The following is a 112342-nucleotide window of genomic DNA, read 5'->3' on the forward strand; positions in this document are numbered from 1 at the left end:
GCCGACGATCGCATTGGCGAGACCGCCGCCATCGGTGTTCGGCGGCGGCGTGGACTGCGTGAAGAGATCGATCGACAGGCCGCCGATGCCGAGCTTGAGCGTCGTATAGAGAATCCACACGAGCCAGATCAGGCCGAAGGCCATGGCCGCGAGCGACAGCGTCAGCGCCACCGCATTGGTGCCGCGACGGCGGCTCTGCAGCTTCTGGCGAGTCGCCTGGAGGCGCGCCGGATCCTGGTTGAAAGCAGCGGGACGGCTCATTATTTACGGCCCTCCCCGCGTTCCATGCGCAGCAGCATCAGCTTGGAGAGCGCGAGTACGAAGAAGGTGATCACGAACAGAATCAGACCGAGTTCCATCAGCGCCGACGTGTGCAGGCCCGGGCTCGCTTCAGCGAACTCGTTGGCAAGCGCCGAGGTGATGCTGTTGCCGGGCGAGAACAACGAGACGTTGTCGAGCAGGTTGGTGTTGCCGATCACGAACGTGACCGCCATGGTTTCGCCGAGCGCGCGGCCAAGGCCGAGCATCACGCCGCCGATCACGCCGGCGCGCGTATAGGGCAGCACGATCTTCCACATCACTTCCCAGGTCGTGCAGCCGATGCCATACGCCGATTCCTTCAGCAGCACGGGCGTGACTTCGAAGACGTCGCGCATCACCGAGGCGATATACGGAATGATCATGATCGCGAGGATCACACCGGCGCACAGGATGCCGATGCCGATCGGCGCGCCCTGGAAGAACATGCCGATCACGGGCACGCCGCCGAGCAGCTTGCCGAGCGGCTTCTCGAAGTATTCAGCGAAGATCGGCGCGAACACGAGCAGGCCCCACATGCCGTAGACGATCGACGGGATCGCGGCGAGCAGTTCGATGGCGACGCCGAGCGGACGGCGCAGCCACGCGGGCGACAGTTCGGTCAGGAACAGCGCGATGCCGAAGCTCACCGGCACGGCGATGATGAGCGCGATCAGCGAGGTCGCGATGGTGCCGTAGATGGGCACGAGCGCACCGAAGGAATCGCTGGGTGGATCCCACTCGGCACGCCACAGGAACGACAGGCCGAACTTTTGGATGGTCGGCATCGACGCGATGAGCAGCGAAACGATGATGCCGCCCAGGAGAAGCAGCGTGATGACGGCTGCAAGCCGCGTCACGCCGCCGAAAATGAGGTCGCCGAGCGGGCTGGGCGCGCGCTGCGTGTGCGCTGCCGGCACAGCCGACGATAAGTTGATGTCCGACATGGGAGCCTTGGTTTCGCTACGTGTCAGACCGCGCGACAGGCCTTTCGGCCTGCCGCACGGCTTGCTTTGCTGCTGACTGTCCGCCGCCTCAACAGCTTAGGACAGTTTCATACGGCAGGTGCCTTACTCTGCGACGGACTTGCCCGAAGCGTCCTTGACCTTCGCCTTCCATTGCGTCTTGATTTCGGCAACGACCGAATCCGGCAGCGAGATGTAGTCGAGGTCGTTGGCAGCCTGACCGCCGTTCTTGAACGCCCAGTCGAAGAACTTCAAAGTTTCCGTGCCTTGCGCCGGCTTGTCCTGCGTGGCGTGCAGCAGCACGAACGTTGCGCCGACGATCGGCCATGCGTTCTTGCCCGGCTCGTCCGTCAGGATCTGGTAGAACGACTTCGACCAGTCCGCGCCCGCAGCAGCGGCCTTGAACGTGTCCGTCTTCGGCTCGACAACCGTGCCCGCCGAGTTCTTCATGCCGACGTAGGTCATCTTGTTCTGCTTCGCGTAGGCCCATTCCACATAGCCGATCGCGCCCGGCAGACGCTGCACGAAGGCCGCGACGCCGTCATTGCCCTTGCCGCCCGTACCCGTCGGCCAGTTCACCGTCGAGCCTTCGCCGACCTTAGACTTCCAGTCGGCGTTGACCTTCGACAGGTAGTTCGTCCAGATGAAGCTGGTGCCCGAACCATCGGCGCGGCGGACCACGGCGATGTCGGTATCCGGCAGCTTCGCCTTCGGGTTCAGCGCAACGATCGCCGGATCGTTCCACTTCTTGATCTTGCCGAGGTAGATGTCGCCGAGCACCTGGCCCGACAGCGTGACTTCACCGGCCTTGACGCCCGGCACGTTGATCACGGGCACGACGCCGCCCACCACCGTCGGGAACTGGAACAGGCCGTCCTTGGCCAGCTCGTCGTCCTTCAGCGGAGCGTCCGAACCGGCGAAATCCACCGTCTTGGCGATGATCTGCTTGATCCCGCCCGACGAGCCGATGCCCTGGTAGTTCACCTTGCCGCCGCCGGACTTCTGGTAGGCATCCGCCCACTTGGTGTAGATCGGGGCTGCGAAGGTGGAACCCGCGCCGGTAAGGTCGGCTGCTTGGGCAGAAACGGCGAAGAGTGCACCAATCAAGCCAGCCAGCGCGGTGTGCATCAATTTCATTCTTGATCTCCAGTAGTGAGCGTGTGTCGTGTGCGTAGAGACGACACCGCGAAATATAGGAGGAGTTCGTGACAGTAATATGACTAATCGTGAAGGCCGCGTGTCATTACGCTTACGTGTTGAAAGTCTGATCCCGGTCGATTTGTCAAATGATTGATCGCAAATAAAAAAGCGGGCTGGCGCCCGCTTTTTAGCAAAATGTGACAAATTTCAGTAAACGCTCACGAAGTCGCTTCCTTCACCACCTGAGCAATCGTTTCCGCGTGCTGAACAGCGTCCTGCTGCGCGGCGGCTTCCACCATCACGCGCAGGACCGGTTCGGTTCCCGAGGCACGAATCAAGACCCGTCCGTGCGATTCGAGGGAACGCTCGGCTTGTTCGACTGCGCGACGAATTGCCTCGCTGCTTTTCCAGTCCGCGCCGGCGCTCATGCGCACGTTGATCAGTTTTTGCGGGAACAGACTGACGCCGTCGAGCAGCTCGGCCAGCGACTTGCCGCTGCGCTGGATCGCCGCCAGCACCAGCAGCGCCGAGACGATGCCGTCGCCGGTCGAATGGCGGTCCAGCGACAGGATATGGCCCGAGCCTTCGGCGCCCAGTTGCCAGCCGTTCTCGCGCAGCTTTTCGAGCACGTAGCGGTCGCCCACCGCGGCGCGCACGAACTGCACGCCCGCGTCCTTCAGCGCGACTTCGACGGCCATGTTGGTCATCAGCGTGCCGACCGCGCCCTGCACCTGGCCGTCGGTCGCGATGCGGTCCTTGACGAGCACGTAGAGCAGTTCGTCGCCGTTGTAGAGCCGGCCGGTCGAATCGACGATCTGCACGCGGTCGGCGTCGCCGTCGAGCGCGATGCCGAGATCGGCCTTGTGCTCCAGCACCGCGCGCACGAGCGCATCGGGTGCGGTGGCGCCGACGCCGTCGTTGATGTTGAAGCCGTTCGGCGCCACGCCGATCGACACGACTTCCGCGCCGAGTTCGTGGAAGACGTGCGGCGCGACGTCATAGGCGGCGCCATGAGCGCAATCGACGACGAGCTTGAGCCCGCGCAGGTCGAAATTCGCGGGAAACGTGCTCTTGCAGAACTCGATGTAGCGGCCGCCGGCATCGTCCAGACGCCGCGCCTTGCCGAGACGCTCGGAGGGCGCGCATTCCATCGGCTGCTCGAGCTGCTGCTCGATCTGCAGTTCGACTTCGTCGGGCAGCTTGTTGCCGTCCGCCGAGAAGAACTTGATGCCGTTGTCGTTGTAAGGATTGTGTGATGCGCTGATCACCACGCCCGCCGACAGGCGCAGCGCCCGCGTCAGGTAGGCGACGCCGGGCGTCGGCATCGGGCCGGCCAGCATCACGTCGACGCCCGCGGCCGAGAAGCCCGATTCGAGCGCCGCTTCGAGCATGTAGCCGGACACGCGTGTGTCCTTGCCGATCAGCACCGTCGGGCGATTGCCCTTTTTCTGATGGGCGCGATCCGCGCCGGCCAGCACCTTGCCCGCTGCGTAGCCGAGCTTGAGGACGAAATCGGGCGTGATCGGGGCCACGCCTACGCGCCCCCGCACACCGTCCGTACCGAAATATTGACGTGCCATTGTTGCTTGACCCTCCTCGCGGACATATGGCGCCTGTTATAGGCCCGCGGATGTGTTGACGTTCGTTCTAAACCGGTGCGTGCGCCTGCACCGTGATCCTTGCCGATTTAAGTCCGGTGTCAATCATGTCTGCCGGACGCGGCTTCCTGAGTGGCCTGCCAGACCTTGAGCGCATCGACGGTTTCCGCGACGTCGTGTACCCGGATGATCGCCGCGCCCTGCTCCGCCGCGCAGACGGCCGCCGCGAGACTCGCCGCAAGCCGTTCGCCGGCGCCGCGGCCGGTGACGGCGCCCAGCATCGATTTGCGCGACATGCCGGCGAGCAGCGGCACATTCGTGCCGGCAGGCAACGTCTGACGCAAGTGACCGAGCAGCGCGTAATTATGCGCCACCGTCTTGCCGAAACCGTAGCCAGGATCGAGCGCGATACGCGAAGCCGCGATACCTGCGCTGCCGAGCGCGGCCAGGCGCGCTTCGAAGAAGCTGCGCACGTCGGCGACGACGTCCTCATAGACCGGCTCGTGGACCTGCATCGTGCGCGGTTCGCCGAGCATGTGCATCACGCACAGGCCGCAATCGCTGTCCTTCACGGCGTCAAGCGCGCCTTCCTGACGCAAGCCCCAGATGTCGTTGATCATGTCCGCGCCAGCATCGAGGACGGCGCGCATGACGGCGGGCTTGTAGGTATCGACGGAAAGCGGCACGTTGACGGCGCGCAACGCCTCGACGATCGGCACCACGCGCTCCAGTTCCTCGTCGAGCGGTACCGGCGGCGCGCCGGGCCGGGTCGATTCGCCGCCGATGTCGATCATGTCGGCGCCATCGGCGAGCATCTTCTCGGCGCGGGCCAGCGCATCTTCACGCGACAGGAAGCGACCGCCGTCCGAGAAGGAATCGGGCGTGATGTTGAGGATGCCCATGACGAGCGGACGTTCGAAGCGCAGCACGAAGCGGCCGCATTGCAGCGGTTCGGCCAATGGTGAAGATGCGTGCAAGTTGCTCAAGCTGAGTGGCCAGGACTATACAGGCTGAGGAAAGTACTGCATTCCGTGCCCGGAAATTGAAATGGGCCGGCGTGCAAAGCACACCGGCCCATCAACGGAAGCGTGAAACTCAGGCCGTGGCCGGCGCGTTGCCCGGCTTGACCTCGGTGCCGCTGCTGCCGCCCGGAGGCGTGTCGCCCGACGGCGGCGGCATGTTCTTCGGCGGACGCGGCGGACGATCCGACATGATGTCGGTGATCTGGTCGGCGTCAATGGTTTCCCATTCGAGCAGCGCCTTCGTCATCGCCTCGACTCGTTCGCGGTTGTCTTCGAGCAGCCTGCGGGCGAGCGCATATTGCTCGTCGAGGATGCGGCGGATTTCCGCGTCGACCTTCTGCTGCGTCGCTTCGGACACCGACTTCGCGCCCATCTTGCCGAACATGCCGTTTTCTTCGGTATCGACGTACACCATCGTGCCGAGCACATCCGACATGCCGTAGCGCGTCACCATGTCGCGCGCCATCTTGGTTGCGCGCTCGAAGTCGTTGGAGGCGCCCGTGGACATCGAATTCAGGAACACTTCCTCGGCCGCACGACCACCGAACAGGATGGCGATTTCCTCGAGCATCTTGTCGCGGTACAGGTTCACGCGGTCATGTTCCGGCAACTGCCAGGTGACGCCCAATGCCCAGCCGCGCGGCATGATCGTGACCTTGTGGACCGGATCGGCGTGCGGCAGCAGCTTCGCCACCACAGCGTGGCCCGACTCGTGATACGCCGTATTGCGGCGTTCTTCCTCGCGCATCACAGCCGACTTGCGCTCCGGACCCATGAAGATCTTGTCCTTTGCGTCTTCGAAATCCTGCATCTCGACGATGCGCTTGCCGCGGCGCGCCGCGAACAGTGCGGCTTCGTTCACGAGGTTCGCGAGATCCGCACCCGAGAAGCCCGGCGTGCCGCGCGCGATGACCGAAGCGTCGACGTCGTTGGCGATCGGCACCTTGCGCAGATGCACCTTCATGATGTGCTCGCGGCCGCGAATGTCCGGCAGACCGACGTACACCTGGCGGTCGAAACGGCCCGGACGCAGCAGCGCCTTGTCGAGCACGTCGGAACGGTTGGTGGCGGCAATCACGATGACACCTGAATTCGCCTCGAAGCCGTCCATCTCGACGAGCATCTGGTTCAGCGTCTGCTCGCGTTCGTCGTTGCCGCCGCCCATGCCTGCGCCGCGATGACGGCCGACCGCGTCGATTTCGTCGATGAACACGATGCACGGCGCATGCTTCTTGGCCTGCTCGAACATGTCGCGGACCCGGGCCGCGCCCACGCCGACGAACATTTCCACAAAGTCAGAACCCGAAATGCTGAAGAACGGCACCTTCGCCTCGCCGGCGATGGCGCGTGCCAGCAGCGTCTTGCCGGTACCCGGAGGGCCGACCAGCAGCACGCCGCGCGGAATGCGCCCGCCCAGCTTCTGGAACTTCTGCGGGTCGCGCAGGAAGTCCACCAGTTCGGACACTTCTTCCTTGGCTTCGTCGCAGCCGGCGACGTCGGTGAAATTGATTGCGTTGTTGTTCTCGTCGATCAGCCGCGCTCGCGACTTGCCGAACGAAAACGCCCCGCCTTTGCCGCCCCCCTGCATCTGCCGCATCATGTAGAACCAGAAACCGATGATCAGGATCGTCGGTCCGAGGTAATACAGTGCGGAAACGAGGGCGTTGGGTTCGTCGTCAGCCTTGCCGCTGACCTGAACGCCGTATTTCATGAGATCGCCGACCATCCAGATGTCGCCCGGCGACACGATCTGGTATTTCTGGCCATCTGCCGGAGTAACCGTGAGATTGCGGCCCTGAACGGTGACGTTCTTGACTTTGCCGTTTTTCGCGTCGTCCATGAACTGCGAATAGGACACCCCTTCCTGCACGCGTGGCTTGTCGAACTGCTTGAACACCGTGAACAGCACCAGTGCGATCACGAGCCACACTGCCGCCTTAGAGAACATATTGTTGTTCAAAGCACCACTCCTCACTCATAGACGGGCGCCTACATAAACCTTGCGACGCCACCGAAGCATTCTAATCCAGACCGCTAACCCCTGCCATAAGGTTTAACTACCGCATAAATAGCGGCAAGGGCGGTGTTTTCGGCATAATCGGCGAATATATCGCTCTTATTCGCCGATTTTGTTTAAGGAGCCCGATCAGCCCGGATGCTTGAGCCGGCGTCCGAGTATGAACGTCTCCGACGATTTGTCGCGAGACGCCTTCGGTTTGCGCGGCGCCACCACTTTGAACTGGTGTTTGAACTTCTCGACAATCTGACTATAGCCGCTGCCATGAAAACATTTGACCAGCAGCGCACCTTCCGGTTTCAGATGGTTCTGGGAGAACTCCAGCGCCAGATCGCAGAGATGTTCGATGCGAGCCGCATCCGCACTCGCAACACCAGAGAGGTTGGGGGCCATGTCTGAAATAACAAGATCCACCTGACGCTCGCCGACCATTTCATCGAGTTGCGCGAGCACCTCGTCCTCGCGGAAGTCGCCCTGAAGGAACGTGACGTCGGAGATGGGCTCCATCGGCAGGATGTCGAGCGCGATGATCGTGCCGTCGATGCCGCCCTGGCGCTCGGCGTCGCGCTTCGAGCCCTGCGCCAGCTTGTTGCGCGCGTACTGGCTCCAGCTGCCGGGCGTCGAACCCAGGTCGACGATCACCATGCCCGGCTTGATGAGCTTGTCCTGCTCGTCGATCTCCTTGAGCTTGTAGGCAGCGCGCGCGCGATAACCTTCCCGCTGCGCCATCTTCACGTAGGGATCGTTGATGTGGTCGTGCAACCACGACTGATTGAAACGGTTCTTTGCCATTGAAACGAAAGTGAGGAGGCACCAGCGACGAAAGCGCGCTGCGCGCCGGTGCGTATTTTGCTGCATCGCGTGATGCTTTTAGCGGATAATACGCGGCTTGCTGGCCGGACCGGTCCTTGGGCGCTCGTGCGTTCCAAAACCCCGCTTCCGGCCTGTTTTGTTTTATGGTGGGCGACGGCGCGCGTCATGCGCTTCTGGTCACGGATCGCGTCGAATCGTCGCAACTGCGCACGCGTCGTTGCGTGTTAGTTGGCCGCCCACATTTTAGTCGAGTCCCTATTTTCTCATGCCAGCCCTGAAACTCTCCCCCGCCGAGCGCTCCGACCTGCGCTCCCAGGCCCATGCGCTCAAGCCCGTCGTGCTCGTCGGCGCGGAGGGTCTGACCGATGCCGTGCTCAAGGAAATCAACGTCCACCTCGAGGCGCATCAGCTCATCAAGGTGCGCGTATTCGGCGACGAGCGCGAAGCGCGCATTGCGGTCTACGACGAAATCTGCGACCGCCTCAACGCCGCGCCGATCCAGCATATCGGCAAGCTGCTGGTGGTCTGGCGGCCGGAAGGCGCCGCGCCGAAAAGCCGTACGACCCGCACCCGCAGCACCATGCCGCCGAGCGCGGGCGAAGCAGCCGAGCGTGAGACCAAGGGCCGCGCGCCGCGCATCGTCAAGGCCGTGAAGATCTCGCGCGACGCACCGGCCTTCAAGAAGCCGAAGAAGCAGACGCTGAAGGTACTGGGCAACGAGCGTGTCACGGCGGGCGGCAACGTCAAGCGCGCCAAGAAGCGTCAGCCGAGCACCAAGCGTCAGCATCAATCGTCGAAATGATGAACGGCGCGTGCGCTTCTCATGAAGCGTACGCGCCGCGCGAAACCAGCGCGCGTGAGTAAGGTCAGCTGCGCGCGCGTTTCGCGGCCATCTTCGCCGACTTGTTCTTCGGCACGATGGCCACCGGCGCCGCGCCCGGCAAGCGCCAGACGAGCGCGATGCCGAACAGGCATTCGATCAGATAGATTGCGCTCGAGATACCGTGCAGCACGCCGAACTGCTTCGCATACGGCGAATTTGCGAGGTCGGTGCCGGCTTCCTGCGCGGCCATGCGCAGCGAGTTCATGAACGGCTGCAGGCCGAAATAGCCGATCAGCACGCACAGCAGCATCATGGCGACGATCCAGCGCACGCGCTTGTAGTCGACGATGCCGCTCTTCACGTAGCGATTGCCGATCAGGATGAGCACCAGTGCGCTCACCACGCCGATGATCGCTTCAATGCGAAACAGTTGCGCGGCCACGGAGGCGGCCTCGGTCCGGTCCAGCATCGAGAACAGGACCGGCGCTGCAATGAGGCCGAGGGTCAGCAAGCTGCCGACCCACACCATGGAAACGAGGCGAAAGACCCGGTGCGCCATCAGACGTAACGAACGGCGATGATTTCGTATTCGCGCGCGCCGCTCGGCGCCTGCACGGCCGCGACATCGCCCTCGGACTTCGAGATCAGTGCGCGCGCAATGGGCGAACTGACGGAGATGAGACCGTGATCGAGATCGGCTTCGTCGTCGCCGACGATCTGATACGTGACCGTGTTGCCCGACTCCAGGTCTTCCAGTTCGACGGTCGCGCCAAAGACCACGCGGCCTTCGGCTTCCACTTGCGTCGGGTCAATCACTTGCGCCGCGGCGAGCTTCGACTCCAGCTCCGCGATGCGGCCCTCGATGAACCCTTGCTTTTCTTTCGCGGCATCGTATTCCGCGTTTTCCGACAGATCGCCTTGCGCCCGCGCTTCGGCGATTGCGTTGATGACTGCCGGACGCTCGACAGCCTTCAGGCGTTGCAATTCGTCGCGCAGCAGCTCCGCGCCGCGCTTCGTCAAAGGAATCGTGCTCATAGACAACCCACAAACAAAAACAGCCGTAAAAAAATTACCGCGGTTAAGCGCGTCCCCCCTTGACGGGAGGACACCGCTTAACCGCGGCTCGTGAGGCTTGGACCTGTAATCGAAGCCTTAGTTTAGGCGAGCATGCAGGCCTTGTAAATCATAGACTTCCAAATCGCGGAGGTAACGCAAACCTTCCACCGCGGCCCGCGCACCCGACATGGTCGTGTAGTACGTGACCTTGTTGGCCTGCGCGCTCATGCGGATGGAACGCGAATCGGCGATGGCCGCGCGCGTTTCGTCGACCGTGGTGAACACCAGCGCGATTTCACCGTTCTTGATCATGTCGACGATGTGCGGACGGCCGTCCTTCACCTTGTTGACGACCTTCACCGGTACGCCTGCCGCAGCAATCGCCGCGGCCGTGCCCTTGGTCGCAACGATCGGATAGCCGAGTTCGTGCAGCATCTGCGCGACTTCGACGGCCTTCGGCTTGTCGGCGTCCATCACGGTCAGCAGCACCGTGCCGGACTCCGGCAGACGCGAACCCGCCGCGAGCTGCGACTTGAAGAGCGCTTCGCCGAACGTGCGGCCCACGCCCATCACTTCGCCGGTCGAGCGCATTTCCGGTCCGAGCACCGGATCCACCGCCGGGAACTTGACGAACGGGAACACGGCTTCCTTCACGCTGTAGTACGGCGGAATGACTTCCTTCGTCACGCCTTGCTGCTTCAGCTTCTGGCCGACCATCGCGCGCGCGGCGATCTTCGCGAGCGGCAGGCCCGTCGCCTTCGACACGTACGGCACCGTGCGCGATGCGCGCGGATTCACTTCCAGCACGTAGATGATGTCCTGCTTCGAGCCATCGTCCTGCGGCACTTGCTGGATCGCGAACTGCACGTTCATCAGGCCGATCACATTCAACGCCTTGGCCATTGCGGCGGTTTGCCGCTTCAGCTCGTCGACGGTTTCCTTCGACAGCGAGTACGGCGGCAGCGAACAGGCCGAGTCGCCCGAGTGCACGCCCGCCTGCTCGATGTGCTCCATCACGCCGCCGATGAACACGTCGTCGCCGTCGGAGATGCAGTCGACGTCGCATTCGATCGCGTCGTTCAGGAAGCGGTCGAGCAGCACCGGCGAATCGTTCGACACCTTCACGGCCTCGCGCATGTAGCGTTCGAGGTCGCGCGGCTCGTGGACGATTTCCATTGCGCGGCCGCCGAGCACATACGACGGACGCACCACCAGCGGATAACCGATCTCCTCGGCCAGCTTGAGCGCTTCGTCTTCGGCGCGCGCGGTGCGGTTGGGCGGCTGGCGCAGGTCGAGATCCTGCAGCAGCTTCTGGAAGCGTTCGCGGTCTTCGGCTGCGTCGATCATGTCCGGCGACGTACCGATGATCGGCACGCCGTTCGCTTCGAGATCGAGCGCGAGCTTGAGCGGCGTCTGGCCGCCGTACTGCACGATCACGCCAACCGGCTTCTCCAGGTCGACGATCTCGAGCACGTCTTCGAGCGTCAGCGATTCGAAATACAGACGGTCGGACGTGTCGTAGTCGGTCGAAACGGTTTCCGGGTTGCAGTTGACCATGATGGTTTCATAGCCGTCCTCGCGCATCGCGAGCGCGGCATGCACGCAGCAATAGTCGAACTCGATGCCCTGCCCGATCCGGTTCGGACCGCCGCCCAGCACCATGATCTTCTTCTTGTCCGTCGGGTTCGCTTCGCACTCTTCCTCGTAGGTCGAGTACATGTAGGCGGTCTTGGTCGCGAACTCGGCCGCGCACGTGTCCACGCGCTTGTAGACCGGACGCACTTTCATGTCGTGACGCTTCTCGCGCACGTCGGCTTGTTGCGAGCCGGTGAGCTTCGCGAGACGCCGGTCCGAGAAACCACTCTTTTTCAGATACAGCAGTTCGTCGCGCGTCAGGCTTTCGAGCGTGCGGCCTTCGAGCGCCTTCTCCTTCAGGATGATCTGTTCGATCTGTGCGAGGAACCACGGGTCGATGGAGGTCTCTTCGAAGATCTCTTCCATCGTCAGTCCGAGACGGAAGGCGTCGCCGAGATACCAGATGCGGTCCGGGCCCGGCTCGCCGATCTCGCGAATCACTTCGTCGCGGCTCGTGGTCTTTTCATCGAGCCCGTCGACGCCGACTTCCAGACCGCGCAAGGCTTTCTGGAACGATTCCTGGAACGTGCGGCCCATGGCCATCACTTCGCCGACCGACTTCATCTGCGTCGTCAGGCGCGAGTCGGCTTCGCGGAATTTCTCGAACGCGAAGCGCGGCACCTTCGTCACGACATAGTCGATGGTCGGTTCGAACGAGGCCGGCGTCTGACCGCCGGTGATTTCGTTCTTGAGTTCGTCGAGCGTATAGCCGCAGGCGAGCTTCGCGGCAACCTTGGCGATCGGGAAGCCGGTGGCCTTCGAGGCCAGCGCCGACGAACGCGACACGCGCGGATTCATCTCGATGACGACCATGCGGCCGTCCTTCGGGTTGATCGCGAACTGCACATTCGAGCCGCCCGTATCGACGCCGATCTCGCGCAGCACCGCCAGCGACGCGTTACGCAGCACTTGATACTCTTTGTCGGTGAGCGTCTGCGCGGGCGCGACGGTGATGGAGTCGCCGGTGTGCACGCCCATCGGGTCGAGATTTTCGATCGAGCAGACGATGATGCAGTTGTCCGCGCGGTCGCGGACCACTTCCATCTCGTACTCTTTCCAGCCCAGCAGCGACTCTTCGATCAGCAGTTCGCGCGTCGGCGAGAGATCGAGACCGCGACGGCAGATTTCCTCGAACTCTTCCTTGTTGTACGCGATGCCGCCGCCCGAACCGCCCAGCGTGAACGACGGACGGATCACCGTGGGATAACCGCCGCTGCCCGTGGCCTCGGCGATCTGCGCTTGAACTGCGAGCGCTTCTTCCATCGAATGCGCGATGCCCGATTTGGCCGAACCGAGGCCGATCTTGGTCATCGCTTCCTTGAACTTCTGGCGGTCTTCCGCCTTGTCGATGGCTTCCGGCGACGCGCCGATCAACTCGACCTTGTACTTCTCCAGCACGCCGTGATGGAACAGGTCCAGTGCGCAGTTGAGCGCGGTCTGTCCGCCCATGGTCGGCAGGATCGCGTCAGGACGTTCCTTCGCGATGATGCGCTCGACCACTTCCCACGTGATCGGCTCGATGTAGGTGACGTCGGCCGTGTTGGGGTCGGTCATGATCGTCGCAGGATTGCTGTTGACGAGGATGACCTTGTAGCCCTCTTCACGCAGCGCCTTGCAGGCCTGCGCGCCCGAATAGTCGAACTCGCACGCCTGGCCGATGATGATCGGGCCCGCGCCGATGATGAGAATGCTCTTGATGTCTGTGCGCTTCGGCATAACTGTGCTCTGTGATGTTCTTTATGCGGTGACCTTCGTCGACTCCATCAGCTTGATGAAGCGGTCGAACAGATACGCGATGTCGTGCGGGCCGGGCGACGCTTCCGGATGGCCCTGGAAGCAGAACGCGGGCTTGTCGGTGAGGGCGAAGCCCTGCAGCGTGCCGTCGAACAGCGAGACGTGCGTGACCTTGGCGTTGGCGGGCAGCGTCGCGGCATCGACTGCGAAGCCGTGGTTCTGCGACGTGATCACCACGCGGCCGTCTTCCATGTCCTTCACCGGATGGTTCGCGCCATGATGGCCGGTCTTCATCTTCATGGTCTTCGCGCCGACCGCGAGGCCCATGATCTGATGGCCGAGACAGATGCCGAAGGTGGGAATGCCCTTCGCGATGAACTCGCGCGTCGCGGCAATGGCGTAGTCGCACGGTTCCGGGTCGCCCGGGCCGTTCGACAGGAAGATGCCGTCCGGATTGAGCGCGAGCGCGTCAGCGGCGGTGGACTGCGCCGGCAGCACGGTCACGTGGCAGCCGCGCTCGGCGAGCATGCGCAGGATGTTGTACTTGACGCCGTAGTCGAACGCGACGACGCGGAACTTCGGCGCTTCCTGCTTGCCGTAGCCGCTGCCGAGACGCCATTCGGTCTGGGTCCACTCGTAGCTCTTCTCGGTCGACACGACCTTCGCGAGGTCCATGCCCGCGAGACCCGGGAACGAACGCGCGAGGCCGAGCGCCTTCGATTCGTCATCGCTGCCGGCGAGAATGCAGCCGTTCTGGGCGCCCTTCTCGCGGAGGATACGCGTGAGCTTGCGGGTGTCGATGCCCGAGATAGCGACGACGCCTCGCGCCTTCAGATAATCGGCGAGCGTCTGTTCGGAGCGGAAGTTGGAGGCGAGCACCGGCAGGTCGCGAATGATGAGGCCGGCGGCATGGACTTTGGTGGCTTCGACGTCCTCGGCGTTGACGCCGTAGTTGCCGATGTGCGGGTAGGTCAACGTGACGATCTGGCGGGCGTAGCTGGGATCCGTGAGGATTTCCTGATAGCCGGTGATGGCGGTGTTGAAGACCACTTCGCCGATCGTCGAACCGGGCGCGCCGATCGATTGACCACGAAAGACCGTGCCGTCGGCAAGTGCGAGAAGTGCGGGGGAAAATGACGGCAACACGGGAAGCTCCTTGGGGAACACCCTGTTACCGACCTGTCTGTCCGAAATTCAGGCTTGGCTTCCCGCTGCCCGAGGTACTCGGGCACTCGAGGCGCTCAAGGCGCGCGGGTTTCCTTCGCACAGTGACGGCGGCGGCTCGCGAGGCGCGCATCGCGGCTTGGACCGGCTCGCTCGCGCGCGGCAAGCGGGGTTTCGAAGCAGGCGAAGGGCGGCGTGCGGCGCGCGCTGGCTGGCGCAGCGAACGACGGTGAATGGGAGGTAGGCGCTAGGGTGCGGGTTGAAATGCTCAAACCTTCGAAGTATAGCGTGGAACGGTCATCTTCGCCAGATTCCGGATGCTTGCAGCCGCTTGCACGAGCGTTGTCACGAGAGCGGCTGGGGCGCTTCGGCGTCGTCCTTGCGCATCGTCCGGCCTGGCAGAAAGTACCAGGCCGCGCTCGCCGCCTGCAGCGCGATCAGGCCGATCCACACGGTGACGTGGGCCGTCGCCGGATAGCGGCCGCCGTCGGCATGCCATAGAGAAAGCATCGCGCCGACGCCGACCTGGAAACCGAAGATCAGCAGGAAGATCACGAGCGTGAGCGTCGTGTGCACTCGCCCGATCAGGTGCGGCGCGAAGTATTCCGCGGCGACCGCATAGCTCAGGATGCCCGTGCCGCCGAAAAACCCGTACGCCGCAAGCAGGACGGAAGGCGGCAGCGGCACGCGCAGCACCATCAGGATCTGCGTGGCGACGTACAGCACCATGCCGGTGCCGCAGAACGCGTACACCGACACCCCGCGCCGCTCCATGCCGCGCGCGGCCACGCCGAAACCGACGCAGCCGAGCATCATCGCCAGACCCAGCACGGATACCAGCGCCGCCGCATGCGGGGGCGTGAGATCCATCACGTCGAGCAGGAAGGGGCGGATCCACAGCGACTGCATCGCGAAGAAAACGCCTTGCGTGACGACCGAAAACGACGCGAGCTTCCAGAACACGCCGCTTTTCAGGATGCTCCAGGTGCCCCGGAACTGCGTGATGACGTCGGCGCGCTGGTGCGGGTCGGTTTCCCCGCGAGCCGGTGCACAGGACAGGATCGCCGCCGCGACCACGAGCGTGAACGCCACGAGGCCGAAGCACACTTCCCGCCACGTCGCGACGTGCAGCAGCGACGCCAGCGGCGCCCCGACCACGACGCCACCCAAACCGCCGACCGCCATCGTGAAGCCGTTCACCATCGGCAGGCGGGCGAGTGCGAAATGCTGCGCCGACGCCTTGAAGGCCGCGCTCAAACACACCGACACACCGACGCCGATCAACAGCCGCCCGATCATCAGCCCCACGATGCCGTGCGCCGCGCCGAACACGCCGATGCCCGCCGCCGCAAACACCAGCATGCCGGCCGTGACGCGGCGCGGCCCGAAGTGATCGAGCAGCACGCCGACAGGAATCTGCGCAACCGCGAAGCCGATGAAATAGAGCGAGGTCAGCAGGCCGAGATCGGCGGCGGAGAGGCCCAGGTCGTGGGTGATCAGCGGGGCGAAGCCGAGATTGACGCCGCGGAACACGTACGAGACGAAGTAGCCGGCGGCAAACAGGAAGAAGACGCGAAGACGGACGGAGGACAGCATGCGGAACCGGTATTTCCTGATTCTTCTGGACCGCCAGTTTAATCGGGGCCGGCAAAAGAAACGCCGTCACCTTGGTGACGGCGTGGGATAGCGACCCGGCGACTCGCGCCCGACGCTACTTCTTCTTGCTCGTCTTCGTGCTCGTGGCAGCGTGCTTGACGGTGGTTTTCGCGGCGGCGGGCTTGGGTGCCGACACCTTGGTCACCTTGCCCGACGAATGCGCAGGCGCCTTGCCGCGCGACTTCGATTCCGGCACGCGCGTGCCGATCTTCGACACCCCGCCCGACGAGCGGCTCGACGCCGCCACCGTCTCGACCCGCACCGGACCCGGCTCGGCCGGCACCGGACGGCCGTACGGCACGTGCAGCACGACCACCTGCCCCGGCATGAACATGTCGCCGCGAGTGCGGTTCCAGGATTTCACCTGCGATGTGGATACATCGTAGCGGTCGGCCAGCGTCGACACCGACTGCTTGCGGCGCACGCGGATCACGAGCCGGCGCGTGTCGGGCACGTCCCGCTCGACGGCCAGCGTCGCGTTCGCGGCGACATCGGCGCTGATGTCTTCGTCGTCGTCATCGGTGCGCGGCACGACGATCGTCGAGCCAGGCTTCAGGCGCATGCCCGCCGGAATGCGGTTGACCGACATCAGCGTGTCCGCATCAACGCCGATCTTCTCGGCGATCGCAGTGGGACGCGCCCGCTCCGTGACGGTGTACGTGGTCCACGACGACAACGGCCCTGAATACGACGTCAGATTGCGCTGGAACGAAGCGGCGTTGTCGAACGGCAGCAGGATCTGCGGGTTGGTCGCGCCGAGAATCACCGGCTTCGCGAACGACGGATTGAGCGAGCGGAACTCCTCGACGCTCATGCTGGCGAGCTTCGCGGCCATCGTCACGTCGATGTCGCGTGCCGTCGTGACCGTCACGAAGTACGGGTGATTCGGAATGTCCGGCAGCGTGAGCCCGTACATCTGCGGATTGCTGACGATGTTCTTCACCGCCTGCAGCTTCGGCACGTAGTTCCGGGTTTCGTTGGGCATGCGCAGACTTTCGTAGTCGGTCGGCAGGCCCGCGGCCTCGTTCCGCGCGATCGCGCGCTGCACGTTGCCCTCACCCCAGTTGTACGCGGCGAGCGCGAGATGCCAGTCGCCGAACATGTCGTGCAGACGCGAGAGGTAATCGAGCGCGGCGCTGGTCGAGGCCAGCACGTCGCGGCGCTCGTCCTGCCACATGTTCTGCTTGAGGTTGTAGTCGCGGCCGGTGCCCGGCACGAACTGCCACATGCCGGCGGCCTTCGCCACCGAAAGCGCCTGCGGATTGAACGCCGATTCAATGAACGGCAGCAGCGCCAGCTCGGTCGGCATGTGCCGCTGCTCGAGCTCCTCGACGATGTGATACAGGTATTTCTGCGAACGGCCCGTCATGCGCTCGACATAGTCCGGGCGCTGCGCGTACCAGTTGACCTGCATGTCGACCAGGTCGCTCTGCAGATCGGGAATCTGGAAGCCCGCGCGAATGCGGCTCCAGAGATCGGCGGAACCGACCAGCGAGGTGACCGGAGTCTTGTCGACGTCGATGGTTTCCTTGGCGGCCGCGGTGCGACGGATGGTATCGGCTACTTTCTGCTGCTGTTGCTCGGAGGCTGTGGCGGGTGTGTTGAGAAGAGGATCAGACGCCGTCGGCCCTTGGCTCGCGCACGCGGCGAGCATCAGGACGGACAGCGCGCTAAGAATTAGTCGCATGGAACGTCTCGGCTTCCAAAGGATGAGGCTTGGAAATTTGCAGCCGATGGTACGGAACCACACCAAGTACGTCAATAAAAACGCACGCGAAAGCCCTGCAAAATCCGCGATCTAACAGCGTTTCCAACGTTTCGGATTAACTTGACCCGAAAAATCCGGCTCAACGGAACTTATCTTTCCAGCCGCGCATCATGCGAAATGCCTCAAGCCGGTCGGCGACCGGTGCGCCGAACTGCTCGGCCAGCCGCGTGTGAATGGCCGGGATGTCCGCGCGCAGGAACGGATTCACCGTCTTCTCGTGCGCGAGGGTGGTCGGCAGCGTCGGCTTGCCGGAGACCCGCAACGCCTGCGCGGCGGCGTCCCAGCGCGCGAGCGCGTCGTTGTCCGGCTCGACCGCGCGCGCAAAGCGGATGTTGGACAGCGTGTACTCGTGCGCGCAATGCACCTGGGTGGTGTCCGGCAGCGCGGCAAGCGCGTCGAGCGAGGCGAGCATCTGTTGCGGCGTGCCCTCGAACAGGCGGCCACAGCCGCTCGCGAACAGCGTGTCGCCGCAAAACAGATGGGGCGTGCCGTGCGGATCGGCCGCCTGGAAATACGCGATGTGGCCGGCCGTATGGCCCGGTACGTCGATGACGGAGAACGCGAGCGCGGGGTGCGCGACGTTCACCGGGTCGCCGCCCGAGAGGCGCTGCGTCAGATGCTCGATGCGCTCGCTGGCCGGGCCGTAGACCGGAACGCCGCCCTCGGCCGATCGGCGATCGAGCAGCGCTTTCACGCCGCCGACATGGTCCTGATGATGGTGCGTGAGTAAAATAGCGGTCAGCCGCCAGCCGCGTTTGGCCAGATATGCCTCGACGGGCGCGGCGTCGCCCGGGTCGACCACCACTGCATCGCGGCCGTCCGAGACGAGCCAGATGTAGTTGTCCTCGAACGCCGGCACCGGCACGTACTCCAGTGCACCGTGAGCTGGCCCCTGAGCTGGCCCGTGAGCCCGCGAGCTTCCGTCAAGCGATTCCATAGCGATCATCTATGCGTCAACCCGAACATGTCTGACCGAGCGATTATAGACTGGCCCACCTGGACGAGCTCTGCGCCCGGGCGCTACGTGCTCGACTGGGAGCAGGCGCAGCTCGATCACGTGGTGTCCGACATCTTCGGCTATCACGCGCTGCAGCTCGGCATGCCGCAGCTCGACGCCTTGCGCGAGAACCGCATGACCGGCCGCGCGCTCGTGCTCGACGCCGAAAGCGCATCCAGTGCGCCATACATCCCGCCGCGCGCCACCACGCCCGGCGTCAGCGCCCTGCCCGCCGCCAGCGCGCCCGACGGCCGCAGCACCGTCTGGTGCGACCTGCTCGACCTGCCGTTCGAAGCACAGAGCGTCGACCTGCTGGTGCTGCCGCACACGCTCGAATTCTCGCCGGATCCGCATCGGCTGCTGCGCGAAGCCGAGCGCGTGCTGTTGCCGGAAGGCCAGCTGATCATCCTCGGCTTCAATTCGCTGAGTTTGTGGGGCGCGCGGCAATCGCTCGGCAAGGTGGCGGGCCGGCCGTTCGTGCCGTCGGCGCACGAGATGATCGCGTTCACGCGCATCAAGGACTGGATCAAGCTGCTCGGCTTCGACCTTGAACGCGGCCGCTTCGGCTGCTATCGTCCGCCGCTCGTCACCGACAAGTGGCTGCAACGCTATCAATTCATGGAGCCCGCCGGCGACCGCTGGTGGCCCATCTTCGGCGCGGCGTACATGATCACGGCCGTGAAGCGCGTGCGCGGCATGCGCCTGATCGGCCCGCGCAAGCTGAAAAAATCCGCGCTCGCCGCCGGCCTCGCGCCGGTCGCCGCTCCGCATACGCGCAACGAGACTTCCATCGAGCCTTGATGACTGACGAATCTGCATCGAACACCGTAATCGACATCTACACGGACGGCGCCTGCAAAGGCAATCCCGGTCCCGGCGGCTGGGGCGCCCTGCTGCGCTTCGGCACGCTGGAGAAGGAACTGTTCGGCGGCGAAGCCGCGACGACCAACAACCGCATGGAACTGATGGCGGTGATCGCCGCGCTCGAAGCCCTGAAGCGTCCGTGCCAGGCCGTGATCCACACCGATTCGCAATATGTCCAGAAAGGCATCAGCGAATGGATCCACGGCTGGAAGAAGAAGAACTGGATGACCGCCGCCAAGACGCCCGTCAAGAACGCCGACCTCTGGAAACGGCTGGACGCACTCGTGGCGCAGCATCGCATCGAATGGCGCTGGGTCAAGGGACACGCGGGCCATCCCGAAAACGAACGCGCCGACGCGCTCGCCAATCGCGGCGTGACCTCGCTCGCCGACAGCTAATCCGCAGCACGAATCACCGAATCCAAGACATCCCATGCGCCAACTGATACTGGATACCGAAACGACCGGCCTCAATGCACGGACCGGCGACCGGATCATCGAAATCGGCTGCGTCGAGCTGGTCAATCGACGGCTCACCGGCAATAACCTGCATCTCTACGTGAATCCGGAACGCGACAGCGACCCTGGCGCGCTCGCGGTGCACGGCCTGACGACCGAGTTCCTCAGCGACAAGCCGAAGTTCGCCGAGATCGCGGCGCAACTGCGCGACTTCATCGCGGGCGCGGAGCTGATCATCCATAACGCGCCCTTCGACGTCGGCTTCCTCGACGCGGAGTTTGCGTTGCTCGGCTTGCCGAAGGTGAAGGAGACGGTGGGCGGCGTGATCGATTCGCTCGCACAGGCCAAGCAGATGTTCCCTGGCAAGCGCAACTCGCTCGATGCGCTGTGCGACCGGTTCGGTATCAGCAACGCGCATCGCACGCTGCACGGCGCGCTGCTCGACTCCGAGCTGCTCGCGGAGGTCTATCTGGCGATGACGCGCGGGCAGGAAAGCCTCGTCATCGACATGCTGGGCGAACAGCCGGCGGCGGGTGCGTCCGCCACGCCGCGCGAAGCCTTCGACGATCTCGACCTGCCGGTGATCGCGGCAAGCGCGGACGAAGTGTCGGCGCACGAGGCCGTGCTCAACGAGCTCGACCGGGCCATCAAGGGCACGAGCGTCTGGCGCGTGGAACCCGCGCCGGCATCGGCGGAAGGCGATGCAGTCGCTGCGTGATTATTTTCGGATCTGCTTAAAGAGGGGCTAGACGAGATGCAGAACGCCTGACATAATCTCGTCTCTCTTCGGGTGGTTAGCTCAGCGGTAGAGCACTGCCTTCACACGGCAGGGGTCACTGGTTCGATCCCAGTACTACCCACCAGGATTCTGGTGTTGGTAAAGACAAGCACCGAAGATCAAAAAGGCTCAGGTTTCACGACCTGAGCCTTTTTTCATTTTCGCGTCGTCATCATCCGCCCGACGACGCCCAGATCCCGCGCGCCATGCCGCTCGCCGCGATCACCATCACCATCACGAGTCCCGCTTCCAGATCGCTTATCCACGCGAAACGGCGGGCGCGCGTGAGATCGATCGGCCCGCCCTGCGCCAGCGCCACGCGCCAGCGGATCAGCGCGAGCATCGGCGACACTTCGATCAGCAGGATCACGACGAGCGCCGTCATCTTCAGGTGGAACAGCGGCTCGTGCAGATAGTAGGCCGCGCCCTTTTCGAAGCCACCGAAGGCGCGCATCGCGCCGGTCACGATCAGCACGATCGCCGTGATGCCCCAGACCATGTCGGAGCGGAAGACATCGCGCAGACGGAGTTCGTTGGCCTGGACGGACTGCGTGGCGTCGAGCCGCCGCAACGCACGCGCGCGCGCCAGCACGGAACCGAGCGCGAGGCCGAAACCCAGCAGATGAAGCGCGGCCAGCATCCAGCGTATCAGCATGCTTTCCTCCCACTGCAACAGAACAAGGCGAAAGACGTGTACGTACTTGCGGCGAGGCGAGGTGAGGTGGCGCGCGTCAGATCTGGCGCAACGTCGTATCGAGCGAACGGGCGGCCTGGCGGTCGCTTTCACGAGCAATCGGCGCGCGAAACACCGTCGTGCGATTGTGCCCTGCCGCGGCCGGCGAATCCCACAGCAATTCGACTCGGGCGCGCCGCGCGAACAGGCCGCGCCGCACCTCGCCGCGCGCATGGACGGCGGGCGTGGCGGGTTCGGTGGCGGGTGCGAGCAGATTGGCCGAAGGCGCGGCGCGCTCGGGCGGCTCGGCCCACTTGAGGGAGAGTTCGCGCGCATCGTACTGGCCGAGCTTGCGGCTTTCGGCCCAGACGACGGCGGTGCGCGTCACGGGATCGAGCGAAATGGCGTAGCGGCCGATGGCGAAGCGGCGCGCCGCGATGTTGGTGCGCCACAGCGCGCGCGGACGGCAGATCCACATGACGACCGCATACAGCGCGGGGCCGACCAGCAGCCAGCCGTTCGTCTCCGTGAGCGCATGGATGAAGCTGCGTCCGCCGGACGCCCAGATGAAGGCGCCGACCGAGAACATGGCGAAACCGAAGGTCAGGAGCGCGAGCAGCCGCAGCGCTTGCCGCAGCCATTGCGGCAGCGGATGGAGCGGCCGCTCGAGCCGCGCTTTCGCGCCGGGCAGCACGACCAGCAGGAAGATCAGCACGACGTTCACGCACGCCCACGGCGACGAGGTCATGGCGCGCAGAGAGGACAGATAGCCCATCTGCGACATCGATAACGCCCAGCGCGCTGCCAGCACCAGTCCGATGGCGCGCAGTGCGAAGACCGTGCCGGCGCCGGGTGCGGGGCTCGCGCTGGTTTGCCTGGTTCTCGCCAAAAGAAACTCCTGTCCACGTACGATGCTGGGTGCTCCGCGCAATGCGAAGTCCGGGCCATTATAGGGAGATTACGGATCTCCTCAGAGGTTTCCACGAGCGTAGCGCGGTCTGGCGCTCCAAGAACCTTGCCGTGCGCTCCCGACTGTGTCTGATTACGACAACGCCCCGCGTGCCTTGAGGCGCGCGGGGCGTTTTTTGCAACTTACGCCGCACCCGGGTGAAACCCGGGCGGCGCCCGTTTAGCTGGCGTTGACTTCGCGCAGCACGGTGCGGCGTTTCTGACGCAGCATCTCTTCGTACACGCTGACGTAGTTCGCCGCCATCACCTTCGACGAGAAGCGCGCTTCGAACGCGGCGCGGACTTTCTCGCGCGGCAGCGTATCGAGACGCTTGACGGCGGCGATCGCGCTCAGTTCGTCTTCCACGACGAAGCCCGACACGCCGTTCTCGATCACTTCCGGCACCGAACCGCGGTTGAACGCGATCACCGGTGTGCCGCAGGCCATGGCTTCGATCATCACCAGGCCGAAGGGCTCCGGCCAGTCGATCGGGAACACCAGCGCATGCGCGTTGCCGAGGAACTCACGCTTTTCGGATTCGCCGATTTCGCCGATGTACTCGACGTGCGGGAGCGCCATCAGCGGCTTGATCGTTTCTTCGTAATAGGCGCGGTCAGCCTTGTCGATCTTGGCAGCGACCTTGAGCTTCATGCCTGCCTGCCCGGCGATGCGGATCGCGCGGTCGAGGCCCTTCTCCGGCGAAACGCGGCCGAGGAACGCGAGGTAGCCCGGCTCCACATTGGGGATCGGCGTGAGCACGTTTTCCGGCAGGCCGTGATACACGGTCGACAGCCAGTTGGCCTGTTGCAGCGGCTGGCGCTGGTTGTCCGAAATCGAGATGACCGGCACGTCCTTGAACGTGTTGAAGATCGGCTGCAGTTCGGGCAGGTCGAGACGGCCGTGCATGGTCGTCAGGAACGGCACCGGCTGGCGCGCGAACAGCGAGAACGGGTAGTAGTCGATATGGAAATGCAGCACGTCGAATTCTTCGGCGCGGCGGCACACTTCCTCGAGCAGCAGCATGTGCGGGGCCATCACGTCGCGGATGGTCGGGTCGAGGCGCAATGCCTGCGGCCAGAATGCTTCGAGCTTCGCGGACGTCTGCGAATCACCGCTCGCGAAGAGCGTGACATCGTGTCCGGCTTCCACGAGTGCCTCAGTCAGATAAGACACCACGCGCTCCGTGCCACCGTACAGCTTCGGCGGAACAGCTTCGTGGAGGGGCGCGATTTGAGCGATTCGCATGTCGTGAAACTCCTAATGAAAGGTCAGGCTAAAAACTACAGTCGTTTTGACGTCGGGAGCGAATCGCTCGGCTCGGGCGAAGCTTTCCGCGGCGCGTGGGCCGCGGCGCAAAGGCTGATGCTCGAGTGAAGAAGCGGGGTCGCTGTTCACTGGTTCCTGCGCGGTCGATCGGACAAAGCAAGTGCAGTTCCAGATCTCAAAGATGCCGCGCGCCTGCAATTAACGCGCTTGCAACTGGACGGTTGACGGCAACTTGCAAAAAGCTGTCTACGGCCTAGGGAGAAACCCGGAGCGCATTATGGAGCTTTTTACACGCGCGTAGCGGCAGTCATTTCAACTTATTTACGTTGTTACAAGAGGGATACATTTTGCAAACCCCTGTTTATTAAGGTTGTTCTACATTGGAGGACGGGTTTTACAGGGACTCCGGGAAAGGCGGTACGGCATGGCTGCTCCGGAGGCCGCGTCAGCCGGAGATTCAGTGCGAAGCCCGGCGCTGGCGCGCCACGTGCTTTTATCGCTGCTGGCCTCGCCGCTCGTTGCCGTCATGCGAGTGATTGGGCGCAAAAAGTTGCCCAAAGTACTTACAATGCCCGCCGACGCCCAATGCCGGACAGACGGTGAACCGGACAAAGGTCGGCAAACACTCGGCGCTGTCATTACCGATGGATCGCCACCCGAATTACCGCCGCAGCGATGTTCGGCGGCCCACATGGGCCGGATATCGGCGACCCGAAGACGCCTTGCCCGTCCGCGATACTGGCTACAATCCAGTGATGGAGACGGCGCTGCGTCGCTTGATTGACGTCGGTCGCCCCGTGGCGGGCCAGATTTCGAAAGCCGCGGAAGTTTCAGCGGACGTGCCCGAAGGCGCAACACGCTCAACCGCTCTACGACCAAAAAAGACCATTGGACCAACTCACCGTCTCCCAGCGTAACGCGTACAACGCGAAGCTTTCGAGCTACGCGCATCATCCGCTCGCGTTCCTGCTGCGCTACATCCGCCGGCATCCCGTCGCCCATGCGATCGTGCTCTTCAGCGTGTTCGCCGCGGTGGGCTGTGCCCTCGCCTCGCAATACGCGATCAAGCATCTGATCGACGTGCTCGGCCAGGGGCGCGGACACCCCGGCCCGCTGTGGGGCGCGTTCATGATCCTGGTGGGCCTGATCGCCGCCGACAACCTGCTGTGGCGGGTCGGCGGCTGGGTCGGCGCCCATGTGTTCGTGATCGTCACCGGCGATCTGCGCAAGGATCTCTTCTCCTATCTCTCCGGCCACTCGCCCACCTACTTCTCCGAGAAGCAGCCCGGCATGCTCGCCAGCCGGATCACCGCGACCTCGAACGCCATCTACACCGCCGAAAACGTCATGGCGTGGAACGTCCTGCCGCCATGCATCGCGGTGCTGGGCGCCATCGTGATGATCGTCGCGGTGAATCCGTGGATGGCCGCCGGCCTGATGACCGCATCGCTGGTCCTGGCGCTGATCCTCTACCGCCTCGCCAAGCGCGGCTCGGCGCGGCATCACAACTTTGCGTCGAAGGCGGCGTCGGTGGATGGCGAACTCGTCGACGTGATCGGCAACATGTCGCTGGTGCGCGCGTTCGGCATGACGTTTCGCGAGCAAAAACGCTTCGGCTCGACCGTGAAAGCCGAGATGGTTGCGCGCCAGCAGAGCCTGCTGTACCTCGAAAAGCTGCGCCTGTTCCATGCGGTCGTCACGGCGATCCTCTCCGCCGGCCTGCTCGGCTGGGCCTTGTGGCTGTGGTCGAAAGGCCAGGCGACGTCGGGCGATATCGTGCTGGTCAGCTCGCTCGGTTTCACGATCCTGCATGGCACGCGCGATCTCGCCGTGGCGCTGGTGGATGTCACGCAGCACGTCGCGCGTCTCGCCGAAGCCGTGCAGACGCTGCTCGAGCCGCACGGCATGCCGGATCGCTCGGATGCAACGGAACTCGTGCCGCAAGGCGGGCGCGTCGACTTCGAAAACGTCACGTTCGCGTATCCGCGCCGCCGGCCGATTCTCGACAACTTCCAGCTGCATATCGAGCCGGGCCAGCGCGTCGGGCTGATCGGCAAGTCGGGGGCGGGCAAATCCACCGTGCTTGCGCTGCTGCAACGGTTCTACGAGACCCAGAAAGGCAGCATCAGGATCGATGGCCAGGACATCGGCTCGATCACGCAGGACAGCCTGCGCCATTCGATCGCGCTCGTGCCGCAGGATATCTCGCTGTTCCACCGCACCGTGTTCGAGAACATCGCCTACGGCCGTCCCGAGGCGAGCCGCGAGGAAGTGCTCGCCGCCGCCCGCGAGGCGCGCTGCACGGACTTCATCGAGGCGATGCCTGAAGGTTTCGATACGATCGTCGGCGACCGCGGCGTCAAGCTGTCCGGCGGGCAACGCCAGCGCATCGCGATTGCGCGCGCCATCCTGAAGAACGCGCCGATCCTGCTGCTCGACGAGGCAACTTCTGCGCTCGACAGCGCGTCGGAAGAGGCGATCCAGCAGGCGCTCGACCGCCTGATGGTCGGCCGCACGGTGATCGCGATCGCGCACCGTCTCTCGACCTTGCAAAACTTCGACCGCATCATCGTGATGAGCGCGGGCAAGGTCATCGACGACGGTTCGCCGCAAGAGCTGCGCGACCGTCCGGGGCTGTATCGCGAACTGCTCGCCAAGCAGCACGGCAAGCTGCCGTCGATCGTCTCGACGCCGCACAAGCAACCCGCCTGAGCGGGCTTGTCCCGCCTCAGCGGGCTTCAGCCCGCGTTGAGATCGCGCAGGAAGTTGTCGCGCCAGACCGAGACGTTGTTGTCGCGCAGCTGCTGCATCATCTCGTCGTAACGCGCGCGGCGCTCGGCCAGCGGCATCTTGAGCGCCGTGGCGAGCGCATCGGCCATGCCGTCGATGTCGAGCGGATTCACGATCAGCGCCGCCGTCAGTTCACGCGCCGCGCCCGCGAATTGCGACAGCACCAGCACGCCGGGATCGTCCGGATCCTGCGCCGACACATACTCCTTCGCCACCAGATTCATGCCGTCGCGCAAGGGCGTGACGAGGCCGACGTGCGCCTCGCGGAACAACGCGGCGAGCACCGGCCGCTCGTATTGCCGATGGATGTAGCGGATCGGCGTCCAGTCGAGCTCGGCGTAGCGCCCGTTGATGCGGCCCGACTCCGCTTCCAGCTGCAGGCGGATGTCGCGATAGGCATCGACGTCCGAGCGCGTCGGCGGCGCGATCTGCAGGAACGACACGTTGTTGCGCTGATGCGGATCGTGTTCGACCAGGCGTTCGAACGCGCGAAACCGCTCGACGAGACCCTTCGAATAGTCCAGCCGGTCGACGCTCATCACGAGCTTGCGATGATGCAGCGTCGCCTTGACGATCTCGACGTCGCGCCCGCTTTCGCCGTCTTTCGCCAACGCGGCGATTTCATCGGGATAGACGCCGATCGGATACGCCGCCGCGCGCAGAGTCTGCCCGAACGCGCGAATCCCGGCGGGCTGCGCCGCGTTGCGCGTGACCGCGCCGCCCGCCTCCGTCACGATGTATTCGCAGAACGCCTGCAGATCGGGCTCGGTCTGGAAGCCGAGCAGATCGAACGCGCACAGCGCCTCCATCAGCTCGCCATGCCGCGGCACGGCAAGCAGGATCTGCGGCGCGGGAAACGGAATGTGCAGGAAAAAGCCGATGCGGTTCGTCACGCCATGCGCCCGCAACGCCTGGGCGAACGGAATCAGGTGATAGTCGTGGACCCAGATGATGTCGTCGGGCTTGAGCAGCGGCGCGAGCTGCGCGGCAAGCCAGCGGTTCACGCGGCAATAGCCGTCGAATTCGTTGCGGTCGAACTCGATCAGGTCGGGCCGATAGTGGAACGCCGGCCACAACGTCGCGTTGGAAAAGCCGCGGTAGTACTGGTCGTAGTCGCGCCGCGACAGACCGATGGTCGCGAACGTCACCGGTCCGTGTTCCTCGAGCTTGATGCCAGGCTGATTGTGGGACTGGGCGTCCGTGGGTGAAGACAGCACGTCGCCGCTCCAGCCGAACCACATGCCGCCGGTTTCCTTGAGCGCGTCGTACACGCCGACCGCCAGGCCGCCCGCCGCCGGGCCGCCTTCGGAAATCGGCGCCACCCGGTTCGACACGATGATGAGCCGGCTCACGCGTGCTTCCCCGCCGTGCCCGAGATGACCTGCAGCCAGTCGAGCAGCAGTTCGACCGACTCGATGCGCGCCCGCGCAACGGTATCGCCGGGACCGACCTTGACCGAGAGACCGTCGAACTCGTTGACCACCGCGAAGCCTTTCTCGTCGGTGAGATCGTCGCCGATGAACACGGGCCGGCGTCCGGTGAACGGCGGCTCTGCCAGGAAGGCGCGCACGGCGCGGCCCTTGTCGACATCCTTCGGCTTGATCTCGTAGACCATCTTGCCCGGTTGCAGCACGTAGGCGTCGGCGTATTGCTGCACGAGGCGCTCGGTGGCGGCGCGCGCGGCGGGTTCGCGTTCGGCCGCATTGCGATAGTGCAGCGCCAGCGCCGCGCCCTTGATCTCGAGCAGCATGCCGGGGTTCGCGCTCACGACCTTCTCCAGCTCGTGTTCCATGCGCAGCAGGCGTTCGTCGTTGAAGCCGATGCGCTGCAGGTCGCCGTTGGCGTCGCGCCGCTCCGCGCCGTGCATGCCCGCGACGGGCAGGTCAGGCATGTGCAGGAAGGAGTCGATATTGTCGATGCCGCGCCCCGACACGACCGCCACCGCACCGTTGGTCGCGCGCCTGAGCGCCGCGAGGATGTCGGGCACCGAACGCGGCACGAAAATGCCGTCCGGTGTGGAGGCGAGTTCGACCAGCGTGCCGTCGAAATCGAAGAAGAAGGCGGTCTCGGCGAGCGAGAGGGAATCAGGGAGAATTTGCATCGATTTTGGGCCTGGTGTTTGGCTGGCGACACCCTGGACAGACGCCGCCAGACATGCGCGAAGTGTGGGCATCTTACCGCCTGAGGGCTTTCGGGCAAGCAAGCCGCTATCTTACAAATACCGGCGCAGGGTCTTTCAGCGCGCTTGAAACGTGCGGCAAATCGTCTCGAAAAAGCCGGGGCGACGTGATGTTTTGCCGGCCATCAAGCAAAAGGCGTGTATTTTGCGACGTTGTCCTCGAATCATCCTGCAAGACGAATCCCGATGCACGCTTCGTTCCCAGCCTTTCTTGTCCGGCGGTTCATCGCCGGCGTTTTGACCGTGTGCGCGCTCGCCGCCTGCTCGAAGCCCGCCGAACCCTGGCATCTGACCGATGTCTCGGGCCATCTGCCCGACCTGGACTTCTCGCTCGTCGATGACGGCGGCCAGCCCGTTACCGGCGAGTCCTTCGCGGGCCGGACCACGCTGGTCTACTTCGGCTACACGCATTGTCCGGATGTCTGCCCGGAAACCATGGCGCGGCTGATGCAGGTGCTGGAGCGCGTCGGCCCGGACGCGGACAAGGCGCGCATCGTATTCATTTCCGTCGATCCCGCCCGCGACACGCCCGCGCTGCTGCGTTCCTATGTGCGCGCCTTCGACGACAAGCACGCCGTCGGCCTCACCGGCACCGACCGCGCCATCGAGCGGGTCGCGCAGCGTTATCGCGTGGCGTATCAGATGGAAAAGCGCGCACCGGACGGCGCGTACGAGGTCACGCACAGCTCCGCTGTCTACATCTTCGACGCCGCAGGCCACGCGCGACTGCTCGCCACCGAGCAGGATTCCGCGGACGCCATCGCGACCGATCTGAAACGCGTGATCGACGCGAAGGCTTCCTGACCATGCACACCCTGCTCTACTGGCTCGACCCTTGGGAGCCGTCGCCGACGGTCGTGATCGCGGTGCTCGCCGCCGGCATCCTGTTCGCGCGCGGCGCGCGGCATGCGCGCGTGACGCTGGCGCGGCGCATCGCGTTCTGGTTCGGCCTGGGCGCGCTCTACGTGGCGCTGCACACGCGGCTCGATTACTTCTTCGAGCATGAGTTTTTCATGCATCGGCTGCAGCATCTGGTGCTGCATCACCTCGGGCCGTTCTTCATTGCGCTGTCGTATCCCGGCGCGGCGCTGCGCGCGGGCATTCCGTTCAATTGGCGCAGGCGCTGGCTGCGCCCGGCGGCTCAAAGCAGCGTGGCGCGCGGATTCTTCGCCGTCGTGTTCAATCCGGTGGTGGCGGTCGTGCTGTTCGTCGGGCTGATCTACTTCTGGCTGCTCTCGCCGATTCACTTCAAGGCGATGCTGGATGCCCGGCTCTATCGCGTGATGAACTGGAGCATGGTCATCGACGGCCTGCTGTTCTGGTGGCTTGTGCTCGATCCGCGTCCGGCGCCGCCCGCGCGTCTCGCGCCCGGCAGGCGGATCCTGATCGTGATCGCCGCGATTCCGCCGCAGATCATCCTGGGCGCGTATATCTTCTTCACGCCGCACGAGCTCTATCCGATCTATTCGATCTGCGGTCGCGCATTCACGTGGATCACGCCGATGCGCGACCAGCAGATCGGCGGCCTTCTGCTATGGATTCCGGGTTCGATGATGAGCGTGATCGGCGCGCTGATCGCGCTGCGTCACTGGATGCGGCTCTCGGCGCGCACGCGCCTGCGCAAGGAACGCGGACGCGGCGTCGATGCCGCGCCCGGCGGCGCGAAGGTCAAGACAGACGCGGTCGCGTCATGAGCCGAAGCCGGGACGGCGCATCCAGACGTGCGGGATGCCGTCCTCGTCGTGAATCCCCGACGACGCCACGAAACCGAACGCGCCATAGAAACGCTGGAGATGCGCCTGCGCGTGCAGGCTGATCGGCTCGTCGGGCCATTGCGCGAGGATGTGCTGGAGCGCGCGTTCGAGCATCGCGTTGCCGAGCTTGAGACCACGAAACTTCGCCGTGGTCAGCACGCGGCCGATGCGCACGTCTTTCTCGCTGTCGTCCGGCGTTCCCGGCAGCAACACGCGCAGATAACCCGCGAGCGCGGGACGCTGGCCGTTCTCGCCGGCGCCATAGGCCAGCAGGTGCCGTGCATCGATATCGAGACCGTCGATGTCGCCATACACGCAGTTCTGCTCGACGACGAACACCGCGCTGCGCGCCGCGAGCATGTCGTAGACCTCGGCGGTCGAGAGGTCGTCGAAGGCCTTCCAGCGCCATTCGAGTGAAGAGAGTCGGTCGGTCATGGGATTCCGGATGCGAGGAGTATCGCGATTATGCCGCGCGATGTGCGGCCGCGAATAAACCGTGACGCGGTCATGCGCGCAAGCTGATTGGCGAAAACCTGCGAGCAAAAAGAAAAAGCCCTGACGGATCAGGGCTTTTCGAGTGGAGGCGCGGACCGGAGTCGAACCGGTCTAAACGGCTTTGCAGGCCGCTGCATAACCGCTTTGCTACCGCGCCGTATGCGGTTCCGGCTGCCGGTCATACGCCGGCTTCTTCACCAAACAAAAAGGGAAGCTTGGCTTCCCCTTTGATTGGAGCGGGAGACGAGTCTCGAACTCGCGACCTCAACCTTGGCAAGGTTGCGCTCTACCAACTGAGCTACTCCCGCAATGTCCTGCAATGCTGCTGGTGTTACTTGTACGGCTGCTTCCGGCGGCACGCGCGCTTTGCTTCAGCGCTGACCACACCGGAAACTTCTGATCTGGAGCGGGAGACGAGTCTCGAACTCGCGACCTCAACCTTGGCAAGGTTGCGCTCTACCAACTGAGCTACTCCCGCATTTTTACTGCTGCGCCTGCTGCACATTTTTACCGCACTTCGCTGGTTTGCGTCGTGCCGTGCATCAGAGAAACGAGATTATGTAGAAGCTAAAGAAGCCTGTCAACAGTTTTGTGAGAGGAATTTTCCGTTTCGACGCAATTTTCCGCGTGCACGCATCTGAGCCTTTTCCGCGACGGACGCCTCACAGCATGCCGCCCCGTTCGCGAATCTGCGGCCACGCGAGCTTCATGTAATAGAGCATCGACCAGACCGTGAGCACGGCGGCGACGTCGATGAGCCACAGCCCCCACACACGCGTGTCGATCATCCATTGCGTGCCGGTAATCCTGAGCGGACCGTAGAACAGCAGCATCGGGATGGCGACCATCTGGCACACGGTCTTGAACTTGCCGAGCTGATTCACCGCGACGCTCTTCGATGCGCCGATCTGCGCCATCCATTCGCGCAGCGCCGAGATGGTGATCTCGCGTCCGACGATCACGAGCGCGATCACCGCGTTCAGCCGCGACAGCTGCACCAGGACGAGCAAGGCGGCGGTCACCATCAGCTTGTCGGCGACAGGATCGAGGAACGCGCCGAATGCCGACGTCTGGTTGAGCTTGCGTGCAAGAAAGCCGTCGAACCAGTCGGTGAGCGCGGCGAGCACGAAGATCAGCATGCCGAGCAGGTTGCGGTGCTCCGGGCTCATCATCATGTCCGGCAGATAGAACACGCCCACGACGAGCGGAATCAGCACGATCCGCAGCCATGTCAGAAAGATCGGTAGATTGAACGGCATGGGCGCAGGCGAGTGAAGGACATGTAAGGGAGCCGCCATTGTGCCGCGTGGATCCCGCGCTCACAAGGCAGCGACCCGGGCCGGCGCGCCCCGCGACGGGTTTGCTGTCGCGAGGCGCGCCGGTGCCGGCTCAATGCAACTGACGATAGATCTGCTGTGCCAGCGCAAGCGAGATGCCTTCGACACTGGCCAGGTCCTCGACGCTCGCCGCCTGCACGCCGCGCAATCCGCCGAAGCGCGACAGGAGCCGCTGACGCCGTTTCGCACCGACGCCTTCGAGCTCTTCCAGCCGCGAAGTCTGACGGGCTTTCGCGCGCTTGGCCCGCATGCCGGTGATCGCGAAGCGGTGAGCTTCGTCGCGGATCTGCGCGACCAGCATCAGCGCTGCGCTTTCCTTGCCGAGTTCGAGCGCGGGGCGGCCGTCGGCGAAGATGAGCGTCTCCAGTCCGACCTTGCGCCCTTCTCCCTTCGCGACGCCGACCAGCATGCCGTGATCGAGACCGAGTTCCGAGAACACCTGTCTGGCGATTTCCACCTGGCCCTTGCCGCCGTCGATCAGCACGATGGTCGGCAGCGTGCCGCCCGCCGCGACCGGCTCGGCGCCATCGGGCGTGACGGTGGGATCGGCGGCATCGCCGGGCTGCAGGATGGCGGCTTCGTCGGTGGCGTTGGCGGCCGCCTGCGCGACCATCTTCTCGTAGCGGCGCGTGAGCACCTGGCGCATCGCGGCGTAGTCGTCGCCGGGCGTGATGCCGGTGATGTTGTAGCGGCGATACTCGCCCGACTGCATCTTGTGATGATGGAACACGACACACGACGCCTGCGTGGCTTCGCCCATCGTATGGCTGATGTCGAAGCACTCCACCCGCAGTTGCGCGAGGTCGTCCATCTCCATGCCGAGCGTGTCGGCGAGCGCGCGGGTGCGCGCCTGCTGCGAACCCTGCTCCGACAGCAGCCGCGCGAGCGCGAGCCGCGCGTTCTGCTCGGCCATCGAGAGCCATACGCGCTTCTGCCCTTGCGGCTGGCGCAGCAACGTGACCTTGTGGCCGGCCTGCTCGATCAGCAGGTCGACGAGATCGCGGCTCGACGGCGCGTGACTCACGACGAGCACCGGCGGGACACGGTTGCCGATGTAGTGCTGCGCCATGAACGCTTCCAGCACTTCGGCTTCGAGCGCGTTTTCGCGGGGTTGCGAGTCGGCTTCGGCTTCGGCTTCGGCTTCGTTCTCCACGGCGGCGGCATCCGCTTCGAGCTCCGTCACGGCCGCTTCAACCGGCGCAGCGGCAGGTTCAGCGGCCGCCTCCACCGGCGCGTCTTCGAGCAGTTCGGGCAACTCCGACAATTCGTCCTCGTCGCCCAGCGACAACGCGCTTTCAACATGCGTCGGAAAATAGGCCTTGTCGCCGAGATGCCGGCCACCGCGCACCATCGCGAGATTCACGCAGACCTTGCCGCCCAGCGCGACCACCGCGAGGATATCGACATCGCTCTCGCCGCCCACTTCGATCGCCTGCTGATGCAGCACCGTCGACAGCGAGCTCATCTGGTTGCGCACCGCGGCGGCCTGCTCGAACTTGAGATCGGCGGCGAAGGCGTGCATCTTCTGCTCGAGTTCCTTCATCACCTCGCCCTGCCGTCCGAGCAGGAAGCGCGACGCATTGGCGACATCGCGCGCGTAATCCTCCTCGCTGATGAGCCCGGTGCACGGCGCGGTGCAGCGTCCGATCTGATGCAGCAGGCAGGGCCGCGTGCGGTTGCTGAACACCGAGTCCTCGCAGGTCCGCAACTGAAACACGCGCTGCAGGATCTGGATGCTCTCGCGCACCGCCCACGCGCTCGGAAACGGTCCGAAATACTGGTTCTTCTTGTCGACCGCGCCGCGGTAGTACGCCATGCGCGGAAACGTGTGGCCGGTGAGCTTGAGGAACGGATACGACTTGTCGTCGCGGAACAGGATGTTGTAGCGCGGCGCGAGCGCCTTGATCAGGTTGTTCTCGAGCAGCAGCGCTTCGGCTTCGGAACGCGTGACGGTGGTTTCGATCTTGCGGATGCGCGTCACCATCATCGCGATGCGCGGCGAATGCAGCGTCTTCGTGAAATAGCTCGACACGCGCTTCTTCAGATTGCGCGCCTTGCCGACGTACAGCACGTTGCCGCCGCCGTCGTAGTAGCGGTACACGCCCGGCAAATGGGGCAGTTGCGCAAGGGTCTTCTTCGGGTCGAACTCCGCGTCGGAAGCGGATTCGTGTGCGGCGGAGTCAGTCATGCAGCGAAAGTCGCGAGTGTCCCGCGCGAGGCGCGGCGCGAAGCCTGGATGGGGAGGCGCGCGCGGGCGCCAGGGCCGCGGTCGTTGTCTTAGAATCGCCAGTTTAGAACATTACGCCGCGCGCCAACGCCCCATGTCCGAGCAGCCGCCCACGCCGTCCGCCACCCCGGAACTCGCCTGCGACATCTTTTGCGCGGTCATCGACAATTTCGGCGACATCGGCGTCTGCTGGCGGCTCGCTCGGCAGCTGCAAGCGGAATACGGCTGGCGCGTGCGGCTCTTCGTCGACGATCTGAAAGTCTTCCATGCCCTCCGTCCGGCCGTCGACGCCACGCTTGCGCGACAGGAAGCCTTGGGCGTCGTGATCGAGCACTGGCACGATCCCGCGCATGCCGGCGACAGGCTCGACATCGCGGACGTCGTGATCGAGGCGTTCGCGTGCGAACTGCCGCCCGCCTATGTCGCCGCGATGGCGCGGCGCGCGCGCAAGCCGGTCTGGGTGAATCTGGAGTACCTCAGCGGCGAAGACTGGGTCGCGGACTTTCACACGCGGCCTTCGCCGCATCCGCGTTATCCGCTCGAAAAGACGTTCTTCTTTCCCGGCCTGGGCGCAGGCACGGGCGGCGTACTGAAGGAACGCGATCTCGACGCGCGACGCCTGGCCTTCGATGCGCCCGCCTGGTGGCGCGAACACGTGCAAGGTGAGCCGCCGGGCGCCGAGAGCACCGTCATCTCCCTGTTCGCGTACGAGAACCCTGCCGTCGACAGCCTGCTCGCGCAGTGGCGCGACGGCGCCGAGCCGGTCGTGCTGCTCGTGCCAGAAGGACGCATCTCCGGCGCGCTGGCGCGCTTCTTCGGTGTGCCGCGGTTCGCGGCGGGCACGACGGCACGCGCGGGCGCATTGCGGGCGCACGCGCTGGGATTCGTCGAGCAGCCGCGTTTCGACGCCTTGCTATGGGCCGCCGACATCAACTTCGTGCGCGGCGAGGATTCTTTCGTGCGGGCGCAATGGGCGTGCAAGCCGTTTGTCTGGCACATCTATCCGCAAGCCGACGACGCCCATCTCCCCAAACTCGATGCCGCTCTGGCCCATTACACGCAGGCGCTCGATGCCTCGGCGCGGGCTTCGACGGAACGCTTCTGGCACGCGTGGAACGGCGCGGGAACGCCGGACTGGGCCGATTTCTCGCGTTATCGCCGGGCGCTGGAGGCCCGCGCTGCGAGCTGGGCCGGTGAGCTGGCGGCTATCGGCGACCTGGCAGCGAATCTCGTCACGCATGTGCTTGCGCGCCTGCCTCGCGGGTGAGAACTCCGACGCCGCCCGCGCCCTGCCTTGCGCTGCGTCCTTCGTGCGCGTCATCCGACTGGCCCAACGGACAAAAACTCAGTTAAAATAAGCGGTTATCCGAGGAAGCAAGCGCGAGTAGGCAACGGACAGGCGGTTGCAGGTTCTGGCCAGCGCACCGGTATCGCGCGGCAGTCAAAGCAACGGGATACGTCGCCCGGCAAGCAGCCTTCCTCGTTGACAAGCATTCACGCGTGGCGGCAGAGCGCCGCTGCCGGATCGAATCATCCAGGCATTCAGCCCTATCCATTCGTACAGGACCCAGTTTTATGAAGACCGCACAAGAACTCCGCGTCGGCAACGTCGTCATGATCGGCAGCGATGCCATGGTGGTGCAGCGCGCCGAGTACAACAAGTCGGGCCGCAACGCCGCGGTCGTCAAGATGAAGTTCAAAAACCTGCTGACGAACTCCGGCATGGAAACGGTCTACAAGGCGGACGACAAGTTCGACGTCGTCGTGCTGGATCGCAAGGAAGTGACCTATTCCTACTTCGCTGACCCGATGTACGTCTTCATGGACGCTGACTACAACCAGTACGAAGTCGAAGCCGAAATGATGGGCGACGCGCTCAACTACCTCGAAGACGGCATGGCCTGCGAAGTGGTGTTCTATAACGAGAAGGCCATCTCGGTCGAACTGCCCACCACGCTCGTGCGCGAAATCATCTACACGGAACCGGCCGTGAAGGGCGACACTTCGTCGGGCAAGGTGCTGAAGACCGCCAAGCTGAACACCGGTTTCGAACTGCAAGTGCCGCTGTTCTGCAACATCGGCGACAAGATCGAAATCGACACGCGCACGAACGAGTACCGCAGCCGCGCTTAAGCGTCGCACGGCACCCAGGAGCCTCGCACGCAGCAACCTCCGCGACGGCTCCCTGAACAAGCGCCCTTCCACGGGCGCTTTTTCTTTTGCATGAATTTTTTGACAAATTCAGGCAAACTTTACCGCTCGGGCCCTCATTCGATGAGAGCGCCTCCGACGAGCCAATCCCCGCAAAGGCTACCCGTCCGGCCACGATCGGAAAAATCAACCGCGTGGCACGGTTTCTGCTAAAAAGCTGCGATAACGATTTCAGAGCCGACATGCCAAGACCGCGTCCCATCACGAACCGGTTGTTGATTGTGGCGGCACTCGCGCTGCCACCCTTCGCGTTGCCGGGATGCAAGTCGACGCCGCCGGCCGCAGCGCCCGCTTCCAGCCAGCCGGCGCCCGATGACGCGACCTTGGCTGCCCGCGTGAAGCAGGCATTGGCCGCCGATCCGCAGCTGAGATCGTTGCCGGTGAGCGTCGCGACCTATCGCGGCGTGGTGCAGGTTGCGGGATATGTGGAATCGGATGCGCAGATCGAGCGCGCCCTGGCCGTGGCCCGTGGCGTGCCGGGCGTGCGCTCCGTCAGCAATGAGCTGCATCTCAGGCCGCGTTGAGGCGGTCACCGGGGAACAGATGACACACGAGTAACGCAGGACGAGAACCGCAGCGGGTCGGGCGCCGGAGTCAGACAACGGCAGCGCCGCCCGCCCACGAAACACCGGAGTCCCGTGCAGCGCCGTTGCGGCCGGCACGCAGCGACGGTGCATTACAGTCCACTTTGAGACATTGGTCAGCCATGCCACACGCCCTGATTGTCGAAGACGATCCCAATAGCCTCTCAGGTTTGTCCGCGATCCTGTCGGCGGATGGTTTTTCCGTCGACACGGCGACGACCCTTGCCGAGGCACGCTCCGCGCTGACGCGCTTCATCCCTGATGTCGTGCTGATCGACCTGAATCTTCCGGACGGCAGCGGCCTCGATCTGCTGCCGAGCCTGCCCTCGCAACCGCCCGACGGCGCGTTGCCGGTGATCGTCATGACCGGCAACGCGACCGTGGAAAGCGCGATCGAGGGTCTGCGGCACGGCATCTGGGACTATCTGCTGAAGCCGGTCAACATTCCGCGCCTGCGCAGCCTGCTCGCGCGCATCCCGCGTCCGTACGAACTCACCGAGGAAGTGCAGGCGCTGCGCTCCACGCTGCGCGAACTCGGCCACTTTGGCGACATGACCGGACGCAGTGCGGCGATGCAGCACGTCTACGATCTCATCGAACACACCGCGCCGACCGAGGCGGCCGTGTTGATCTGCGGCGAGCCGGGCACGGGCAAGAAGATCGCGGCGCGCACGATTCATCAGCTGAGCCGTCGCCGCAAAGGACCGTTCGTCACCTTCGACTGCTCCGCGTACCGTCATTCCGGCACGGCCGGCGAGGCGCCGCAGCGCACGATGGAAAGCATCCTCTTCGGCCATGAGCGCAATGCCTACGCGGGCGCGGAGCATCGCGAACCGGGCCTGCTCGAACAGGCGGGCGGCGGCACGCTGTTCCTCGACCAGATCGATTCCCTGCCGGCGCCGCAGCAGGAGGCGCTGTTGCGCGCGCTCGATTCGCAGACCTTCATGCGGGTGGGCGGCAGCAACCGGATCATGACGGACTTCCGCCTGATCGCCGCGTCGCGCACGCCGATGCGCGAGGCCGTCGCGAGCGGTGCGATGCGTGAAGACCTGTTCCAGCGGCTGTCGGCCTCGTCGATCCTGTTGCCGCCGCTGAGCGAACGCGACGACGACATCGCGCTCATCGCCGAAGCGCTCGTCGACGAGCTCAACCGCGAGAATCACATTGCCGGGATCACGAGCGGATCGCCGAAGCGCGTCAGTCCCGCGTTCATCCGCGAGTGCTTCGCGACCGAATGGCCAGGCAACGTTCGCGAGATGCGCGAGCGCGTGCGGCGCGCCTATCACGCGTCGGGTGAAACCATCGAGACCTTGCGCGTCGATGAACCGGGCGGACTCGGCGGACGCGGCCTGAACGGCAGCAGCGTGCAGGTGACGGTGGGCACGGCGCTGGCCGACGTCGAGGACATGCTGATCCGTGCGACGCTCGAGGCGGTCGGCGGCACGCGCCATCGCGCGGCGACGCTGCTGGGCATCAGCCCGAAGACGCTCTATAACAAGCTGCAGCGGATGAAGCTCGAGCCGTCGTGATGCTTTGACTGCTTTAACGAAGCTCGAAAAAAACGCCACGATCGTGGCGTTTTTTTTCATCTGAATCGTCCGGGAAGGAATCAGCCGAGTGTGTCCTCGATGAGCGCGCGTGCCGCCCGATACTCCGCCTGTCCCTGCAGTTTGTCCCAGCGCAGCGCCTTGCCGCGCCGCCGCATCTGCCTGAGCCGTTGGGCCGACGCCTTCGACGGCACATGGCGCAACTGCTTCAGCACCCGTCCCGCCTCTTCCGGCTGATTGCAGATCAGCACCATGTCGCAGCCCGCCGCGAGCGCGGCGCTCGCCGCTTCGGTGAGCGTGCCGCCGGCGCGGGCCGCTTCCATCGAGAGATCGTCGCTGAAGATCGCGCCATTGAAGCCGAGCCTGCCGCGCAGGATGTCCTGCAGCCAGATGCGCGAAAAGCCGGCGGGCTTGTCGTCGACCTGGGTGTAGATGACATGCGCCGGGATCACCGACGCCAGCGACATGCCGAGCCAGTCATACGGACGCACGTCGGCGGCGAGGATGTCTTCGAGCGCGCGGTCGTCGGTGGGCAGGGCCACGTGCGAATCGGCGGATGCGAAACCGTGACCCGGGAAGTGCTTGCCGCAGTTCGCCATGCCCGCGAGCGCCAGGCCGTGATTCAGGCTCTTCGCGAGCATCGTCACGACGCGCGGATCGCCATGCAGCGCGCGATCGCCAATTACCTTCGACTGCCCGTAGTTCAGATCCAGCACCGGCGTGAAGCTCATGTCGATGCCGCACGCGCGCAACTCCGACGCCAGCACGTAGCCGAACGCGGTCGCGGTCTTCGTCGCGGCGAGCACGTCACGATCCCACAGCTCGCCGAGCCGGCCAGGCGCGGGCAGCACCGTGAAGCCATCGGTGCGGAAGCGCTGCACGCGCCCGCCTTCGTGATCGACGGCGATCAGGATGTCCTCGCGCACGTCGCGAATTGCATCGGTCAGTGCGACCAGCTGCGCGCGATTCTCGAAGTGCCGCGCGAACAGGATGATCCCGCCGGTCATCGGATGCGTGAGGCGGTCGATATCGGCGTCGGACAGCGTCGTGCCGGCGACGTCGAGCATGACGGGGCCGGGAATGCGTTTCATCGATTTCAATGGGAGCCCTGAATGGATGGAATGGAGGTCAGACGCGCTCGGGCGTCTCGGCGATCACGAACGACACCGCGTAGTCGCGCTCGTCGCTGACCGTGACCTGCGCGGTGATGCCGCGCTGCGCGAGCCATTCGGCCAGTTCGCCGGACGCGACGCACACGGGCTTGCCGCTCGGCTCGTTGAGCGTTTGCAGCGCGCGCCAGGTCATCGGCCAGCGCATGCCGAGGCCGATCGCCTTCGAGAACGCTTCCTTGGCCGAGAAACGCGTGGCGAGGAACGCGAGGCCGCGCACTTCCGAGCGCGCGCGCCGGGCGTGATAGATGCGCAGTTCGTCCGGGCCGAGCACCTTCTCGGCGAAACGTCCCCTGGTGCGCTCCATCACCGCCGCGATGCGGCTGACCTGCGCGATGTCGGTGCCGATTCCGTAGATCGCCATGTGAACCCGCGCTTCAGCGTGCGTGGCCGGCGGCAAGACGCGAGGCGACCATGATCGCCTTCATCTCGCGCACTGCGTTGTCCCAGCCGGCGAAGATCGCATGCGCGACGATCGCGTGACCGATGTTCAGTTCGACGATCCCCGGCAGCGCGGCGATCGCCTGCACATTGGTGTAGTGCAGCCCGTGTCCGGCATTGACCTTGAGGCCCAGCGCATTGCCGAAGTCGACGCTGCGCGCCACGCGCTCGAATTCGTCCTGCTGCGCGGCTTCGTGGTGCGCCTCGGCATAGCGGCCAGTGTGCAGTTCGATGACGGGCGCGCCTGCTTCCTGCGCCGCGCGAATCTGCGTCTCGTCCGGGTCGATGAACAGCGACACGCGCGCGCCCGCATCGGCCAGTTGCCGGCACGCGGCCTTCACCTCTTCGAAGCGGCCGGCGACGTCGAGGCCGCCTTCGGTCGTGACTTCCTGACGCTTCTCCGGCACGAGACAGACATCGTGCGGCTTGATCTCGCAGGCGATGTCGAGCATCTCGCGCGTCACCGCGCACTCCAGGTTCATGCGCGTTTTGAGCAGCGGACGCAGCGTGCGCACGTCGGCGTCGACGATATGGCGGCGGTCCTCGCGCAGGTGCAGCGTGATGGCGTCGGCGCCCGCTTCCTCGGCGGCCAGCGCCGCGCGGATCGGATCGGGATAGGACGTGCCGCGCGCGTTGCGCAGCGTGGCGACGTGATCGATGTTCACGCCCAGATCGATCACGTTCGCAGGCGACGAGAGAAAGAAGCTCATAGTTTTTGCAGGTCGATCAGTATCTGACGGGTGGCGAGCGGCGTGCCGCCCAGGTAATGATTCAGCAGGAAGCGCATCAGCGTCTTGCTCTGGGCCGCGGTCTGCGGGCTGGCGAAGTCGTCGCGCTCCATGTCGAGCAGCGTCTGTCCCGAGATCACCGGCCATGGCGGCGGAAGATCATCGGATGCTTCGCGCACGCCGCGGTCCGGATCGAACACGTAGCGGCCGTCGGGCGTCACCGGCTGGCGCGTCACGGTGCGCATCAGGTTCATCGCATAGCCGGTTTCGCGCAGCAGCACGCGTTCGAACGAGCGCAGCACCTGCACGGCGGGTTCGTCGTGGGCCAGGCGCGAGAGCGTCAGCACGTAGTGATTGAAGAGCGCGGGATGCGCGTCCTCGCGGGCACAGAACTTCACCAGCAGTTCGTTGACGTAGAAGCCGCACAGCAGCGCGTCGCCCGCGAGCGGCAGCATGCCGCCGACCCACTCTGCCGTCGTCAGCGTGCGCACTTCGCCCTTGCCGGTCCACGACAGCCCGAGCGGCTGGAAGGTCTGCAACACGCCGCGCAGCGCGGAATGCGGACGCTTCGCGCCCTTCGCGACGAGCGCGACGCGGCCGTGATCGCGCGAAAACACGTCGATGATCAGGCTCGTCTCGCGATACGGATAGCTGTGCAGCACGAAGCCCGGCTGCTCGGCAATGCGGAAGTCGGAACGCGGCGCGGCGCGCGGACGTTTCTCCGTGCCTTCGTTCGCCGACGCGCTTGCGCCGGACGCGGCCCCGCGCGTGCGCTTCTTCGCGACGCGCGCGACCGGACGCTCGGTCGCGTCGAAATCGTCGTCAGGACGATCGTCGGCGGACGGCGTCATCCACGCGTCATTGGTGCCGTCGTCCATGAGTGGTGGCTCATCCGGTTCGGTCGCGGTTTATTCGTAGCCGTAGGCGCGCAGGCCGGCTTCGTTGTCGGCCCAGCCGCTCTTCACCTTGACGAAGGTTTCCAGATACACCGGGCCGTCGAACAGCTTCTCCATGTCGAGGCGCGCTTCGGTGCTGATCTGCTTCAGCTTCGCGCCCTTCTGGCCGATGATCATCGCCTTGTGGCCGTCGCGGTCCACCATGATGGTCGCGAACACGCGGCGCAGCCGGCCTTCGGTCTCGAACTTGTCGATCAGCACGGTGCTCGTGTACGGCAGTTCGTCGCCGGTCCAGCGGAACACTTTTTCACGCAGGATTTCCGCCGCGAGGAAGCGCTCGCTGCGGTCGGTGAGATCGTCTTCGCCGTAGATCGGCTCGCCTTCGGGCAGATACGGCTTGAGCACGGTGAGCAGACGCTTGATGTCCTCAGGCTGCTTCGCCGCGAGCGGCACGATCTCGCGGAAATCGCGCAACGCCGACATCTGCTGCATGAACGGGAACAGCGAATCCTTGTCGCCGACCCGGTCGAGCTTGTTGGCGATCAGCAGCGTGGGCGTGCCGGGCGGAATCAGATTGAGCACTTGCTGGTCGTCCGGTCCGAAACGGCCGGCTTCGATCACGAACAGGATGGCATCGACGGAAGTGAGCGTCGAGGTCACCGCGCGATTCAGCGAGCGGTTGAGCGCGCCGCTGTGGCGCGTCTGGAAGCCGGGGGTATCGACGAAGATGTACTGCGCGTCGCCGATGGTGTTGATGCCGGTGATGCGATGGCGCGTGGTCTGCGCCTTGCGCGAGGTGATGCTCACCTTCTGGCCGACGAGCCCGTTCATCAGCGTCGATTTGCCGACGTTCGGCCGGCCGACGATGGCGATCATGCCGCAGCGGAAACCGGGGGATACGGAAGTGTTCATAGTCGTGTGCAGCAAGGTTTCGTTGGAGCGCGGCGGAGCAAGCCGGGCCCGGGCGCGCGGCGGCGCGTGTCAGTGGCCGGCGTCGGCGGCGCGCGCGACGCGGCCCGTGGGCGCGTCGGCGACGGCGCCTGCATCTGCGGCCGGTTCGGCATGCACGGCCTGCTCCGCCGTGGCCGTCTCGCTTTTCACGACTTTCTCGGGCTTGTGGATCACTGCGCGCTCGGGCTTGTCGGCGGCGGCATAGGCGCCCGCCGACGGCTCCACGTGCGTCGCCCGGATGACCGCGAGCGGCGGCGTGACTGCGTTGACAGCGGGACGTTCGTCGGCGGCATGCGGCAAGCCGTGGCTGCCGTGCTGACGCTCGCGCCGGTCGGGCGAACGCAGGTCGAGCGCGGCCTGGATGCCGGTGACGCCGGGCACCACTTCCTGTTCAGCCAGCTTGGCCGAACGCGCGCCTTTGCGCTTCGGCTTGACGCCGAGCGTGGGCGCGGCGGCAGCGACTTCGTCGAGCGCCTTCTTGGCCGCCGCCTGCTCGGCCGCGCGACGGCTGGCGCCGGAGCCGGACACCTTGACGTCGAGCTTCGGCACCGAACATTCCACCTCGAACTGCTGGTTGTGCGCGGCGCCGTGCGTTGCGACGACGGTATAAGTCGGCAGCGCGATCTTGTGACCTTGCAGGTATTCCTGGAGCAACGTCTTGGCGTCCTTGCCGATGGTGCGCGGATCGATGTGATCCAGCACCGGCGTGTACAGACGCTTGATGACGGTCGCGGCGGCGTCGAAGCCGCCGTCGAGGAAGATGGCGCCGAAAATGGCTTCGAGCGTGTCGGCCAGAATGGACGGGCGACGGAAGCCGCCGCTGCGCAGTTCGCCTTCACCGAGTCGCAGACCTTCCGAGACGTTCAGCGCTTGCGCGATTTCGTAGAGGGATTGCTGCTTGACCAGATTCGCGCGGACGCGGGAAAGGTCGCCTTCGTCGAGTTTGCCGAATCGTTGAAACAAAAGCGCAGCCACCACGCAATTTAGAACGGAATCGCCGAGAAATTCGAGCCGTTCATTGTTCGTGGCACTGTGACTGCGGTGGGTCATCGCCTGGCGCAGCAATTCCGCATTGCGAAATTCGTACCGCAGCCGGCTTTCCAGCGGAGAAGAGGGCATGGAGAGAGTATAACGCGGGCGCGACGGGCGACGATTCCGTCACCCGTCGCCGGAAAACGCGCGCGGAGACGGTGTTAGCCGCGCTTCTTCACGCCGTTTCGAAGCTTTAGTTTTAATGGTTTCGCAACGCGCCGGCTGCCATTGCATGACGAGCCGGCGCAACGCGCGTCACTCGAACGAGCCGATGCGTTTCAAATTGCCGAAGTTCATCCAGATGAAGAACGCACGCCCCACGATGTTCTTGTCCGGCACGAAACCCCAGTAACGGCTGTCCGCGCTGTTGTCGCGGTTATCGCCCATCATGAAGTAGTTGCCCGGCGGCACCTTGCAGGTCACGCCCTGCGCGTTGTAGTTGCAGTTGTCGCGGAACGGAAAATCTTCAGCGCCCATGATGTACGGCGGCACCTGCGGATTGTTCAGGATCGCGTTCTTGCGTCCATTGCCGAGGTCTTCCATGAACTGCTTCGAGTACCCGATGCTCTCGCTGTCGAAATAATCGGGCATCGGCGTTTCGGGCACCGGCTTGCCGTTGATGGTGAGCTTCTTGTCCTCGTAGGCGACCGTGTCGCCCGGCAGGCCGATCACGCGCTTGATGTAGTCGACCGATTCGTCTTTCGGATAGCGGAACACGACCACGTCGCCCCGTTGCAGCGGACTGCCCTGCGTGATCTTGGTGTTGCTGATCGGCAGGCGCAGACCGTACTCGTACTTGTTGACGAGGATGAAGTCGCCGACGAGCAGCGTCGGGATCATGGAGCCGGACGGAATCTTGAACGGCTCGATGATGAACGAGCGCACCACGAAGACCGCCAGGATCACCGGGAAAAAGCTCGCCGTGTATTCGAGCCACCACGGCTGGCGCAGCTTGTCGTCGCGCAGGCGGGCGCGCGTCTGGTCGGCGTTCTCGTCGGCGAAACGCTCGCCCACGCGCTCCTGCTGGCGGTCGAATTCGGTGACCGCGGCCTCGGCGGCGCGGCGCCGTTGCGGCAGGAAGACCAGCTTGTCGAGCACCCACGCAATACCCGTCAGCACGACGAGAATCAAAAGAATCAATGCAAAATTCATCAATCGCTTCCGGTTGTTATCGTTGTTTGCCCGACGGACGCGCCGCCGGGCGGAACGGCGCGGACGTCACTCGTCCACGCGCAGGATGGCCAGGAAGGCTTCCTGCGGAATCTCGACCGAGCCGACCTGCTTCATGCGCTTCTTGCCGGCCTTCTGTTTCTCGAGCAGCTTCTTCTTGCGCGAGATGTCGCCGCCGTAGCACTTCGCCAGCACGTTCTTGCGCAGCGCCTTGATGTTCTCGCGCGCGATGATGTTCGAGCCGATGGTCGCCTGAATCGCCACGTCGTACATCTGGCGCGGAATCAGCTCGCGCATCTTCGACGCCACTTCGCGTCCGCGATACTGGCTCTGCGAACGGTGCACGATGACGGACAGCGCATCGACCTTGTCGCCGTTGATGAGCATATCCACCTTGACCACGTCGGCCGCGCGATATTCCTTGAACTCGTAATCCATCGACGCATACCCGCGCGACGTGGACTTCAGGCGGTCGAAGAAGTCGAGCACGATTTCCGCCATCGGGATCTCGTACGTGAGCTGCACCTGGCGGCCGTGATACTGCATGTTGATCTGCGAGCCGCGCTTGGCCGTACACAGCGTGATGACCGAGCCGACATATTCCTGCGGCATGTACAGGTTCACGGTGACGATCGGCTCGCGCACTTCGTCGATCTTCGGCGGCTCCGGCATCTTGGCCGGATTCTCGACCATGATGATGCTGCCGTCGTTCTGCAGGACCTCGTAGATCACCGTGGGCGCCGTGGTGATCAGGTCCATGTCGAACTCGCGCTCGAGCCGCTCCTGCACGATTTCCATGTGCAGCAGGCCGAGGAAGCCGCAGCGGAAACCGAAGCCGAGCGCCTGCGACACTTCCGGCTCGAACTGCAGCGAGGCGTCGTTGAGCTTCAGCTTTTCGAGCGACTCACGCAGCGCGTCGTACTGGTTCGCTTCGACCGGATAAAGGCCGGCGAACACCTGCGGCTTCACTTCCTTGAAGCCCGGCAGCGGTTCGGTTGCCGGACGGGTCGCGACGGTGACGGTATCGCCGACCTTCGCGGCCGTCAGTTCCTTGATGCCCGCGATCACGAAGCCCACCTGCCCCGCCGACAACTCCGGGAGGTTGGTCGACTTCGGCGCGAACACGCCGACGTGCTCGACCGGATACTGCGCACCGGTCGCCATCATCTTGATCTTGTCTTTCGGCTTGAGCACGCCGTTGACGATGCGCACCAGCATCACGACGCCGACGTAGTTGTCGAACCACGAGTCGATGATCAGCGCCTGCAACGGGGCTTCGGGATCGCCCTTGGGCGGCGGCACCTTTGCGATCAGCGATTCGAGCACGTCCGCCACGCCGAGGCCGGTCTTCGCGCTGCAATGCACGGCGTCCGTGGCGTCGATGCCGATCACGTCCTCGATTTCGGTAATGGCGTTCTCGGGGTTCGCCGCCGGCAGGTCGATCTTGTTCAGCACCGGCACCACTTCCACGCCCAGTTCGATGGCCGTGTAGCAGTTCGCGACGGTCTGCGCCTCGACGCCCTGGCTCGCGTCCACCACCAGCAGCGCGCCTTCGCACGCGGACAGCGAACGGCTGACTTCGTAGGAGAAGTCGACGTGTCCGGGGGTATCGATGAGGTTCAGGTTGTAGACCTGGCCGTCGCGCGCCTTGTAGGTCAGCGCCGCGGTCTGTGCCTTGATGGTGATGCCGCGCTCGCGCTCCAGGTCCATCGAATCGAGCACCTGCGCTTCCATCTCGCGGTCGGACAAGCCGCCGCACAGCTGGATGATGCGGTCGGCGAGCGTCGACTTGCCGTGGTCGATGTGCGCAATGATCGAGAAATTACGAATATGGTCCATTCAGTGCCGCAAGCCAGAAAAAGCGAAAAAGGCGCGCCCTCAGCAACCCGGAGCACGCCTTGAAAATTTCGGGGAAAACTTCGGCATTTTAGCCGAAAACGGGTTCGACCCGCCGGTTTTCGGCGCGCCGCGAGCGCAAGCGCCGCGTCATGCGCGACGGGCCGCCAGTGCGGCGTCCACTGCTTCGGCATCGAGCCGGTAGTGACACAGCTCGGCGCCGTCCAGCACCAGGACGGGCACGAGCTCGTCGTAGCGGGCTTCGAGCGCCGGATCCTGATCGATGTCGATCCATTCGATCGCCGCGCCGTGCCGGGCCGCAATCGGCTCCAGCGCGGCGCGCATCTCCTCGCACAGATGACACCAGGCGCGGCCGTAGAGCATGAGGGCCGGCATCGGCACGGCGGCGCTTACTTCTTACTTCTGCGCCGGCACGCGCGGACGCAGCGGCACGAACTGCGTGTTGTCGCCGCGCCGCACGAGCACCGCGATCATCTTGCTGGCGTCGAGATTCTGCGCGACCGCCTCGAATTGCTTCGCGCTCGTGATGTCGGTGTCGCCCACGCGCAGGATGATGTCGCCCTTCTGGAAGCCCGCGCGCGCCGCCGGACCTTCCACTGCGTCCACCTGCACGCCGTTGTTCAGCTTGAGCGTCTTCTTCTGCTCGGCGGGAATGTCGCTCACGGCGAGCCCGAGCGAGTTGCTCGCGCGTTCCTTCGGCTGCGGCGCCTTCTTCTGCTCGGTCCTCGCGACCTTGTCCGGCTGCATCTCGGCCACGACGATCGGCAGATCGCGCGTCTGGCCCTTGCGCCAGACCGTGATCGTGGCCTTCGTGCCGGGCTTGGTGTCGCCGACCATGCGCGGCAGGTCCGTCGCGGTCTCGACGCTCTGGCCGTTGAAGCGGGTGATGATGTCGCCCGGCTGCACGCCGGCCTTGTCCGCCGGACCGCCTGATTCGACGCTCGACACCAGTGCGCCCTGCGCCTTCGGCAGCCCGAGCGAATCGGCGACGTCCTTCGTCACCTCGCCGATCGCCACCGCGATGCGGCCGCGCGTCACCTTGCCGGTGGTCTTGAGCTGATCGGCCACGCGCATCGCTTCGTCGATCGGAATCGCGAACGAAATGCCCATGAAGCCGCCGGTGCGGCTGTAGATCTGCGAGTTGATGCCGATCACCTCGCCCGCCATGTTGATCAGCGGACCGCCCGAATTGCCCGGATTCACCGCGACATCGGTCTGGATGAACGGCAGGTAGTCGCCGGTATCGCGGCCTTTCGCGCTGACGATGCCCGCGGTCACGGTGTTGTCGAGGCCGAACGGCGAGCCGATCGCGAGCACCCATTCGCCGACGCGCACCTTGTTCGAATCGCCGATGGTGATGGCCGGCAGGTTCGTCGCGCTGATCTTCACCACGGCGACATCCGTGCGTTCGTCCACCCCGACGAGCCGCGCCTTGAATTCGCGCTTGTCGGTGAGCGTGACGTAGATGGTGTCGGCGTCATCGACGACGTGAGCGTTGGTCATCACGTAGCCGTCGGTGGACAGGATGAAGCCCGAGCCGACGCCGCTGCTCTGTTCCGAATTGTCCTGGCTGTCGTCGGGCGCGTTGCGGCTGCCGCCCTTGCCCTGATCGCCCTGGCTGCTGCCGCCGTTGTTGCCGCCGCCGTTATTGCCACCGCCGCCACCACCGCCTCCGCCGCCGCGGGGCGGCTGGCCGGGCATCGGAATGCCGAAGAAGCGGCGGAAGAATTCGGACATGTCGCCGTCGTCCATGCCGGGCGGCAGGCCGCGCAGGTCGCTGCCGGAACCGACGCGCGACGTGGTGCGGATGTTCACGACCGACGGACCGACCTTGTCGACGAGCGTCGTGAAGTCCGGCAGATTCACCGTGGGCACCGCCGCCGCCGTTTGCGAGATGAACGGCAGGCACACGGCGAGCGCCGCGGCCGCGATGAACTTGCGCAGCGAGTAATGGCTCATGAGCGGGAGACCGGAATCCGGATTACTTGGAAGGCTTGTATTCTATGGTAGAAGCAAATTGCTGCAACGTGGCTTGCGGCACCTCGCCCAGCAAAGTGATCCAGAAATCCCCGCGCCGTTTCACCAGCACATGCGTGGCGCCGCTGTTGCCCGCGCCTTCCTTGCGGGTATTTTTCTCGACCGGCTCCACAAAAACCGAAATGGTCGCCAGACCGTCCGAAAACACCGCCTGGTCGACGGGTATCGGCGGCTGTCCCGGCTGGCTCGACGCCATCGGCCGGCGCAGTTCGCGAATCTTGCGGAACCCGGCGATGTTCGGCGTCAGCTGCCAGCCTTGCGCCTCCATGTCGACCGGCTGCACCGGCGGCCGGACGACGGTCCAGCCGGACGTACTGCGGATGCCGTTGGCGATCGGCGTCTTGTCGCCCGGACCGCCGATCTTCACCTGCGAGAACGACAGCTGTTCGAGCACCTGGCCGTCGGCGTCGAGCGTCTGCGCGCGCAGCAGCAGGCCGGTCTTGGCATCGGCCCAGAGCTTGTAGGCGAAACGATAGGAATCTTTCGGATCGAGTTCGAGCACCGTGGTGTCGAGGCCCGCGACGCGGTCGTTGCCGAGCAGCTTCGGCTCGTAGGCGGCGAGCACCTGGGCGCCGCTCGTAGAAAGCAGCGCCGGGAAGGAATCGCGGTTCTGCCGCTGTTCGACCACCAGCAAATGACGCTCAGGCACGAACGTGAACATGTCGTCGTCGTGGCGCAGCATCTTGCGCGGCGCACCGTCCAGGCTTTCGAGCGATTCATATTCGCCGTCGCCGCGCGCGGCGACATGCGTAATGCGCGACGACTGCACCGTCGCGCCGCGCTGGTAGACGAACGTGCCTTCGTAATTCTGCTGCTGCGCCGCTTCGTGAATGCGGTCGAGCAGCGTGGCGGCTGATTTGCGCGCGGCGGCGGGATCGTCTCCCTGGGCGAAACTGCCCGATGCCGCCGTCAACAACACGGCTGCGCAAAGCATGAATGCCGGCAGCCGTCCCCAATGGTTCGTATTGTTCAACCGCACACTCGGCATCAAATTATTGGTCCTGCGAGGTAGCCGCCGCGCGAATCAAGGGCATCGAACCGGGCATTACAGGCTGTTGGGAAAACTGCTGGTGCGCTTCCAGATACTGGTCCAGATTGGCGTCGCGAATGATGTTCGCCTCGACGATCGGCGAGCGCGTGGTAGCAGCCGGCACGGATGCCATGGCGACGCGTTGCATCGAATTGGCCGGGGTGACGCTGGCCACTTGCGCGCCGCCGTGGCTGTCCACGCCCTGCAGCTGCGGCACGACGATCCACGTCAGCGTGGCGGCCGCCGCGGCGACCGCGAATGCCGGCATCACGCGACGGCGCAGCATGCCGCCGCGCGCTTTCGCCGCAGGCAGCGCAGCCGGAGCCAGCACATGCGCCTCGGCTTCGATACGTTCGGAGAAAGCGGCCATGAATGCGCTGCTGCGCGCCGGGCTGACCGCGAGATCGTCGGAGCGCAGCGCGTCTCCGATCAGGTGATATGCCGACCACGCCGCGCGGTCGTCGTGTTTCAGTTCCGCGAGAAACTGGCCGAGGTTGCCAATTTCGTCGACCGACTCACCGTCGACAAATGCCGACATGCGTTCGCCGCGCGAACCTGCTTGCGTCTGATTTTGCACCGAGACCGACCCCATGATGCTCCCCATCTCTTTGACCCACACCCGTAGTGACACCAACTGACCCAGTTATCGCGTCCCTGTCCCGTGGATGACCGCCGCTTACCAGCGTTTGCCTTCGGGAGTGTCCAACAACGGACGCAATTTTGCCGCAATGGCTTCTCGAGCACGAAAAATTCTCGACCTGACGGTGCCGATGGGGCAATCCATCATCTCGGCGATTTCCTCGTAACTCAATCCTTCGATTTCCCGGAGCGTGATGGCGGTGCGAAGCTCCTCGGGCAACAGCGCCATCGCAGCATTGACCGTCTGTGCGATCTGCTTGCTCATCAACATCGACTCGGGCGTGTTGATATCCCTTAGTTGGTCGGCGTCGGAGAAAGTTTCCGCTTCTTCGGCATCTGCTTCGGTAGAAGTGGGCGCCCGGCGTCCTTGCGTGGCAAGGTAGTTCTTTGCCGTATTGACGGCGATGCGATACAGCCAGGTGTAGAACGCCGATTCACCCCGGAATTGCGGCAGTGCACGATAAGCCTTGATGAAGGCGTCCTGGGCGACGTCCTCGACCTCGGCGGGGTCGCGCACGAGGCGCGAGATCAGTCGAATGATCTTGCGGTGGTATTTGGCGACCAGCAGTTCGAACGCGGCCTTGTCACCCTTCTGCACACGTTCGACCAGCAATTGGTCGATTTCTTTTTCGCTCACCTGGGAAATCCGTTTGACTTTGGTCTGTTGCGCGGAGGGCTATTGTAACGGCCCCGCTTGCAGGCAACTGGAACGCTCATCAGACGTTACAGTCGTTACAGGTGGGAAGCCGCGCTGCGGCGGGCCTGTACGGCGAGCTGGCGGAAAGTTTCGGGGTCGATGCAATCCGCCGCGACGAGCAGCGTTCCGGCCTTTCTGTGTGCGCTCGCGAGACGCAGCGCGAGCAGCCAGCCACCCCATTGAGCACAGCGCGTGATGCGCGCATGACGGATTCCGCCGTCCGCATGCAAGAGCGCGAGCCCGTCAGCATGCAAGTGCAAAGCCGCGGGTTGGGCGCGCATCCATCGGTACGATCCGAGTCCGAGCACCGCCGCGGTCAGCGCGCACGCCACCGCCGCATGACCCGCGTGGTCCGTGTGAGCGAAGACGCTCTGAAACACCGTGGCACAGGCAAGCGCCAGAAAGCCGGCCAGCGCCGCACGCAGAAAGCGCGACGGCCGCAGCGGAATGCCCGGCACGAAGCCGGTTTCCCGATGCGGCCGGATCACGCGCGCGCTCGTCATCCCGATTGCCCTGACGGCGCGAGGCAGACTCAGTGACGCTTGAAGACGAGCGAGCCGTTCGTGCCGCCGAAGCCGAACGAGTTCTTCACCGCCACGTCGATCTTCATGTCACGCGCGGTATTGGCGCAGTAGTCCAGGTCGCACTTCGGATCCTGGTTGAAGATGTTGATGGTCGGCGGCGACACCTGGTTGTGGATGGCCAGCACCGTGAACACCGATTCCAGGCCGCCCGCGCCGCCCAGCAGGTGGCCGGTCATCGACTTGGTGGAGTTCACGACGGCCTTCTTCGCCTGATCGCCGAGCGCACGCGTGATGCCGATGGTCTCGGCGATGTCGCCGAGCGGCGTGGACGTGCCGTGCGCGTTGACGTAGTTCACTTCGTCGGGGTTGACGCGCGCGTTCTTCATTGCGTTGACCATCGCGCGGCGGCCGCCGTCGCCGTCTTCAGGCGGCGCGGTCATGTGATAGGCGTCGCCGCTCATGCCGTAGCCGAGCACTTCAGCATAAATCTTCGCGCCGCGCGCCTTCGCGTGTTCGTACTCTTCGAGCACCATCACGCCCGCGCCCTCGCCCAGCACGAAGCCGTCGCGGTCCGTGTCCCACGGACGGCTGGCGGTGGCGGGATCGTCGTTGCGCTGCGACAGCGCGCGCGCCGCCGCGAAACCGCCGATGCCGAGCGGCGACACGGTAGCCTCCGCGCCGCCGGCGATCATGACGTCGGCGTCACCGTATTCGATGAGACGCGACGCCTCGCCGATGCAGTGCAGGCCGGTCGTGCAGGCGGTGACCATCGACAGATTCGGGCCCTTGAAGCCGAAGCGGATGGACAGATGGCCGGAGATCATGTTGATGATCGAGGCCGGCACGAAGAACGGCGAGATGCGGCGCGGGCCGCGATTGAGCAATTCGGTCTGCGTGACTTCGATCATCGGCAGGCCGCCAATGCCCGAGCCGACCACCACGCCCACGCGTTCCGCGTTGTCCTCGGTGATCTCGAGGCCGCTGTCCTGCATGGCCTGGACGCCTGCCGCGAAGCCGTAATGGATGAAGGTATCCATATGGCGCGCTTCCTTGGCGGGCATGTAGTCCTCGATGTTGAAGCCCTTCACTTCCCCCGCGAAACGCGTGGAGAAGTTCGTGGCGTCGAACTTCGTGATGTTGGCGATACCCGACTTGCCCGCGACCAGATTGGCCCAGCCGTCGGCAACGGTATTGCCGACAGGCGAAACGAGCCCCAGGCCTGTAACAACAACTCGACGACGGCTCACGGTAACCCCTTATCCATAGAATGACGAAATACAAAAGCCACAGCGGCCACAGGAAACCGCCCTGTGTGCCCTGTGGCTTTCAAACTGGTCTTTGCAGCGACTGAGCATCTAGCTGTTCAGCGATGCGCCGCTGGCCCTCAGTACCTCAGGCCTTGACGTTGGCGCGAGCGTAATCGATCGCTTGCTGCACCGTGGTGATCTTCTCGGCTTCTTCATCCGGAATTTCCATGCCGAATTCGTCTTCGAGCGCCATCACCAGCTCAACGGTATCGAGCGAGTCAGCGCCCAGATCGTTCACGAACGACGCTTCGTTCTTGATTTCAGCTTCCGCCACGCCGAGTTGTTCGGCGACGATCTTCTTCACGCGCTGTTCGATGTTGTCCATGCAGCCCTCCGAGGGGAAAAAAGTTCAAAAATACGAGTGCGCGCATTTTATCAGGTTTGGACCCGCAAAATACGGCGCTTCAGTTCCATGCTCCGCTGTCCGGCGCGCTTCCTCAAGCGGGCTGCCGGGGCTTTGCAATGATTCCTTGCCGCCGCGCGGCAGCGGTGCTGCACGATGCTCTCCAGAGCATATAGCGCGCCCGTCCGGCGCGGATATTAAGCGAAAACGGGCAAAATTCCTATTCAACCTTACATGTACATGCCGCCATTCACGTGCAGCGTCGTGCCCGTGATATAGCCGGCGTACGGCGAGGCCAGGAATGCCACAGCATGCGCGATATCTTCCGGGCTGCCCAGTCGGCCAAGTGGTATGGATGCAGTCAGCGCGGCACGCTGCTCTTCGGGCAGCACCTTGGTCATGTCGGTGTCGATGAAACCCGGCGCGATGCAGTTCACCGTGATGCCGCGGCTGCCGATCTCGCGCGCCAGCGCCCGCGTCATGCCCGCGACGCCAGCCTTGGCCGCCGCGTAGTTGGCCTGGCCGGGATTGCCCGACGAACCGACCACCGACGTGATGTTGATGATGCGGCCGCCGCGCGCTTTCATCATCGGGCGCAGCACCGCGCGCGACAGACGGAAGACGGCGCGCAGGTTGGTGTCGATGACGGCGTCGAACTCGTCGTCCTTCATGCGCATCGCGAGCTGGTCCTTGGTGATGCCCGCGTTGTTCACGAGCACGTTCAGGCCGCCGAATTCCTTCACGATGCCGTCGATGAAGGCGTCGCCCGCTGCGTCGTCGTTGACGTTCAGCACCGCGCCGCGGCCCTTGCCGCCCGCCTGCGCCAGCGCCTCGCCGATGCTCGCCGCGCCGCTTTCGCTTGTGGCCGTGCCGATGACCGTCGCGCCCTGCTTCGCGAGTTCGAGCGCAATCGCCCGTCCAATGCCGCGCGACGCGCCCGTCACGACGGCTACCTGGTTTTCAAGGCTCATGGTGTCGTTCCTTATGTCGTTCAGCCAGCAATCAACCTGCGTGTGTCTTCGAGCGAGGCCGGATCGAAGACGGAAGCGCCGGTCAGATTGCCGTCGATGCGCTTCGTCAGACCCGCGAGCACCTTGCCCGGACCGCATTCCACGACGTGCGTGACGCCGTCGCGGGCCATCGCCTGCACGCATTCCACCCAGCGCACCGGGCCCGCGGCCTGGCGCACGAGCGCGTCCTTGATCGCGGCGGGATCGGAGACGACGGCGACGTCGATGTTATTGATCAGCGGAATCTGCGGCGCCTTGATCTCGATATTGGCGAGATAGTCGCGCAACTGGTCGGACGCGGGCTTGAGCAGCGACGAATGGAACGGCGCCGACACCGGCAGCGGCAGCGCGCGCTTGGCGCCCTTCGCCTTCGCGACTTCGCAGGCCTTCTCGACCGCCGCCTTCGAACCGGCGATCACGACCTGCGCGGGCGCATTGAAGTTCACCGCTTCGACCACGCCCGCCGATGCCGCTTCGGCGCACACGGCGCGCACGGTGTCGTCGTCGAGACCGAGGATCGCGGCCATGCCGCCCTGGCCCACCGGCACGGCGTTCTGCATCGCCTGCGCACGGAAACGCACGAGCGGCACAGCGTCCGCGAACGCCAGCGCGCCGGCCGCGACCAGCGCCGTGTATTCGCCCAGGCTATGGCCCGCGACGAGCGCCGGCTTGAGTCCGGTCTCCTGCTCCCACACGCGGTAGATCGCGTATGCGGCCGTCAGCATGACCGGCTGGGTGTTGGTCGTCAGGTTCAGGTCTTCGGCGGGGCCCTCGGCGATCAGCTTGCCGAGATCCTGGCCGAGCGCGTCGGACGCCTGCTGCAGCGTCTCGCGCACGATGGCGTGGTCAGCGAATGCGTTCAGCATGCCGATCGATTGCGAACCCTGCCCGGGGAAAACGAACGCAAATTTCATATCGTCCTCGTTGTCTGGAATGCGCCACGATGCCTTCGCGGACCGCGCGCTGCATGGGCGCGCGGGGTCTGTCACGAAGGGGAATCAGCAGCGGATAGGTGAAGTGATTGGAGTAGTGCGGCCGGGGAATCAGTAGCGGATGACCGATGCGCCCCAGGTGAAACCGCCGCCCACGCCTTCGATCAGCAGATGGTCGCCGCGCTTGATGCGGCCGTCGCGCACGGCGACGTCGAAGGCGAGCGGAATCGACGCCGCCGACGTATTGCCGTGCTCGCCGACCGTCACCACCATGCGCTCGGGCGGCAGGTGCAGCTTGCGGGCCGTGCTTTGCATGATGCGGATGTTGGCCTGATGGGGGATCAGCCAGTCGATGTCTTCCGGTGTGAGCTTGGCGCGCTCGAGCGCCTCGACGGCGACCTTCTCCAGCACGTTGACGGCGAGCTTGAAGACGGCCTGGCCATCCATGTGCAGGAAAGCGCTGCCTTCGACCACGCCGCCGTTCACGTTGCCCGGCGTGCAGAGGATGTCTGAATGGCTGCCGTCCGCGTGCAGCGCGCTCGACAGCACGCCCGGCTCTTCCGACGCCTGCAGGATGATGGCGCCGGCGCCGTCGCCGAACAGCACGCAGGTGGTGCGGTCCTTGAAGTCGAGGATGCGCGAGAAGGTTTCCGCGCCGATCACGAGCGCCGTGCGGGCAAGACCGCTGCGGATGAAGCTGTCCGCGGTGGCCACGCCGTAGGCGAAGCCGGAGCAGACGGCCTGCACGTCGAACGCGGCGCCGTGATTGCGGATGCCGAGCTTGTTCTGCAGCAGGCAGGCCGTGCTCGGGAACACGAAGTCCGGCGTGGACGTGGCGACGATGATCAGATCGATCGACTGGGGGTCGATGCCCGCCGCCTCGATGGCCCGCTGCGATGCGATCAGCGCGAGATCGCTCGAGGTCTGGTTCGGCGCCGCGAAGTGGCGCGCGTGAATGCCGGTGCGGGCGACGATCCATTCGTCGCTGGTCTCGACGCCCTGTTTCGCGAGACGATCGGCCAAGTCCTGATTCGTGACGCGCTCGTCCGGCAGATAGCTGCCGGTGCCCAGCACGCGGGAGTAGAGATTGGTTTGAGCCATTATGCCTTCGAATGTAGCGCAGTTCCGGACTCGCCCGGCGGGTTCGGCTGCGAGTTGGGCTGTATAGCGGGCTGTGTGTCTGGTTGCGCGTCTTGCTGTGAAGCCGCCTGCGGTTGTTCCGCGGCAGCAGCGACGCCGGCTGCGAGCGACGCGGCGGGCGCATTCTCTTCCATCGCGCGCACCAGGCGTTCGAGCACGCCATTTTTGACGGCATCATACCCGCGTTTGATCGCCCACTCAAAACCGAAGGCCTCGGCCGAGCCATGGCTCTTGATGACGAGCCCGCGCAGGCCCAGCAAGGCTGCGCCGTTGTATTGCGCGGGATCGACACGGCGCTTGAAGCGCTTGAGCACCGGCAGCGCGACGAGCGCCATCAGCTTCGAGGCGAACGAGCGGCTGAACTCTTCCTTGATGATGTCGGCGAGCATCTTCGCGAGACCTTCCGAGGTCTTCAGCGCGACATTGCCGACGAAGCCGTCGCACACGACGACATCCGTCGTGCCCTTGTAGATGTCGTTGCCTTCCACGTTGCCGTAGAAGTTGAGCGTGCTCGCCCGCAGCAGTTCGCCCGCGCGCTTGATGGTCTCGTTGCCCTTGATGACTTCTTCGCCGATATTGAGCAGACCGATGGTCGGCCGCTCGCGGCCCTCGATCGCCGACACCAGCGCGTGGCCCATCTCGGCGAACTGCAGCAGATGCTCGGGTTCGCAATCGACGTTGGCGCCGAGGTCGAGCACCGTGGTGTAGCCCTTCTGGCTCGGCATGGCGAACGCGATGGCCGGCCGTTCGATGCCGGCGAGCGTCTTCAGCACGTAGCGCGAGACGGCCATGAGCGCGCCGGTGTTGCCGGCGGAAATGCAGGTCTGCGCCGCGCCTTCCTTGACGAGGTTGAGCGCGACGCGCATCGACGAATCTTTCTTCTTGCGCAGCGCCACTTCGACCGGGTCGTCCATGGCGACGACTTCGCTCGCGGCGACGATGCTCAGGCGAGGGTCGTCAAGTGCCTTGCACTTCTTGAGCTGGGCGCGGATGGGCTGCTCGAGACCGACGAGCATGAGATGCGCGTCGGGATGCGAGCGCACGAAACTGACGGCAGCGGGAACGGTCACGGCCGGACCGTGGTCGCCCCCCATGCAGTCGATGGTGATCTTTACAGTCATGGAACGCGACGAATTTCGGACACAAAAAAGCGGCAGTGAAATGCCGCCTTCTTGTCGTGCCGGGAAAGTGTCAAGAGCGAATTGCGCCCGAGCGCCCGCAGAATGGTTTCCGCGAGCTGGACGGGCGACGGGGAACGCTTAGTCGTTCTTCGTCTTGATGACTTTCTTGCCACGATAGTAGCCATTCGGGCTCACGTGGTGGCGGAGGTGCACTTCACCCGTGCTCGGCTCGACAGCCAGCGGAGCCGTCGTGAGGAAGTCGTGGGAACGGTGCATGCCGCGCTTCGACGGCGACTTCTTGTTTTGCTGAACTGCCATGATTACTCCAGAAAAATTTTGCGAATTCTAACACAGCCCGATCCGCCGACAGCCCTCGGCCGTACGGCCATCGGGTGCGCACATCGCGCTACCTGTTTGTTGCGTGCTACAAAACCTGTTCAGTGCATCAGTGCTTGCCGCCGCCGGAACCGCCCGGCTTGAGCTTTTCCAGCACCGCAAACGGATTCGGCTTGTCTGCCGCATCCGCCGCACTGTTTTCTTCCGACTCGTCGTCCGCGCTGCCTTCGGCACTGCCCGAGAGCAGGCTTTCGTGCACCTCGGGACACACGGTGTGCTTGGGCACGAGCGGCAAGGACAACAACAACTCCTCTTCGATCAAGTCGATGAGATCGAACTGGCGCGAGCCCACGATCACTTCGACTTCATCGTCGTCGAGCGGATATTCGTCCGCTTCTTCCTCCGTCGCAACGATCCGATAGGTGGCATCGACATCGAGATGCTGCGAATACGGCGAAAGACAACGCTGACACCTGAGCCATACCGAGCCGTGGACCGCGAGGCGCAGATATGGTTGCGGCGCTTCCACGCCGTCGTCCTGCAATTCCGGCTGAGTCGAGCCCTCGGCCTGCCAGGTGAAAACCGTATCGTCCTCTCCTGCTGCCGGATTGCCCGACGCATCCGACGCATCCGACACATCCGACACATCGGAAGGCACTTCGGCTAACATGCGCGGCATCTGCGATATGCGCAGTGCGCCGGCTGCCTGCCTGCCGCTGGTGGCGAATTCGAAAATGTCGAGCGCGCGCAGATCGGCGGGGCTCGCAGGTTTGCCAGGATTCCGGGTCATGTGCGCTCCTGCTAGTGCCTTGCCTGGAACGAGTTCAGGCCTTGCGGGTTAGTGCTTCCGATGAGCGCCCAGTATGCACCGCGATGCCGCATTCGGTCAGGCGTGGCTTGCCCGAATTTGCATCGGGCTGGCTTTCATGCTTCTCCTGCCTTTGCCTGCCGGAGCCCTGCTCAGAAAGCGTCTCACCGGATTCATCGGCCTCGAGCGGAGAAAGCTGCTTGCGCACCGACCGATGAAAAGCCCAAAATCATATCGGCTTTATTCTTTCGAGTCAAATACTTAAGCGCCGCACCGCGCACCGCCGTTTTTTCCTTCTTTTTTACTGATTTCCCTTCATGTCCGACGCTTCAACTCCCCTTCCGCGCCTGATTCTGGCGTCGAGCTCACCGTACCGGCGCGCGTTGCTGGAGCGCCTGCGGGTGCCCTTCGAGGTCGTCGTGCCGGCGATCGACGAAACGCCGCTCGAAGACGAAACACCGCAGGCGACGGCGCTGCGCCTCTCCGCCGCCAAGGCGCGCGCGGCGGCGCAGCGTGTCGCGGAATCCGGCGCGCTGCTCGTAATCGGCTCGGATCAGGTCGCGACCTTCGATGGCCGGCAGATCGGCAAGCCCGGCACGCACGACAAGGCCGTCGAGCAACTGCGCGCGATGCGCGGCCGGAGCGTCGAGTTCCATAGCGCGCTGTGCGTCTTCGACAGCCGCACGAACGACACCCAATCCGCCGATATCGTCACGCGCGTGCGCTTTCGCCACTATTCGGATGCGCAGATCGAAACCTATCTGCGCGCCGAAACGCCCTACGATTGCGCCGGCAGCGCGAAATCCGAGGGCCTGGGGATTGCATTGCTGGAAGCGATCGAATCCGACGATCCCACCGCGCTGATCGGCCTGCCGCTGATCGCGCTGACGGGCATGCTGGCCCGCGCCGGCTTGCCGGTACTGGGGGTGCAATGAGCGGCGTCCTCTATCTGATTCCGAACACGCTCGGCGAAGGCGACGCCGCCGCGCTCGCGCAGGTCCTGCCCGAACCGGTGCGGGCCCGGGCGGCCGCGCTGGGGTACTACATCGGCGAAAACGCCAAGACGACGCGCGCGTTCCTCAAGAAAGTCGGCACGGAACGGCCGATCCAGGAGATCGACGTGCGCGAGTTGAACGTCAAGACGCCGCCTGGCGAGATCGACAGACTGCTCGCGCCGATCCTCGCCGGCGCCGACGCCGGGCTGGTCTCCGAGGCGGGCTGCCCGGCCGTCGCCGACCCGGGCGCACTGCTGGTGCGGCGTGCGCACGATCGCGGCGTGAAGGTGGTACCGCTCGTCGGACCGAGCTCGATCCTGCTGGCGCTGATGGCCTCGGGCATGAACGGCCAGAGTTTTGCGTTCAACGGCTATCTGCCCGTCGATGCCGCCGAGCGCGGCAAGCGCCTGCGCGAACTCGAGCAACTGTCGCGCAAGGCCAATCAGACGCAGATTTTCATCGAAACGCCGTATCGCAACCGCGCGATGCTCGACACGCTGATCGCCGCCTGCGCACCCTCGACGCTGATCTGCGTCGCCGTGGATCTGACCTTGGGCGGCGAAACCATCGTCACGCGCACGGCGGCCGACTGGAAGAAGAAAGCCGCGCCGGACCTGCAGAAGCGTCCGGCGATCTTCCTGCTGCTCGCGTCCTGATGTCCTGATGTCCTGACCCTCAGCGCAGCTGGAACCGGCCGCCGAGCGTCAGCGCGCGCACGGCGGCATCGCCCGCCGATGCGCCGAAGCGCCGCACCACGCGCTCGCTGATGCTTTCCTTCTGGGTGTAGTCGACGATGTCCGGCTGCTTGATGACTTCGCGCGCGACATAGCCGGCGTCGCCGAAATCGTCCGCGAGGCCGAGCGCGACGCTCTTTTCGCCGGTCCAGATCAGGCCGGAGAACATCTCCGGATCGTCTTTCAGGCGCTTGCCGCGGCCCTGCTTCACGGCGTCGATGAACTGCGCGTGGATCTGGTCGAGCATGTCCTGCGCGTGGGCAGTCATCGCGGGCGTTTCGGGCGAGAACGGATCGAACTCGCCCTTGTTGGCGCCCGCCGTGTGCAGGCGCCGCTGCACGCCGAGCTTGTCCATCAGGCCGGTGAAGCCGAAACCGTCCATCAGCACGCCGATCGAGCCGACGACGCTCGCCTTGTTCACGTAGATCTTGTCAGCCGCCGCGGCGACGTAATAGCCGCCCGACGCGCAGATGTCGTCGACGACCACGTACAGCGGCGTTTTCGGATATTTCGCGCGCAGGCGCTTGATCTCGCCGTAGATGATGCCCGCCTGCACCGGACTGCCGCCCGGGCTGTTGATGCGCAGGATCACGCCGGCCGTGTTTTCGTCCTCGAAGGCGCTTTGCAGCGCGCCGTCGATGTTGTCGGCGCTGGCGTCGCCGGTAGCGGAAATCTCGCCCTGCAGGTCGATCAATGCCGTGTGCTTGCCGGCCTTCGCGGCCCGGTCGCCGGTGAAATCGAACACGCCCCAGGCAACCAGCGCGATGACGATCAGAAACAGGAAGCGGAAGAAGATGCGCCAGCGCCGGGCGGCGCGCTGCTCGCGAATCGCGGCCAGGGCGATGCGCTCGAGCGCTTCGCGCTCCCAGTTGTCGTTGCCGCGAGGAAGGTTGTCGGACATGCGTGGTTCAGGCGAGTGAATGGATCGGGGTGTTTCAGGCGGGCTGCAAGGACGCATCGGGGAGCCAGAAGACCGCGCGGCCTTCAGGCGTGTCGCGTTCCTCGACCGTCACGGCGCGCAGACGGGCGCCGCGGCACGGACCGCCGACGCATTTGCCGGTGTCGGGCTGGTAGATCGCCCCGTGGGTCGCGCACATCAAGTATAGGCCCGAGCTCTCGAAGAACTGACCCTCGTTCCAGTCGAGCTCCATCGGCACGTGCGCGCAGCGGTTCAGATAGCCGTACGGCTTGCCGTCGTAGCGCACAAAGAAGACGACCGCCTCGCCGGCGGCGTCCGTCGCCGGCACGCGGACGCCCGCGCCGCCGTCGACGAGTGCTTCCGCTGCGCACACGCGCACCGCGTCCCGCGCCGCTTCGCTCATGCGTGCTCCCTGAGCCAGCCGGCCAGCGACGCGACACTGTCCGCGCAGAAATGCGGCTTGAGCACCGCGAGCGAATCCGCCGGATGCGCGCCATAACCCACGCCGACGCCCGCCGCGCCCGCGTTGATCGCCATCTGCAAGTCGTGCGTCGTGTCGCCGACCATCACGGTGCGCCCGAGATCCTGGCCGAGTTCGCGCGTGAGCTCGTGCAACATGGCGGGGTGCGGCTTGGAGAAGGTCTCGTCGGCGCAGCGCGTGCCGTCGAAGGCGCTCGTCAGGCGCGACTGATCCAGCGCGCGATTCAGCCCGACCCGGCTCTTGCCCGTCGCGACCGCGAGGAAATAGCCCTCGTCGCGCAGGTCCTGCAGCATTTCGCGCACGCCGGAAAACAGCTCGGTTTCCTGCCCTTTCGTCAGGAAGTGGAAGCGATAACGCTCGGCCAGGCGCGGGTAGTCGGCGGGATCGAGGGTCGGCGCGCAAATTTGCAGCGCATCCTTGAGCCCGAGGCCGATCACATAGCTGGCGGATTCATCGGCGGGAACCAGCAGGCCCAGGTCGCGGCAGGCGGCCTGGATGCTGCGCGTGATGTGGACGGTCGAATCCATCAGCGTGCCGTCCCAGTCGAAAACGATCAGATCGAATTGCTTCCGCGGCATTTACGGTGTCTCACGATTTTTGAGTTGTTCGATGAAGCGCCGGCACTCGGCGGGCAGCGGCGCTTCGAACTGGATCGGTTCGCCGCTCGCCGGATGGGTGATCTTCAGCCGGTAAGCGTGCAGAAACATGCGTTTCAGCGACGCTTTCGCGCTCGGACGCGCCAGATCCTTGTTCAGCGCGAAGTCGCCGTACTTGGCGTCGCCCGCGATCGGCAGGCCGATGCTCGCCATGTGCACGCGGATCTGATGCGTGCGCCCGGTCTTCAGTTCCGCCTCGACCCACGCGTATGCGTCCCAGCGTTCGATCAGATTGAACACCGTGTGCGACGGCAGGCCGTTTTCCTGGATGCGCACGCGGCGCTCGCCGTCGGCGGCGACGTATTTGTGCAGCGGCGCCTTCACGATGCGCCGGCGGCCCCAATCGGCGGGCCAGTCGCCATGACCGACCGCGTAATAGCGCTTGTCGACGCGATTTTCCCGAATCTGCTCATGCAGATTGACCAGCGCGGCGCGTTTCTTCGCGAGCATCAGCACGCCGGAGGTTTCGCGGTCCAGCCGATGCACCAGTTCGAGGAACTTTGCGTGCGGCCGGGCGTTGCGCAGCTGCTCGATCACGCCGAACGCCACGCCGCTGCCGCCGTGCACCGCGACGCCCGAGGGTTTGTCGATGACGATCAGATGCTCGTCTTCGAACAGGATGGGAAATTCGGCGGCCGGCGCGTTCGACGACACCGGCGTTTCGTCCGCCTGGGCTGTGCGGATGGGCGGCACGCGCACCAGATCGCCCATTTCGAGACGGTACGCGGCGTCGATGCGGCCCTTGTTCACGCGTACTTCGCCGCTGCGGAGAATCCGGTAAATATGGCTCTTTGGCACGCCTTTACAGACGCGCAGCAGGAAATTGTCGATCCGCTGACCGGCGGCAGTCTCGTCGACTTCGATCATCGACACCTGTTCGCTCGCGACCTGTTTCTGGGAAGTTTTGCCTAACTCATTCATTCTGAATATAATTTGCGAGCAGTCTGAAAAGGTTGGTGCTTTAGATCAAGCACTGGCCGCGATTGATCAGACTGTACAGGTGCAAGCGATAAACCATCATTTTACTTGCGCCCAAGGTCGGTTGCTCACCCTGAATACAGAGAGCAGCGAGTTGCACGCACGGCGATATCACCGGCAGGGACGAAGCCCACAGGCGCGTTCGGTCGAGTCGATCGCCGGTCGGTAACGGATTTCTGGTCAAAAAGAATTTTATCGGCGAGAAGCGAAGGCGCCCGGTGCAACAACCGGTCGCCGCCTGAATCGGTCCTGCGCGAAATTGCGCATGAGCAGGAGAAACAGGCAATCTACGCTCGCCGGTTTTGCGAACAATTGCCGGCGGAATCGCTGCTGCGCTGTAATCTGCGAAGCGCGATCACGCCGCCATGAGGCGAGACACACGGCAGCCGGCTGACGGGCGCGATACAAGGCCCGCGGCGGCGCCGGCGCGGCCTGGCCGCAGGAAGAACCGGTTATGCAGCATCGCGCCGGTGTGCGCGAGACCGCTCTTCCGCGGCCACCGTTGGGAGGATTCAGGCGCTGCAAAGCGCGTCGGGCGGGCAGCGCGTCGGGTCGTTTCGGACTTCCCGGACGTCCGTCCGCCACGCCGCCGTCCATCCTCGCCACGCGCCGCGCGGCTCGACTTCGCCTCGCCGTTGTTTCGCAGGTGCCCCATGGCACGGCCGCCGCGCTGGCGGCTGTCGCCTGCTTTCGGCAATTCTCCCGCCAGAAATCCCGCTCCAGCGTGCTTTGTGACAACACACAAAAAAGCGCGGCTCGCCCGCCTTCCCGCCTCGCGCGCGTGACCTTCATCCGTCACTGACGCCGATTCGCCTGACGAGGGAGGACGAAAGCCGCTCTGGAGCCGTTCCATGAAACGCATGCTGTTTAACGCGACGCAGCAAGAAGAATTGCGCGTCGCCATCGTCGATGGGCAGAAACTCATCGACATCGACATCGAAACCGCCGGGCGCGAACAGCGCAAAGGCAACATCTACAAGGGAGTCGTCACCCGCATCGAGCCGTCGCTCGAAGCCTGCTTCGTCAACTACGGCGAGGACCGCCATGGCTTCCTGCCGTTCAAGGAAGTCGCCCGCCAGTATTTCCGCGACGGCGTCGACATGCGCTCCGCGCGCATCCAGGACGCGCTGCGCGAAGGCCAGGAACTCATCGTCCAGGTCGAGAAGGAAGAGCGCGGCAACAAGGGCGCGGCGCTGACCACGTTCATTTCGCTGGCCGGCCGCTATCTCGTCCTGATGCCGAACAACCCGCGCGGCGGCGGCGTGTCGCGCCGCATCGAGGGCGACGAGCGTCAGGAACTGCGCGAAACCATGGCGCAGCTCGAACTGCCGGAAGGCATGAGCATCATCGCGCGCACGGCGGGCATCGGCCGTTCGGCGGAAGAGCTGCAGTGGGACCTGAACTACCTGATGCAGCTGTGGCGCGCGATCGAAGCCGCTTCGCAAAGCGGCGTCGCCGGCCAGCCGATGCTGATCTATCTCGAATCCAGCCTCGTCATTCGCGCGATCCGCGATTATTTCCAGCCGGACATCGGCGAAATCCTCATCGACACGACCGAAATCCATGACCAGGCGCGCGCCTTCATGGACATCGTGATGCCCGACAACCTCTCGAAGGTGAAGCGCTATCACGACGACGTGCCGCTGTTCTCGCGCTTCCAGATCGAGCACCAGATCGAAACCGCGTACTCGCGCACGGTGCCGCTGCCCTCGGGCGGCGCGATCGTGATCGATCACACCGAGGCGCTCGTCGCCATCGACGTGAACTCGGCGCGCGCGACCAAGGGCGCCGACATCGAGGAAACCGCGACGCGCACCAATCTCGAAGCCGCCGACGAAGTCGCGCGCCAGCTTCGTCTGCGCGATCTGGGCGGCCTGATCGTGATCGATTTCATCGACATGGAATCGGCCAAGAGCCAGCGCGAAGTCGAGCAGCGTCTGAAGGACGCGCTCAAGCACGACCGTGCCCGCGTACAAATGGGCAAGATTTCGCGCTTCGGCCTGATGGAACTGTCGCGTCAGCGGCTGCGTCCGGCGCTGTCGGAAGGCAGCCACGTGACCTGCCCGCGCTGCAACGGCACGGGCCATATCCGCGACACCGAATCGTCCGCGCTGCAGGTGCTGCGGATCATTCAGGAAGAAGCGATGAAGGAACACACCGCGGCGATTCATTGCCAGGTGCCGGTCGAGGTGACAGCCTTCCTGTTGAACGAAAAGCGCTCGGAAATCAACAAGATCGAATCGCGCTTCAAGGTCAATGTCGTCCTGATTCCGAACAAGCATCTGGAAACGCCGCATTACAAGCTGGAGCGCCTGCGTCACGACGACGCACGCCTCGACGAGCCGCGTGCATCGTGGAAGATGGCCGTGGAAGCCGCGACGGAACTCGAATCCGAGACCGGCTACAGCAAGCGCGCGGAAGAGGTGAAGCCGAAGCAGGAAGCCGCGGTCAAGGGCATCACGCCCGAGAAGCCCGCGCCGAGCGCGCCGGTCAAGGCCGCTCCGGTCGAGGCCGCGCCCGTTGCGGCGCCGGTGCCGGCGAGCGGCGGGTTCATCGCGTGGATCAAGAACCTGTTCGGCATCCCGCCGGAAGTCAAGCCCGCCCCGGCTCCGGTCGAGGCGCAACCCGCCGCGCGTCCGCAACGTGAGCGCAGCGAACGCGCGGGCAGCGGCGATCGCAATCGCAACCGCCGCAGCGGCGGCGCCGGCCGTGATGGCGCGCAGGCAGGCGGCGCGAGCAGCGGCAATGGCAGCACGGGCGGCAACGGCGCAGGCCGGCAAGGCGCGCGCCGTGAAGATCGCGAAGCGCGTGGCGGTCGTGAGGGACGCGAGGGTCGCGAGCTGCGTGAAGTGCGCGAGCCGCGTGAGGCACGTGAAGCCCGCGAGCCGCGCGAGGGCCGCGAGCCGCGTGAAGGCCGTGAGCCGCGTGAAGGCCGTGAGCGCAACGCCGAACGCGCCCCGCGTCCGGAAGCAGGCGAACGCCAGGAACGTCGCGAACGTCCGGATCGTGGTGAACGCGGTGCCGAGCGCGCCGATCGTTCTGAACGCGCCGATCGTCCCGAACGTGCAGAGCGCGGGGAACGGCCGGATCGTGGCGAACGCCGCAAGCCGCAGCCGGAAGCCGCCGTCGAAGCACTGACGCAAGGCGAAACGGTGGTATCGGAAATCGTCGAGTCGGCGCAGGTCGATGTGGACGCCGCAGGCTTCGACGCAGGATCCGCCGATCAGGGCGCGCGTGACGGCGAAGAGCGTCGCCGCCGTCGTCGTGGCCGTCGTGGCGGCCGTCGCGAACGCGAGGAAGACGGCATCACCGTGAATCACGCGGCTGACGTCGCGGAAGCCGAAGGCGCAGCGGACAGCTCCTCCGCACAGGCCGGCGTGTTCGACGCCGAAGCCGCGCAGGAAGTGTCGGCGCGTCGCGAAGCGCGTCCGGCTGTGGAATCGGCCGAAGCAGCGGCAGTGGCACCGGCACCGGTCGAAACAGTTGCCGCGCAACCGGTTGAAGCGCCGGTTGAAGCGCCGGTTGAAGCGCCGGTCGAAGCGAAGCCCCAAGCGCCCGCGCCTGTCGTCGCTGAAGAAGCGCCGGTGGCCGAGGCTCACAAGGCTGAACCGGTCGAAGCGAAGGCGTCGACGCCCGAAGCAGCCGGCTTCGACATGTTCGCCAAGCCGGCGCCGTCGGTCGACAACCCGTTCGGTCCGTCGCCGAAGGTTGCCGAAACGAAGCCTGTCGATCCGTTCGCGCCCGTCGCCGACGAAGCCAGGCCGGTCGAGGCCGCGCCCGCTCCGGTGGAAACGCCGGCTCACGCGGAAACGCCGGCTCCGGCCGCTGCCGAAGCCGTGCCTGAAGCAGTTCCGGCGCCTGCCTCCGTGGAAGCCGAAGTGGCCGAACCGGTGAAGGTCGCCGCCGTTGCGCCGACGCCCGAAGCAACGGCCGTCGAACCTGTGCCGCCGCTCGAACCCGCCGAGGCGCAGGCGCCGGTCGCAGCGGAACCGGTGCAGGCAGCCACACCCGCCGCCCCGACAGCACCCGCCGCACCCGCCGCACCCGCGACGGCCACGCCGATCGCCGCGGAAGCGCTCCAGCCGATGCTCGAACGTGCCGGCCTCGTGTGGGTCAACACGGACGCGACCAAGCTGCGTGAAGCCGATGCCGCCGCCGCCCGCCTGCCCGCGCCGGTGCGCGTGCCGCGCGAACGCAAGGCGCTCCCGCCGGCCGACACCACGCCGATGCAGCAGGTGGAAACCGGCAAGGGCACCCATTGAGCGATCATTGAGCGCTCTGCCGCCCGGCACGGCTTCGCGCCGTGTGCCGGGCGGACGCTGACGAAACGCCATCGACCCACATCGATGGCGTTTTTTTCGTGCACCCGCCGCGCAGCGCTGCAAGAAAAGCGGGAAAACCAGACCCCGCGCGGGTATCCCCCTTGCGACTCCAATGAGAAGCTTCCGTTAAAATGGCAGCGTCATAGAACGATTCGCAACCCTCGAACAAGACCGCAACGGTCGAGCCGAAACCCAATCACCATGTCCCGACGCATCATCCCCGTGACCGACATCAGCGCGATTCCGGCCTTCGCCGGCGTCGCTGCTGCGCCATCGGGGCTGCTCACGGACACGCTCGCGCGTCCTTTGCGCGACCTGCGCATCTCGGTGACCGACCGCTGCAACTTCCGCTGCGTGTACTGCATGCCGCGCGAGGTGTTCGACAAGCACTACTCGTTTCTGCCGCACGCCGCCCTGCTCTCCTTCGAGGAAATCGAGCGGCTGGCGCGCGTGTTCGTCGCGCACGGGGTCGAAAAGATTCGCCTGACGGGCGGCGAACCGCTTTTGCGCAAGAACATCGAATTTCTGATCGAGCGGCTGGCGCTGCTGCGCACGCCCGAAGGCCGCCCGCTCGACCTCACCCTGACCACCAACGGTTCGCTGCTCGCGCGCAAGGCCCGCTCGCTGAAAGACGCGGGGCTGTCGCGCGTCACGGTCAGCCTCGACGCCCTCGACGACGCGCTGTTCCGCCGCATGAACGACGCTGACTTCGCGGTCGGCGACGTGCTCGAAGGCATCGCCACGGCGCAGGCGGTCGGGCTCGCGCCGCTCAAGGTGAACATGGTCGTCAAGCGCGGCACCAACGACCAGGAAATCGTGCCGATGGCGCGTCATTTCAAAGGCAGCGGCGCGATCCTGCGGTTCATCGAATACATGGACGTCGGCGCCTCAAATGGCTGGAACATGAGCGAAGTGCTGCCGTCGGCGCAGGTGGTGGAGCGCATCGACGCGCATTTCCCGCTCGCACCGCTCGAAGCCCATACCGACGCCGAAACCGCGCAACGCTGGGGCTATCGCGACGGCAGCGGCGAAATCGGCGTGATCTCCAGCGTCACGCGCGCGTTCTGCGGAACCTGCACGCGCGCGCGGCTCTCGACGGAAGGCAAGCTGTACCTCTGTCTTTTCGCCGTCGCCGGGCACGATCTGCGCGGGCTGATCCGCGGCGGCGCCAGCGACGAGGAAGTCGCCACGTCCATCGCGCGCATCTGGGAAGCGCGCGGCGACCGCTATTCGCAATTGCGCGGCAGCGCGGCGGCTGAGTCGCGAAGCGACGGACCGCGCGTCGAAATGTCGTACATCGGCGGCTGACGCAGGCCAACCGACCGTGCAGGCCACGCCCCATCCTCATGCTTTCTCCGACGACATCACGGCGCTCGTGCTGGCGGGCGGACGCGGCTCGCGCATGGGCGGCATCGACAAGGGCATGCAGCCGTTTCGCGGCGAAGCGCTCGCGCTGCACGTGATGCGGCGTCTCGCACCGCAGGCCGGCGCGATGCTGGTCAGCGCCAACCGCTCGCTCGATGACTACGCGCGTCTCGGCGCGCCGTTCAACGCGCGCGTCATCGCCGATACCCGCGGCGAACATCCCGGACCGCTTGCCGGCATCGCGGCCGCGCTGCGCGAGGCGCGCACCGGCTTCGTGCTGACCGCGCCCTGCGACGCGCCGTTCGTCGACGAACACCTGTGCGCCGCGCTGCGGCAGGCGCTCGAAACGAAGGGTGTCGACATTGCGTATGCGGCGACGGTCGAGGCCTCCGGCGACGTGCAGGCGCATCCGGTGTTCGCGCTGCTGCGCACCTCGCTCGCCGACGATCTCGACGCCTGGCTGGACGCCGGCGAGCGCAAGGTGCGCGCGTGGTACGCGCGCCACACGGCGGCCGAAGTCCAATTTCACGATGTACGTGCGTTTTACAATGTCAACGATTTGCAGCAGCTGGCCGAGCTGGAGCGCGACTGACCGCTCAACCCGCAGTTCGCTCGCGTCCGCCCATGCGGCCTGATCCTTCCGGGCTGCTTGTTCTCTCCGCTGCCGTGGCATGGTCTCACCGCCCGACGCAGGCCGCGATCCACTCCGATTCATGACCACGCCCAAGGAACTCTTCGCCTCCGTTGCTCAGTACGATCCGAATGCGCTGCCCGTCGAGGCCGCGCAGGACATCGTGCGTCAATGGGCGATGCCGCGCGGAGCAAACACGCCATCCGAACGCGTGAGCCTGCACGACGCGCTTGGCCGCGTGCTGGCGGAGGACGTGATTTCTCCCATCGACGTCCCCGCCTTCGACAATTCCGCCATGGACGGCTACGCGTTCGCGGCTACGGCAGTAACGGCGGTGACGGGCGGCGGCGCAACGGTCGAACTTCCGGTCGCGGGCACGGCGTTCGCCGGCCGTCCCTTCGTGGCCACGTCCGGCGGGCGCGAATGCGTGCGCATCATGACCGGCGCGCTCATGCCGCCGGGCTGCGACACGGTGGTGCCGCAAGAGCAGGTCACCCGCGAAGGCGACACCATTCGCTTCGCCGTGACGGGCATCCGCGCGGGACAGAATCGCCGGCTGGCGGGCGAGGATCTCGCCAAAGGCAAGCCCGCGCTGACCGCCGGACGCATCGTGCGGGCGTCGGACCTCGGGTTGCTCGCGTCGCTCGGGATCGGCGAAGTCGCGGTGCGCAAGCGGCTCGTCGTGGCCTTCTTCTCGACCGGCGACGAATTGCGCTCCATCGGCGAAACACTGAGCGCGGGCAGCGTCTACGACAGCAATCGCTACACGCTCTTCGCGATGCTCCGGCGCCTGGGCGTCGACACCCTCGATCTCGGCATCGTGCGCGACGACCGCGCCTCGCTCGAAACCGCGCTGCGTCACGCCACCCACAGTGCGGATATCGTCATCAGTTCAGGCGGCGTCTCAGTGGGCGATGCGGACTTCACGCGCGGCCTGCTGAATTCGCTCGGCGAAGTCGCCTTCTGGAAGATCGCAATGCGCCCCGGCCGGCCGCTGGCGTTTGGCCGCCTGTGGTCGGGCGAGCGCGCGGGCGCGGGCAGCTCGGCGCTGTTCTTCGGCTTGCCGGGCAATCCGGTCGCCGTGATGGCGACCTTCTACTTCATCGTGCGCGAGGCCTTGCTGGCCATGTCGGGTGCGCAGCGGCAGGCGCTCACGGCCCTGCGCGCCCGCGCCGCGGAACCGATGAAAAAACGCGCGGGCCGCACCGAATTCCAGCGCGGCATCGCGACACGCGAGGCCGACGGCGGCTGGCGCGTCGTCACGACCGGTCCGCAAGGCTCGGGCGTGCTCAGCTCGATGAGCGAAGCGAACTGCTTCATCGTGCTCGAGCATGCTCGCGGTGACATAGACGCCGGCGACGATGTCGAGATCGTGCCGTTCGACGGCCTGATCTGATAGCTGCGCCACGCGCGCGTATCGCCGTAACCCTCATTCCTATATCGACAGACGGGGCACCCTTCCATGAAAAAACAGATTTCGTTCATCGCACCGGGACAGACCGCCAAGGCGCTGATCCTCGTTTATCTGACCTTCAGCGTGCCGATCGTGCTGCTGGGCGTCGTGGTCGCGTTCGTGCGCTATGGCTCGGTGGAAGTCAGCACGGTCACGAGCGCGCTGCTGCTCAACGCGATACTCGGCTTCATCCTGCTGTGGATTGCCTGTCACGCGTACAACTGGGTGGCGTCGCGTTTCGGCGGCATTGAGATCACGCTGTCCGACGCGCCGGAGGAAGCATGAGCGCCGCCCTGATCCGCGCGGCGACGCCCGCCGATGTCGGCGCCGTGTTCGCGCTGATGCTCGAACTGGCCGAGTTCGAGAAGCTGACACATCTGTTTAGCGCCACCGAGCAGGACGTGCACGATGCGTTGTTCGGCGCGCGCCCGGCCGCCGAAGCGCTGGTTGCCGAACAGAACGGCGAGATCGTCTCGTATGCGTTGTTCTTCCAGAATTTCTCGACCTTCCTGGGCAAGCGCGGGCTGTACCTCGAAGACCTCTACGTACGTCCCTCGATGCGCGGCAGTGGCCTCGGCACGCAGATGTTGAAGAAGCTGGCCGCGCTCGCAGTGGAGCGTCAATGCGGCCGCTTCGAATGGTCGGTGCTCGACTGGAACCAGAACGCCATCGACTTCTACGAAAAGATGGGCGCGACCGTGCTGCCCGACTGGCGCATCGTGCGCGTCACGGGCGAGCCGCTCGAACGGCTGGCCGTGTCTTCGTAGGTCACTCGTCTTCTTCACCGTCGGGCGGGGGTACGTCACCCGACGCCTCGCCCAGCAGCCCCGCCGCCCGCTCTCCCGGCAACGCTTCCACGTCGCGCAGCCGCTTGTTCATCTGCCGCGTGCGCGTCTGCGCCGCCTCGATCGAGCGCGTGACCGTTTCCAGCTGCGACTTGGTCCGCGCCAGCACGTCGCCGAACTTGCCGAACTCGGTCTTCACCGCGCCCAGCACCTGCCAGACCTCGCTGGAACGCTTCTCGATGGCCAGCGTGCGGAAGCCCATCTGCAAGCTGTTGAGCAGCGCGGTCAGCGTCGTCGGCCCGGCAATGCTCACGCGATAGTCGCGCTGCAACGCATCGCTCAGACCAGGGCGACGCAGCGCTTCGGCATACAGACCTTCGGTCGGCAGGAACAGCAGCGCGAAGTCGGTGGTATGCGGGGGCGCGACGTATTTCTGCGCGATCGCCTTTGCCTCCGCGCGCAACCGGCCTTCGAGCGCGCGTGCGGCGTCCTCGACCGCGGCCGGATCGGCACGTTCCTGCGCGTCGATCAGACGCTCGTAGTCCTCGCGCGGAAACTTCGCGTCGATGGGCAGCCACACAGGCGTGGCGGCTTCATCGGATGTCGAGGACGCTCCCGGCGCGTCATGACGGCCTGGGAGCTTGATCGCGAATTCCACGCGTTCGTTGCTCTTCGGCACCGTAGCGACGTTCTTGGCGTACTGCTCCGGCGTGAGCAGCTGCTCCAGCAGTGCTTCGAGCTGCACTTCGCCCCAGGTGCCGCGCGTCTTGACGTTGGTCAGCACCTTCTTCAGGTCGCCGACGCCCGCCGCGAGTGTCTGCATTTCGCCCAGTCCGCGATGCACCTGCTCCAGCCTGTCCGACACCAGCTTGAACGACTCGCCCAGCCGTTGCTCCAGCGTGGCGTGCAGCTTTTCATCGACGGTGCGGCGCATTTCGTCGAGCTTCGTCGCGTTGTTCGCCTCGATGTCCTTGAGACGCGCCTCGAGCGTCGCGCGCACCTCGCCGAGCCGCCGTTCGTTCGCCTCCGACAGCTGCGCGAGATGCAGCGAGATCGAATCGGCGAAGCGCTTCAACGCGTTGCCCTGATCCTCGCGCGCCTGCTGGCTCTGTTGCGCCAGTTGTTGCGCAAGCGCGTCGAACTGGGCGTTCTGCACGTTCGCTGTACTCGCCAGTTGCGTCGACAGCGTCTGATGGAACTGCGCGAAGCCGCTCTGCGCTTCCATGCGCGACACCCGCCCGCTTTCGGCGATATCGCCGCGCAGGCCGCGTTCGAGCCGTTCCTGCGCGCGCGCATGCGCCTCGCCCATATCGTTGACGCGATCGGTGAGCGCCTCGAACTCGTCATGCATGCCGCCGTGCGACGGACGCCGCAGCGTCACGACCAGCGCGATGAGCGCAATCACCAGCGCGAGCGCCAGCACGGCGACCGCGCCCACCAGCAGTTCCATCATTTCTTCAGTACGCCCGGGTTGATCGGGTTCGGCGGATTGCCCGCGCGCGGGCCTTCGCCGAGCGCGGCGATCAGGTTGTCGGCGGCGAGATTGGCCATGGCGCGGCGCGTGGCCTCGGTTGCGCTGGCGATGTGCGGCGTCAGCACGACGTTGTCGAGCACCAGGAAGTCAGGATTGAAGTTCGGCTCGCCTTCGAAGACATCGAGGCCCGCCGCGGCGATGCGCTTGTCACGCAAAGCGGCGATCAGCGCGGCATCGTCGACGATGCCGCCGCGCGCGATGTTCGTGAGCGTCGCGGTCGGCTTCATCAGCGCGAGCTCGGCCGCGCCGATGGTGTGATGGCTCTCCTTCGAATACGGCACGACGAGCACCACGTGATCCGCGCGCTTCAGCAGATCTTCCTTCGACGCGTACTCCGCATTCAGCGCGGCCTCGATCTCGGGCGCGACGCGCGAACGGTTGTGATACAGCACGCGCATGTTGAAGCCGCTGGCCCGCCGCGCGAGCGCCTGCCCGATGCGTCCCATGCCGATCACGCCGAGCGTCGAGCCGTAGACGTCCGCGCCGAGGAAGGAATCGAAGGACCATTTCTGCCACTGGCCCGCGCGCAGGAAATGCTCCGACTCGGTCACGCGGCGCGCGGCCGCCATCATCAGCGCCCAGCCGAAGTCGGCGGTGCTTTCGTTGAGCACGTCCGGCGTGTTGGTGCCGAGCACGCCGTGTGCGTCGAACGCCTGCATGTCGAAGTTGTTGTAGCCGACCGCCATGTTCGCAACCACTTTCAGCTTCGGCGCGGCCGCGAGTTCGGCGTCGCCGACGCGCTCTCCGGCCGTGAACGCGCCGTCGCAGTTGGCGAGACGCCGGACGAATTCATCCTGCGGAAGGACATCGCCCAGGTTGGCGTCCACATCGAAGTATTGTTTCAGCCGCTCGATCACATCAGGGAACGTGGATCGTGCGACAAGCACTTTCTTCTTCATTGCCTACTCCCGGAAAAATAGCCAGCCCAGCATGGCGAAAAGCGGCAGCAAGACGACGCCCGACCACGCGATATAGCCGAAGAAACTCGGCATGCGCACGCCGCGCGACTCGGCGATCGCCTTGACCATGAAATTCGGCGCATTGCCGATATACGTGTTCGCGCCCATGAAGACCGCGCCCGCAGAAATGGCGGCGAGCGTGGTGGCGTCGGTGGTCATGAGCGTGCGGGCGTCGCCACCCGCGAGATTGAAGAACACGAGATAGGTGGGCGCGTTGTCGAGGAATGACGACAACAGGCCCGTGGCCCAGAAGTACGCCAGGTCCACCGGCTTGCCGTTCGCGTCCGACACCGCGTGCACGATGCCCGCGAACGCGCCGTCCGCGCCCGCGCGCAGGATGGTGATGACCGGCGCGATGGTGACGAAGATCGCGGCGAACAGCCTGGCCACTTCCGCGATGGGCGCCCAGTCGAACGCATTGCCCTCGCGCGCACTGTTCGGCGTCCATGCGAGCGATGCCAGCAGCACGCCGGCAAGCAGCACATCGCGCACGAGATTCTGCAACTGCACCTGCGTGCCGAACACATTGAACGCGATGCCGGGCTTCCACACGCCGCTCATCAGCACCAGCGCGACGATGGCCGCGAGCAACGCGAAGTTGATCTTGCCGTCGACGCCGAGCGACGGCGTATCGGGCGTCGGGTCGAGTGCCGGCCGGCGAGCATCGTGCTTGCGCCAGTAGTGGCTGTCGAGCAGATAAAACAGCCCGAGCAACGCGACGCAAAGCACCAGCATGGGCAGCGCGAGATGCAGCGTGGTCCAGAAAAATAAGAAGCAGTTCAGGAAGCCCAGGAACAGCGGCGGATCGCCCAGCGGCGTGAGCGAGCCGCCCGCATTGGCGACCAGAAAGATGAAGAACACGACCACATGCACGACGTGCTTGCGGTTGTCGTTGGCGCGCAACAGCGGCCGGATCAGGAGCATGGCCGCGCCGGTCGTGCCCATGAGGCTCGCGAGCACGGTGCCGAGCGCGAGCAATCCGGTGTTGAGCCGCGCCGAACCATGCAGGTTGCCGCGCACGCAGATGCCGCCCGCCACCGTATAGAGCGCGGCCAGCAGGATGATGAAGGGAATATATTCTTCGAGCAGTGCGTGCAGCAGCACGCCGCCGGCAGTGCCGGCCCCGAACGCGACGGCGAACGGCACGAGAAACGCGAGCGTCCACGCGGCCGCGATCTTGCCATAGTGGTGATGCCAAACCTTCGCGGCCACGAGCGGAAAGACCGCGATGGACAGCAAGACGCCGATGAACGGCAGTCCCCACGCGGCGGAGAGCGTTGCGCCGTCGAGCGTGGCCGCCGCCGCGGGATTCGTGACCGATGCCAATACAGCGAGCAGGATACCGCCAGCGAGAAGCCGCATAAGACTCAGGCTCCGCGCACGACGATGACATGCACGCGATACGGCCCGTGCGCGCCGAGCACGATGGTCTGTTCGATATCGCCGGTGCGCGACGGTCCCGAGACGAAATTGACCGCGCGCGGCAGTTCGCCCCGCTCGGCGCGGATGAGCGCGAAGGCGTCTTCGTGCGCCGCGACGATGCGCGACGCCGGCACGATGGCAATGTGGGTGGCAGGCAGCAGCGCGCCGGATGCGGGCGTTTCGGCGCTGGACAGCAGCACGAGCGAACCGGTTTCGGCGGTGGCGCAGAAACAGCCGGTGATGCCGACGAGATCGGCATCGGCAGGCTTGCGCAATGACACGTGCAGGCCGGCTTCGGCAAACGGCAGGTCAGCGAGCGCGGGCCACGCGACGACCTCGGTCGGGAGATTCAGCGCATGAAGATAGCGCGCGGCTTCGGCAGGGGTTTCGGCCAGCGACTCGACTTCGGCGACGGTGGTGGCAAGACGCTCGGCCTCCAGCCTGAACCGCGCGACGAGTTCTTCGCGCGTCTGCGGCAAAGGCGGACGCGGGCCTGCCGGATGCCGATCAACATACTCCTGCGCCGCCGCGCGCTCGGCGTCCGTCGGCTCGCCGTGACGACCCTGCGCACTGCGGATGCGCGCGAGAATGGTGCGGCGCGCGGCCGATGTATCCATGGTGCCGTCCTCTTTCCTCTGCGATGCTGGGTGAATGCGTGAATGCGTGAACGCGTAGATGTGTGAGCCGAATCGATCAGCGACGCGTCGGATTATAGCGAGCGGGGTTCGCGCGCGAACCTCGGCCGGACGGCCTGGGCCGGCGGCGCGAACAAGGCACTCAACAAGGTACGCGTCAGAGTTCGCCCACCGGCTGCTCGATGCCGAACACCTGGCGCAGGTAGGCAAGATAGGCGCGGTCGTCGCACATGTTCTTGCCCGGCGAGTCCGAGAGCTTCGCCACCGGCTGCCCGTTGCAGCGAACCATCTTGATGACGATCTGCAGCGGCTGATAGCCGAGGTCGTTGGTGAGATTCGTGCCGACGCCGAACGCGAGCTGGCAGCGGCCACGGAAACGTTCGTAGAGCTGCAGCACCTTGGGGATATCGAGCGCGTCCGAGAACACGAGGATCTTGGTGCGCGGGTCGCAGCGGTTCTCTTCGTAATGGCGCAGCAGGCGCTCGCCCCAGTCGAAGGGATCGCCCGAGTCGTGCCGCGCGCCGTCGAAGAGCTTGCAGAAGTACATGTCGAAGTCGTTCAGGAACGCCTTCATGCCGTACACGTCCGACAGCGCGATGCCCAGGTCGCCGCGATATTCCTTGGCCCACATCTCGAAGCCGTAGATCTGCGAATCGCGCAGGCGCGGACCCAGCGCCTGGCACGCCTGCAAGTACTCATGCGCCATGGTGCCGAGCGGGCGCTGGCCGTGCTTCATCGCGTAGTAGACGTTGCTCGTGCCGGCGAACTGCGCGCCCAGGCGTTCCTTGAGCGTCAGCACGACTTCCTCGTGCCACTGCTTGGAGAAGCGGCGGCGCGTGCCGTAGTCGGCGATCTTGCAGTCGGAATATTCGGGCGGCGTGGCGAGCAGCTTGATCTTCTCGCGCAGGCGTTCGCGGCCGGTTTCGTATTCGGGCTTGCGCTGGGTGTTGCGGAAGTAGACCTCGTTGACGATCGCGAGCACCGGAATCTCGAAGAGGATGGTATGCAGCCAGGGCCCTTCGATGTCGATATCGATCTCGCCGTTATTCTTCGCCGAGGGCGCGATGCGAATGGACTTCTCGTTCAGATGGAACAGCGCGAGGAAGTCGATGAAGTCGCTCTTGATGAAGCGCATGCGCCGCAGATAGTCGAGTTCTTCTTCCTTGAAGCGCAGATTGCAGAGCTGACGGACTTCGTCGCGAATTTCGTCGATGTACGGCGTGAGATCGACATTCGGCGTGCGGCAGCGAAAGCGATACTCGGCGTGCGCGGCCGGAAAATGATGCAGCACGACCTGCATCATCGTGAATTTATAGAGGTCGGTGTCGAGCAGCGAAGTGATGATCATGGTTCTGGCTGAAACATCCACGCGAAAAGACGACGCACCGGTTCGAGCCGCCTGCCCCGCTGGCCCGATGCTGTCTCGATGTGCATTGATGGCGGCCGGGCTTGCGTCAAACAGACTCTGACCCGATTACGCCCCGCAGGTCATGTTACCCGAATGTGGGCGCCGGCATGGGGCATGGACGCCCTTTCAAGCCCGCTGCAAAGGCTTCCCGTACCGCATATACCCACATCACGAATCGATATAAGGCAGGCGTTGCGGGCGCTCGCGTCCGTTTTTCCTATTACGCTACAATACGCGTTTCCGCAAGCGCACCTCCCGGCCCATGCAGCCGCCCAGGGCGCAGCCCCCACGAATTCCGCATGCAGGAGCCTGAATGACTCACGTTGTGACCGAAAGCTGCATCAAGTGCAAGTTCACCGATTGCGTGGACGTGTGCCCGGTGGATTGCTTCCGCGAAGGTCCCAACTTTCTCGCGATCGATCCGGACGAGTGCATCGACTGCGCCGTGTGCGTCGCCGAATGCCCGGTCAACGCGATCTACGCCGAAGAAGATGTACCCGGGGATCAGCAGCACTTCACTGAACTGAACGCCGATCTCGCCCGCAACTGGCCGAGCATCACCAAGACCAAGGCGCCGCTGCCGGAGTCGGACGAGTTCAAGGACGTCAAGGACAAGCTGAATCTGCTCGAGCGCTGATACGTCCAGCGACGTCCGGCATCGCCCGGCGTTTCGTGTGAGATGCGCGCCCCTTCTTCAGGTAATCGAATGAAGATTGGGCGTTGACAGCAAAGCACCACCCCCCTATAATTTCGCTTCTCTGCTGTAGATGTTCCCCGATAGCTCAGTCGGTAGAGCGCCGGACTGTTAATCCGTAGGTCCCTGGTTCGAGCCCAGGTCGGGGAGCCAAGAGCTTCAACACGAAGTTTCTTCAAAAGCTCCAGCAAGCGTTGTTCAAAACCCAGTCTCTTGGCTGGGTTTTTCATCTCAGCTTCAGATGTTGTCAGTTGTTCCCCGATAGCTCAGTCGGTAGAGCGCCGGACTGTTAATCCGTAGGTCCCTGGTTCGAGCCCAGGTCGGGGAGCCAAAAAGGCTTCATCGCAGGATCCAGCAAAAGCCCAGTCTTTCGACCGGGCTTTTTGTTTTTGCGCGCCGGTTCTCTCCCCGCTACGCGTCGTCACCGTCCAAGCGGAGTTCGTTTAACCGTTTGTATAATCTACCGGGTCGATCGTTGAATTCGATAGTCGACAAGGAGAGAAGCGATGCGCTGGGTCATCTTGTTGATCTTCATCGTCTGCGCGGCCTACACGCACTGGCGCGGCAAGGTTCGCCACGGTTTCTTCCGGCAGCTCTCTGATCATTCGACCTTCATGTCGCCGGTGAACGGCTTCGTCTATCTGTTCTCGCGCGTACCGTCCACGCCGTATCTCCACACTTCCCTCTTTCCCGAACTCGCGCCGCTCAAGACGCACTGGCAAACCATCCGCGCCGAAGCCATGGCGCTGCACGAAGCCAGCAAGATTCAGGCGGCGGCCCATTACAACGACATCGGTTTCAATTCATTCTTTCGACGCGGCTGGCGGCGCTTCTATCTCAAATGGTATGACCGCCCTCATCCGTCGGCCGTGGTGCCGTGCCCGCAGACGCTCGCGATCCTGCAAGGCATTCCCACCGTCAAGGCGGCGATGTTTGCGATGCTGCCGCCCGGCGGCACGCTGACGCTGCATCGCGATCCCTACGCGGGTTCGCTGCGCTATCACCTGGGCCTCGTCACGCCGAACAGCGACGGCTGCGCGATCGTCGTCGATGGCGAGCGCTATGCGTGGCGTGACGGCGAGGAAGTCGTGTTCGACGAAACCTTTCTGCACTGGGCGGAGAACAAGACCGACGTGGAGCGCATCATCCTGTTCTGCGACATTGAACGGCCGATGAAATACCGCTGGGCGCAGGCGGTCAATCACGTGGTCGGCGGCTTCCTGATGCGCGCGGCGGCGTCGCCGAACGAAGTCGGCGACCGCACCGGCGGCTTGAATCACGCGTTCAAGTATCTCTATTCGATCCGGCTCGTCGGCAAGCGCCTGAAGGCGTGGAACCGGACCGTGTACTACATCGTCAAGTGGCTGCTGTTCGGCGGCATCGCAGTGGCGATCTTCTGGCGTTACTGACGCTCCACACAAGCCGCTTCACGCGAGCCACACCAGCGTGAGCGAGCGCACGCCCTGCGCGCCGCGAATCAGCACGCCCTCGATATCCGCCGTCGCCGACGGCCCGGTCACCAGCACCGCATAGCGCGCCGTCCTGAAGTCATCGCGCCGGTAGACCTGCTGCAAGCCTTCGACGAGCTGCGCCGGATCGAGCAGCACGACGAGATGCTGGGCCAGATAGCCGATCGAGTTCACGACATACTCCTGCTCGCTGAACCACACCGAGCCGGTTTCCGCGACACCGAAGCGCCCCCTGACGACCGCGACATCGACGTCCTGGAGCGACGCCGGCACCGTGTCCGCTGCGAGCGGCCGGTTGCCCGCGACACCCGGCACGGCCGAGGCGATCACCTTCGCTTCCGCAAAGCGCGCGGCGATCAGCGCATTCACGTCCTGCACACTCGATGCCTCGACACACGTGCCGCCCATCGCGGCAAGCGCCGTGCTGAAGCGCTCCTTCAGGTCGCCCGGCGGCGCCGCAAACAGCGGCACCTCCGGCCGCGGACGCGCGGCGGGCTGCGCCGCGCGGATCTTCGAGAGAAAGGCTTCACGACTCGTCATTTGGCCGGCTTCCGGTTTTTCCTGTACCACTCGTGAAAGGTCTCGGCGGGCGCCTCGGGCAGTTCGCGCTGGCGTCCCCAGATGTTGAGCGGGTTGTAGAGCACGAAGTTGGGCAGACGCTTGAGCGCGCCGCCCAGCGATGCCACGCTCGCGCGATACAGCGTCGGGCTCGCCAGCAGCCGCCCGGCCATCTTGAGCACTTCCTGCTTGACGAAGGGCACCTCGTGCTTTTCAGCGATCACCTCGCGCCACTTGTAGATCTGCTCGTGGATGTTCACCTTCACCGGACACACGTTGGTGCAGCTGCCGTTCATCGTCGAGGCGAACGGCAGCGCGCTGTAGCGCTTCAGGTCGTGGGTCGGATTGATGATCGCGCCGATCGGTCCGGAATACGTGCCGCCGTACGACAGCCCGCCGCTCCTTCGATACACCGGGCAGGTGTTCATGCACGCGCCGCAGCGGATGCACTTGAGCGAAAACCAGAAGTCGTCCATCGCCAGGCGCTCGGAGCGGCCGTTGTCGACGAGGATGAAGTGCATCTCCGTGCCCGGCCGCGGCTGGCGGAAATGCGAGGTGTATTGCGTGATCGGCGAGCCGAGCGCGCTGCGCGACAACATGCGCACGAACACGCCGAGATCCGCGATGGTCGGAATGATCTTCTCGATGCCGATCGATGCGATATGCAGCGGCGGCACGTTCGCCGACAGGTCCGCGTTGCCCTCGTTCGTACACACGACGACCGTGCCCGTCTCCGCGACCGCGAAGTTGCAGCCGGTCATGCCGGCGGTCTTCTCGCGCACGAAGTACGGCCGCGTGTTCATGCGCTGGCTTTCCGCGAGATAGTGGATGTCGCTGTTCGCGGGATCGGTGCCGATGGTGCGCCCGAACAGTTCCGCCACGTCCGCGCGCAACTTGTGGACGGCCGGCACCACCATGTGGCTCGGATCCTGGTGATCGAGCTGCTGGATGCGCTCGCCGAGGTCCGTCTCCATCACCGTGATGCCGCGCGGCTCGAGATAGTCGCGCATGTAGCATTCGTCGGTGAGCATCGACTTGCTCTTCACGAGGGCGGTCATGCCGCGCTCGCTCATCAGCTGGTAGACGAGCTCGTTGTGTTCCTGCGCGTTCGCCGCGAAATGCACGGTCACGCCGTTCTTCTCGGCCTGATCGGCGAACTGCGCGAGGTAGTCCGCGAGATGCGACAGCGTGTGTTCCTTGATGCCCGACGCCAGATCGCGCATCGTTTCCCATTCGGCGATGCCGTGCGCCTGCGCATCGCGCTTGGTGCGCAAGTCCCACAGGCGCTTGTCATGGAACGCGACGTGATCCGGTTTCTGCAGGAACGCGCTGGCTGCCTTCGCGTGATCGATACGGATGGTCTTGCTCATGCGCGCACTCCGTTCAGCACCTGCGCGATATGGATGAACTTCGCCTCTACTTTCATGCGTTCCGCGCAGCCCTGCTGGTGCATCAGGCACGACATGTCGCCCGACACGATGTACTCCGCGCCCGCGCCGACGTGATCGCTCACCTTGTCCTGCCCCATGCGCACGGAGACGGCCGCCTCGGTCACGGAGAAGGTGCCGCCGAAGCCGCAGCATTCGTCGGGACGCGCGGGCGTGACGAACTCGATGCCCTTCACGCCTTCCAGCAACGCGCGCGGCTTCGAGTACGGCGTGCCCGCGACTTCGGAATTCGACGTCTCGCGCAGATGCCGCACCGCGCTGCAACTGTTGTGCAGCCCGACGCGGTGCGGAAACTCGGCCCACGGAAACTCGCGCACGCCGAGCACGTCGTGAAGGAACTCGACCAGTTCGAACGTGCTGCGCCGCACCTTCTGCACCGCGCTGGTCTGCTCGATCGCGGTGAAGTGCTCGCGCACGTGATGCGTGCAGCTCGCCGACGGCCCCACCACGTAGTCATAGTCGGCGAAATTGCGCGCGAACACGCGTTCCGCGCCGGCGGCGTCCTTGTGTGCGCCGCTGTTGGCCATCGGCTGGCCGCAACAGGTCTGGTCCTGCGGATAGTCGACATCGAGCCCGAGCCGTTCGAGCAGTTCCAGCGTGGCGATACCGACTTGCGGATAGAAGGCGTCGATGAAACAAGGCACGAAGAGGGCGACTTTCATGAGGACCGATGGCGGATATCGATTGCGGGAACGGGGGCGAGTCTTTTTGGTAAGCTTGGTCTGACCACGACTTTAAAGAGATGCGTGTTTCGTGTCAAACTCGGGCACCTCCGAGTTTTCCACGTCCCGTCTGCATCGATCGATGACCTTCCAGCCCGTCCAATCGCATTCCTACGCCCGCGTGCGCATCTCGGACGTCGTGTCCGGACAGATTCGCGAGTTGATCTCGAACGGCACGTTGCTGCCCGGCCAGCGCCTGCCCGCCGAACGCGACCTCGCCGAACAGCTGAACGTGTCGCGTCCGTCGCTGCGTGAGGCGCTGATCCGGCTGGAATCCGATGGCTTCATCCGCGCGGCGGGGCGCGGAGGTTTCGTCGTATCGGATGTGACGGCGCCGCTGGTGTCGCGCCCGCTTGCCGCGCTGCTCGATCAGCAGCCGGACGCGAGCGCCGACGTGCTGGAACTGCGTCACGGGCTGGAGACCCTGTCCACGGCCTACGCCGCCGAGCGCGCCACCGAGGCCGATCTGGCGCGTATCGCCGCCGCGTTCGGTGCGCTCGAGGCCGCGGTGGCCAGCAAGAGCACGCGCATCGCGGAGAAGGACGCGGCCTTCCATCTGGCCATCGCCGATGCCACGCACAACGTCGCGCTGACGCACGTCATGCATGGGTTGAACGAGCTGGTGCGCGAATCGATGCTGACGTCGCATCGGCTGGTCGACTACGACGACGAAGTCGAGGCCAACCTGATGGCGCAGCATCGCGCGATGTTCGATGCGATCGTCGCGCGCAACCCTTCACGGGCGCGGGAATGCGCAGGCGAGCATCTGGACTATGTGCGGACGCTTTATCGCGATCGTCCGGCGCGCAAGCGGGCTTAAGCGTAATGATTACGTAAGCTCGAGATAGGACATGACCTACAAAGCTTTCGGACTTGCACGGCTAACGTGCATGCGCCGCCTTCGCGATACTGGAACCGTCAAAAACAAACACGCGAAGGAGGACAACATGCCTTACTTGCTCGGATGGCTGCTCGGCGTGCCGGTGGTGGTTCTGGTGATTCTCTACCTGATCTTCCATTGAACGGACCCGATGTGCGACACATCGAAAGAACCCAGGGGCGTCGATACAATACGACGCCCCTCTTCTTTTCCGGATGATGTCGATGAAGCGTCCCGTCCTCGCTTTCGCACTGCTGGCCTCCTTCTACGGCGCGGGACTCGCGCATGCCGAGGAAATCGCCAGCGTCAATACCAACTTCCGTTTCACAGGCTCTGACCGCGTCACCGTCGATGCCTACGACGACCCGCTCGTGCAAGGCGTGACCTGCTACGTTTCGCGGGCGCGCACGGGAGGCGTGAAGGGCACGCTGGGCATCGCGGAAGATCCGACCGAAGCGTCGATCGCATGTCGCCAAGTCGGCCCGATCAGATTCTCCCAGCCGCTCAAGCAGAAGACCGACGTCTTCTCGGCGGGCATGTCGTTCATCTTCAAAACCCTGCACGTGGTGCGCGTGGTCGATACGAAGCGCAACACGCTCGTCTATCTCACTTACAGCGACCGCATCGCGACCGGCAGTCCGAAGAACAGCGTAACCGCCGTGCCGGTGCCGGAAGGCACGACCATACCGGTGAAGTGACAACGTTATAGACTGACGGTTTCCCTCCTTTACCCGCCCTTACGCCATGAACGCCGCCCATTTCCGCGATGCCGCACGCTACTGGCGCTCGCCGCTCGTGCCGGACGCGGACATGGTGACCGCGGAATACTACGACCACGAATTCACGCCGCACTGGCACGACGCCTACACGGTGCCGGTGATCGAGGCCGGCGCGGAATGCTTCGACTATCGCGGCGCGCACCACGTGGCGGAAACCGGTTCGGTGCCTGTGATCAATCCGGGCGAAGTGCATACGGGCGCGCGGGCAGTCGATGTCGGCTGGCGTTATCGCGTGTTCTATTTGCCGGTGCCGTTCGTCGAGGACCTGGCGCACGATCTGTGCGGACAACGCGCCGTCGCGCCCCGGTTTCCGGATCACATCATCCGCGACGCCGATCTCGCGCGCCGCCTCGTGCATGCGCATCGCCTGCTGGAGCGCGGCGCGGATCCGCTCGAGGCCGAACTGGCTCTCGTCGATGCCGTCACCACGCTGGTCGGCCGGCACGCGCTGGAACATGTGGGGGCGCCGTCGCTCGCCGCCGACGCGCAGCGCGTCGAAACCATGAAGTCGCGTCTCGCCGACGACCTGCTCGAACCCGTCACGCTCGCCGAACTGGCGCGCACGGTGGGCCTGTCGACCTTTCACGCCGCCCGTCTGTTCGCGCGCACGACCGGTCTCGCGCCGCACGCCTGGCGCAACCAGATGCGTATCGTGCGGGCGCTGCCCGCGCTGCGGTCGGGCGCGTCGGTCACCGACGTCGCAGCCGCCAGCGGCTTCACCGACCAGAGTCACTTCACGCGCCACTTCAAGCGCGCGTTCGGTGTGCCGCCGGGCCGCTGGCGCTGAGCGTCCGGCAATCAGCCACAGCGGAAGCGCCGGCAAGCGCAAGAACGTACAAGCCATCCGGACACCGCGTTGCGTATCCTCGCTGCCACAGGAGGAAATCTTGAAGGCAACATCCGCACAATCGTCCGCCATGCAGTCCGCACGGCACGCTACTCGACCATCCACGCCGCCATCCGGCCAGGCACTGCGCGAATTCGCCGCCGGCGCCCGCGACACCCTTCCAATGATGATCGGCGCCGCGCCCTTCGGCGTGATCTTCGGCACGCTCGTCACGGCCAGCCCGCTCTCGCTGTGGCACGGGCAGCTGATGTCGCTCGCCGTGTTCGCCGGATCGGCGCAATTCATCGCGGTCGGGTTGATCGCGTCGCATGCGAGCTTCGCCGTCATCTGGGCGACGACGCTCGTCGTCAATCTCCGTCATGTGCTCTATTCCGCGACGCTTGCGCCGTATGTCGCGCATCTGCCGCAACGCTGGCGCTGGGCGCTCGCCGCCGTGCTCACCGACGAAGTCTTCGCCGTCGCCTACGCGCACTATCAGAAGCGCAATCCCGGTGAGATCGGACCGCACTATTTCTTCGGCTCCGGCGTCGCGATGTATCTGAACTGGCAGGCGTGGACGCTCATCGGCCTGCTGTTCGGCGCGGCGTTTCCCGGCCTCAAGTCGCTCGGACTCGACTTCGCGATGGTCGCCACCTTTATCGCGATCATCGTGCCGCAGCTCGTCGCGGTGCGTTTCGTCGCGGCGGCGCTGGCCTCGGGCGTGCTGTCGTTCGCGTGGCAGGACTGGCCGTACAAGCTGGGCCTGCTCGCGGCGGTGCTCGTGGGCGTGGCGGTCGGCATGATGCTCACGCTGCGGGACCAGCGCGTGCAACGCAAGCAAGCTTCGAGGGAGCACGCGCAATGAATGCTGCCTCGAACTACGTGCTGCTCATTCTCGGCATGGCCGTGGTCACCTTCACGATCCGCGCCGCCGTGTTCGTGCTCGGCGAGCGCCTGCCCTTCCCGCCCATCGTGCGCACCGCGCTTTCGTTCGTGCCCGTGACGGTGCTGACCGCCATCATCGTGCCAATGACGGTTTCGCCGCACGGCGCCGGCGCCGAGATCACCTGGCGCAATCCGCAGTTGGTGGCGGCGCTCGTGGCGGTCATCGTATGCGTGCTCAGCAAACGGCCGCTGCTGACGATTGCGGTGTCTCTGACCGTGTTCTTCGTCTGGCAACTGCTGGTGTTGCGCTAACGTTTTCCCTCCATCGGCCGGCAAATCGCTTTCAAAAAGCGTGAAAAAAGCCTCAAGTTCCCGGAACCCGCGCCGATATCAGAAGCGAATGGCCTCCGCCCACAGAAGCGGGGCCACCAGCATCACCCGCTTCCGGCGCATCCGGAAGCGGAACCGGGAACCAACATGCGTCAAATCACCCTTTCGCTCCGCGAAGAGACGATCGCTTCCTTGCAGCGCGACTTCGACGCCTTCCTGCGTCTGTCGCTGAAGCTGGATCCGCAGTTCGTCACACCGTCGTTCGAAGACTTCCTGCGGGCGATCCTGCTCGACAACCACACGCCGCTCACCGAGCAGGCCGTGCAGCGCATGCTCTCGCACGGCCAGTACGCGTGGGCCAAGCGCGCGCTCGACAAGGAGTTTCCGGATGTCGTCGAGATCCTGATCCGCCAAGCGGCCGAACATGGCTTCGCGTTCGCGATTCGCGCCGACTGGACGGCGGAAGATCTCGTCAAGGCGTCGCGCGAATGGGCGGCGGCCATCGTCACCGAAGCCAAGGGCGACGTGTCGCAAGTGGACATGCTGGCCTCGCAGATCAAGTCCGCGGCGGCGGACATTCGCGAAGTGGAAGAGAAGATGCAGACGCCCGCATGGCGCCTCGCCGATTCGCTGCGCCAGCGCGTCTACGAAATGAAAATTTCGGTGGAAACGAGCATCGGCTCGACGGCGCGCGAGAAGCTCGGTGAACTGCGCTGCCTGCTGCGGCTCGGCATCGTGTATGGCTCGATCCAGAAACAGGAAGCGCAGCAAGTGCTCGAAATGCTGCGCTCGCTGCGCCCGGAATTGTTTGTCGAAGAGCCTTACGACGGCTACACGCGCTTCGCCGCCTGGCTGCGCAGCATCTTCTCGCCGCCGCGCACGCCGCGCGCCTCGCGCGCGCAGCGCTGATCGCGCGCCCTTCTTACTCCCACATCCCCTTCAGGCGCGCCGCGATATCCAGCTTGGCCTTCGCGGCTGCCGCCAGCCCCGCCGCCGTCGGCGCCGCGGGCGCGATGACCGGCGGCCAGGCCGCCGCCTCGAAATGCGGCAGCAGATGCGGCGGAATGAAGCGCGTACGCTGCGCCCACACGTGGCGGTCGCCGAGATGCGTCTGGTTGTGCACGTAGAAGCGCTGCGGCGTGATGACATGCAGGTCTTCCTTCGCCCGCGTCATCGCGACATACAACAGGCGCCGCTCTTCATCGATTTCCTCGTCGCTGCCCGTGCTCAGGTCGGACGGAATGCAGCCGTCCACGCCATTCAGCACGAACACGTTGCGCCATTCCTGGCCCTTGGCCGAATGGATGGTCGAGAGGATCAGATAGTCCTCGTCCAGCAGCGGCACGCCGGATTCGTCGCTGGTCGCGTCGGGCGGATCGAGCGTGAGTTCGGTGAGGAAACGTTCGCGCGTCGGATACGTCGACGCAATGCTCTCCATCTGCAGCACGTCGCCGATACGGATCGCCGCGTCCTCGTGATTGCGTTCGAGATGCGGCTCATACCAGCGGCGGATCATTTCGAACTCGGCCGGCCAGCCCGATTCGCGGCCGCACAGCTTCGCCATCAGCCCGACGAACCGCGGCCAGTCCTCGCTGGCGCGCGCCGGCGCCTGAAAACCGGCAATGGCCTGCGACGCCACCGCCTGCGGCGCGCTCACACTGTCGAGCAGCCGCCCGGCCAGCGCCGGCCCGATGCCCGGCAGCAACTGCGCAACGCGAAAGCCCGCGACGCGGTCACGCGGATTCTCGGCCCAGCGCAGCACGGCGAGCACGTCCTTGACGTGGATCGAATCGAGGAACTTGAGGCCGCCGAACTTCACGAACGGAATGTTGCGCCGCGTGAGCTCGATTTCGAGCGTGGCGCTGTGATGCGCCGCGCGAAACAGCACCGCCTGCGACTTGAGCTTCATGCCGCCTTCGCGCGCCTCCAGCACTTTCTCGACGACATAGCGCGCCTGATCGGCTTCATCGGCGACGCTGACGACGCGCGGCTTCTGCGCCGACGCCTTGTCGGTCCACAGGTTCTTCGTGTAGCGCTCGGACGCAAGCCCGATCACTGCGTTCGACGCCTCGAGGATCGGCTGCGTCGAGCGGTAGTTGCGATCCAGCGTGACGCTGGCGGCGGGCGGGTTGAAGTGGCCGGGGAAGTCGAGGATGTTGCGCACCGTCGCGCCGCGAAACGAATAGATGGACTGCGCATCGTCGCCGACGACGGTCAGGCCGCGTCCGTCCGGTTTCATCGCGAGCAGGATGGACGCCTGCAGGCGGTTGGTGTCCTGGTATTCGTCGACGAGCACGTGATCGAAACGGCTCGACAAGTCCGCCGCAACCGACGGCTCCGCCGCGAGATGCGACCAGTAGAGCAAGAGGTCGTCGTAGTCGAGCACGCTTTGCGACTGCTTGGCGTTGACATACGCGGCGAACAGGCGCTTCAGGTCGGCTTCCCACTCGCGGCACCAGGGGAACGACTGGTCGAGCACCGTGGCCAGCGACGCGCCGGTGTTCACGACGCGCGAGTAGATCGAAAAGCAGGTGGACTTGGCCGGAAAGCGCTTCTCCTTCGATGACAGGCCGAGCTCGTGGCGCACGAGATTCATCAGGTCGGCGGAGTCTTCGCGGTCGTTGATGGTGAACGACGGCGCGAGGCCGACGAGATCGGCGTAATCGCGCAGCAGCCGCGCGCCGACGCTGTGGAAGGTGCCCGACCAGGTCAGTCCCTGCGCGATGGCGCTGCGCGTGCCGAGCGCCTGGGTGGCGATGCGCGTCACGCGCCGGGTCATTTCGAGGGCGGCGCGGCGCGAGAAAGTAAGGAGCAGGATGCGATGCGGATCGGCGCCTTTCACGAGCAGGTGCGCGACGCGATGCGCGAGCGTATTGGTCTTGCCGGATCCCGCGCCCGCGATGACCAGCAGCGGCCCGCCACGGCGATCGGGTTCATCGACACCGAATTCGACGGCCTGGCGTTGTGCCTCGTTGAGCTTCGCGAGATAGTCCGCGACTTGTCTGGCGGTGGCATCGGCAGCGGTGTCGGCGGTATCGGGGAGCGTGAGCACGGGAGATGGGACTGGCTGGAAAAGAGTGACGCACACTGTATATCCATACAACCTTCGCGCGCAAGTCTTTGCCACGGCTCAGCTTTTGGCCCCCAAAAGACAAACGAGCCCGGTCCAACAGGAACCGGGCTCATCACGCCGATCAACGCGTTCAGACGATCAGTCAGCCTTCTTCGCGTTCTTCAGCTTGGCGTCCGCAGCGGCTTCGTTGGCTTCGGACTGGGCTTCGGTCTTCTTCTTGTCGGCCTTGGCCTGCGCGACAGCGGCGTCCTTGTCGGCCGACGCCTGCTTCTTCGCCGCCTTCTGATCGGCCTTCGTCATCGGCGCGTCGCTGGTGGTCTGCGCGAACGAAGCTGCGCTCGCGCTGGCCAGCGTCGCCGCGACAAGCGCGGCCATGAATGCCTTCGATCCTTGCTTCATAAGTCTTCCCTTGAACGTTTCCGCTTGGACAGCGACCCGCCTAGTGATCCGCTTAGTGCTGCAGTCCCGTGTCCTTCGGCGTGCTCGGCTCAGTGGCGTTCAGTTCGGCCTTGGCGGCGTCCTTGTCGGCCTTGCGATTGATCTTCGCGTTCTTGACCTCTTCCTTGTAGTCGGCCTTGGCCTGCTGGCGCTGCGCCTTCAGTTCGGCCTTCGACGCCTTCTTCGACGCGCGGTATTCCGCGTTGGCCTGTGCGTTGGCGTTGCGGCGCTGCACGAGCGGGTCCGTCGGAGCGGGTGCGACGAGGTTCTGCGGCGCCGGCGTTGCCGGTTGCTGGGCCTGCGCGGGCATCGCGTTGCCCGGCATCTGATTCGACATCTGGCCCGGCGCCGGCTGCATGGTCTGCGCCTGCGCGGGCGGGGGCGTCATGGGGGCCGGCTGCGTGCTTTGCGCGAAGGCGCTCGAAGCAGCGAGCGTGGCAATGGCGGTACCGATCAACAGATTGCGAGCTTGAGTCATGAGCGTGTCCTCTCTCTGGTTTGTGTGCCGCCGGAATGCGGTCCGCGCGGCGTTTGTCGATTTGGAAAGATGACCGAAGCTGTTTCAGTCAAACCGTCGGACCCGACGGTGTGCGGACGAGTTCTCCAAAAGCTGTCATTGTTACCGACGCTTTCATCTGGCTACATTTGCCAACCAGACTGCTTTCGAACCGTTTACCGGGGTCCCGTTTGCAAAGAGCACGGCGCATGCCCGGCGCGCGGGGCCGGTGGTTTATGATGGACGCCTACTTCCTGCAATCCTGCTTCGCCCGTCCATGCCGTCACTCCAATTCACCCTCACGGGCGACTTCGTCGAACTTCACAACCTGCTCAAGCTGATGGGTCTCGCGGACAGCGGCGGCTCCGCGAAAGCGCGCGTCGCCATGGGCGAAGTCACCGTCGACGGCCACGTGGAACTGCGTAAGACCTGCAAGATCCGCGCGGGCCAGGTCGTGAAACTCGACGGCCGGACCATCCGCGTGCGCGCCCCCGCGTGACGCATCGCGAAGCTTGAGCGCACGCGTCACGCGCTTGCCAAAAGCCCGGCATAAGCCGGCGCGTCATCGACAGGCCGCACGCGACGCAATAAGCTTGTCATCTTTCGTTTCGCGGCCTGGCCCCGGGAAAGGCGCGGAATAATCCTGACGTCGGCACGGTCAGGAAGCTTGCGTCCCCACGCCGCGCCGCCACGCCGCCACGCCGCCGTGTCCTCTCCGTTTGATTCGCTCTCAACCATGCAAGCCCAGACCACGCGCGCGCAGCGCGCGCATCAAGGACCGCCGAGCCTCACCCGTCACGCCGCCGACACCGCGCGCCTCGCGGCGCCGCTCGCCATCGCGCAGCTCTCGCAGATGGCAATGGGCGTCACCGACACCATCCTGCTCGGCTCGCTCGGTCCCGATGCGCTCGCCGCCGGCGGCCTCGGCGCGAATCTCTTCTTCGTCGTCGTGACGCTGCTGCAGGGCGTGCTGACGTCGGTGTCGGTATCGGTCGCGCACGCACGCGGCGCCAACGCCGACGAGCGCGTGCCGAGCATCTACTGGACCGGCTTCGTGCTCTCGCTGCTGCTCGCAGTGCCCGCCTTCGTGCTGCTGTCCTATGCCGAAGCCATCCTGCTCGCGTTCCACGAACCGGCGCTGCTGGCGAAGAACGTCGGCGAATACTGCGCGGTGTTGCGCTGGGGCACGCCCGGCAGTTTGATCGGCGTCGGCATGATGCGCGCGTTCCTGCCGGCCATCGGTGCGGCGCGCAGGCTGCTGTGGGTGTCGATCGGCGGAGTGTTCGTCAACGGCTTCCTCAACTACGGCCTGATTCACGGCGCCTATGGCCTGCCGCGCGAAGGCTTTCTTGGCTCCGCGGCGGCGACCACCCTCACCGTCTGGCTGATCGCGCTCGCACTCGTCGCGTTCCTGCATCTGCGGCCGCGCTATCGCCATTTCGTCACGCGCACGCGGCCGCGCCTGCCGCTGATGAGCGAGCTGTTCAGCATCGGCTGGCCGGTTGCGATCACCTACGGCGTCGAATCCACGCTCTTCCTCGCCACCGGCATGATGGTCGGCCTGCTCGGCGAAGCGCCGCTGGCCGCGCACCAGATCGCGCTCAACGTGGCGTCGGTGGCGTTCATGGTGCCGCTCGCGATCGGTCAGGCGGCGAACGTGCGGGTCGGCTACTGGGTCGGCGCGGGCGTGCCGGTCGCCGCGCGCCATGCGGGCTTCGTCGCGCTGGCGCTGGGCGTCGGCTTCATGATGTGCTCCGGCCTCGTGCTGATCACGGTGCCGCACGCGATCGTCGGCCTGTATCTGAAACTCGACGATCCCGCCAACGCTCGCACCGTCGCGCTCGCCGCGTCGCTGCTCGGCGTGGCGGCGGTGTTCCAGATCGTCGACGGCATGCAGACCGTCGGCTCGGGCTGCCTGCGCGGCCTGCGCGACACCCGCGTGCCGATGCTCGCCGCCGCGTTCGGCTACTGGGGCGTCGGCTTTCCGACGGGCTATGTCCTCGCGTTCCATTTCGAACTGGGCGCGAAGGGCCTGTGGTGGGGACTCGCCGCCGGGCTCGCAAGTGTCGCCGCGCTGATGACGCTGCGGTTTCACCGCATCAGCCGGCGCTTCATCGAAACCGGCACGGCCCCGAACCCGGACGCCGCCGATGCCAGCGCCGCCCCGCACGGCCACGCGTGATGCCTGATAAACAAATGAGCCACGTGACGAAATGCATGGCACGAATGCTTGGTTGGTGCGCGGCCCGTCCATGGTTAGGATGAATCCGTCTCCTCCTTGAGACATCTGTGACAGGGGTTGTCAGCCCGCCTTCGACCAGGCGGGCTTTTTTTTGTCCGGCGCCTTTGCCGCCCTCCTCGTTCGCCATGCCACCGACGTCGACAGGGCTGCCTCACGATTCCCCTTAGAATTGTTTCGATGACGTGGCGGGAGAACGCTTTTTGCTACGACGCTTCGTCCGCCACGTACACCAGAACGCAAGCGACGGACGAGTCGCAACAACGAGAACGAGGAATCGAAGTGTCGGAAAGCCGGGGAATGCAGCGAGCAGCACGGCGTGGCGCGCCGGGCGTGCGAAAGGATCGGCGCGTTGCGCCGCGAGGAATTATGTCAGGCGTGCGCGGCCTGGCCACGGCGCTGCTGGCCGCGACACTGCTCGCCGCCTGCGCCACGCGCCCGCCCGCGACGGCGTTCGACCGTCCGGCAAGCCAGGCGCTCCCGCCCGACACCGCGACGCCGCTCGAAACCGCGCTGACGCCGCTCGAACGACAGCATCCGGAGCAATCCGCAGTGCGCCTGCTGCCGACCGGCACCGACGCGCTCCAGGCCCGCATCGCGCTCGCCCGCGCGGCGACGAAGACGCTGGACATGCAGTACTACATTGCCGAGGAAGACAACACCGGCAAGCTGCTGCTGGGCGCGGCGCTGTATGCGGCGGATCGCGGCGTGCGCGTGCGCATGCTGGTCGACGACCTGAATTTCAAGGACATCGACCGGATCATGGCGGCGCTCAATTCGCACGACAAGATCGAGATCCGTGTCTTCAACCCGTACGGCAGTGCGCAGCGCAGCTTTGCCGAGCGCACGCAGAATTTCTTCACGAATCTGAATCACTTCACGCGCCGGATGCACAACAAGGCGATGATCGCGGACAACCAGATCGCGATCGTCGGCGGCCGCAATCTCGGCGACGAATACTTCAGCGCGAGCCCGACGCTGCAGTTCCGCGACCTGGACGTGTTCGCCGCCGGTCCGGTCACGCAGAAGATCTCCGCGAGCTTCGACGACTACTGGAACAGCCCGCTCTCCTACCCGCTGCGCGCGCTGAACAAGCAGAAATTCGACCCCGCCGAGCTCGACAAGACCCGCGACGACCTGCGCGCGCATTGGCGCGCCCAGGCGGACCCGCTGAACGCCAAGCCGCTCAACGCGACGCCGCTGGCCCGGCAGATCGCGCGCGGGGAAATGGGCCTGGTGTGGGCGCCGACGGAATTCTGGGTGGATTCGCCGTCGAAGATCGAGCATCCGAGCGACGACTACCAGAGTCCGCCGATGAACCGCCTCGCGGAACTGCTCAAAGAAGCGCAGCGCGAGTTCCTGATCATTTCGCCCTACTTCGTGCCGCACGACGCCGGCGTGAACATCCTCTCCGAGGTGACGAAGCGCCGCGTGCGCGTCGCGGTGCTGACCAATTCGCTTGCCGCAACCGATGCCGTCGCGGTGCAGGCAGGCTACGCGCCGTATCGGATTCCGCTGTTGCAGCACGGCGTGGAACTGTACGAATTCAAGCCGCTGCAGGTGGCGGGCGAAGGCAGTCCGCGCGCGGGTCTGTTCGGCTCGCAGTCGCGCGCCAGCCTGCATGCCAAGGCCTATGTGATCGATCGGAGTATCCTCGTGATCGGCTCCATGAATCTCGATCCGCGCTCGGCGAAACTGAACACCGAACTCGCGCTCGTGATCCACGACGCGTCCATCGCCAGCCAGGCCGCCCAGCTGTTCGACCACGGCACCGATCCGAAAGTCAGCTGGCGGGTCCAGCTCGCCAGCGCGGCCGTCACCGAGGAGTTGCGGCGCACGGGAGCCCCGCAATCAGGGCTCATGTGGACCGCCGAGCAGGACGGCAGCCTCGTCACCTGGAATTTCGATCCCGAAGCAGGGTTATATCGCAATGCGATGACAGGCCTGTTTATGCTGTTGCCCGTCGACAAGCAGCTTTGATCCAACTTCGTAAGGACTTTCGAGCCATGACACAGAACGCGCAAGGCGACGTACGGATGGAGAAGGACACGTTCGGCGAGATCGCCGTGCCGAACGCCAAACTCTGGGGCGCGCAGACGCAGCGCTCGTTGCAGAACTTCAAGATTTCGACGGAAAAGCAGTCGCCCGAGCTGATCACGGCGCTCGCCGTCATCAAGCACGCCGCCGCCGAGGTGAACGACGAGCTGAAGCAGCTCGACTCGAAAAAGGCGAAGGCGATCATGCAGGCCGCGCAGGAAATCATCGACGGCAGGCATCCCGACGAATTTCCGCTCGCCGTGTGGCAGACCGGCTCGGGCACGCAGACCAACATGAACCTCAACGAGGTCATCGCGAACCGCGCGAGCGAGATTCTCGGCGGTGCGCGCGGTGAAGAGCGTCTCGTGCATCCGAACGACGATGTCAACCGCGGCCAGTCGTCCAACGACGTCTTCCCGACCGCGATGCATGTCGCCGCCGCCTACGGCATCGTCAAGCATCTGGTGCCGGCGCTCAAGACGCTGCGCAACACGCTCGACGAGAAATCGAAGGCGTTCGCGAAGATCGTGAAGATCGGCCGCACGCACTTGCAGGACGCGACGCCGCTCACGCTCGGCCAGGAGTTCTCAGGCTATGTCGCGCAGCTCGACCAGGGCATCCGCCACGTCGAGGCGACTTTGCCGCACCTGTACCAGCTGGCGCAGGGCGGCACGGCGGTCGGCACGGGGCTGAACGCGCATCCGCAGTTCGCGGGCAAGGTGGCGGCGGCGATCGGCAAGCTCACCGGCCTGCCCTTCGAGACCGCGCCGAACAAGTTCGAGGTCATGGCCGCCGCCGATGCGCTCGTCGCCGCGCATGGCGCGCTGAAGACCGTCGCGGCGAGCCTGATGAAGATCGCCAACGACGTGCGCTGGCTCGCGAGCGGCCCGCGCTGCGGGCTGGGCGAACTGTCGATTCCCGAGAACGAGCCGGGCAGTTCGATCATGCCGGGCAAGGTCAACCCGACCCAGTCCGAAGCCGTGACCATGCTGTGCTGTCAGGTCTTCGGCAATGACGTCGCGGTGAATTTCGGCGGCGCGAGCGGCAACTTCGAACTGAACGTGTTCCGGCCGATGATCGCGCACAACGTGCTGCAGTCCATCCGCCTGCTTGCCGACGGCGCGCACAGCTTCAACGACAACTGCGCAGTGGGCATCGAGCCGAATGAGAAGCGCATCGACAGCCTGCTCAACGAATCGCTGATGCTGGTGACGGCGCTGAATCCGCATATCGGCTACGACAAGGCCGCGAAGATTGCGAAGAAGGCGCACAAGGAAGGCACGACGCTGAAAGCGTCCGCGCTCGCGCTCGGCTTTGTGACCGAGCAGCAGTTCGACGAATGGGTCAAGCCGGGCGACATGGTCGGCGAGCCATAACGCGCGTCGTTCCGGCCATGCGGCGGGTTCAGACCTTGCCCGCCGCGACTTCCTCCGGCTTCAGCTCGACGATCGCATCGAGCGCGTCCTTCACGTCCATCGCATAGCGGGCGAGGCGCTGTTCCTCGTCGGTTTCCGGCACGAATGGAGGCACGGGCGTCGGGCTGCCTTTTTCGTCGACGGCGACGAACACCATCAGGCAATCGGTGGTCTGCTGCAACTCGCCGACTTTCGGATCGCCCGCGTGCACGGAGATATGGATGTGCATGCTGGTGCGCCCCGTCGCGACCACGCGCGCCCGCAGTTCCACCAGATTGCCGACCAGGATGGGCCGCCGGAAGCGGATATTGCCGACGCTCACCGTCACCGCGTAACGCCCCGACCACATGGCCGCGCAGGCATAGGCGGTTTCGTCGATCCATTTCATCAGCGCGCCGCCGTGCACCTTGCCGCCAAAATTCACGGAAGTCGGCTCGGCAAGAAAGCGGAAAGTGGTTTCGGCGCGGCTTTTCGGGGCAGCGGGGATGGGCGTTACGGCGGGCGTGTTCATGGGCGTCATCGTTGGAAGCGTGTGACGCCGATTATACGAAGCGAAAATGCGGCTAGTCGTGGACGGTGATGCCCTGGTCGACGGTGCCGTACATCGTGATGCTGCCGCCTCCGCCCGCCGATGACGACGGGCCGCCCGCACAGCCCGCGCACAATATCGCGAAGCCGAGGAGGCTCGCGAGAATCAGTCTGGTCATGGGAAATCTCCTGCTTTGAAATGCCAGCGGTCATTCTAGCGCCGCACGCATGCAACGACATTTCGGGATGCAGTGAAACATCGGTTGCGAAGTCGCGCTAGAGTGAACCGGTCCGGTCAACGGTTTCGAATCCACGCCATGAATACCGCACTCGATGTCACCGACGCGCGCACACGCCATTTTCCGGGGCTGTCGCGCATCGGCGCGCTGCTCGCCGATCCGGGCCGCGCCGCGATGCTCTGGTCGCTGATGGACGGCACCGCGCGTCCCGCGGGCGAACTGACGATGATTGCGGGCCTGTCGCCCTCGGCGGCCAGCGGGCATCTCGCGCGCCTCACCGAAGGCGGGCTGCTGGCGCTCGAAGTGAGCGGGCGGCATCGCTACTACCGGATCGCGACGCCCGACATCGCCGCGGCCATCGAGGCGCTCGCCAATCTGGCGCGGGCCAGCGCGCCGCAGCGCACGCCCGAACGGCCTCCCTCCGCCGTGCCGCTCGAGATGCGCTACGCGCGCACCTGCTACGACCATCTGGCGGGAGAACTGGCCGTGCAGTTGTTCGACGGCATGCTCGCGCGCCACTGGCTTGCCGCTGTGGGCGGCCCGACCGAGGCTCCGGGCCCCACCGCCCTCGAGGCGACGCCTGACGGAGCCGAGGCGTTCGCGGCGCTCGGCATCGACCTGACGGCGCAGCGGGCGCGCAGGAGACGCTTTGCGTGTACCTGCATCGACTGGAGCGAGCGGCGGCCGCATCTCGGCGGCGCGCTCGGCGCGGCGTTCCTGACCGCCTGCGAGACGCGCGGCTGGATCGAACCGACGGCGAAGCGTCGCGTGCTGCGCGTGACGCCGTCCGGCCAACGTCACTTCGAAGACTTCCTCTCCCGCCGATAAGCTTTGTTACGCGCGCCTGTGCGCCGTTACAAACCGCATCGTACGGATACACGGCCGGGCGATACATTGATCCGACAGGCCGCGCGCACGGAAGGCGCCCGCATGGCGCACGGCGCGGCTGGCGGAGAAAACAATGAAGACCAGGACCATGGCCGCCGCGACACTTGCCGTGTGCGCGCTGTTGTCGCAGGCGGGGACGGGCGCGTTCGCACAGACGCCCTCGATGGCCGCCGCGCCGCAGAACGACTCCGGCGATCCGCCCGGACGCATCGCGCGGCTCAACTACATGGCCGGCACCGTGACGACCGAACCCGCCGGCGCCTCCGACTGGTCCTACGCGCAGATCAACCGCCCGCTCACGACCGGCGATCAGCTCTGGAACGACGAAAACGCACGCTCGGAGCTGCATGTCGGCTCGACGGCGGTGCGGCTGGGATCGTCCACCGCGTTGACGGTGCTCGCGCTCGACGACAACACCGCGCAGCTCAAGATCGCGCAGGGCATGCTGTCGACGCGCGTGCGCGAAGTGCCGCCCGGCTCGAACTATGAGATCGACACGCCGAACATCGCGCTGACCGTGACGACGCCCGGCGACCTGCGCGTGGACGTCGCGCCCGATGGCCGCGCCACCACCGTCACGGTGCGCAGCGGCGGCGTGACCGTGTATGGCGACGGCGGCGCGATGCAGCTTGGCGGCGGCCAGCAGATCACCTTCGAAGGCACGAATCTCACGCAGACGGCGGCGAACGCGGCGCCCGCGCCCGATGCCTTCGATCAATGGGCCGCGAGCCGCGATGCCGCCGAGGATCGCTCGGTCTCGGCGCGCTATGTATCGCGTGACATGCCCGGCTATCAGGATCTCGATGCCAACGGCACCTGGCGCACGGATCCGTCGTATGGGCCGGTGTGGGTGCCGAATGCCGTGTCCGCCGACTGGGCGCCATATCGGCAAGGACACTGGGCGTGGCAGGATCCGTGGGGCTGGACCTGGATCGACGATGCACCGTGGGGCTTCGCGCCGTATCACTATGGCCGCTGGGCATTTGTCGGGTCGCAGTGGGCGTGGGTGCCGGGTCCGGATGCCGTCGCCGCGCCGCCGGCCTACGCGCCGGCGCTGGTCGGCTTCGTCGGCGATGGCGACGGCGGCGTCGACTGGAACGTCGCGCTTGCCGTGGGCGGCGTCGCGGCGGCGGGGCTCGCGTGGTTCCCGCTCGGGCCGGGCGAGCCGTGGCATCCGCATCGCGACGGGTGGAGCCCGCGCTACTACGAGCGGGTGAACCGGCATGTGTATGTCGATCGCTCGGTTCACATCAACAACACGTACATCAATTATCGCGAGCGACGCGGACTCACCGCCGCGCCGGCGAACCTGTTCGTGCGTGGCCAGCCGGTCGGACGCCAGCCGTATGCCATCGATCCGTCGCGTCTGCGCAATCCGCATTTCTTCGCGGGCGCGCCGGGCATCGCGCCGACCCGCGACAGCTTCGCGCCGGGCGCGCGGCGTGCGGACTATCGGCCGCCGCAGGGCGGTTACACGCGTCCCGTCGTGGCGACACGCGCGCCAGTTGCGCCGCCGGCGTTTCAGGGCCGGTTCCCACAACATGGCGATGCGCGGGCCGTTGTGCCGCCTAATGAACCGGTACATCTCGTCGCGACACATGGTCCGGCTCGACAAGTGATCGCCGATGGGGCTGCATTCAATGCGGCGCATGCACCGAATGGGTCGAACGCAGCGCATGGGCCGAATGCACCGAAGTCGCCGCCGCCCGGCGCGCCGCAGCGGCCAGGATTCGCTGCTGCACCGGGCGTCGGACAGCCGGTTCAGCAGCACGGCAATGGCGTGCCGCATCCGCCGCAACAGGCACAATTCGGCGGCCCATCGCACGGATCACACGGCGATGCCGCATCAGGACATCCGTTCATCAACGCGCCTCATGCGCCGGCGCCACAGCAGGCACAAGCACAAGCGCCTGCGCCGCAGGTCTATCGCGGCGCACCTCAAACGCCGATGCAACCGCAAGCGAGCTTTGCTCAACACCCGCCGACTCAGGCGCAGCCGCAGGCGCCGCAAGCGGGGTTCGCCCAGCACGCGCCGACGCAGCCGCAAGCACCCATTGCTCAGCACGCGCCACAGCCACAGCCGCAACCACAGCCTTATCACCCGACTCACGTTGAGCAGCCGCACGCGCCGACGCCGACGCCGATGCCGCAGCAGCAAGTCCAACGGCCGCCGGAGTTCCATCCCGCGCCCCAGCGTCAACCGATGCATCAGGAGGTGCGCCAGGCACCGCCACAGATGCAGCAACCGCATCGCGAACCGCCGCAAGCGCAACAGCAGCCCCATCCGCAATCGCAGCCACAACCGCAGCAAGCCCAGCAGCCTCAACACGGCGGCGGCAACGATCATCATCGAAGCTGAGCGTCGTCTGAAATGAAAAACGCGCGGCCGAAGCCGCGCGTTTTCCGAACCTCGGACCGCTTGAAACAGCCGCTTACACCGCCATCGGCGCGGTGAGCGGCTCGTGGTGCCGATAGCCTTCGAGCGCGAAGTCCGTCGGCTCGATCTTCTCCAGCCATTCGGGCTCGTAGCGCTTCGTGACCGCGTAGTCCGGCACACGGTCCGAAATGATCAGCTGCGGCGACGGATACGGCTCGCGCTTCAATTGCTCCTGCAGCATGTCGAGCTGGTTTTCATAGATGTGCGCATCGCCGATGAAATAGCTGAACCAGCGCGGCGTGTATCCCGTCAGCCGGCCGACCAGATGCAGCAGCGCCGCGCCCTCGGTCAGATTGAACGGCGTGCCGAGGCCGACATCATTGCTGCGGATATACAGGCACAGCGAAATCTCGCGCGTGGTCGCGTTGGGAATGAACTGGTACAGCAGGTGGCACGCGGGCAGCGCGATTTCGTCGAGCTTGGCGGGATTCCATGCGTGAAACAGGATGCGCCGGTCGGTCGGACGCTCGATGATCGTGTCGAGACACTGGCGCAGCTGATCGATTGCCTTGTACAGCAGCACCTGTTCGCGCCCGTTCTCGCTGAAGCTCGTGACGAGCTGATAGCCGCGGTTGGTGGCATCGGCGATCTGGTCGCCGGAACGCGCATCGACCAGCTTGTAGGCGGGCCACTTGCGCCACTGCACGCCGTAGACATCGCCGAGATCGTCCGGGCCCTGACGATAGGGATTCTCGAGCCACTGCGGATTGTCGTTGGCGTTGGCGTCCCACACCTTGCAGCCGAGCGCGCGGAAATCCGCCGCGCTCTTCGACGCGCGCAGGAAACCGACCAGCTCGCCGATCGCCGACTTGAACGCGAGCTTCTTGGTGGTGACGGCGGGAAAGCCTTGTTGCAGGTCGTAGCGCAGCATGGCGCCGGGGATGCTGATCGTGCGAATGCCCGTGCGGTTTTCCTGCCACGTGCCGGTATCGAGGATCGTCTGGACGAGCTCGAGATACTGTTTCATTCGATGTTCCTTGGGAATGCCGCGCGCCCTCGCGAACGGAAGGCGGAAAGAGCGATTCTACCAAGCGCGCAGACACCACGCTCGCGATGCCATGCCGCCGACGCGGCAATGCAAAACGGGCGCCGTGGCGCCCGTTCGAAGGATTCGGCGGCGGCAGTCAGCCGCGTGTCGCGTGCTCCGGAGGCACGTCGACTTCGATATGACGCATGCCGTGCGCGCTCAACAAGCGATACAGCGTCACGCGCGAAATGCCCAGTTCATGCGCCGCATCGCCGAGACGCCCGCGATGCCGCAACAGCGCAAGTTCAATCGCCTGGCGCTCGGCCGCCTCGCGCGCCTGCGCCAGCGATACCGGCGCGACTTCCACGTATTCGCCGAGTTCGAGATCGCGCGCGGTGATCTGGCGCCCTTCCGACATCACGATGGCCCGCCGCACGCGATTGATCAACTCGCGCACGTTGCCCGGCCAGCCGTAGTTATGGATCGCGGCGATGGCGTCCGGCGAAAAGCCCCGCAGACGACGGCTCGCGTCCTTCTTGAAGCGATCGAGCATGTGCTTTGCCAGCAATTCGATGTCCTTGCCGCGCGCCCTGAGCGGCGGCTCGTCGATCTGCAGCACGCACAGCCGGTGATACAGGTCGGCGCGGAAACGTCCTTCGATCATCGCCGTCTGCATGTCGACGTGCGTCGCCGAGATGATGCGCACGTCCACCGGCGTCGAGCCGTGGCCGCCCAGGCGTTCGACCTTGCGTTCCTGCAGGAAGCGCAACAGGCTCGCCTGGCTTTCGAGCGGCAGGTCGCCGATTTCGTCGAGGAACAGCGTGCCGCCGTTGGCTGCTTCCACCCGGCCGATCTTGCGCTGATTGGCGCCGGTAAAAGCGCCGCGTTCATAGCCGAACAGCTCCGATTGCAGCAGATGCGCGGGAATCGCGCCGCAGTTGATCGCGACGAACGGCTGGTCGCGGCGCGCGGAACGTTCGTGGATGGCAACGGCAGTGAGTTCCTTGCCGGTGCCCGATTCGCCGGAGATGAAGACGGGCGCGTCGGTCATCGCGACCTTGCGGATGGAGCGGAACAGCGCCAGCATCGCGTCGCACGAGCCGACCATCTCGCCTTCCGCGCGGCCTTCGCTGCGCGCGTCGTTGGACGCCGCATCGTGCAGCGCCACCATGCCGTACGCATGCCCGACGGAATCGACGACACGGTCGTTCGACGTCGGCAGCGTGACGTAATCGAAACAATAATCGCGAATCAGGCGCCGTACGGCGGAGTCTTCCAGCTGGCCCGCGACGGTCGCCGCCACCCAGCCCACGTTGGTCATGGTCAGCGACGATTCGAACGCTGCCAGTTCATGCGATTCGAAATGGCTCGACAGATCGAGCAGACCGCCTGTTGCCACGTCATTGCGCAAGGCCTTGCGCGTGTCGCGCGCGCTCGCGACGATTTCGATGTGCCAGCCACGCTCCTCGAAACGCGCGCACAGCGTCTCGCTTGGATCGCGAGTCACGTATATGAGTTGCCGCCGAGCGACGTCCATTATTCAGATCCTTAGTTCAACGTTCGTTGAAAAGGTCGCGTAGTCAAGGCTCGCGCTACATCGCAGACTTCGTTGTCCTCGCATGTTTGCCAGTGCATTTACAGCAGGACTTGCAGTTCGATACGTCGCCCCCGGGACTTGGCGCGGAACCCCTTGCACCCTTCCACGAAACCCTTTATGTCTGATTCTGTGCCGTTTTTGAGAGACTACTATAACCCAGAAACCCCGAAAACAAATATCGCCCGAGGCGAACGAAAGCGCCACAAAACCCTGACAGGACGGGCTTGACAAGAATTTCTCACATATTTATTAAAAGCTTTGCGCACAATTTGATACGACAAAATCTTATACCGGAATCGCACGGACTTCAGGTTTTTCTGACGTGACGTTTCACCATTGAAACGTTTTCGCGTGTTATTCAGGTGGCATTTCCCGCAATATTTCCGACCCGCTTTACCCCTCAACGGATCCGCCCGGATGGCACGCATCTCGCATAAGTTGCGCAGTGTCGGAGCGTAAAAACATCATATTTGCCGAACGTGCGTACAAAACTCATACGACTATCATCGTTCGCATAATCGCCTTTACCGACGCGATGATTACTTTATTTCCAGATGTCTTCCGAGTCCGGGAATAGTTACCTTGGGTTATGTCGTCAAGATGGCACTCGATAGTTCATTCCAGCGCGCCGATTCCCGCGATACGCATTCAAGCGATCCATTGGAAGACGACGATCCGCAATCGTTGCACGCCGCCGTCCGCCCGGGCGGCGCCGGCATCAGCGTGAGGCTGTGGGACGAAGCCCCTCCGGCGTCGGACGCGCCTTCGGCGCCGCTCGCGCCCATGGCGTTCGATGACGAACCGCCGCCGTCCTGACGTCCAACGCCCGCACGGGATCGGTCGGTTAGAATCGAAGGCCCGGCAGCGCGGACCGCGCGCGCCGCTTGCCTCGACTCCGACCTTCCCATGACGACGCTGACCCTGATCGTCGCCCGCGCACGCAACGGCGTGATCGGCCGCGACAACCAATTGCCCTGGCGCCTGCCCGAAGACCTCGCCTTCTTCAAGCGCACGACGATGGGCGCGCCCATCATCATGGGCCGCAAGACGCATGAATCGATCGGCCGGCCGTTGCCCGGGCGGCGCAACATCGTGGTGTCGCGCGATGCCACGCGGCGTTACGAAGGCTGCGACGTCGTGACGAACCTGGAAGCCGCGCTCGCGCTCGAACCGGCGCAGGAAGCCTTTCTGATCGGCGGCGCGCAGTTATATCAGGACGGCTTCGCACGGGCGGACAAGCTGATCGTCACTGAGATCGACGCCGATTTCGACGGCGACACCCGCTTTCCCGCGCCCGATCCCGAGTTGTGGCGCGAAGTGTCGCGTGAGCCGCATCGCGCGGCGGCGCCGAACGACTTCGCGTTTGCGTTCGTGACCTACGAGCGCATCGCGCCGTCGGAATGACAAGATGACGAAATGACAAAGCCCCGGCATGACCGGGGCTTTGTCTTTGCAGCGTCGAAGCCGGACAGCTTACTGACCGGCCACCGTCATCCGCTCGATCAGCACCGAACCGATCTCCTTCGTGCCGCGCACCACGGTGTCCGCGCCGATCGCCTCGATGTGGCGGAACATCTCCTGCAGCGTGCTCGCCACGGTGATTTCCTCGACGGCATGCACGATCTTGCCGTTCTCCACCCAGAAGCCCGACGCACCGCGCGAATAATCGCCGGTCACGTAGTTCACGCCCTGCCCCATCAGTTCGGTCAGCAGCAGGCCCGTGTCGAGTTTCTTGAGCATCGCCTCGAAATCGTCTTCCGGCTTCGTGTGCGAGCTGCGCATGCTCAGGTTGTGCGAGCCGCCGGCGTTGCCGGTGGTCCGCATGCCGAGCTTGCGGGCCGAGTACGTCGACAGGAAATAGCCCTGCACGACGCCGTCGTCCACGACGTTGCGGCGCTGCGTGCGCACGCCTTCCTCGTCGAACGGCGCGCTGCCCATGCCGCCCTTCACGTGCGGATCCTCGACGATCTGGATATGCGGCGCGAACACCGGCTTGCCGAGACTGTCGACCAGGAACGTGGTCTTGCGATACAGCGCGCCGCCGCTCACCGCCTGCACGAACGCGCCGAGAATGCCGGCCGCGAGCGGCGCCTCGAACAGCACGCGGCATTTGCGCGTGTCGAGGCTCTTCGCGCCGAGACGCGCGAGCGCGCGTTCCGCCGCGTAGCGTCCCACCGCTTCCGGCGCGGCGAGGCTGGCGGCGTCGCGCTTCGACGTGTACCAGTCGTCGCGCTGCATGTCGCGGCCCGCGGCGGCAATGGGCGCGCACGCGATGTAGTGCCGCGAGTACGGATAGCCCGCCATGAAGCCGCGCGAGGTGGCGAGCACGAACTGCGAGTGCTGCGCGGAGACGCTCGCGCCTTCCGAATTGGTGACGCGCTTGTCGACAGCGAAGGCCGCGGCCTCGGCGCGGCGGGCGATGTCGGCGGCTTCTTCGGCGTCGACGTCCCACGGATGATAGAGATCGAGATCCTGCGGCGACTGCTCGAGCAGTTCCTCTTCGGCAAGACCCGCCGCGCTGTCCTCGGCCGTGAAGCGCGCGATGTTGTACGCGGCGGCGACCGTGTCGCGCAGCGCGTCGCGGGTGAAGTCGGCGGTGCTCGCGTTGCCGCGCTTCTTGCCGATGAACACCGTCACGCCGACCATCTTGTCGCGGTTGTGTTCGATGGTTTCGACTTCGCCGCGCCGCACGCTCACCGACAGGCCGTCGCCTTCGGAGATTTCAGTGGCGGCATCGCTTGCGCCGAGCTCTTTCGCGTAGCGCAGGATGTCGGAGGCGATCTCCTTCAGCTCGTCCTGCGTATGCGGGAAATAGCGTTGCTTGACGTCCATGTCTGCTGCCATGTTGGTTGCCTTTGGAAGTCGGGCGCCGCGCGCCCGCGCATGTCGTGGTTGCTTCGGATTTCCCGGACTGACGCGCGTTGAAGCGGACGTCGGACAGCGGGACTGGCGTATCCCGCGATCATAGCAAGGAGCGCGCGCATTCACCCGCAGGTATCGCGGCTGTAGGGTGCGGGAGCGCCGGGCGCCGCACGGCTGCAAGCTACAATGTCGGGATGAACCGTAAAACCCGCATTCAACCGATCGATGCCGGCCGCGACGACGCGCCCGACGCCGACGAAAACGGCTACGACCGTCCGAGCAAATCCCAGCTGAAGCGCGACATGCACGCGCTGCAGGAGCTGGGCGCGGCGCTCATTGCATTGCCGAAAGACGCGCTGAAACGCATGCCGATGCCCGAGGCGCTCGGCGACGCCGTGCGCGAGGCGCGCCGTATCACCGATCACGAAGGCAAGCGCCGTCAGTTGCAGTATGTCGGCAAGCTGATGCGCTCGCTGCACGACGACGAAACCGCCGCGCTGCGCACGGCGCTGGACACCTTCCGCGGCGTGAACAAGAGCGAAACGGCGCGTCTGCACTGGATCGAGCGCACGCGCGAGCAACTGCTCGCCGACGATGCCGCCTTGACCGAATTCATCCGCAATCATCCGGGCGTCGATCCGCAGGAAGGCCGCACGCTGATCCGCAATGCACGCAAGGAGCGCGAGCAGCAGAAACCGCCGCGCTATTACCGCGAGCTGTTCCAGTGGATCAAGACCGCGGCGGGCGTGGACGAAGATGAAGACGACAGCGAGCGAGACGAGGACGGCCGTGATGACGACACCGAAGCGTAATCACCCGGACGAGCTGATCGTCGGCCTGGTGTCGATCAGCGACCGCGCGTCGCAGGGCGTCTATGAGGACAAGGGCCTGCCGTCGCTGGAAGCATGGCTCGGCGAAGCGCTTGCCACGCCCTTTCGCGCCGAAACCCGCCTGATCCACGACGACGAAGCGACCATCTCGGCGACGCTCGTCGAACTCGTCGATACGCTCGGCTGCGATCTCGTTCTGACCACGGGCGGCACCGGCCCATCGCGGCGCGACGTCACGCCGGAAGCCACGCTCGCTGTCGCCACGAAGCCGATGCCCGGCTTCGGCGAACAGATGCGTCAGATCAGTCTGAATTTCGTGCCCACGGCGATACTGTCGCGCCAGGTCGCGGTGATCCGCGAGACGGCGGATCATGCCGCGCTGATCATCAACCTGCCGGGCCAGCCGAAGTCGATCCGCGAAACGCTTGAAGGCTTGAAGGACGCTGACGGCACGCAGAAGGTGCCGGGCATTTTCGCGGCGGTGCCGTATTGCATCGATCTGATTGGCGGCCCGTACATCGAGACGCGGCCCGACGTGGTGACCGCGTTCCGTCCGAAAAGCGCGCGGCGCGCGCCGCAGGCGTGATTACGGCGTGCCGGCCGCGGACGCGGATGCCGACGCCGCCGGAATCAGGAAGTGCTGGCGGTAGTACTTGAGTTCGTCGATGGACTCGTGGATGTCGGCGAGCGCCGTGTGCATCGCGCGCTTCTGGAAGCCCTTGTAGATGGCCGGCTGCCAGCGGCGGCACAGTTCCTTGAGCGTGCTGACGTCGAGATTGCGGTAATGGAAGAACGTTTCCAGCTCGGGCATCCAGCGCGCCATGAAGCGGCGGTCCTGGCAGATGGAGTTGCCGCACATCGGCGACTTGCCCGGCGGCACGTACTGGCCGAGGAACTCGCGAATCTGCCGCGTGGCTTCGGCTTCATCGACGGTCGACGCCTTGACGCGCTCGATCAGCCCCGAGCGGCCGTGCGTGTTGCGGTTCCACTCGTCCATGCGGCCGAGCGTTTCGTCGGACTGATGGATGGCCAGCACCGGCCCTTCCACGAGCTTGTCGAGCGTCGAATTCGTCACGACCACCGCGATCTCGATAATCTTGTCGTTGTCGGGATCGAGGCCGGTCATCTCCATGTCCAGCCACACGAGATTCATGTCGCTGCGCACGAGCGTGTTGTCATCGGCGGGCTGCGCGGAGTCTGGAGCGGCGGAGAGTTCGGTCATGAAAGCGGCCTGAAGGAGAGAAAGCCACGACGGAACGGCATCGGAATCCTTGCAGGATGTGACAACGCCGGCGCAGCCAAGAACCTATAATTCTCGCATAGTTCAATCGGAATTCCCGGATGGCCAACCTCACTCTCGCTTTCTCGACGCTCTTCGTCGTCGCCCTGGTCGGCATGGTCGCGACCAAGCTCTGGCTGGCGTCGCGCCAGATCCGCTACGTCGCCGGGCATCGCGAGAGCGTGCCGGCGCAATTCTCGGGAACCATACCGCTCGCGGCGCACCAGCGCGCGGCGGATTACACGGTCGAACGCACCCGCCTCACGATGATCGAGGTCGTCACGAGCGCGGTCGTGCTGGTCGCGCTGACCTTGCTCGGCGGCGTGCAGGCGCTCGATCTCGCCATCTCCGGCTGGCTCGGCCGCGGCTATCTCGGGCAGATCGCGCTGGTGGCGTCCGTGATCGCGATCACGAGTCTCATCGACCTGCCCTTCGACTACATCCGTCACTTCGTGGTTGAAGAGAAGTTCGGCTTCAACCGCATGTCGAAGAAGCTGTTCTTCATCGATCTCGTGAAGGGCACGGTGCTCGCCGTCGTGATCGGCGCGCCGCTGCTGCTGCTCACGCTCTGGCTGATGGACCGCGCCGGCGCCTACTGGTGGCTCTGGACCTGGATGGTCTGGGTCGCCTTCCAGCTGCTCGCGATGATCATCTATCCGAGCTTCATCGCCCCGCTCTTCAACAAGTTCGAACCGCTGAAGGACGAAGCGCTCGTCGCACGCATCACGAACCTGATGTCGCGCACCGGCTTCGCCGCCAAGGGCCTGTTCGTGATGGACGGCAGCCGCCGTTCGGCGCACGGCAACGCCTATTTCACGGGCTTCGGCGCGGCCAAGCGCATCGTCTTCTTCGATACCCTGCTCGCGCGCCTGTCCGGCAGTGAGATCGAGGCCGTGCTCGCGCACGAACTCGGCCACTTCAAGCGCCGTCACGTGCTGAAGCTGATGATCGTGATGTTCGGCATCAGCCTCGCCATGCTCGCGCTGCTCGGCTGGCTCGTGCAGACCGTCTGGTTCTATGAAGGGCTCGGCGTGCGGCCGTCGCTCGTCGGCAGCAACAACGGCCTCGCGCTCGTGCTGTTCATGCTCGTGCTGCCGGTGTTCATGTTCTTCATCACGCCGCTCGGCAGCCTGACCTCGCGCAAGAACGAGTTCGAAGCCGATGCCTTCGCCGCCAGCCAGACCGATCCGAAAGACCTCGTGAATGCGCTCGTCAAGCTCTACGAGGACAACGCGTCGACGCTCACGCCCGATCCGCTCTACACCGCGTTCTACTACTCCCATCCGCCCGCATCGCAACGCATCGACCGTCTGATGCAGCACGCCGCATGACGCGCGGCTCCGGGCGCCCGGACGCGGGCGCGCGCTTCGAAGGCACGGTGATCGCGGCGCACGGCCGTCACTATCTGGTGACGCCCGATCACGGCGGTCCCCTGCTGCAATGCTTCCCGCGCGGCAAGAAAAGCGAAGTGGCCGTCGGCGATCATGTGATCTGCGAGCAGTCGTCGGCGGATCAGGGCGTGATCGTCGAGATTGGCGAGCGGCGCAATCTGCTGTATCGCTCGGATCAGTTCAAGTCGAAGCTCTTCGCGGCGAATCTCGATCAGCTCATGATCGTGCTCGCCACCGAACCGCACTTCAGCGAAGACCTGCTCGGCCGCGCGCTGATCGCGGCGGAGGCGCACGGTCTGGACGCGCTGATCGTGCTCAACAAGATTGACGTGGAAGCCGCGCTGCCGCTCGCGCGCGAACGGCTCGCGCCGTATCGCGAACTCGGTTACGCGGTGGTCGAATTGTCCGCGAAGCACACCCCCGGCAACGTGCATCCGCTGCTCGACGAGCGCCTCAAGGATCGCGCGACCATCCTGCTCGGCCAGTCCGGCATGGGCAAATCCACGCTGGTCAACCTGCTGGTACCCGATGCCGACGCCGCCACCCGCGAAATCTCCTCCGCGCTCAACAGCGGCCGCCACACGACCACCTTCACGCGGCTCTATGGCCTGCCCGGAGGCGGCGCGCTGATCGACTCGCCCGGCTTCCAGGAGTTCGGCCTGCATCATCTGAGCGAAGGCCAGCTCGAACGCGCCTTCGCGGACTTCCGGCCGTATCTCGGCGAGTGCCGCTTCTACAACTGCCATCATCTGCATGAGCCGGGCTGTGCGGTGCTCGAGGCAGTGGAAGCCGGCAAGATCCGGCCCGAGCGACACGCGCTCTACGCGCAACTGGTGCACGAAGCGAGTCAGATCGTTCGATGAAGCGTCTCACGCGCGCCCCGAACCTCATCACGGCGCAGCACTGGGTGAACGTGCTGGCGACCGCGGGCGTGCCGTGCGAATTGCACAACCGCTATCTGAATGGCGCGATGGGCGAGATTCCGGCGGATCAGTGCGCGCCGGAAATCTGGATCACCGACGACCGCGACGAAGCCCTGGCGTTGCGCCTGCTGGAGCGCGCACGAAAAGGGCCGGACGCGAACGCCCGGCCCTGGAGATGCAAGCAATGCGGCGAATGGCTGGAGCCGCAATTTACGGTGTGCTGGCAGTGCCAGACGCCGCGCGATCCGCTCGACGATTGAAGACTGATTACGCCAGCCAAACGGCGATGGTCAGCATGAGCAGCAACAGCATCCACAGGATCACGGCGCGCCATACGAGTCCGACCGCCGATTGCAGCGTGCGCGGCGTGCAGTCGTCGCCGACGGGCAGCGGACCGGCCTCGCCCACAGCCAGCGCCTCGACCGACAGCGGTTCGGCGAGCGGGCCCGCGAGCCGCGCACCGAGCGCGCCGCTGCCGGCCGCGAGCAGGACGCCTTCGTTCGCATCCGGCCATTGGCGGGCGTGATTGCGCCATGCGTAGATGGCGTCCTCGAAGTTGCCGACGATCGCGAAACCGAGCGACGTCAGCCGCGCCGGCACCCAGTCGATCACGAAGAACGCGCGCTGCGCGAACGAGGAGAACTCGACGGTGCGCTCGGGATCCGGCTTCGACCACGCGCGCGCCAGATATTCGGCAATGCGATACAACACGGCGCCTGCTGGACCGATCGGAATCAGGAACCAGAAGAACACGCCGAACACGTGCCGATGCGACGCCACCACCGCATGCACCAGCGTATGACGCACGATTTCGCTGACGGGCATGTCGACCGTATCGATGCCGGTCCACTCGGTCAGCACTTCGCGCGCGCGCGGCACGTCGTCGTTGTTGAGCGCGAGATGGATGTCGGTGAAATAGTGGCTGAACTGGCGAAAGCCCAGCGTGAAGTAGACGATGACCACGTTCCACAGGAACGCGAGCACGAAGTTGATGCGGTACAGGACGTAGTAGATCAGTCCGACGACGAGCGTCCAGGGCAGCACGACCACCAGCCACGCGACGATGCCGTGCTTCTGCTTGCCGGCATCGAAACCATGCGCGGTGGATTCCGCATGGTATTGGAGCAACGCCGCGACCGGATTGTGCGGCTTGAGCGCGCGTACCTGCTCGAGGATGAGAGCCAGCAATACAGAGAAAAAAGTCATGCCAAGCGCCGAAACAGTCGGTTAGTTCGAGTTTCGCGTAACGATAGCACAGCGTTTGCGGCCTTCCACGCACGACGTCATCGCGCGCGCCCGCGCTGCGCCTGCCGGCTGAGCGCGTTGACGTTCAGGCCGCGAGGAAGCGGTAGAAATTGCGCAACATGCCGGCCGTTGCGCCCCAGATGAAATAGGGCGCCTTTCCTTCGCCCGGCACGTAGGGCATGGCAAAAAAACGACGCTCGCCGCCTTCCCAGCGAAAGACACGCACTTCGTGATTCGCGGGAGTCATCAGCCAGGCGAGCGGGACTTCGAAGATGTCGGCCACTTCGCATGTGTCGGCCTGCAACGTGAACGGCGGCGAGACCAGCGCGACCACCGGCGTCACCCTGAAGCCCGTGCCCGTCAGGTACTCGGGCATCGCGCCGATGACCTCGCAATGTTCGGCGTCCAGCCCGACCTCTTCCTTCGCCTCGCGCAACGCGGTGGCGGCGGCATCGACGTCTTCCGGCTCGCGGCGGCCGCCCGGAAAACTGATCTGGCCGGCGTGGTCCGACAGGTGATCGGCGCGTTGTGTCAGCAGCACGGTCAGGCCGCCCTCGCGCTTGACCAGCGCCACCAGCACCGACGCCACGCGCGGGTCGCCGCCGATCGCCTTGATGCGCTGTTC

General features: G+C 65.1%; 107 protein-coding genes, 6 tRNA genes and 1 pseudogene (1 of these 114 cut by a window edge). 44 read left to right on the forward strand and 70 right to left on the reverse strand.

Annotated features, from left to right (window positions below; translation table 11 throughout):
- The 7 genes and pseudogenes from pstA to QCE62_RS10350 all read right to left on the reverse strand — a co-directional run.
- A pseudogene (gene pstA, locus QCE62_RS10320) lies at positions 1-261 on the reverse strand (phosphate ABC transporter permease PtsA); the annotation flags it as partial.
- Positions 261-1244, reverse strand: a complete 984-nt coding sequence (gene pstC / locus QCE62_RS10325; protein ID WP_309917305.1) for a phosphate ABC transporter permease PstC — start codon at positions 1242-1244, stop codon at positions 261-263. The gene pstC and the pseudogene pstA, both read right to left, overlap by 1 nt.
- Before the next feature lie 123 nt (positions 1245-1367).
- Entirely contained in the window at positions 1368-2399 is a 1032-nt protein-coding gene (pstS, locus tag QCE62_RS10330; protein ID WP_309917307.1) for a phosphate ABC transporter substrate-binding protein PstS, read from the reverse strand.
- A 221-nt stretch (positions 2400-2620) separates the two neighbouring features.
- The gene (glmM, locus tag QCE62_RS10335; protein WP_309917310.1) at positions 2621-3982 is read right to left on the reverse strand and encodes a phosphoglucosamine mutase; all 1362 of its coding nucleotides are present in this window, start codon (positions 3980-3982) and stop codon (positions 2621-2623) included.
- 119 nt (positions 3983-4101) lie between these two features.
- Entirely contained in the window at positions 4102-4902 is an 801-nt protein-coding gene (gene folP, locus QCE62_RS10340) for a dihydropteroate synthase (RefSeq protein WP_409017851.1), read from the reverse strand.
- A gap of 193 nt (positions 4903-5095) precedes the next feature.
- Positions 5096-6982, reverse strand: coding sequence for an ATP-dependent zinc metalloprotease FtsH (gene ftsH, locus QCE62_RS10345; RefSeq protein ID WP_309809061.1), 1887 nt, complete (start codon positions 6980-6982; stop codon positions 5096-5098).
- 186 nt (positions 6983-7168) lie between these two features.
- Positions 7169-7831, reverse strand: coding sequence for an RlmE family RNA methyltransferase (locus tag QCE62_RS10350; RefSeq protein ID WP_309811614.1), 663 nt, complete (start codon positions 7829-7831; stop codon positions 7169-7171).
- A gap of 286 nt (positions 7832-8117) precedes the next feature.
- On the opposite strand from QCE62_RS10350, the gene QCE62_RS10355 reads away from it, so the two are divergent.
- Positions 8118-8654: a YhbY family RNA-binding protein gene (locus tag QCE62_RS10355; protein WP_309809063.1), complete on the forward strand. Its 537-nt coding sequence runs from the start codon at positions 8118-8120 to the stop codon at positions 8652-8654.
- 64 nt (positions 8655-8718) lie between these two features.
- Here QCE62_RS10355 and QCE62_RS10360 read toward each other — a convergent pair whose 3' ends face one another.
- The 7 genes from QCE62_RS10360 to gloB form a co-directional block, all read right to left on the reverse strand.
- Positions 8719-9234: a DUF4149 domain-containing protein gene (locus QCE62_RS10360; RefSeq protein WP_309917317.1), complete on the reverse strand. Its 516-nt coding sequence runs from the start codon at positions 9232-9234 to the stop codon at positions 8719-8721.
- A complete protein-coding gene (greA, locus tag QCE62_RS10365; RefSeq protein ID WP_309809067.1) occupies positions 9234-9710 on the reverse strand; it encodes a transcription elongation factor GreA in 477 nt (158 codons plus the stop codon). Before greA ends, QCE62_RS10360 begins: the two co-directional genes overlap by 1 nt.
- A gap of 117 nt (positions 9711-9827) precedes the next feature.
- Entirely contained in the window at positions 9828-13082 is a 3255-nt protein-coding gene (gene carB, locus QCE62_RS10370) for a carbamoyl-phosphate synthase large subunit (protein WP_309917320.1), read from the reverse strand.
- A 21-nt stretch (positions 13083-13103) separates the two neighbouring features.
- The gene (gene carA, locus QCE62_RS10375) at positions 13104-14246 is read right to left on the reverse strand and encodes a glutamine-hydrolyzing carbamoyl-phosphate synthase small subunit (RefSeq protein WP_309917323.1); all 1143 of its coding nucleotides are present in this window, start codon (positions 14244-14246) and stop codon (positions 13104-13106) included.
- 363 nt (positions 14247-14609) lie between these two features.
- Positions 14610-15860 (reverse strand): MFS transporter, encoded by a 1251-nt coding sequence (locus QCE62_RS10380; RefSeq protein WP_309917326.1) that lies wholly within the window; start codon positions 15858-15860, stop codon positions 14610-14612.
- A gap of 115 nt (positions 15861-15975) precedes the next feature.
- Positions 15976-17607: a transglycosylase SLT domain-containing protein gene (locus tag QCE62_RS10385; protein WP_309917328.1), complete on the reverse strand. Its 1632-nt coding sequence runs from the start codon at positions 17605-17607 to the stop codon at positions 15976-15978.
- Between the two features lie 160 nt (positions 17608-17767).
- Positions 17768-18625 (reverse strand): hydroxyacylglutathione hydrolase, encoded by an 858-nt coding sequence (gene gloB, locus QCE62_RS10390; RefSeq protein WP_309917331.1) that lies wholly within the window; start codon positions 18623-18625, stop codon positions 17768-17770.
- 27 nt (positions 18626-18652) lie between these two features.
- Between gloB and QCE62_RS10395 the strand changes: the two genes are divergently transcribed.
- The 4 genes from QCE62_RS10395 (at position 18653) to QCE62_RS10410 (ending at position 20870) form a co-directional block, all read left to right on the forward strand.
- Entirely contained in the window at positions 18653-19486 is an 834-nt protein-coding gene (locus QCE62_RS10395; RefSeq protein ID WP_309917334.1) for a class I SAM-dependent methyltransferase, read from the forward strand.
- Positions 19486-19947, forward strand: coding sequence for a ribonuclease HI (gene rnhA / locus QCE62_RS10400; RefSeq protein WP_309809081.1), 462 nt, complete (start codon positions 19486-19488; stop codon positions 19945-19947). Before QCE62_RS10395 ends, rnhA begins: the two co-directional genes overlap by 1 nt.
- 34 nt (positions 19948-19981) lie before the next feature.
- A complete protein-coding gene (gene dnaQ, locus QCE62_RS10405; protein WP_309917336.1) occupies positions 19982-20725 on the forward strand; it encodes a DNA polymerase III subunit epsilon in 744 nt (247 codons plus the stop codon).
- 70 nt (positions 20726-20795) lie between these two features.
- Positions 20796-20870 (forward strand) — tRNA-Val (locus QCE62_RS10410).
- Between the two features lie 87 nt (positions 20871-20957).
- On the opposite strand, the gene QCE62_RS10415 is transcribed toward QCE62_RS10410, so the two are convergent.
- The 3 genes from QCE62_RS10415 to QCE62_RS10425 all read right to left on the reverse strand — a co-directional run bounded on the left by QCE62_RS10415 (position 20958) and on the right by QCE62_RS10425 (position 23652).
- Positions 20958-21440 carry a DUF2214 family protein gene (locus QCE62_RS10415; protein ID WP_309917339.1) on the reverse strand — a complete coding sequence of 161 codons (483 nt, stop codon included), beginning with the start codon at positions 21438-21440 and terminating at the stop codon, positions 20958-20960.
- A 76-nt stretch (positions 21441-21516) separates the two neighbouring features.
- On the reverse strand, positions 21517-22347 hold the full coding sequence (locus QCE62_RS10420; protein WP_309917342.1) for a hypothetical protein: 831 nt from the start codon (positions 22345-22347) through the stop codon (positions 21517-21519).
- A 240-nt stretch (positions 22348-22587) separates the two neighbouring features.
- On the reverse strand, positions 22588-23652 hold the full coding sequence (locus tag QCE62_RS10425; protein WP_309917344.1) for a glycosyltransferase family 4 protein: 1065 nt from the start codon (positions 23650-23652) through the stop codon (positions 22588-22590).
- 909 nt (positions 23653-24561) lie between these two features.
- On the opposite strand from QCE62_RS10425, the gene QCE62_RS10430 reads away from it, so the two are divergent.
- On the forward strand, positions 24562-26385 hold the full coding sequence (locus tag QCE62_RS10430) for an ABC transporter ATP-binding protein (protein WP_309917345.1): 1824 nt from the start codon (positions 24562-24564) through the stop codon (positions 26383-26385).
- 26 nt (positions 26386-26411) lie between these two features.
- Here QCE62_RS10430 and otsA read toward each other — a convergent pair whose 3' ends face one another.
- Both otsA and otsB read right to left on the reverse strand, forming a co-directional pair.
- Positions 26412-27815: an alpha,alpha-trehalose-phosphate synthase (UDP-forming) gene (otsA, locus tag QCE62_RS10435; protein WP_309917347.1), complete on the reverse strand. Its 1404-nt coding sequence runs from the start codon at positions 27813-27815 to the stop codon at positions 26412-26414.
- On the reverse strand, positions 27812-28564 hold the full coding sequence (otsB, locus tag QCE62_RS10440; RefSeq protein WP_309809095.1) for a trehalose-phosphatase: 753 nt from the start codon (positions 28562-28564) through the stop codon (positions 27812-27814). Before otsB ends, otsA begins: the two co-directional genes overlap by 4 nt.
- A 264-nt stretch (positions 28565-28828) precedes the next feature.
- Between otsB and QCE62_RS10445 the strand changes: the two genes are divergently transcribed.
- Positions 28829-29446, forward strand: a complete 618-nt coding sequence (locus tag QCE62_RS10445; protein ID WP_309917349.1) for an SCO family protein — start codon at positions 28829-28831, stop codon at positions 29444-29446.
- Positions 29447-29448: 2 nt separating this feature from the next.
- Positions 29449-30336, forward strand: coding sequence for a cytochrome c oxidase assembly protein (locus QCE62_RS10450; RefSeq protein ID WP_309917351.1), 888 nt, complete (start codon positions 29449-29451; stop codon positions 30334-30336).
- On the opposite strand, the gene QCE62_RS10455 is transcribed toward QCE62_RS10450, so the two are convergent.
- The 6 genes from QCE62_RS10455 to uvrC form a co-directional block, all read right to left on the reverse strand.
- Positions 30331-30831: a GNAT family N-acetyltransferase gene (locus QCE62_RS10455; protein ID WP_309917353.1), complete on the reverse strand. Its 501-nt coding sequence runs from the start codon at positions 30829-30831 to the stop codon at positions 30331-30333. The two genes, QCE62_RS10450 and QCE62_RS10455, sit on opposite strands and share 6 nt — an antisense overlap.
- 143 nt (positions 30832-30974) lie before the next feature.
- Positions 30975-31048: transfer RNA gene (locus tag QCE62_RS10460), tRNA-Cys, on the reverse strand.
- A 75-nt stretch (positions 31049-31123) separates the two neighbouring features.
- Positions 31124-31199, reverse strand: a tRNA-Gly gene (locus QCE62_RS10465).
- Positions 31200-31293: 94 nt separating this feature from the next.
- Positions 31294-31369, reverse strand: a tRNA-Gly gene (locus QCE62_RS10470).
- 184 nt (positions 31370-31553) lie between these two features.
- Positions 31554-32150 carry a CDP-diacylglycerol--glycerol-3-phosphate 3-phosphatidyltransferase gene (gene pgsA / locus QCE62_RS10475; protein WP_309917355.1) on the reverse strand — a complete coding sequence of 199 codons (597 nt, stop codon included), beginning with the start codon at positions 32148-32150 and terminating at the stop codon, positions 31554-31556.
- Between the two features lie 130 nt (positions 32151-32280).
- On the reverse strand, positions 32281-34416 hold the full coding sequence (gene uvrC / locus QCE62_RS10480) for an excinuclease ABC subunit UvrC (RefSeq protein ID WP_309917359.1): 2136 nt from the start codon (positions 34414-34416) through the stop codon (positions 32281-32283).
- 133 nt (positions 34417-34549) lie between these two features.
- Between uvrC and earP the strand changes: the two genes are divergently transcribed.
- The 4 genes from earP to QCE62_RS10500 all read left to right on the forward strand — a co-directional run bounded on the left by earP (position 34550) and on the right by QCE62_RS10500 (position 38779).
- Complete coding sequence (earP, locus tag QCE62_RS10485; protein ID WP_309917361.1) at positions 34550-35722, forward strand: elongation factor P maturation arginine rhamnosyltransferase EarP; 1173 nt, start codon at positions 34550-34552, stop codon at positions 35720-35722.
- A gap of 308 nt (positions 35723-36030) precedes the next feature.
- Positions 36031-36588: an elongation factor P gene (gene efp / locus QCE62_RS10490; protein ID WP_309917365.1), complete on the forward strand. Its 558-nt coding sequence runs from the start codon at positions 36031-36033 to the stop codon at positions 36586-36588.
- Between the two features lie 260 nt (positions 36589-36848).
- Complete coding sequence (locus tag QCE62_RS10495) at positions 36849-37190, forward strand: BON domain-containing protein (RefSeq protein WP_309917368.1); 342 nt, start codon at positions 36849-36851, stop codon at positions 37188-37190.
- Between the two features lie 182 nt (positions 37191-37372).
- Positions 37373-38779, forward strand: a complete 1407-nt coding sequence (locus QCE62_RS10500) for a sigma-54 dependent transcriptional regulator (RefSeq protein WP_309809117.1) — start codon at positions 37373-37375, stop codon at positions 38777-38779.
- Between the two features lie 80 nt (positions 38780-38859).
- On the opposite strand, the gene nagZ is transcribed toward QCE62_RS10500, so the two are convergent.
- The 22 genes from nagZ to QCE62_RS10610 form a co-directional block, all read right to left on the reverse strand.
- Positions 38860-39888 carry a beta-N-acetylhexosaminidase gene (nagZ, locus tag QCE62_RS10505; protein ID WP_309917371.1) on the reverse strand — a complete coding sequence of 343 codons (1029 nt, stop codon included), beginning with the start codon at positions 39886-39888 and terminating at the stop codon, positions 38860-38862.
- A 37-nt stretch (positions 39889-39925) separates the two neighbouring features.
- Positions 39926-40330, reverse strand: coding sequence for a holo-ACP synthase (gene acpS / locus QCE62_RS10510; RefSeq protein WP_309917373.1), 405 nt, complete (start codon positions 40328-40330; stop codon positions 39926-39928).
- 13 nt (positions 40331-40343) lie between these two features.
- Positions 40344-41117 carry a pyridoxine 5'-phosphate synthase gene (gene pdxJ, locus QCE62_RS10515; protein WP_309917375.1) on the reverse strand — a complete coding sequence of 258 codons (774 nt, stop codon included), beginning with the start codon at positions 41115-41117 and terminating at the stop codon, positions 40344-40346.
- A complete protein-coding gene (recO, locus tag QCE62_RS10520) occupies positions 41114-42013 on the reverse strand; it encodes a DNA repair protein RecO (protein ID WP_309917378.1) in 900 nt (299 codons plus the stop codon). The genes pdxJ and recO overlap by 4 nt, the downstream gene beginning before the upstream one ends.
- 30 nt (positions 42014-42043) lie before the next feature.
- A complete protein-coding gene (era, locus tag QCE62_RS10525) occupies positions 42044-42907 on the reverse strand; it encodes a GTPase Era (protein WP_309811619.1) in 864 nt (287 codons plus the stop codon).
- Positions 42908-43012: 105 nt separating this feature from the next.
- Positions 43013-44101, reverse strand: a complete 1089-nt coding sequence (gene rnc / locus QCE62_RS10530) for a ribonuclease III (protein ID WP_309917381.1) — start codon at positions 44099-44101, stop codon at positions 43013-43015.
- A 168-nt stretch (positions 44102-44269) separates the two neighbouring features.
- Positions 44270-45166, reverse strand: coding sequence for a signal peptidase I (gene lepB, locus QCE62_RS10535; protein WP_309917384.1), 897 nt, complete (start codon positions 45164-45166; stop codon positions 44270-44272).
- A 66-nt stretch (positions 45167-45232) separates the two neighbouring features.
- On the reverse strand, positions 45233-47023 hold the full coding sequence (gene lepA, locus QCE62_RS10540) for a translation elongation factor 4 (RefSeq protein ID WP_309917389.1): 1791 nt from the start codon (positions 47021-47023) through the stop codon (positions 45233-45235).
- A 147-nt stretch (positions 47024-47170) separates the two neighbouring features.
- On the reverse strand, positions 47171-47416 hold the full coding sequence (locus QCE62_RS10545; protein ID WP_309917391.1) for a glutaredoxin family protein: 246 nt from the start codon (positions 47414-47416) through the stop codon (positions 47171-47173).
- A 21-nt stretch (positions 47417-47437) separates the two neighbouring features.
- Positions 47438-49000, reverse strand: coding sequence for a DegQ family serine endoprotease (locus QCE62_RS10550; RefSeq protein ID WP_309917394.1), 1563 nt, complete (start codon positions 48998-49000; stop codon positions 47438-47440).
- A gap of 22 nt (positions 49001-49022) precedes the next feature.
- Positions 49023-50066: a MucB/RseB C-terminal domain-containing protein gene (locus QCE62_RS10555; RefSeq protein WP_309917397.1), complete on the reverse strand. Its 1044-nt coding sequence runs from the start codon at positions 50064-50066 to the stop codon at positions 49023-49025.
- Positions 50067-50070: 4 nt separating this feature from the next.
- Positions 50071-50700, reverse strand: a complete 630-nt coding sequence (locus QCE62_RS10560; RefSeq protein ID WP_309917400.1) for a sigma-E factor negative regulatory protein — start codon at positions 50698-50700, stop codon at positions 50071-50073.
- A gap of 84 nt (positions 50701-50784) precedes the next feature.
- On the reverse strand, positions 50785-51384 hold the full coding sequence (rpoE, locus tag QCE62_RS10565) for an RNA polymerase sigma factor RpoE (protein WP_008342103.1): 600 nt from the start codon (positions 51382-51384) through the stop codon (positions 50785-50787).
- Positions 51385-51479: 95 nt separating this feature from the next.
- Entirely contained in the window at positions 51480-51947 is a 468-nt protein-coding gene (locus QCE62_RS10570) for a protein YgfX (protein ID WP_309917403.1), read from the reverse strand.
- Between the two features lie 29 nt (positions 51948-51976).
- Entirely contained in the window at positions 51977-53215 is a 1239-nt protein-coding gene (fabF, locus tag QCE62_RS10575) for a beta-ketoacyl-ACP synthase II (protein ID WP_309917406.1), read from the reverse strand.
- A 145-nt stretch (positions 53216-53360) separates the two neighbouring features.
- Positions 53361-53600 (reverse strand): acyl carrier protein, encoded by a 240-nt coding sequence (acpP, locus tag QCE62_RS10580; protein ID WP_004197638.1) that lies wholly within the window; start codon positions 53598-53600, stop codon positions 53361-53363.
- A 248-nt stretch (positions 53601-53848) separates the two neighbouring features.
- On the reverse strand, positions 53849-54589 hold the full coding sequence (gene fabG / locus QCE62_RS10585) for a 3-oxoacyl-ACP reductase FabG (protein ID WP_309917409.1): 741 nt from the start codon (positions 54587-54589) through the stop codon (positions 53849-53851).
- Between the two features lie 20 nt (positions 54590-54609).
- On the reverse strand, positions 54610-55542 hold the full coding sequence (gene fabD / locus QCE62_RS10590; RefSeq protein ID WP_309917412.1) for an ACP S-malonyltransferase: 933 nt from the start codon (positions 55540-55542) through the stop codon (positions 54610-54612).
- 129 nt (positions 55543-55671) lie between these two features.
- On the reverse strand, positions 55672-56661 hold the full coding sequence (locus QCE62_RS10595) for a beta-ketoacyl-ACP synthase III (protein ID WP_309917415.1): 990 nt from the start codon (positions 56659-56661) through the stop codon (positions 55672-55674).
- Entirely contained in the window at positions 56661-57821 is a 1161-nt protein-coding gene (gene plsX, locus QCE62_RS10600) for a phosphate acyltransferase PlsX (RefSeq protein WP_309917418.1), read from the reverse strand. Before plsX ends, QCE62_RS10595 begins: the two co-directional genes overlap by 1 nt.
- A gap of 138 nt (positions 57822-57959) precedes the next feature.
- Positions 57960-58139: a 50S ribosomal protein L32 gene (gene rpmF, locus QCE62_RS10605; RefSeq protein ID WP_035501683.1), complete on the reverse strand. Its 180-nt coding sequence runs from the start codon at positions 58137-58139 to the stop codon at positions 57960-57962.
- A 127-nt stretch (positions 58140-58266) separates the two neighbouring features.
- Positions 58267-58947, reverse strand: a complete 681-nt coding sequence (locus tag QCE62_RS10610; protein ID WP_309917421.1) for a YceD family protein — start codon at positions 58945-58947, stop codon at positions 58267-58269.
- Between the two features lie 335 nt (positions 58948-59282).
- Here QCE62_RS10610 and QCE62_RS10615 point away from each other — a divergent pair, with 335 nt between their 5' ends.
- A complete protein-coding gene (locus tag QCE62_RS10615; RefSeq protein ID WP_309917424.1) occupies positions 59283-59900 on the forward strand; it encodes a Maf-like protein in 618 nt (205 codons plus the stop codon).
- The gene (locus tag QCE62_RS10620) at positions 59897-60616 is read left to right on the forward strand and encodes an SAM-dependent methyltransferase (protein WP_309917426.1); all 720 of its coding nucleotides are present in this window, start codon (positions 59897-59899) and stop codon (positions 60614-60616) included. Before QCE62_RS10615 ends, QCE62_RS10620 begins: the two co-directional genes overlap by 4 nt.
- 19 nt (positions 60617-60635) lie before the next feature.
- Here QCE62_RS10620 and QCE62_RS10625 read toward each other — a convergent pair whose 3' ends face one another.
- From QCE62_RS10625 to QCE62_RS10640, 4 genes are read right to left on the reverse strand one after another with little or no spacing between them, the layout of a single operon-like run.
- Positions 60636-61595, reverse strand: a complete 960-nt coding sequence (locus QCE62_RS10625) for a S49 family peptidase (RefSeq protein WP_309917427.1) — start codon at positions 61593-61595, stop codon at positions 60636-60638.
- 34 nt (positions 61596-61629) lie between these two features.
- Positions 61630-62016, reverse strand: a complete 387-nt coding sequence (locus QCE62_RS10630) for a Rieske 2Fe-2S domain-containing protein (protein ID WP_309809164.1) — start codon at positions 62014-62016, stop codon at positions 61630-61632.
- The gene (locus QCE62_RS10635; RefSeq protein WP_309917429.1) at positions 62013-62672 is read right to left on the reverse strand and encodes an HAD-IA family hydrolase; all 660 of its coding nucleotides are present in this window, start codon (positions 62670-62672) and stop codon (positions 62013-62015) included. Before QCE62_RS10635 ends, QCE62_RS10630 begins: the two co-directional genes overlap by 4 nt.
- On the reverse strand, positions 62673-63671 hold the full coding sequence (locus tag QCE62_RS10640; protein WP_309917432.1) for an RluA family pseudouridine synthase: 999 nt from the start codon (positions 63669-63671) through the stop codon (positions 62673-62675).
- A 908-nt stretch (positions 63672-64579) separates the two neighbouring features.
- Here QCE62_RS10640 and QCE62_RS10645 point away from each other — a divergent pair.
- From QCE62_RS10645 to QCE62_RS10670, 6 genes are all read left to right on the forward strand, one after another.
- Positions 64580-67990 (forward strand): Rne/Rng family ribonuclease, encoded by a 3411-nt coding sequence (locus tag QCE62_RS10645; RefSeq protein ID WP_309917434.1) that lies wholly within the window; start codon positions 64580-64582, stop codon positions 67988-67990.
- Positions 67991-68251: 261 nt separating this feature from the next.
- Entirely contained in the window at positions 68252-69358 is a 1107-nt protein-coding gene (gene moaA / locus QCE62_RS10650) for a GTP 3',8-cyclase MoaA (protein ID WP_309917438.1), read from the forward strand.
- 94 nt (positions 69359-69452) lie between these two features.
- The gene (mobA, locus tag QCE62_RS10655; protein ID WP_309919795.1) at positions 69453-70007 is read left to right on the forward strand and encodes a molybdenum cofactor guanylyltransferase MobA; all 555 of its coding nucleotides are present in this window, start codon (positions 69453-69455) and stop codon (positions 70005-70007) included.
- 121 nt (positions 70008-70128) lie between these two features.
- Positions 70129-71442, forward strand: a complete 1314-nt coding sequence (gene glp / locus QCE62_RS10660) for a gephyrin-like molybdotransferase Glp (protein ID WP_309917441.1) — start codon at positions 70129-70131, stop codon at positions 71440-71442.
- 66 nt (positions 71443-71508) lie between these two features.
- On the forward strand, positions 71509-71784 hold the full coding sequence (locus tag QCE62_RS10665) for a hypothetical protein (RefSeq protein WP_309809175.1): 276 nt from the start codon (positions 71509-71511) through the stop codon (positions 71782-71784).
- Positions 71781-72266, forward strand: coding sequence for a GNAT family N-acetyltransferase (locus tag QCE62_RS10670; RefSeq protein WP_309917444.1), 486 nt, complete (start codon positions 71781-71783; stop codon positions 72264-72266). Before QCE62_RS10665 ends, QCE62_RS10670 begins: the two co-directional genes overlap by 4 nt.
- 1 nt (position 72267) lies before the next feature.
- On the opposite strand, the gene QCE62_RS10675 is transcribed toward QCE62_RS10670, so the two are convergent.
- The 5 genes from QCE62_RS10675 to pncB form a co-directional block, all read right to left on the reverse strand.
- Positions 72268-73737: a DNA recombination protein RmuC gene (locus tag QCE62_RS10675; protein WP_309917446.1), complete on the reverse strand. Its 1470-nt coding sequence runs from the start codon at positions 73735-73737 to the stop codon at positions 72268-72270.
- A complete protein-coding gene (locus tag QCE62_RS10680) occupies positions 73734-74717 on the reverse strand; it encodes a D-glycerate dehydrogenase (RefSeq protein WP_309917448.1) in 984 nt (327 codons plus the stop codon). Before QCE62_RS10680 ends, QCE62_RS10675 begins: the two co-directional genes overlap by 4 nt.
- A gap of 3 nt (positions 74718-74720) precedes the next feature.
- Positions 74721-76139, reverse strand: coding sequence for a sodium:proton antiporter (locus QCE62_RS10685; protein WP_409017817.1), 1419 nt, complete (start codon positions 76137-76139; stop codon positions 74721-74723).
- A 5-nt stretch (positions 76140-76144) separates the two neighbouring features.
- Positions 76145-76816, reverse strand: coding sequence for a lactate utilization protein C (locus QCE62_RS10690; RefSeq protein WP_309917451.1), 672 nt, complete (start codon positions 76814-76816; stop codon positions 76145-76147).
- A 175-nt stretch (positions 76817-76991) separates the two neighbouring features.
- Positions 76992-78182, reverse strand: a complete 1191-nt coding sequence (gene pncB / locus QCE62_RS10695) for a nicotinate phosphoribosyltransferase (RefSeq protein ID WP_309917454.1) — start codon at positions 78180-78182, stop codon at positions 76992-76994.
- Between the two features lie 373 nt (positions 78183-78555).
- Here pncB and fdxA point away from each other — a divergent pair, with 373 nt between their 5' ends.
- The 4 genes from fdxA to lpxO all read left to right on the forward strand — a co-directional run bounded on the left by fdxA (position 78556) and on the right by lpxO (position 80345).
- Positions 78556-78879, forward strand: coding sequence for a ferredoxin FdxA (gene fdxA, locus QCE62_RS10700; protein ID WP_044041465.1), 324 nt, complete (start codon positions 78556-78558; stop codon positions 78877-78879).
- A 134-nt stretch (positions 78880-79013) separates the two neighbouring features.
- A tRNA-Asn gene (locus QCE62_RS10705) sits at positions 79014-79089 on the forward strand.
- A 102-nt stretch (positions 79090-79191) separates the two neighbouring features.
- Positions 79192-79267: transfer RNA gene (locus QCE62_RS10710), tRNA-Asn, on the forward strand.
- A gap of 175 nt (positions 79268-79442) precedes the next feature.
- Entirely contained in the window at positions 79443-80345 is a 903-nt protein-coding gene (gene lpxO / locus QCE62_RS10715) for a lipid A hydroxylase LpxO (RefSeq protein WP_309917458.1), read from the forward strand.
- An 18-nt stretch (positions 80346-80363) separates the two neighbouring features.
- Here lpxO and QCE62_RS10720 read toward each other — a convergent pair whose 3' ends face one another.
- From QCE62_RS10720 to QCE62_RS10730, 3 genes are read right to left on the reverse strand one after another with little or no spacing between them, the layout of a single operon-like run.
- Positions 80364-80945 (reverse strand): LUD domain-containing protein, encoded by a 582-nt coding sequence (locus QCE62_RS10720; RefSeq protein WP_309917460.1) that lies wholly within the window; start codon positions 80943-80945, stop codon positions 80364-80366.
- Positions 80942-82333 (reverse strand): LUD domain-containing protein, encoded by a 1392-nt coding sequence (locus QCE62_RS10725; protein ID WP_309917463.1) that lies wholly within the window; start codon positions 82331-82333, stop codon positions 80942-80944. The genes QCE62_RS10720 and QCE62_RS10725 overlap by 4 nt, the downstream gene beginning before the upstream one ends.
- Positions 82330-83073 (reverse strand): (Fe-S)-binding protein, encoded by a 744-nt coding sequence (locus QCE62_RS10730; protein ID WP_309917467.1) that lies wholly within the window; start codon positions 83071-83073, stop codon positions 82330-82332. Before QCE62_RS10730 ends, QCE62_RS10725 begins: the two co-directional genes overlap by 4 nt.
- A 142-nt stretch (positions 83074-83215) precedes the next feature.
- Here QCE62_RS10730 and QCE62_RS10735 point away from each other — a divergent pair, with 142 nt between their 5' ends.
- The 7 genes from QCE62_RS10735 to QCE62_RS10765 all read left to right on the forward strand — a co-directional run bounded on the left by QCE62_RS10735 (position 83216) and on the right by QCE62_RS10765 (position 87742).
- On the forward strand, positions 83216-83953 hold the full coding sequence (locus tag QCE62_RS10735; protein ID WP_309917470.1) for an FCD domain-containing protein: 738 nt from the start codon (positions 83216-83218) through the stop codon (positions 83951-83953).
- A 31-nt stretch (positions 83954-83984) separates the two neighbouring features.
- Entirely contained in the window at positions 83985-84155 is a 171-nt protein-coding gene (locus QCE62_RS10740) for a hypothetical protein (RefSeq protein ID WP_309917473.1), read from the forward strand.
- Between the two features lie 82 nt (positions 84156-84237).
- Positions 84238-84711: a CreA family protein gene (locus QCE62_RS10745; protein ID WP_309917477.1), complete on the forward strand. Its 474-nt coding sequence runs from the start codon at positions 84238-84240 to the stop codon at positions 84709-84711.
- A gap of 46 nt (positions 84712-84757) precedes the next feature.
- Complete coding sequence (locus tag QCE62_RS10750; protein WP_309917481.1) at positions 84758-85579, forward strand: AraC family transcriptional regulator; 822 nt, start codon at positions 84758-84760, stop codon at positions 85577-85579.
- A gap of 130 nt (positions 85580-85709) precedes the next feature.
- A complete protein-coding gene (locus QCE62_RS10755) occupies positions 85710-86483 on the forward strand; it encodes an AzlC family ABC transporter permease (protein ID WP_309919798.1) in 774 nt (257 codons plus the stop codon).
- Positions 86480-86815: an AzlD domain-containing protein gene (locus tag QCE62_RS10760; RefSeq protein ID WP_309917484.1), complete on the forward strand. Its 336-nt coding sequence runs from the start codon at positions 86480-86482 to the stop codon at positions 86813-86815. Before QCE62_RS10755 ends, QCE62_RS10760 begins: the two co-directional genes overlap by 4 nt.
- Positions 86816-86980: 165 nt before the next feature.
- On the forward strand, positions 86981-87742 hold the full coding sequence (locus tag QCE62_RS10765; protein ID WP_309809209.1) for a DUF4088 family protein: 762 nt from the start codon (positions 86981-86983) through the stop codon (positions 87740-87742).
- A gap of 13 nt (positions 87743-87755) precedes the next feature.
- Here the strand turns inward: QCE62_RS10765 and QCE62_RS10770 are convergent, their stop codons facing one another.
- From QCE62_RS10770 to QCE62_RS10780, 3 genes are all read right to left on the reverse strand, one after another.
- The gene (locus tag QCE62_RS10770) at positions 87756-89885 is read right to left on the reverse strand and encodes an ATP-dependent helicase (RefSeq protein ID WP_309917487.1); all 2130 of its coding nucleotides are present in this window, start codon (positions 89883-89885) and stop codon (positions 87756-87758) included.
- 159 nt (positions 89886-90044) lie between these two features.
- On the reverse strand, positions 90045-90305 hold the full coding sequence (locus QCE62_RS10775) for a hypothetical protein (RefSeq protein ID WP_309917490.1): 261 nt from the start codon (positions 90303-90305) through the stop codon (positions 90045-90047).
- A gap of 52 nt (positions 90306-90357) precedes the next feature.
- Complete coding sequence (locus QCE62_RS10780; protein ID WP_309917492.1) at positions 90358-90822, reverse strand: hypothetical protein; 465 nt, start codon at positions 90820-90822, stop codon at positions 90358-90360.
- Between the two features lie 295 nt (positions 90823-91117).
- On the opposite strand from QCE62_RS10780, the gene QCE62_RS10785 reads away from it, so the two are divergent.
- The 4 genes from QCE62_RS10785 (at position 91118) to fumC (ending at position 96492) form a co-directional block, all read left to right on the forward strand.
- Complete coding sequence (locus QCE62_RS10785; RefSeq protein ID WP_309917495.1) at positions 91118-91339, forward strand: RNA-binding S4 domain-containing protein; 222 nt, start codon at positions 91118-91120, stop codon at positions 91337-91339.
- A 237-nt stretch (positions 91340-91576) separates the two neighbouring features.
- Entirely contained in the window at positions 91577-93022 is a 1446-nt protein-coding gene (locus QCE62_RS10790) for an MATE family efflux transporter (RefSeq protein ID WP_309917498.1), read from the forward strand.
- A gap of 357 nt (positions 93023-93379) precedes the next feature.
- Positions 93380-95059: a phospholipase D family protein gene (locus tag QCE62_RS10795; RefSeq protein WP_404987312.1), complete on the forward strand. Its 1680-nt coding sequence runs from the start codon at positions 93380-93382 to the stop codon at positions 95057-95059.
- A 26-nt stretch (positions 95060-95085) separates the two neighbouring features.
- Positions 95086-96492, forward strand: a complete 1407-nt coding sequence (gene fumC, locus QCE62_RS10800; RefSeq protein ID WP_309917502.1) for a class II fumarate hydratase — start codon at positions 95086-95088, stop codon at positions 96490-96492.
- A 28-nt stretch (positions 96493-96520) separates the two neighbouring features.
- Here the strand turns inward: fumC and QCE62_RS10805 are convergent, their stop codons facing one another.
- Together QCE62_RS10805 and QCE62_RS10810 are read right to left on the reverse strand one after the other, a co-directional pair.
- Positions 96521-97042, reverse strand: coding sequence for an acyl-CoA thioesterase (locus QCE62_RS10805; protein WP_309917505.1), 522 nt, complete (start codon positions 97040-97042; stop codon positions 96521-96523).
- 52 nt (positions 97043-97094) lie between these two features.
- Positions 97095-97238, reverse strand: coding sequence for a hypothetical protein (locus tag QCE62_RS10810; RefSeq protein ID WP_309917507.1), 144 nt, complete (start codon positions 97236-97238; stop codon positions 97095-97097).
- 138 nt (positions 97239-97376) lie between these two features.
- On the opposite strand from QCE62_RS10810, the gene QCE62_RS10815 reads away from it, so the two are divergent.
- Positions 97377-98126, forward strand: a complete 750-nt coding sequence (locus QCE62_RS10815; RefSeq protein WP_309917508.1) for a helix-turn-helix transcriptional regulator — start codon at positions 97377-97379, stop codon at positions 98124-98126.
- Positions 98127-98259: 133 nt separating this feature from the next.
- Positions 98260-100545: a DUF6600 domain-containing protein gene (locus tag QCE62_RS10820; protein WP_309917510.1), complete on the forward strand. Its 2286-nt coding sequence runs from the start codon at positions 98260-98262 to the stop codon at positions 100543-100545.
- Between the two features lie 73 nt (positions 100546-100618).
- Here QCE62_RS10820 and QCE62_RS10825 read toward each other — a convergent pair whose 3' ends face one another.
- Together QCE62_RS10825 and QCE62_RS10830 are read right to left on the reverse strand one after the other, a co-directional pair.
- Entirely contained in the window at positions 100619-101590 is a 972-nt protein-coding gene (locus QCE62_RS10825; RefSeq protein WP_309809228.1) for a thymidylate synthase, read from the reverse strand.
- Positions 101591-101747: 157 nt separating this feature from the next.
- Positions 101748-103127, reverse strand: coding sequence for a sigma-54 dependent transcriptional regulator (locus QCE62_RS10830; RefSeq protein ID WP_309917512.1), 1380 nt, complete (start codon positions 103125-103127; stop codon positions 101748-101750).
- 642 nt (positions 103128-103769) lie between these two features.
- Between QCE62_RS10830 and QCE62_RS10835 the strand changes: the two genes are divergently transcribed.
- Positions 103770-104003, forward strand: a complete 234-nt coding sequence (locus QCE62_RS10835) for a hypothetical protein (RefSeq protein WP_309917515.1) — start codon at positions 103770-103772, stop codon at positions 104001-104003.
- 90 nt (positions 104004-104093) lie between these two features.
- The gene (locus tag QCE62_RS10840) at positions 104094-104591 is read left to right on the forward strand and encodes a dihydrofolate reductase (RefSeq protein ID WP_309917518.1); all 498 of its coding nucleotides are present in this window, start codon (positions 104094-104096) and stop codon (positions 104589-104591) included.
- A 69-nt stretch (positions 104592-104660) separates the two neighbouring features.
- Here QCE62_RS10840 and pmbA read toward each other — a convergent pair whose 3' ends face one another.
- Complete coding sequence (pmbA, locus tag QCE62_RS10845; protein WP_309917522.1) at positions 104661-106031, reverse strand: metalloprotease PmbA; 1371 nt, start codon at positions 106029-106031, stop codon at positions 104661-104663.
- A gap of 212 nt (positions 106032-106243) precedes the next feature.
- Here pmbA and yjgA point away from each other — a divergent pair, with 212 nt between their 5' ends.
- Positions 106244-106861 carry a ribosome biogenesis factor YjgA gene (gene yjgA / locus QCE62_RS10850; RefSeq protein ID WP_309917525.1) on the forward strand — a complete coding sequence of 206 codons (618 nt, stop codon included), beginning with the start codon at positions 106244-106246 and terminating at the stop codon, positions 106859-106861.
- Positions 106842-107465: a molybdopterin adenylyltransferase gene (gene mog / locus QCE62_RS10855; RefSeq protein WP_309917528.1), complete on the forward strand. Its 624-nt coding sequence runs from the start codon at positions 106842-106844 to the stop codon at positions 107463-107465. Before yjgA ends, mog begins: the two co-directional genes overlap by 20 nt.
- On the opposite strand, the gene orn is transcribed toward mog, so the two are convergent.
- Positions 107466-108101 (reverse strand): oligoribonuclease, encoded by a 636-nt coding sequence (gene orn, locus QCE62_RS10860; RefSeq protein ID WP_309809245.1) that lies wholly within the window; start codon positions 108099-108101, stop codon positions 107466-107468.
- A 119-nt stretch (positions 108102-108220) separates the two neighbouring features.
- Here orn and QCE62_RS10865 point away from each other — a divergent pair, with 119 nt between their 5' ends.
- From QCE62_RS10865 to QCE62_RS10875, 3 genes are read left to right on the forward strand one after another with little or no spacing between them, the layout of a single operon-like run.
- A complete protein-coding gene (locus QCE62_RS10865; RefSeq protein WP_309809247.1) occupies positions 108221-109489 on the forward strand; it encodes a M48 family metallopeptidase in 1269 nt (422 codons plus the stop codon).
- Positions 109486-110412 (forward strand): ribosome small subunit-dependent GTPase A, encoded by a 927-nt coding sequence (gene rsgA / locus QCE62_RS10870; protein ID WP_309917530.1) that lies wholly within the window; start codon positions 109486-109488, stop codon positions 110410-110412. The genes QCE62_RS10865 and rsgA overlap by 4 nt, the downstream gene beginning before the upstream one ends.
- Entirely contained in the window at positions 110409-110732 is a 324-nt protein-coding gene (locus tag QCE62_RS10875; protein WP_309917533.1) for a DUF2007 domain-containing protein, read from the forward strand. Before rsgA ends, QCE62_RS10875 begins: the two co-directional genes overlap by 4 nt.
- A 7-nt stretch (positions 110733-110739) precedes the next feature.
- On the opposite strand, the gene QCE62_RS10880 is transcribed toward QCE62_RS10875, so the two are convergent.
- The gene (locus QCE62_RS10880; protein ID WP_309917536.1) at positions 110740-111678 is read right to left on the reverse strand and encodes a CobD/CbiB family protein; all 939 of its coding nucleotides are present in this window, start codon (positions 111676-111678) and stop codon (positions 110740-110742) included.
- A gap of 124 nt (positions 111679-111802) precedes the next feature.
- A protein-coding gene (locus QCE62_RS10885) for a CoA pyrophosphatase (protein ID WP_309917539.1) crosses the window boundary here: on the reverse strand, positions 111803-112342 show its 3' portion. The gene runs 114 nt beyond the window's last position; the window shows 540 of its 654 coding nt (coding positions 115-654); its start codon lies beyond the right edge, outside the window; it ends in the stop codon at positions 111803-111805.

It is taken from the genome of Caballeronia sp. LZ033 (genome assembly GCF_031451265.1).
Lineage (GTDB): Bacteria > Pseudomonadota > Gammaproteobacteria > Burkholderiales > Burkholderiaceae > Caballeronia.

Excerpts from the sequence above, each read along its gene's own strand:
- QCE62_RS10810 (WP_309917507.1), bottom strand. The coding sequence starts at position 97,238 with ATGACCAGACTGATTCTCGCGAGCCTCCTCGGCTTCGCGATATTGTGC.
- QCE62_RS10780 (WP_309917492.1), bottom strand. The coding sequence starts at position 90,822 with ATGACTCAAGCTCGCAATCTGTTGATCGGTACCGCCATTGCCACGCTC.
- QCE62_RS10840 (WP_309917518.1), top strand. The coding sequence starts at position 104,094 with ATGACGACGCTGACCCTGATCGTCGCCCGCGCACGCAACGGCGTGATC.
- QCE62_RS10735 (WP_309917470.1), top strand. The coding sequence starts at position 83,216 with ATGACCTTCCAGCCCGTCCAATCGCATTCCTACGCCCGCGTGCGCATC.
- QCE62_RS10645 (WP_309917434.1), top strand. The coding sequence starts at position 64,580 with ATGAAACGCATGCTGTTTAACGCGACGCAGCAAGAAGAATTGCGCGTC.
- QCE62_RS10570 (WP_309917403.1), bottom strand. The coding sequence starts at position 51,947 with ATGACGAGCGCGCGCGTGATCCGGCCGCATCGGGAAACCGGCTTCGTG.
- QCE62_RS10670 (WP_309917444.1), top strand. The coding sequence starts at position 71,781 with ATGAGCGCCGCCCTGATCCGCGCGGCGACGCCCGCCGATGTCGGCGCC.
- QCE62_RS10790 (WP_309917498.1), top strand. The coding sequence starts at position 91,577 with ATGCAAGCCCAGACCACGCGCGCGCAGCGCGCGCATCAAGGACCGCCG.
- QCE62_RS10820 (WP_309917510.1), top strand. The coding sequence starts at position 98,260 with ATGAAGACCAGGACCATGGCCGCCGCGACACTTGCCGTGTGCGCGCTG.
- QCE62_RS10595 (WP_309917415.1), bottom strand. The coding sequence starts at position 56,661 with ATGGCTCAAACCAATCTCTACTCCCGCGTGCTGGGCACCGGCAGCTAT.
- era (WP_309811619.1), bottom strand. The coding sequence starts at position 42,907 with ATGATCGCCATCGTCGGCCGGCCGAACGTCGGCAAATCGACGCTGATG.
- QCE62_RS10445 (WP_309917349.1), top strand. The coding sequence starts at position 28,829 with ATGCACGCTTCGTTCCCAGCCTTTCTTGTCCGGCGGTTCATCGCCGGC.
- yjgA (WP_309917525.1), top strand. The coding sequence starts at position 106,244 with ATGAACCGTAAAACCCGCATTCAACCGATCGATGCCGGCCGCGACGAC.
- nagZ (WP_309917371.1), bottom strand. The coding sequence starts at position 39,888 with ATGAAACGCATTCCCGGCCCCGTCATGCTCGACGTCGCCGGCACGACG.
- lepA (WP_309917389.1), bottom strand. The coding sequence starts at position 47,023 with ATGGACCATATTCGTAATTTCTCGATCATTGCGCACATCGACCACGGC.
- QCE62_RS10635 (WP_309917429.1), bottom strand. The coding sequence starts at position 62,672 with ATGCCGCGGAAGCAATTCGATCTGATCGTTTTCGACTGGGACGGCACG.
- acpP (WP_004197638.1), bottom strand. The coding sequence starts at position 53,600 with ATGGACAACATCGAACAGCGCGTGAAGAAGATCGTCGCCGAACAACTC.
- pstC (WP_309917305.1), bottom strand. The coding sequence starts at position 1,244 with ATGTCGGACATCAACTTATCGTCGGCTGTGCCGGCAGCGCACACGCAG.
- QCE62_RS10415 (WP_309917339.1), bottom strand. The coding sequence starts at position 21,440 with ATGCTGATACGCTGGATGCTGGCCGCGCTTCATCTGCTGGGTTTCGGC.
- rsgA (WP_309917530.1), top strand. The coding sequence starts at position 109,486 with ATGACGCGCGGCTCCGGGCGCCCGGACGCGGGCGCGCGCTTCGAAGGC.
- pstS (WP_309917307.1), bottom strand. The coding sequence starts at position 2,399 with ATGAAATTGATGCACACCGCGCTGGCTGGCTTGATTGGTGCACTCTTC.
- QCE62_RS10755 (WP_309919798.1), top strand. The coding sequence starts at position 85,710 with ATGCAGTCCGCACGGCACGCTACTCGACCATCCACGCCGCCATCCGGC.
- folP (WP_409017851.1), bottom strand. The coding sequence starts at position 4,902 with ATGGGCATCCTCAACATCACGCCCGATTCCTTCTCGGACGGCGGTCGC.
- recO (WP_309917378.1), bottom strand. The coding sequence starts at position 42,013 with ATGGACGACGGCACCAATGACGCGTGGATGACGCCGTCCGCCGACGAT.
- QCE62_RS10880 (WP_309917536.1), bottom strand. The coding sequence starts at position 111,678 with ATGACTTTTTTCTCTGTATTGCTGGCTCTCATCCTCGAGCAGGTACGC.
- QCE62_RS10690 (WP_309917451.1), bottom strand. The coding sequence starts at position 76,816 with ATGGATACATCGGCCGCGCGCCGCACCATTCTCGCGCGCATCCGCAGT.
- fdxA (WP_044041465.1), top strand. The coding sequence starts at position 78,556 with ATGACTCACGTTGTGACCGAAAGCTGCATCAAGTGCAAGTTCACCGAT.
- QCE62_RS10785 (WP_309917495.1), top strand. The coding sequence starts at position 91,118 with ATGCCGTCACTCCAATTCACCCTCACGGGCGACTTCGTCGAACTTCAC.
- carB (WP_309917320.1), bottom strand. The coding sequence starts at position 13,082 with ATGCCGAAGCGCACAGACATCAAGAGCATTCTCATCATCGGCGCGGGC.
- QCE62_RS10720 (WP_309917460.1), bottom strand. The coding sequence starts at position 80,945 with ATGACGAGTCGTGAAGCCTTTCTCTCGAAGATCCGCGCGGCGCAGCCC.
- QCE62_RS10425 (WP_309917344.1), bottom strand. The coding sequence starts at position 23,652 with ATGCGAATCGCTCAAATCGCGCCCCTCCACGAAGCTGTTCCGCCGAAG.
- acpS (WP_309917373.1), bottom strand. The coding sequence starts at position 40,330 with ATGGCGATCTACGGAATCGGCACCGACATCGCGCAGGTCAGCCGCATC.
- QCE62_RS10675 (WP_309917446.1), bottom strand. The coding sequence starts at position 73,737 with ATGATGGAACTGCTGGTGGGCGCGGTCGCCGTGCTGGCGCTCGCGCTG.
- QCE62_RS10500 (WP_309809117.1), top strand. The coding sequence starts at position 37,373 with ATGCCACACGCCCTGATTGTCGAAGACGATCCCAATAGCCTCTCAGGT.
- rpmF (WP_035501683.1), bottom strand. The coding sequence starts at position 58,139 with ATGGCAGTTCAGCAAAACAAGAAGTCGCCGTCGAAGCGCGGCATGCAC.
- otsB (WP_309809095.1), bottom strand. The coding sequence starts at position 28,564 with ATGCAAATTCTCCCTGATTCCCTCTCGCTCGCCGAGACCGCCTTCTTC.
- dnaQ (WP_309917336.1), top strand. The coding sequence starts at position 19,982 with ATGCGCCAACTGATACTGGATACCGAAACGACCGGCCTCAATGCACGG.
- pncB (WP_309917454.1), bottom strand. The coding sequence starts at position 78,182 with ATGATCATCACTTCGCTGCTCGACACCGACCTCTATAAATTCACGATG.
- rnhA (WP_309809081.1), top strand. The coding sequence starts at position 19,486 with ATGACTGACGAATCTGCATCGAACACCGTAATCGACATCTACACGGAC.
- QCE62_RS10825 (WP_309809228.1), bottom strand. The coding sequence starts at position 101,590 with ATGAAACAGTATCTCGAGCTCGTCCAGACGATCCTCGATACCGGCACG.
- QCE62_RS10830 (WP_309917512.1), bottom strand. The coding sequence starts at position 103,127 with ATGGACGTCGCTCGGCGGCAACTCATATACGTGACTCGCGATCCAAGC.
- QCE62_RS10610 (WP_309917421.1), bottom strand. The coding sequence starts at position 58,947 with ATGACCCGGAATCCTGGCAAACCTGCGAGCCCCGCCGATCTGCGCGCG.
- glmM (WP_309917310.1), bottom strand. The coding sequence starts at position 3,982 with ATGGCACGTCAATATTTCGGTACGGACGGTGTGCGGGGGCGCGTAGGC.
- QCE62_RS10450 (WP_309917351.1), top strand. The coding sequence starts at position 29,449 with ATGCACACCCTGCTCTACTGGCTCGACCCTTGGGAGCCGTCGCCGACG.
- mog (WP_309917528.1), top strand. The coding sequence starts at position 106,842 with ATGACGACACCGAAGCGTAATCACCCGGACGAGCTGATCGTCGGCCTG.
- QCE62_RS10685 (WP_409017817.1), bottom strand. The coding sequence starts at position 76,139 with ATGCGGCTTCTCGCTGGCGGTATCCTGCTCGCTGTATTGGCATCGGTC.
- QCE62_RS10355 (WP_309809063.1), top strand. The coding sequence starts at position 8,118 with ATGCCAGCCCTGAAACTCTCCCCCGCCGAGCGCTCCGACCTGCGCTCC.
- QCE62_RS10360 (WP_309917317.1), bottom strand. The coding sequence starts at position 9,234 with ATGGCGCACCGGGTCTTTCGCCTCGTTTCCATGGTGTGGGTCGGCAGC.
- gloB (WP_309917331.1), bottom strand. The coding sequence starts at position 18,625 with ATGGAATCGCTTGACGGAAGCTCGCGGGCTCACGGGCCAGCTCAGGGG.
- orn (WP_309809245.1), bottom strand. The coding sequence starts at position 108,101 with ATGACCGAACTCTCCGCCGCTCCAGACTCCGCGCAGCCCGCCGATGAC.
- fabG (WP_309917409.1), bottom strand. The coding sequence starts at position 54,589 with ATGAGCCTTGAAAACCAGGTAGCCGTCGTGACGGGCGCGTCGCGCGGC.
- QCE62_RS10395 (WP_309917334.1), top strand. The coding sequence starts at position 18,653 with ATGTCTGACCGAGCGATTATAGACTGGCCCACCTGGACGAGCTCTGCG.
- QCE62_RS10760 (WP_309917484.1), top strand. The coding sequence starts at position 86,480 with ATGAATGCTGCCTCGAACTACGTGCTGCTCATTCTCGGCATGGCCGTG.
- QCE62_RS10765 (WP_309809209.1), top strand. The coding sequence starts at position 86,981 with ATGCGTCAAATCACCCTTTCGCTCCGCGAAGAGACGATCGCTTCCTTG.
- pdxJ (WP_309917375.1), bottom strand. The coding sequence starts at position 41,117 with ATGAGCTTCTTTCTCTCGTCGCCTGCGAACGTGATCGATCTGGGCGTG.
- QCE62_RS10730 (WP_309917467.1), bottom strand. The coding sequence starts at position 83,073 with ATGAAAGTCGCCCTCTTCGTGCCTTGTTTCATCGACGCCTTCTATCCG.
- QCE62_RS10775 (WP_309917490.1), bottom strand. The coding sequence starts at position 90,305 with ATGAAGCAAGGATCGAAGGCATTCATGGCCGCGCTTGTCGCGGCGACG.
- lepB (WP_309917384.1), bottom strand. The coding sequence starts at position 45,166 with ATGAATTTTGCATTGATTCTTTTGATTCTCGTCGTGCTGACGGGTATT.
- greA (WP_309809067.1), bottom strand. The coding sequence starts at position 9,710 with ATGAGCACGATTCCTTTGACGAAGCGCGGCGCGGAGCTGCTGCGCGAC.
- pmbA (WP_309917522.1), bottom strand. The coding sequence starts at position 106,031 with ATGGCAGCAGACATGGACGTCAAGCAACGCTATTTCCCGCATACGCAG.
- fumC (WP_309917502.1), top strand. The coding sequence starts at position 95,086 with ATGACACAGAACGCGCAAGGCGACGTACGGATGGAGAAGGACACGTTC.
- rnc (WP_309917381.1), bottom strand. The coding sequence starts at position 44,101 with ATGCCCTCTTCTCCGCTGGAAAGCCGGCTGCGGTACGAATTTCGCAAT.
- mobA (WP_309919795.1), top strand. The coding sequence starts at position 69,453 with ATGGGCGGCATCGACAAGGGCATGCAGCCGTTTCGCGGCGAAGCGCTC.
- efp (WP_309917365.1), top strand. The coding sequence starts at position 36,031 with ATGAAGACCGCACAAGAACTCCGCGTCGGCAACGTCGTCATGATCGGC.
- QCE62_RS10875 (WP_309917533.1), top strand. The coding sequence starts at position 110,409 with ATGAAGCGTCTCACGCGCGCCCCGAACCTCATCACGGCGCAGCACTGG.
- QCE62_RS10495 (WP_309917368.1), top strand. The coding sequence starts at position 36,849 with ATGCCAAGACCGCGTCCCATCACGAACCGGTTGTTGATTGTGGCGGCA.
- QCE62_RS10725 (WP_309917463.1), bottom strand. The coding sequence starts at position 82,333 with ATGAGCAAGACCATCCGTATCGATCACGCGAAGGCAGCCAGCGCGTTC.
- QCE62_RS10380 (WP_309917326.1), bottom strand. The coding sequence starts at position 15,860 with ATGCTGTCCTCCGTCCGTCTTCGCGTCTTCTTCCTGTTTGCCGCCGGC.
- QCE62_RS10795 (WP_404987312.1), top strand. The coding sequence starts at position 93,380 with ATGCAGCGAGCAGCACGGCGTGGCGCGCCGGGCGTGCGAAAGGATCGG.
- QCE62_RS10625 (WP_309917427.1), bottom strand. The coding sequence starts at position 61,595 with ATGTCCGACAACCTTCCTCGCGGCAACGACAACTGGGAGCGCGAAGCG.
- QCE62_RS10385 (WP_309917328.1), bottom strand. The coding sequence starts at position 17,607 with ATGCGACTAATTCTTAGCGCGCTGTCCGTCCTGATGCTCGCCGCGTGC.
- QCE62_RS10615 (WP_309917424.1), top strand. The coding sequence starts at position 59,283 with ATGTCCGACGCTTCAACTCCCCTTCCGCGCCTGATTCTGGCGTCGAGC.
- QCE62_RS10550 (WP_309917394.1), bottom strand. The coding sequence starts at position 49,000 with ATGAGCCATTACTCGCTGCGCAAGTTCATCGCGGCCGCGGCGCTCGCC.
- earP (WP_309917361.1), top strand. The coding sequence starts at position 34,550 with ATGTCCGAGCAGCCGCCCACGCCGTCCGCCACCCCGGAACTCGCCTGC.
- uvrC (WP_309917359.1), bottom strand. The coding sequence starts at position 34,416 with ATGACTGACTCCGCCGCACACGAATCCGCTTCCGACGCGGAGTTCGAC.
- glp (WP_309917441.1), top strand. The coding sequence starts at position 70,129 with ATGACCACGCCCAAGGAACTCTTCGCCTCCGTTGCTCAGTACGATCCG.
- QCE62_RS10555 (WP_309917397.1), bottom strand. The coding sequence starts at position 50,066 with ATGCCGAGTGTGCGGTTGAACAATACGAACCATTGGGGACGGCTGCCG.
- QCE62_RS10560 (WP_309917400.1), bottom strand. The coding sequence starts at position 50,700 with ATGGGGTCGGTCTCGGTGCAAAATCAGACGCAAGCAGGTTCGCGCGGC.
- QCE62_RS10455 (WP_309917353.1), bottom strand. The coding sequence starts at position 30,831 with ATGACCGACCGACTCTCTTCACTCGAATGGCGCTGGAAGGCCTTCGAC.
- QCE62_RS10640 (WP_309917432.1), bottom strand. The coding sequence starts at position 63,671 with ATGAATGAGTTAGGCAAAACTTCCCAGAAACAGGTCGCGAGCGAACAG.
- pgsA (WP_309917355.1), bottom strand. The coding sequence starts at position 32,150 with ATGCCGTTCAATCTACCGATCTTTCTGACATGGCTGCGGATCGTGCTG.
- QCE62_RS10350 (WP_309811614.1), bottom strand. The coding sequence starts at position 7,831 with ATGGCAAAGAACCGTTTCAATCAGTCGTGGTTGCACGACCACATCAAC.
- fabD (WP_309917412.1), bottom strand. The coding sequence starts at position 55,542 with ATGAAATTTGCGTTCGTTTTCCCCGGGCAGGGTTCGCAATCGATCGGC.
- QCE62_RS10630 (WP_309809164.1), bottom strand. The coding sequence starts at position 62,016 with ATGAGCGAAGCGGCGCGGGACGCGGTGCGCGTGTGCGCAGCGGAAGCA.
- QCE62_RS10750 (WP_309917481.1), top strand. The coding sequence starts at position 84,758 with ATGAACGCCGCCCATTTCCGCGATGCCGCACGCTACTGGCGCTCGCCG.
- QCE62_RS10740 (WP_309917473.1), top strand. The coding sequence starts at position 83,985 with ATGACCTACAAAGCTTTCGGACTTGCACGGCTAACGTGCATGCGCCGC.
- moaA (WP_309917438.1), top strand. The coding sequence starts at position 68,252 with ATGTCCCGACGCATCATCCCCGTGACCGACATCAGCGCGATTCCGGCC.
- QCE62_RS10680 (WP_309917448.1), bottom strand. The coding sequence starts at position 74,717 with ATGAAGAAGAAAGTGCTTGTCGCACGATCCACGTTCCCTGATGTGATC.
- QCE62_RS10805 (WP_309917505.1), bottom strand. The coding sequence starts at position 97,042 with ATGAACACGCCCGCCGTAACGCCCATCCCCGCTGCCCCGAAAAGCCGC.
- plsX (WP_309917418.1), bottom strand. The coding sequence starts at position 57,821 with ATGACTGTAAAGATCACCATCGACTGCATGGGGGGCGACCACGGTCCG.
- QCE62_RS10815 (WP_309917508.1), top strand. The coding sequence starts at position 97,377 with ATGAATACCGCACTCGATGTCACCGACGCGCGCACACGCCATTTTCCG.
- QCE62_RS10745 (WP_309917477.1), top strand. The coding sequence starts at position 84,238 with ATGAAGCGTCCCGTCCTCGCTTTCGCACTGCTGGCCTCCTTCTACGGC.
- QCE62_RS10620 (WP_309917426.1), top strand. The coding sequence starts at position 59,897 with ATGAGCGGCGTCCTCTATCTGATTCCGAACACGCTCGGCGAAGGCGAC.
- QCE62_RS10865 (WP_309809247.1), top strand. The coding sequence starts at position 108,221 with ATGGCCAACCTCACTCTCGCTTTCTCGACGCTCTTCGTCGTCGCCCTG.
- QCE62_RS10665 (WP_309809175.1), top strand. The coding sequence starts at position 71,509 with ATGAAAAAACAGATTTCGTTCATCGCACCGGGACAGACCGCCAAGGCG.
- QCE62_RS10545 (WP_309917391.1), bottom strand. The coding sequence starts at position 47,416 with ATGCCGGCCCTCATGCTCTACGGCCGCGCCTGGTGTCATCTGTGCGAG.
- lpxO (WP_309917458.1), top strand. The coding sequence starts at position 79,443 with ATGCGCTGGGTCATCTTGTTGATCTTCATCGTCTGCGCGGCCTACACG.